We start from the raw sequence: 115,343 nt of genomic DNA on the forward strand, positions 1-115,343 counted from the left end.
CGATACCCCACGTTGGCTATATCTTTTACTTACTTCAGAACTCATATATATAAATTAGTGTGTTGTTTATAATGGTGGTGCAAATTTAGTTATTTGATTTTTATCTGCCTGCATAAAAAGCAATAAGGTTTAAAACTGTTAAAAATCAGTTCTGTTCATGTGTTAACACTGGCTTAGTGTTTAGGTATTGATAATTTCACACATGTTTTTTTACGAATTAGTGAAAAATAAATATTCTACGTAAAAATACGTAGAATTTCAATTGGCTGTTCAAATAATTATTTTATATTTGCTTTCGTTAAGATAAAAAGAAACTTTTATTAAATATAATATTTTATTATGGCTAAAATTAAATTAGAGTATATCTGGTTAGACGGATATTTTCCAACTCAAAACTTAAGAAGTAAAACCAAGGTTGAAGAACACGAAAACTTCCAAGGAACATTAGAAGAATTAGGAAACTGGTCTTTTGATGGTTCATCTACAAAACAAGCTTCTGGTGGAGCATCTGACTGTATTTTAAAACCTGTTGCAATTTATCCTGATCCAGCTCGTATTAACGGATGGTTAGTAATGACAGAAGTTTTAAACGCTGATGGAACTGCACACGAATCTAACGGACGTGCTACTATTGAAGATGATGATAACGATTTCTGGTTCGGATTTGAGCAAGAATATTTTATTATGGATTCTGATACTGATTTACCATTAGGATTCCCAAGAGGTGGTTACCCAGCTCCACAAGGAATGTACTACTGTTCAGTTGGTGGAAAAAATACTCATGGTCGTGATTTAGTAGAAGAGCATGCTGATTTATGTATCGAAGCAGGATTGAACTTTGAAGGAATCAACCAAGAAGTTGCGTCTGGACAATGGGAATTCCAATTGTTTGCAAAAGGTGCTAAAAAAGCAGGAGATGAAATTTGGATTGCACGTTACTTATTAGATCGTTTAACTGAAGGTAGAGGATTGTACATTGAGTACCACCCAAAACCATTAGGAGATACAGATTGGAATGGTTCTGGAATGCACGCTAACTTCTCTAACTCAATCTTAAGAGAATGTGGTTCTAAAGAAAAGTATGCTGAAATTTGTGAAGCTTTCCGTCCGGTAGTTAAAGAGCACATTGAAGTTTATGGTGAGCACAACGAACAACGTTTAACTGGTAAGCACGAAACTGCTGCTATTACTGATTTCTCTTGGGGAGTTTCTGATAGAGGAGCATCTATCCGTATTCCAATTATCGCTGTAGAAAAAGGATACCACGGTTGGTTAGAAGACCGTCGTCCATCTTCAAACGGAGATCCATACAAAATTGCTGCAAGAATTATTAAAACAGTTAAACCTGTTAAATAATTATAAGCATTATAATATTTTAAAAGCCCTGCTAATTGCAGGGCTTTTTTTATGAAAATAATTGATTAGTTTTAAAACATGATTGGATTTTTATTTTTTTTGATAATTGTGTTGTTAGGTGTTTATAGTTATAGAAAAACTATTACAAAAAAAAGAACACCCGTACCCAATAATTTACATGAGCTATTAATGTCTCATGTCTTGTTTTATCAAAAATTAAAAGATGAGGACAAGCTATTGTTTAGAGATAAAATAACAATATTTTTAAGCAAGACTTATATAGAAACCATAGAGTTTAAAAGACAAGATATAGATATTGTTTTGGTGGCTGCAAGTGCTATAATTCCTGTTTTTTATTTCAAGGATTGGCACTACTCAAATTTATCTTCAGTGATTATCTATCCTAATAATTTTAGTGAAGATTTAAATTTTATAGAAGGAAATAGAAACATTGGTGGTTTGGTAGGAACAGGTAGGTTTAAAAATCAAATGATTTTATCACGCAGAGCATTACACCATGGTTTTGCCAATAAAACGGATAAAGGAAATACTGGAATTCATGAATTTATTCATTTGATAGATAAAATGGACGGAGATACAGATGGGATTCCAAAATTATTATTATCAAATACATATCTAATCCCTTGGTTAAATTTAATTCACAAAGAAATAGAGCACATAAATAATAATGAGTCGGATATTAGAGCCTATGGAGGAACCAATCAGCAAGAATTTTTTGCCGTTGTATCCGAGTACTTTTTTGAACGTCCAGACCTACTCAAAGAAAAACATCCAGATTTGTATAAAATGATGGAAATGTGTTTTTGTAAACAGAATTAAAATACTATTTACTCCTTTATGTGACTTTTGTTACTGTTGTTTTTTTAATTGACGATTACATTTGTCATAAGAAAAACATACAACATGAACTTAGATATTATAGTAATAGGAGGTTTATCTGCAGGTCCCTCTGCAGCAGCCAAAGCAAGAAGACAAAATGAAAATGCAAACATTAAAATGTTTGAAAAATGCAAGAATATAAGTTATGCTACTTGTGGAATTCCATATGCTTTGTCTGGAGTTATAAAAACTAGAGAAAAATTATTGGTTGTAGAAGCCGATTTACTTAGAAATAGATTTAATATTGATGTGTGTTTAGAAGAAGAAGTAATTGAAATTTTACCAGAAGAACATAAAGTAATCACCACCAAATCAACCTATACCTATGATAAATTGGTATTTACTACAGGTGCAAAAACGATTGTTCCCAAAATTATCAACCTAGAAAAAGCAACCAATTGGTCTCCTTGTAGAACCTTAGAAGATTTTGATAAAATTATGCAGAAAGGAGCTATAGATAAGGCTGAGCATATTACCATTATGGGGGCTGGTTTAATTGGAGTTGAAGTTGTTGAAAACCTAATAGAACTAGGGAAAAAAGTAACTTTAATAGAGGGAGGAGATGGTGTTTTACCTATGTGGTCTTCAAAATTTAGAAAATTTGCTCAAAATACTCTTGAAGAGCATGGAGTAGAAGTGATTACAAACACATTTGTTAAAGAGGTTGATGTAAAAAAAGGAAAAATAACGTCTGTATTGACTCCTTTAAAAAAGGTAGTAACAGATTTTGTAATTATGAGTGTGGGTATAAAACCCAATACAGATTTATTAGTCTCTAAAGGGGCAGCTCATTTAAAAAATGGAGCGTTAACAGTAAATGAAAAAATGGAAACATCTGTACCAGATATTTATGCTGCTGGAGATTGTGCAAGTATAAAAAACACGTTAACCAACGAGCATGATTATTTACCATTAGGAACGCATTCTAATAAAGGAGGTAGAACAGCAGGTGCCAATGCAGCAGGAGGGAATGAGAATTTTAAAGGAGGGTATAAAACAGCCATCATACAAGTATTTCAAAATACATTGGGGAGAACAGGTTTATCTTTAGATTATTTAAAGAGCAATAATTATGATTTTAAAGTTAGCTTGATAGTTGCGGGAGCTACACCAGGTTATTTTCCAAATCAAAAAGACTTGATAATTGAAATTTATTATGATGCTAAAACAGGAAAAATATTGGGTTGTGAAGCTTTTGGTGAACATGGAGTAGATAAGAGAGTAGATGTAATGAGTACAGCAATTTATGGAGGGTTAACCATAGAAGATTTACCTAATTTAGACTTAGCATATGCTCCACCTTTTTCGCCAGCAAAAGATCCGGTAGTGGTTGCTGGTTTTGTGAGTAACAATTCTTTTCATAATGATTATAAAGAAATTTCTGTAGAGGAGCTACAATCTAAAATTAATAAGAATTCAAATATCCAAATTATAGACGTAAGAGCTAAAAACGAAGTAGAAAGTTTTGGAGCAATCCCCAACAGCATCAATATTTCATTAGATATTATAAGAAATTCTACAATAGAAATGCTTGATACAAGCAAAGAGACAGTTGTGTACTGTGCTAAAGGAATGCGTGGTTATTTGGCAAGTTTACAATTGAAACACAAAGGATTTACCAATATTAAAAATCTATCAGGAGGTTTTAAAATATGGAGTACATTATATCCAGTTAAAGAATAAGTTGATTTTGTGAATCCCTCTAAAATTATTTTAGAGGGATTTCTTTTATACAAAATAAGATTTACTGTAAGGACTAAATATTTTATCGAACTAATTAGAAAATATAACCGAACGTTTGTTCTGAAATATGTACATTTGTTATATGAGACCACAAAAAGTAAATGATGTTGAGTTACTAAGTAGATTAATGTCAGTAATTAGATCTAAAGGATATGATGGAGCGAGTTTAAATGACTTGGCAGCAGTATCGGGTTTAAAAAAAGCTAGTTTGTACCATAGATTTCCAGGAGGTAAAAAAGATATTGTTTTAGCAGTTCTAGGTTATGTAGACGATTGGTTTGTAAAACATATTCAAGAAATTGTATATGCTAAAGATATTTCTAAAGAAGACAAATTGTCTCGAGTTTTAAATAGCATTAATGAATTGTATGCTTGCGGACTAGAGTCTTGTATTGTTGGAGCCCTAACTTTAGGAGGAGGAATTTCTCTTTTCACAAATGAATTGAAAACAGGAATAGAAAGTTGGTTAGACTGTTTTTCTAAAATAGGTACTGATTTTGGTTACGATAAAGAAGAATCAAATCAAAAAGCAATACAAGTTTTGGTCAAAATACAAGGATCCCTTATTGTATCTAAAGCCTGCGGAAGTACACATCCGTTTAATGAATCTATAAAAGAAATTAAGGAATTATATATTTCTTAGTTTTTTTTAATATTTTATTTTACCGAATGTTCTGTAATTAAAATAATTAATAAATAAAAAAGTAAAATGAGTAAAGTAGCAATTGTATTATTATCAGATCCAAAAACAGGAGCAGAAGAATCATTAGGAAGATTGTTTAATGCTTTAGCAGCCGTGTATGATTTTAAAGAATCAGGAGTAGCAGTAAAATTAATTTTTCAAGGAACTGGAACAAGATGGCCAGAAGTATTACAAAATGAAGAACACCCTGCTTACAAAGTGTTTAAAGCTGTAGAAGATAAAGTGGAAGGAGTTTCTAGTGCTTGTGCAGACGTTTGGGGAGCAAATCCATCTGGTTATGATCTTATTACGAATAACCCGTTGCCCAACACATCTGGAATTTCTAGTTATGCCAAATTAATTGAAGAGGGGTATACAGTTATCAATTTTTAAAAATAAAACACACCTATTTTTTATTAGAATAGGTGTGTTGAGCTAAAACAAAAAATTATGTTTCATAAAGGAGAATTAGCATTTCAGAAAAAAATGGGAGTCGATCATATAGCTCATAAAGCAATTAAAATGATTTCTAATGAAATAATAAAAGGAGCAATTCCTTTTATAGAAAAGCAAACTATGGCTATTGTAAGTAGTCAGGATAAAGAGCAAAACGTATGGATTTCAATTTTATTAGGAGCAAATGGTTTTGTTGCTGTGCCAACTCCTAGTAGTTTGACTGTTAATTTGACAAAAATTGTGAGTGATAAAAAGGATGTTTTTTATAAAAACATACAACAACACACACAAATAGGAACCTTATTTATAGAATTAGCTACAAGAAGAAGGTTAAGAGTTAATGGAGTTTTAACTGTTAATGGAGAGAATATCAATATTAAAGTGGAGGAATCTTATCCCAATTGTCCAAAATATATTCAACAAAGAGATGTTCAATCACCCATAAATGCAAAACAAAATAGTTCAATACAAAAACATGGAAATGTGTTAACGGATGCCCAAAAAGATTGGATCTTAAAAGCAGATACTTTATTTGTGGGAAGTGCAGGTTTGGATGGGAAATTGGATGCATCGCATAGAGGTGGTACTCCAGGTTTTATAGATATTATAGATGATAATATATTAAAAATTCCAGATTATAAAGGAAATAATATTTATAACACTTTTGGCAATTTTACAGAAAATTCAAAGGGGGGAGTTTTGTTTATAGATTTTGAAAATAAAAGTACGTTACAGCTAACAGGAACTTCAAAAATTATACATAATTTAAGCAACAAAGATGATTTATCTAAATCGGGAGGAACAGGTAGGTTTTGGTTTTTTAAAATTGATAAATGGATAGAAACTCAAAATCATCACAATTCCGAATGGAGTTTTATAAGTTATTCTAAATACAACCCAGAAGAAAATAAAAACACATAAAATGGAACAAAAACACCCTTTACCGCCTTTTACAGCGGAAACAGCCCAACAAAAAATACAAATGGCAGAAAATGCCTGGAACTCTAAAAATCCACAAAAAGTAGCCATGGCTTACACAATAGATAGCGAATGGAGAAACAGAGATCAATTTGTAAACGGAAGAGAAGAAATAGAAGCTTTTTTGCAAGATAAATGGAAAAATGAATTGGATTATAAGTTAAAGAAAGAATTATGGGCTTTTAGAGAAAACCGAATTGCTGTTCGTTTTGAATACGAATACAGAAATGCATCAGGGCAATGGTTTCGTGCTTATGGAAACGAAAATTGGGAATTTGATGAAAACGGTTTCATGCAAAAGCGTTTTGCGAGTATTAATGATTTGGAAATACAAGAGAAAGATAGGAGACTAGTTTAACTTAATAAAAACAAAAAAACCACAACAATTAAGTTGTGGTTTTTGTTGTGGTGCCTCCAGGAATCGAACCAGGGACACAAGGATTTTCAGTCCTTTGCTCTACCAACTGAGCTAAGGCACCATGCTTAACTTAGCGGTTGCAAAAATAAACTTTTTTATAGATAAATAAAGGAATTTAAAGGAAAAATAATAGTTTTTTTTAAGGATTATAATATCTATTTCATAATGAGGTTTTTAGCTAATCATTTTTTTTGATAGTACTTTATTTTTGTCAAACCCGTAAGTTAACGGTACTTTTGCGTACATATATAGAAACTATTTTAATATGCGTATAGGAGTTGTTTGTTATCCTACTTTTGGAGGAAGTGGTGTGGTAGCTACAGAAATAGGAATGGCTTTGGCTAATAAAGGTTATGAAGTACACTTTATTACCTATAATTTACCTGTTAGGTTAGATTTAATTTCTAGTGGAATTCATTTTCATCAGGTGCAAATAGAAGAATATTCTTTGTTTCATTATCAACCGTATGAACTTGCGTTGTCTAGTAAAATGGTACAAGTAGCAGAAAAATACAATTTAGAATTATTGCATGTACATTATGCAATTCCGCACGCGTATGCTGCCTATATGGCCAAACAAATGTTGCGAGAAAAAGGGATAGATATTAGAGTGGTTACTACACTACATGGTACTGATATTACTTTGGTAGGAAGTCACCCCAATTATAAAACAGCAGTTGAGTTTAGCATCAATCATTCGGATGTGGTGACTACAGTTTCTAAAAGTTTAAGAGATGATACCTATCGTTTGTTTGACATAAATAGAGAGATTGAAGTTGTTTATAATTTTATTGAAATTGATAAATATGCAAAACACCCTATGGGAGGTGAAGATTGCGAAAGAGGAAGCATAGCTACTGAAGATGAATTTATTTTGACTCATATAAGTAATTATAGACCTGTTAAGAGAGCTAAAGATGTAATAAAAATATTTGCTAAAGTTTTAGAAAAAAAGCCTGCAAAATTGATGTTGGTAGGTCAGGGGCCAGATATGGTAGAGGTAAAACAATTAGCGAGAGAATTAGGAGTTTATGATAAAATTTTATTTTTAGGAAATAGTTTAGAAGTAAACAAAATATTATGTTATTCGGATGTGTTTATCTTACCCTCTAAGTCTGAAAGTTTTGGATTGGCTGCATTAGAAGCAATGGCTGCTAGAACTCCTGTTATATCTACAAACACAGGAGGATTACCCGAAGTTAATATACATGGAGTTACAGGTTTTTTAAGCGATGTAAAAGATGTAAATGATATGGCTAAAAATACTCTAAAGTTAATTGAAACAAGAGATATTTTAGAAGGCTATAAACAGAATGCGTTTGAAAGAGCTAAGACCTTTAGTATAGATCAAGTATTGCCACAATACGAAGCTATTTATAAAAGTTTGGTAGTACCAGCTTAGAATAAAGATATGAGTACTTGATATATAAAATAAAAAAGGTCTTCATAAAATATTATGAAGACCTTTTTTGTGAGTGATATAGATTGTATAATTAGATCTTTTTCATCTGATCTTTCATCAATTTAATTTGATCTGCTAACATACCGTGTTTGTCTAATTTTTTAGCCTCGTTTAAAAGCGTTGTTGCTTCTCTTTTTCTACGCTTACTCATAGCAATACCGGCTAAGTTTAATTTAGCCATGGCAACATCATGTCCCATACGTAAACCTAAACCTAAAGCTTTTTTTAATAACTTTTCTCCTTGAGTCATATTTCTTTGTACAACCATTAATCCTTGTAGGTAATAAAAATAGGCTTGTTGAGAAGTGATTAAAGCCATTTCTGGTTTTTTTATTTTATTTAACCATTTTTCTGTTCCTTCTAAATTTTGTTTTCTCATTTGTAAAAATGCCAATAATAAAATTTCATTTTTAAAATATAAAAAGACAAAGATTCCTGCTAATAATAGTAACAAAATACCGTTCCCGATATTTTCATCAATAAATTGTAAAACAGCTAATACTGTTACTAATGCTGCTATAACTAATTTTAAATACTTGTGAAACATGTTAGTTGTTTGTGATTATAAGATTTGCGAATTTACATTTTTAATAGCAGATTTAATAATCCTATTTATTTTTTGTAATATTTTTTAAATTTTAGATATGCTAATACTCCAATAACAGCTACAATTCCTACAGAATAATATACAAAGTTAGGTGTTACTACTTGGTCTCCACTAGCGTAAGAGTGCAATCCTGATAAGTAAAAATTCACTCCAAAATACGTCATCATAATGCTAGCAAAAGCATAAATAGAAACAATGTTAAATGTAAATTTACTTCTTAAACCAGGAACCAAACGCATATGTAGTACAAATGCATATACCATAATACTAATTAGAGCCCAAGTTTCTTTAGGATCCCATCCCCAGTAGCGACCCCAACTTTCGTTAGCCCACATACCACCTAAAAAGTTACCAATGGTTAACATAATAACACCAACAGTCATACTCATTTCGTTGATTATTGTTAACTCGTCTATTTTGTGTTTTAGAGATTTTTTGTTTTTATCAGTTGTTAAAATCATTAAAATTAAAGCAACCAATCCTAAAATCATACTTAAGGTAAACGGTCCATAACTAGCTACAATAATGGCTACGTGAATCATTAACCAATATGAGTTTAATACAGGTTGTAAATTAGCAATTTGTGGATCCATCCAGTTCCAGTGTGCAATCATTAATATCATAGAAGCAACAAAGGCTGTGGCTGCAATGGTTAACGATGATTTTCTACCAAAAATTAATCCAAATAACATAGTTGCCCAAGCAACATATATAATAGATTCATAGGCATCAGACCAAGGAGCATGTCCACTAATAAACCACCTAACTCCTAAACCAGCTGTTTGCAATGCAAATAAGAAAATAACAATTCCAATTGAACCTTTAATTACTAATTTAATTCCTTTTCCATCTTTAAATATTTGAACAATAATAAATAGAAATAACAAAGCACTGATGTACATATAGTAAGAAAAAAGCTTCTTAAAAATGTCGTATTTATTATACGTAATTTCAAAGTCAATTTTCTTTTCACTAGGATATACTTCTGCACCGTATTTTTTTTGAAAGTTTTTAATTCCTCCTAAAATTTCATTAGCTTCTGCATAATTACCAGAGTTTTTTGCTTGCCACAAAGTTTGTCTGTAAGCAGGAATAATTTGTTTTACAAAAACAGAATCAATTCCTGTAAATCCAGCGGTACTTAATTCTAATTGAGAAACCCACTTGTTGTTGTTGTCGTTCATTTTAGGGAAAATACGCATAATACTTCCGCTAATAGCAGTGTATAGTAAACCTACTCTTTTGTCTATATTAATTACATCTTTTTCAAAAGCACTTTTCTTTTGATTTTTTTCTGCATCAGCTACATAAGAAGTTAACTTATAGTTTCCTGAAGGATCTATAAAATTAGATAATGCAGCATATTTAGTATCTTGATTTACTCCTAAAATGGTTCTAATTTTAGTGTCTTTTTTTTCTAAATAAATAATAGGAGCTTCATACCACATTCTAGGGTTTTCTACCATAGATAAAAATACCTGATTGGCATCTAAATCATTATAGGTATCTTTTTTGCTTACTTTTCTTAACAATTCACTCGCAAAAGTATTGATAGGTTTCATTCTACCACCAGCATCTTGAATTACCAATTTACTAAACTCTAAAGCGTGTTCTGGTTTTACAGCATATTTAAGAATAGCTGCTTTTACCTCTTCAGGAGTCATTACTTTTTGTGCCGTTGAAGTTGTTTCTTCACTATGCTCTGCATGGTTGTGTGCCTCGTGGTTATGACCCTCATGATCGTGTTCATCGTGATTGTGCTCTTGTGCAAAACCAAAAGAAGTCATTAATCCAAATAGCAAAGCAATTACAGTGGTTTTGTTTTTAAGTTTGTTTAAACGCTTGCTTAATTGTCCAAAACGAGTTTCTTTCATAAATAAGGTTAATAACAATCCTGCATACAAAGAAAAATAACCAATGTAGGTAATAATGGTTCCGGCAGCATCGTGGTTTACAGATAATCTAGTTTCTTCTTTAGGTCCTGATAAATCGTAACTAGATTGAAAAAATTTATATCCTTTATAATTTAAAATATGATTCATAAAAATTCTAAAATCAAACGTATTATTGTCTTTTTCGTCAATTAAAGTAATTTCACTAGCATAAGAAGCAGCAGATTCTGAACCAGGGTATTTTTCTAATTGAAAATCGTTTAGTTTGATGTAAAAAGGAAGTTCTAACATTCTAGATCCGTAAGAAACATTAAAATTCAAATCGGCCAAGGTAAAAGGAACGGGCTTGTTAGAGGTGTATTGACCACCTTTTACTTGCACCAAGGTCATTTTATCTTTAGAGGTAACTTTTAAAGTTAGCATTGCTTCGGGAAAAGATTTTTTGTCTTTGGCAGAAATTACTTTCATTTCTCCGGTAATTGGTTTTTCGGGAACCACAAAACTCAATCCCGCAATTTGATGTAAACTTAAATAATTAAATTTTTGAGTTTCACCTTTTACAATTTCTCCATTAAATCTATCGGCCATTCTCATAAATGTACCGTTGTGTTTAGATTCTAAGTAAAGCTCTCCATCAACTTCTGTAAAATTAACAGAGGTTTCTTTTCCGTTTTCGTAACCTACTAATACTCCATGAATATTTTCTATTTCTCCTTTTTTAATATAATGATCGTGTCTACTACCAGAACTAGATTCTACAAAGTGAATGTATTGATCACCTATTTCTGATTTTGTAAATTCCGTTTTTGCATTTGGAATATAATCAGTTAATTCTATATCTATTTCTTGACCTCTAAAATCTGTAGAAAAGTGATAAGAAGCTTTTCCTTTGGCAGATAAAAGTATAGGTGCGTGTACGTTTTTTTCTTCTTTAAAGTTATGAAAGTTTAAATTTAAGTACGTTTTTTCAGAAAAGAATACATTTGATTTTTCTCCTTCCAAAATAGGCATCACTCCCTCATAACTAATGTATCTGGTAACAGCAGCACCAATAATAATTAATAAAAAAGAAAGATGAAATAATAATACAGCCCATTTGGCTCTTTTGTATAGCCTATATTTAAAAATATTTCCTAAAAAATTAACCACAAATAAAGCCATAATAGCCTCAAACCACCAAGTATTATAGACTAATGCCTTAGAGGTTTCTGTACCATAATCATTTTCTATAAATGTAGCTATGGCCATTGCTGTTCCAAAGGCAATAAATAGCACTGCCATTAAGCGAGTACTGTAAATAAGATTCCAGATTTTTTTCATCGGATGCGTAAATTTTTAAAGTTGCTAAATTACGTAATATTGAACGAAATACTCAGCAATAATAGAGCCAATAAACTTAATATTGAATACATTTTTTTATTTAGAACGGTATTCAGTTTTTAGTACTGTGTTTTTTGATAGAATGAATTATATTAGCGATAAAAAATAATACATGAGCACATTTGATGTAGCTGTTGTAGGGAGTGGACCTTCTGGTGCTTCTGCAGCATTTCACTTAGCCAAAGCAGGACTTAAAACGGTAATTTTAGAAAAAGAGACGTTACCCAGATATAAAGTTTGTGGTGGAGGTTTTGTGTATAGAGGTAGAAAAAATATGCCTTTTGATATTTCTGAAGTTGTAGATATAGAGTTCAATAAAGTAGATATCTATATGGGAGATAAATTTCATTTTGTAACAGAACGTGAAAACCCAATAATCTCTTTAGTAATGAGAGATGCTTTTGATAATTTAATGGTAAAGAAAAGTCAAGAGCTAGGTGTAGAATTGATAGAAGATTGTAAAGTAACTAAAGTTGTAAATAAGAAAGATGTTGTTGAATTAGAAACTACCAAAGGAGCTATTTCGGCCACTTATGTAATTGCTGCAGATGGTGTGTACAGCCAAATGGCTAAAATGGCAGGTTGGACCAATGATACTAGAACTTTAATTCCTGCATTGGAATATGAGGTTGAAGTAAATGATGCCGATTTTAAAAGACTGTCTAAAGAAATTCGTTTTGATATTGATGCAATTCCTGCAGGTTATGGATGGTGTTTTCCTAAAAAAAATCATCTATCAATAGGAGTAGGGGTTATTATTAAAGATGATAAAAAAATTAAAGAATACTGTGCAGAGTATATTAAGTTTTTAGGAATAGAAGAGATAATCAGTATAGAAAAACATGGGTATCAAATTCCCGTAACCCCAAGAACAGATGGTTATGTTAAAAATAACGTCTTTTTAATTGGTGATGCTGCAGGTTTTGCAGATCCGTTAACAGCCGAAGGAATTTCTAATGCAATATATAGTGGTAAATTAGTCGCTAAGGCAATTGCAGAGGCTGGTGATGATAAAGAGAAAGCTGCAAAAACTTACACAGATATTATTGAAAGCACAATAATGCCAGAGTTATTAACTTCTATGAAGTTGGCTAAATTGTTTTATGGTAGTAAGCTAGTCAGAAAAGCTATTATGAAAAAATACGGACAGCGATTTAGTGAAGTGATGACTGATATTTTTATGGGTGAAAAATTGTATCCCAAAGATATTATGGGAAAACTAAAAGAAAAATTGAAAGAGAAAATTATTTCAATTTAAAACATAAAAAACGCTTAGCATTTGCTAAGCGTTTTTTATGTTTTATACGGTTTGTTTTGTTTTTTTACCTTGAAACAAATAGATAACACATATTAGAATAACGACTAGTAGAATAGAAACACCATATTTATGTAACCAAGCTACAATGGTTTCAAAGTGTTTGCTCGTTAGCCAGAAATAAAGAATACCGGCTATAACTCCAATAACACCACTAATTCCATATTTTTTACCACTTGTAAGGCTTTTAATATTTTGTAGCAATGCCGAAAAAGAAAAGGCTACTATTACAACAACAACTAAGGTACTTACAAAACTAATACTGTTAGAGTTTATATTTAATGAGGTTAACATTAAAATTAACAATTCACTTACGATAATAGTGATTAAAGCTCCAATTTTCATATGATTGATTTTATTTTTGGATAAAGATATTATTTTAAAACCAAAAAGCCTCGCTACTTTTAGCGAGGCTTTGGTTTTTATGTGTTATTGCAATTAAGCAATTCCGTCAATAATTGTGTTTAAAGTAGCACTTGCTCTCATAACAGCAGACGTTAATTGTTTATTCATACTATAGTAACCACCAATGTTAGCAGGTTTACCTTGTACAGCAATTAATTCTTTAACAATTTTAGATTCGTTAGCAGTTAAAGCTTCTGCTACAGGAGTAAATATAGCTTTTAATTCAGCATCTTTATCTTGTGCAGCTAATTCTTGTGCCCAGTACATACCTAAGTAAAAGTGAGAACCCCTGTTGTCAATACCACCAATCTTACGAGTTGGAGATTTGTCTGTATCTAAAAATTTACCTGTTGCTGCATCTAAAGCATCCGCTAAAATTTGAGCTTGTGTGTTGTTATATCTTTCGCTTAAATGTTCTAAAGAAACAGCCAATGCTAAAAATTCACCTAAAGAATCCCAACGTAAGTAGTTTTCTTCTACTAATTGTTGAACGTGTTTTGGAGCAGAACCACCAGCACCAGTTTCAAACAATCCTCCACCATTCATTAAAGGAACAATAGATAACATTTTAGCAGAAGTACCTAATTCTAAAATAGGGAATAAATCTGTTAAGTAATCACGTAATACGTTTCCTGTTACAGAAATAGTTTCTAATCCAGCTTTTACTCTGTCTAAAGTATACAAAGTAGCTTCAATAGGAGATTTGATTAAAATTTCTAATCCGTCTGTATTATGATCTTTTAAGTAAGTATTTACTTTTTTAATAATTTCAGCATCATGAGCTCTGTTTTCATCTAACCAGAATACAGCAGGAGAACCTGTTGCGGTAGCTCTATTTACAGCTAATTTAACCCAGTCTTGAATAGGTGCATCTTTTACTTGACACATTCTAAAAATGTCTCCAGCTTGAACATCTTGAGATAATAATACGTTTCCATTTGTATCAACAACTTCTACAGTTCCTGCTTTGTCTAATTGGAAAGTTTTATCGTGAGATCCGTATTCTTCAGCCTTTTGAGCCATCAATCCTACATTAGGAGTAGTTCCCATAGTAGTTGGATCAAAAGCACCATTTTCTTTACAGAAATCTATAGTTGCTTGAAAAACTCCAGCATAACATCTATCTGGAATTAATGCTTTGGTATCTTGTTGGTTTCCTTCCTTGTTCCACATTTGACCAGAAGTACGAATCATTGCTGGCATAGAAGCATCTACAATTACATCAGAGGGTACGTGTAAGTTGGTAATTCCTTTGTCAGAATTTACCATAGCTACAGCAGGAGCATCAGTATAAACAGCATCAATAGCAGCTTTAACTTCTGCTTCTTTAGCATGTCCTGCAATTTTAGCATAAACATCACCTAAACCGTTTGTTGCAGTAACACCTAATTCCGCAAATAAAGTAGCATATTTTTCAAAAACGTCTTTGTAAAAAACTTCTACAATAGCACCAAAAATAATGGGGTCAGAAACCTTCATCATAGTTGCTTTCATGTGTAATGATAACAATACACCGTTTGCTTTTGCATCTGCAATTTCTTTAGAAGCGTATTCTTTTAAAGAACTGATGCTCATTACAGAACTATCAATAACTTCACCAGCCTTTAAAGGAGCAAATCCTTTTAAGTCAGTACCATTAAATGTAATTTTAAATTCAGTAGCGTTTTTTACAGTAATAGATTTTTCAGAACCATAAAAATCATTAGCATCCATAGATGCTACGTGAGTTTTTGAGTCTTTTTCCCATTTACCCATACGGTGTGGGTTTTTCTTAGCGTAGTTTTTAACAGCTTTTGGAGCTCTACGGTCAGAGTTTCCTTCACGTAACACAGGGTTTACTGCAGATCCTAATACTTTAGAATATTGAGCTTTAATCGCTTTTTCTTCTTCTGTTGCTGGATTTGAAGGGTAATTAGGAATGTTAAAACCTTTTTCTTGTAATTCTTTTATCGCTGCTTGTAACTGAGGAATAGAAGCAGAAACGTTAGGTAATTTGATAATATTAGCTTCTGGAGTTTTAGCTAATTCTCCTAATTCAGCCAAAGCATCAGAAATTTTTTGATCATCTGTTAAAAATTCAGGAAAGTTAGCTAATATTCTTCCTGCTAAAGAGATGTCTCTTGTTTCAACTTCAATACCTGCTTTGCTTGTAAAAGCTTTGATAATTGGTAATAATGAATACGTTGCTAAAGCGGGTGCTTCGTCCGTAAGTGTATAGATGATTTTTGAATTTTCTGTTGCCATTTTAATTCTTTAATATTTAATTTTTATTGTTGAATACTATAAACACAAGGCTTATAAGTTTTGCAAATGTACTAATATATTTAGCTTTTTTGACTACCTGTTAAAATCATAACGATTTTATAAAAAACTGTGCTATTTTAAATTTATAAAAAAAGCTCAATACAGTTGTATTGAGCTTTTAAAGTTGTGGAATAAAAGAGATTATTTACGTCTAACTTCTTTAATTCTTGCTTTTTTACCAGTAAGTTCTTTAAAGTAGTAAATTCTAGCTCTACGAACTTTACCTTGTTTGTTCAATTCGATTTTTTGAATAGCTGGTAAGTTGATTGGGAAGATACGCTCTACACCAATAGTTCCAGACATTTTACGAATTGTAAATGTTTCTGATGCTCCAGTTCCTCTTCTTTGGATTACTACCCCTTTAAAGAACTGAGTTCTTGTTTTAGCCCCTTCTTTAATTTCGTAGTATACAGTAATTGTATCTCCTGATTTAAAAGCTGGCATTTCTTTTTTTGCTACAAACTCGTCTTGTACAAATTTTACTAAAGATTCCATTTTATATAATTTAATGGTTGTTGTCTAAAATAACATTCACGGATATCGTCAGAGGTTAATTCAGGATTGCAAAAATAAGAATAATAATTTAAATATTAGTGTTTGGTGAATGTAAAATAAATCAATTTTGACTTATTTTACAGTAATAGAGGTTTGCTACTTTTTTTAAAGAGAGTACTTTATTGTTTTGTCTATTTATATTGTATAATATTGTTTGTTGTAGTTGTTAATAGTAAGTTTTAGTCTTAAATTATTTTGTTTAGTTGTATCCAATTTATATGCGATTATTGTATCATTTTCTGTTTTTCTTATTTTATTTCGGCTTTAATACTTATGCTTTTCAGCCTACATTCCATCATTTAACTACAGAAAATGGTTTGGGATCTAACATTGTTCGCTGGGTGTATCAAGACAACGATGGTTTTATTTGGATTTCTACCAAAGCAGGTTTGTCTCGTTATGATGGATATGAAATTAAAAATTATGAGGTAAGTAATTCTCAAAAAGGATTTTTAAGAGATATGGTTATTAGTGAGCCTATAGAATTAGATAATCGCTATTTGCTATTTACATCAACTAAAGGAATTTTTAGTTATGATAAACAAAAGGATACCTTTCAGTATTTATCAAATCATTTAAAGGAATTAAACGGAACAAAATTTTTAACTTATGATGATGATAAAAATGTATGGACAGCAAAAAACAATGTTGGTTTTTACAAATTAATTTATAACAAAGATAGCATTCAAAAAGTAGACTTTGTAAATGGAAAACAATTTGGTTTTTCTATGAGAAAAGCTAATATGATTCATACAGATAGTCAAGGAGATGTTTGGTTGTTTTCTTCTGGTTTTATTGCAGTGGTAAGAAATAAGACCCAAAGTATAGAAATGGTTAAAAATTGGTCTATAGGTTATGCAAGTTTTTATGAACTATCTGATAAAAACTATATAATTACAGATACTGCAGGTTTTTACTATTCTTTAAATCCAAAGACTTTAGAGATAACACCCTATCAAAATAATTTTACTAAAAACAGAGACATTCGTCATAACTTTAAAAGCGTTTTTTTAGATACAAAAACTATTTTAGGAATTTCAAGAAGAGACGGATTGTTTTATTTAACACATAATTCTGAAAAAAAACAAATTAGTCTCGTTCATAATTTTCAAAAACAACCTGGAGTTAAGCAGGCTTTAAGTAGTAATAATATTAGGCATGTTTTTGTAGATAAAGCCAACAATGCTTGGTTGTCTACAGATGGTGGAGGTGTGTGTTATTTTAATTTAAAACCCAATAAATTTAAACATATAAAATACAATGGTAAAAAAGGAGGCCTAAGTGATAGTTATATATCTTCTCTTTATGAAGATAAATATTGCAATCTATGGGTGTCTGTTTGGCAAAGCGATGTAAATGTGTTACCAGCAGGAAATTCTTATGACAATTTTAAATATTTAAAAAATGAAGACATTACCTCTAGCAAATCTTTAGGATATGGTACTGTTGCTTCTTTTGCAGAATTTAATCAACATCAAAAATCTGTAATGTTGTTGGGAACTAGTAATTATAAGTACTTAAAAAATTATAGAGAATTAAATTTTAAAAACCCCTTAATTAAAAATTTAGAAACAAAAAGTTTACATAGAAAATCTAGAATAGAAGATTTTTTGATAGAGGATGAAACACTTTGGATTTGTAGAGCCGAATTAGGGCTTGAAAAACACACTTTAGATGCTAAAGGAAACATAATTAAAAGTGAGTTTTTTAAGGAGATTCCTAAATATGTTGAGCTTTATAAGGAGGCAGGACAGTGTCATTATATTCATAAAGATGCAAACGGAATTATTTGGGTAGTACACGAGTCTTCCGTTTTTAGAATCATAAATACAAATAATATTTATGATGTAAAAGCCCTAAATATTGCTGATAGATTGCAAATGATGCATGAAGATTCAAGAGGTTATTTGTGGTTTGTTACCAAAGGAAAAGGATTGATTAAATTAAAGGTAGATGCTTTAGGTACTATTATTTATAAAAAACATTTTACAACTCAAAATGGTTTTGCAGATGATTTTTTATACGCAATTATAGAAGATAAAGAAAATTATTTATGGATTGCTTCCAATATAGGTTTGATAAAACTAGATCCTATCACAGAAAAATATAAAGTATACGGAAAAGGAGATGGAGTCTTTGGTAAAAATTTTGTAGAACGTTGTTGTGTTTATCGAAAAAATGGTGAAATGGTATTTGGGACTACCAATGGAATGTATGTGTTTACGCCAGAAGAAATAGTAAATAATACAACAAGCCCAGAAACCGTAATTACAGGTTTTTATGTTTTTGATAAAAAAATGCAGGTTGGAGAAGAGTTGTTTGGACAACAAATTTTATCTAGTAATATAATTAAGACAAAACAAATAGAAGTTCCGTACAAAGCAAATGTACTAGCGTTTGAATTTGCAGCTTTGCATTTTGCCAATCCCAACGGGAATAAATTTGCTTATAAATTAGAGGGGTTTGATAAAATATGGAGAACTAGTAGTGCTAAAGAACGTAAAATTACCTACACTAATTTAAGAGAAGGGAAGTATACTTTTTTAGTAAAATCGGCTAACAAAGATGGAGTATGGGATACTAGCCCAGCAAAAATAATAGTAACTGTAAAGCCTCCATTCAGGAGAACGTTAATAGCCTATGTTCTTTATTTAATAGGAGTTTTTTTATTTGTTTTGATAATATGGATCTATTATTCTAAACGTTTAAAAATGAAACAAGCATTAGAAATGGAGCGTTTTGAAAAAACAAAAATAGAAGAGCTTTCACAAATGAAAATGCGATTCTTTACCAATATATCACACGAGTTTAGAACTCCTTTATCTTTAATTAAAGCGAGTATTGAAAGTCTTTCTGAAAGGTCTAAAGAAGATAAAAAAGACAAAGAATATGTTAAAATTACCAATCGAAATATCTCTATATTATTAAGATTGGTCAATCAATTGATTGATGTTCGTCGTTTTGATCAGAAAAAAATGAAACTAGAAAAAGAAGAAACAGCTATTGTTTCTTTTGTAGAAGACACGGCACAATCTTTTTTAGCCGTGGCAAACAAGAAACAGGTCTTGTTTGAGTACAAAGCAACAAACGCTTCTTTGGTTACAGAAATAGATCAAGATAAAATTGAAAAAGTAATTTACAACTTACTTTCTAACGCATTTAAACACACCAATGCCAAAGGAAGTGTTAAAATAGAAGTGCTAATAAAAGAAAATATATTTGAAATTGTAGTTACAGACACAGGGAAAGGAATTCCTGAAAAACACAGAGCTTCTATTTTTGAACGTTTTTACCAAGGTGAAAAAGTAAAATCAGAAAACATGGGAAGCTCTGGTATAGGACTCTCTTTAACCAAAGATTTTGTAGAAATGCACGGAGGAACCATATCTTTTATAAGTAAAGAAAATGTGGGAACTACGTTTACAGTGAGCATTCCTACAACTACTCAGAACATAGAAAACAAGGAACTCTTAACGCTTGTTCAGAATGAGGTTGCTACAACAAAACCAGTCAGTCCAACAGTGTTTGATCCTGATAAAAAAACTCTTTTAGTAGTAGAAGACAACCTAGATTTACGAGAGGTATTGTGTAAAGGTTTGAGTGACTTGTACAATATTATTGAAGCAGAAAACGGAGAAATAGGTGTAGAAAAATGTACCCATCCAGATGATGAAATAGAAATAGATTTGGTGATTAGTGATGTAATGATGCCTGAAAAAAATGGATATCAATTGTGTCAGGAATTAAAAACAAATACAGAAACAAGTCACATTCCTATAATTTTATTGACCGCCAAAACAGCTGATGAACACAAGTTAGAAGGGTTTGATAAAGGAGCGGATGCTTATATAGAAAAACCGTTTAATTTTGAATTGTTAAAGGCTCAGGTAAAAGCTATTTTAGATTCTAAACAAAAGCTAAGAGATTTTTATAGACAATTTCAAACAGAAAAAGTGTCTACTAAAAAATCTCAAGCAACTATTAAATGTTCCAAAAAAACGGTTAAAAATACTTTAGAAGTCAGTGATTATGACAACGAGTTGATGCAGAAAATAAAAGAAACCATTCAGGAAAAAATGCAAGAACCTACTTTTTCGGTAGAAGTTTTAGCCAAGGTTTGTGCTGTGTCAGAATCTACTTTAAGACGAAAAGTAAAGGCCTTAACAGGAGAAAGCCCTAGCTCTTTAATCAGGAATTATAAAATTCAGTTTGCAGGTGAGCTATTGCAACAAGAAAGCTACACAGTGTACAGTGCCATGCATGATGCTGGTTTTTCTAACTATGCCAATTTTTCTAAACTGTTTGCCAAAGAATTTGGAAAAACACCGGGAGAATATAGAAAAGAACAACATCCAGATTTGAAAAATTAGATAGTCGTTGTTTATACCTGTTGAATTGTTAGGTAAAGTCTAGTTGTTTATAGACTACAAAATCGGTCAATGTTTGAATATTTCAAATGTTGACCGATTTTGTCATTAAAACTACAGCTGTTGTGTGGTAATTTAGGTGAGTCTAATTTTTAGGTGCTACTTAAAACACAATATATCATGGCTAAAAATTTATTTTCATTTCTATTCGTTTTGGGAGCCTTGGCAAGTTCTTGCTTTGCTCAAAAAACAAGTACTGCTAAAGAAATAAACATCAATGTAGAACTAAATACCAAACATATTGTAAATGGTATTGATGAATTTGATAGAGAAAAATATATTACCATTCATGCAGATTTAAGTGGTAGTGATTGGGAAGGAGATAATTTAATTAATGATGTAAGAACAGAGTTCTTAGAAAAATACGATGTCTATTTAGGACGTGAGTCTGGTGGATTAACGGGAGCATTAAAAAGAGCTGCAGAAGATCCAAACCGTCCAGGATATATAGATGTAGAAAAATTAAAAAAACAGGGAGAAAATGCTCGTAAAAGTTATGCTCAAAAAAAGAAGAATTTTGAGCACTTAGAGTATAGAACTAAAAATATGTTGGTGGTGAATCAGTTTCACCCCATTTGGCCTACCGATCATTATAAAAATAAATTAGGTTGGTCTATTTCTGATGAAGACACCAAAAAGAATCCTTTTGGTTCTGCCTCTGCCGAATTTGTTTCTACTTATATGAAAAACTACTTTGGTGGAGAAGGAGAACCTCGTCCAAAATACTTAGAGGTCATCAATGAACCTTTGTGGGATTTAATTCCGATTAAAGACAGAGGAGACGAGAAAAAAGAAAGAGCAGCCATAGAAAAATTGGCGAAATTCCATAAAACCATTGCAACCAAAGTAAAAGCAGAAAATCCAGATGTATTGGTTGGAGGTTTGACATGTGCTTTTCCCTATTTTGAAATGTATGATTTTAAGCGTTGGGAATACCGTTGGAAAAACTTTATTGATCTGGCTGGAGATGATATGGATTTTTGGTCTATTCACTTGTACGATTTTCCCTGTAAAACTTTAGGAGGTGGGAAAATTCACAAAAGATGGAGAAAAGGAAGTAACATGGAGGCAACTTTAGACATGTTAGAGCAATATAGTATGATGAAATATGGAAACTTAAAACCCATCATTATTACAGAATACGCTGCACAAACACACCAAGTAAAGTTTGACCCTTGGACTCCTTACAGAGATTGGTTGTATATTAAAAGTGCCAATTCTATGATGATGTCTTTTATGGATCATCCGCAAAGTGTTGCTATGGCCATTCCATATATTATGTTAAAATGTGAATGGGGACGTGGAAAAGATGGAAATCCGTATAGAAGTAGATTGTTCCGTCAGCAGTTTGAAGGAGAAGGTGAAAAAGGAGATAAATGGGTGTATAGTGATATGGCTAAGTTTTACATGCTTTGGGCAGATGTAAAAGGAAAACGTTTAGATATTACTGCAAACAATGTAGACCTACAAACAGATGCTTATGTAAACAAAAACAAAGTATATGTTATTGCCAACAACTTACTTCCAGAAAAAAACACGTTGAATATTGCTTTAAATGGGAATAAAAATAATCCATTAATCAGTATTAAAAAGAAACATTACCACGCACCTGTAGAGGGTAAAGGTGGAGTGATTGATGAAGAAAACTACACAGAGAACAAACAGATTGAATTAGGAAAAGAAGCAACTGTTATTTTAGAATATACCTATGAGAAGCCTTTGGAATTGACACATATTTCTGAAGAAGTAAAATACTATGCAGAAGAATATTATCAGCCAATAAAAGGAGAGAAAAAGAACAAGTTCAACTTAAAGGATGTAGTAGCAAATAGCAACAGTAGAGCTACCTTAAGAGTAAGTATTGCACGTGACCACGGTCAGAACTTAAGCCCCATAATATGGGTAAATGGAACCAAAATAACTGTTCCAGAAAATTACAAAGGATTGCCACAAACAGACCGTAATAGATTCTACGGAACATTAGACATTCCGGTTCCTGCCAACATATTAAAGAAAAATAACAAAGTAGCAGTGTTGTTTCAAGAAGATGGAGGTCAGGTAGCAAGTGTAACAATGAGAGTATTTAATAAAAAACAACAATAAAATGAACAAGTATTTTTTAATAGTAAGTTCAGTTTTGTGTTTTGTTTTGGGTGTGTCTAGTTTCCATGCCCAAACAAAGCCAAATATTTTATGGATTATTACAGACGACCACAGAGCAGATGCTTTGAGCTGTTTTAACCAAGCAACTATAGGAAAGTCAGACAGTCCGTTAGGGTATGTGTCTTCTCCAAATATTGACAAATTAGCATCCGAAGGAGTATTGTTTGTAAATGCATTTAGCAACTCACCTGCTTGTGGTCCTTCTAGAGGTTCTATGACCTCAGGTCGTTATCCTTTTAGAAACGGGCATTATGCGTTTGAAGTTACACATAAAGAGCCAGATTTTGTAAAACCAACAATACCTCAAGTTTTAAGAAAACAAGGTTATGGAACCGCAGTATTTGGAAAAGAAGATTCTTATATTTTTAAATGGAAAGGAAAGCAAGGGTATTATGATACAGGAATGTACGATTACAAAGTACATTTTAAACACGATTTGCAAGACAATGGTTTAGGGGATATTTATACCAAAAGTAACTTTGAGTACATTAAAGGATTTAGAAAGAAAACAGGAAGCAAAGAGAATATTGTTTTTAAAGATGGAACTAAGAAGTCTTATGTAATCTATAGAAAAGGAACAGATTTAAAACCAGAAGAAATTGCAACTAAAAAAGGAATTGACAAAGAGTTTGACATCTTAAGAGCGTATACCCAAGGAATGAAAGACTTGATTTATGGAGGAGTAAACCCACAACCTGCAGAAAAAACGGTAGATGCCAATATTCTTACCGAGTTTAAAAGCTATTTAAACAACCAAGATCAAGGGTTTAAAACATTATGGGGTAAAAAAGCAAAAGGAGCCAATTCTAAAAAACCGTTAATGGTAAATCTTGGTTTTCACTTGCCACATACACCTGTATTGCCTCCAAAAAAGTTTAGAGATCAATTTAAAAACAAGAAATACAAAATCCCTGCTTTTAGTAATGAGGAATTGGAAAAACTTCCTGTTCAGTTGAAAAAAATATACAAGGGGATGAAAATCAATACCATGAAAGCCAAGGATAAGCAACAAGCTATTCAAGATTATTATGCTTTCTGTGCTTTTGGAGATTATTTAATTGGAGATGCAGTAAAAACGTTTAAAGACTATTGTAAAAAGAATGAGCAAGAATACTTAATTGTTTTTACGGTAGGAGATCATGGATGGCATTTAGGAGAACAAGGAATAGAGTCTAAGTTTGGACCTTGGGACAAGTCTATTCACAATGCAGCCATTGTAGTTTCTTCGGACAAAACAAAATATCCTGCAGGAAAGATTAATAAAAATACTATTGAGTTTGTAGATTTTGCCCCCACTATCTTAGATGCTGGTGGTGTAGATGTAACAAGTAAAGAATATAATTATTTGGATGGTTTTGTTATTTCTGATGTAATGAATGGGACTAAAAAAAGAGATTATGTATTGGGAGAAATGAACTTGGTATGTGGACCTCGTGCTTATTTAAGAACCAAAGATTTTGCTTTTTCTATGCAAACAAGACCTACCAGAAAAGAACCTAGTGGTTTAGAAATGAATAAAAATATAGAATGGGCTTTGACTTGTGATATGAAAGAGATTAGTCCTGCTTTGTACGATTTACGCAAAGATCCACTAGAACGAAATAATGTTGCTGATAATCAAGAGTATAAAGAATTAGTGACTTGGTTCCGTAATAAATTAGGAAATATTGTTTTGGGAGATGGTCGTGTAGAGTGTGATTGGTCACAAGCCAATAGTTATGCCATCAGTAATTTTGCAGGAGGTGCAGATGATAAAAAGATTGAAATTCCAACAGCTATAGTACCAAAATAATATACGTCCCAATGAAAAGGGATTATCAAGAGAAATAATGATACAGAAAAAGATAAAAAAGAACTTGTTCCTATTAGGAATGTTGTTCGTTGCAGGAACTTCTTGTTTTGCACAATATGGTGATGCTCCAGAAACAAAAATCAACGTTACACTAAACACCAATCACGTAGTAAATGGGATAGATTCTTTTGATAGAACCAAATACATCACATTACATGCAGATTTAAAAGGATCCGATTGGCAAGGAGACAATGTAATACCAGATGTAAGAGCAGACTTTTTAGAAAAATACGATGTGTATTTAGGTCGTGAATCTGGTGGCTTAACAGGAGCTTTAAAAAGTGCAGCAGAAGATGCAAATCGTCCTGGCTATGTAGATTTGGCAAAGTTGCGTGAATCTGGAGAAAAAAATCGAAAGCATTACAGTTGGAAAAAGAAAAAGTACGGTTTTGAACATTTAGAATACAGAACCAAAAACATGATGGTGGTATCTCAATTCCATCCACTTTGGCCTAATGGCTATAAAAATAAATTAGGTTGGACCTTGTCTGATGAGGATACCAAAGAACATCCTTTTGGAACGGCATCTGCTGAGTTTGTAGCTGCATATATGAAAAACTTTTTTGGTGAAGAAGGAGAACCAAGACCCAAATATATGGAAGTGATTAACGAACCTTTGTGGGATTTGTTAAAAGAAAGAGGAACTCCAGATATGGAGTTTGAGAGAGCTACCACTACACAAATGGCGGAGTTTCATAATGTGGTTGCTAAAAAGGTAAAAGAAATAAATCCAGATGTAAAAGTAGGAGGATTTGCAACTGCTTTTCCACATTTTGAAAAGTTTGATTTTAAACGATGGGACTATAGATGGAAGAATTTTATAGATGTTACAGGTAACAATCTAGATTTTTGGTCTATTCATATTTATGACAACCCTAATCATTTAAGAAAAGATGGTACGGTGTACCAAAGATGGAGGAAAGGGAGTAGTGTAGAAGCCACGTTAGATTTATTGCAACAATACAGCATGATTAAATTGAACAAAGTAATGCCTTTGGCCATAACAGAATATACGGTACAGGTAGGACATCATTTAAAGTTTGCTCCTTGGTCTCGTTACAGAGATTGGTTGTATGTAAAAAGTGTAAACTCTTTGTTGATGAGTTTTATGGATCAACCACAAAACATAGAATTGGCCTTGCCATTTTTTATGCTAAAATGTGAATGGGGAAGAGATAAAAAAGGAAACCCTTATAGAAGTAGATTGTTACGTCAGCAATTTGAAGCTGAAGGAGAAACAGGAGACAAATGGGTGTATACAGATTTGGTTAAATTCTATCAACTATGGTCAGACGTAAAAGGAAAACGTTTGGATATTGCTACCGATAATATAGACATACAAACAGATGCCTATGTAGATAAAAACAAGGTGTATGTAATTGCAAACAACTTATTACAAGTAGAAAATATGTTGGATATCAATTTAGAAGGAACTAAAAAAAATAAATTGATAAGTATAAAAAAGAAACATTACCACGCACCAGATGGTAAAGTAGGAGTGATTGATGAAGAAGTATATACCGAAAACAAAAAAGTAACAATAGACAAAGAGGGAACCGTAATTTTAGAATACACATTTAAGAAAAAAGTCAAGTTGACTCATATCTCTAAAGAATCTAAACATTATTCAGAAGAATATTTACAACCTATTGTAAGTCATCAAAAAGCGACTTTTAACATTAATGAAGTTGTTGTTAGTAAAGAAAGTAAAGCCGTGTTAAGAGTCAGTCTTGCTCGTGATCATGGTCAGAACTTACACCCAAAAGTATTAGTGAACGGAACAGAAATTAACGTTCTAGAAAATTATAGAGGAGAACCACAAACCCACAGAGATAGATTCTTTGGTGTGATTGAAATTCCTGTAGCAACTCAATTGTTACAAAAAAACAACAAGGTAGAAGTGTTGTTTCAAGATAATGGAGGTCATGTTGTAAGTGTTACCCTAAGAGCATTTAATAGAAGTAAAAAGTAAAATTGTATGAAAGCAAACAATTCAAAAAGAGTTTTATATGTTGCTATTGTAGTCACTTTAGGAGGTTTTATATTTGGTTTAGATGTAGCATTAATTTCTGGAACCGTAGATTTTTTAAAAGTAGAATTTGGTTTATCTGAATTTGAAAAAGGATTGATTGCAAGTGCCTCTGCCTGGGGAGCTTTAGTCGCATTGCCATTGGCAAGTGTTATAAGTGAACGCTTGGGAAGGAAATCTGCTTTGATTATGGTAGCTGCTTTGTATGTAGTTTCTGCGGTATCATCAACCTTTGCAACAAGTTTTAATACCTTGTTTGCGGCTCGTTTCTTGGGAGGTTTGGCATTTTCGTCTCTCTCTTTAGCAAGTATGTACATTGGAGAGGTTTCTCCTCCAAAAATGAGAGGGAAGTTGGTGTCACTGAATCAGATCAATATTGGAGTAGGGTTGTTGGCTGCGTATTGCATCAACTATATTATATTACACGGTGCAAATTCTGGTGCCGATTGGGCAATCTCTTTAGGAGTAGATCAACATACTTGGAGATGGATGTTGGGAGTAGAAATTATTCCTGCTACTATTTGGTTGATTTTATTGTTTACTATTCCCAAAAGTTCACGATGGTTATTGTACAAATCAAGAGTAGAGGAAGCTAAAAAAGTATTGTTTCGATTGTTGCCAAGTGCTACAGGAGAACAAATTACCGAAATGGAAGTGAATGCAAAAGTTATTTCTATTCAAAAAAGTATAGAGAACGAAGGAGTAAAAGGTTCGGCTTGGTCACAGTTAAAAGAGTTATTTACACCTCGTTTAAGAAAAGTTTTATTGATTGGAGTTAGTATCGCATTGGCACAACAAATTACAGGGATCAATGCTATTAAATATTACGCTCCTAGTTTGTTTGAACAATTAGGAATTGGTCGTGATAGTGCTTTTATGAGTGCTATTTGGGTAGGATTGTCTAGTTTTTTAGCTACACTTTTATCTTTAGCTTTTATAGATAGATTAGGAAGAAAACCAATTGCTATTGGAGGTATTGCTATGATGGTTATTTGTTTGGGAGTTTGTTCTTACGGATTTAAATCTGCAACCTATACTATTAGTAATAATGCTTTGGTTCAACTAGAAGAAATTCCAAACGTATCGGCATTAAAACCACTTGAAAACAAAACATTTTACAGCGATGTGAACTTTAAAAAAGCATTAAAAGAAGCTCTTGGGGAACAAGAAGCTCATAAATATGCGAGTTTGATCTTACAAAAAACAGCAAACATCAATTCGATACTTATTTTAATTGGAGTGATTTTATTTGTAGCTGCGTATAATTTTTCATTAGGACCTATTATGTGGGTATTGCTATCAGAAATTGTACCTACATCTTTGCGAAGTGGAGTAATTCCATTTTTTGCATTGATAACGGCACTGGTCAGTGCCTTTGCTCAGAATTTATTTCCTTGGCAATTAGAAGTGTTAGGAGCAGGAAATACCTTTTTAATTTTTATGGCATTTGGAGTTGTAGGTTTTGTGTTGCTGAATAGAAATCTAGTAGAGACAAAAAACAAACCTATTGAAGAGATAGAAGCAGAATTGATAGGAATGTCTAAAAAGAAATAATTATTTTAAAGATGATTTTTAAAAAATACCTAGCTATTGTTTTAGCATTCTTTCCTTTGCTATTATCGGCACAATATAAAACTGCAGGAGCAGATCAATTGGGTTGGGAATTGGCTGTGCATTCAGTTTGTTTTAGCAAGAATACGTTAGAACAGGCAATGGATAGTATCAAAGCTACGGGAATAACTTCATTTATAGCATATAGAGGAGCTCAGCAAGTAGAGACTTTAAAAGAGCGAATGAATTATACAATAGCACAAAGCAAATTATCTAAACTTCAAAAAATAATTCAAAGAAAAGGATTGTCTCTAAAGCATTTTAGTGTGATTAACGTAGAAAGCAAAGAAGAATGGAAAAAACTATTTGAGTTTGCCAACGCTATGAATGTTAAAATGATTTTGAGCGAACCAGCGTATGAGCACTTACCTTATATTGATACACTTGCGCAAGCTTATAAAATTAAAGTAGGAATCCACAATCATTCGGTACCTTCTAGATATTGGCATCCACAAACTGCGATTTCTTACCTCAAGAAATACAATTTGAGCAAGTATATTGGTTTGTATCCAGATACAGAAAATTGGATAAGATCTGGGTTGGATCCTATAGAAATGTTAAAGTTAGCTGAAGGAAGAATTATAGCAATACAACTAAAAGATCGATATAAAAAACCTGCACCATTAGGTTTAGGAAAAATACCTGTTTCGGGAATATTACACGAGTTGAAACGTCAAAAATTTAAAGGGATTATTTCTCTAGAATTTTTTAGCAGTTCAGAATACAAGGTAGCTCATATAAAAAAATCTGCTGACTATTTTTATGAGGTTGCCAATTATTTGGTCTCTGTTCCTAGTAAGTAAAAGCTACTTTATAAATATATATTATTATGACACAAAAACTAAGTGCAGCAACCATTAGAGCACAAAAATATAGTAAAGATTCAACATGGTATTGTGAATTCAAAACCTCAGAAATCACGGGAGTTTTAGGAACCCAAGAAAAAGGTGTAGTACGTCGTGATCCTAGTGCGGTTATTAAGGTAGATGGAGCTTACCATGTTTGGTATAGCAAATCTACAGGAAGGAGTTTTGGTTTTGGAAGCGGAGATGCAAATAACAAAACCTTTCCTTGGGATTATTGCGAAATATGGCATGCCACTAGTAATGATGGTTGGCATTGGGAAGAACAAGGAGTTGCCGTTACTAGAGGAGTAACTGGTTCTTATGATGAACGTAGTGTCTTTACTCCAGAAGTATTGGCTCATAATGGAAAATATTATTTGGTGTATCAAACAGTAAAGTCACCTTATGTGAGACGTTCGTTTGAAAGTATTTCTTTAGCAGTTGCAGAAAGTCCAGAAGGACCATGGAAAAAAGTAGATGGCCCTATTTTAGAACCTGTAAAAGATGGAAAGTGGGAAGGAGAAGAAGACAATCGATTTAGAGTAGAACTAAAAGGAAGTTTTGACAGTCATAAAGTGCACGATCCTACGTTAATGGCTTATAAAGGAAAGTTCTATTTGTATTACAAAGGAGAACCAATGGGAGAGCAAATGCACGCAGGAGGTAGAGAAACCAAATGGGGAGTAGCTATTGCAGACCAACCTGAAGGACCTTATGTACGAAGCGAGTATAACCCTGTAACCAACTCAGGACATGAAGTTTGTATTTGGCATTACAACGGAGGAATAGCAGCAATGTTAACTACAGATGGGCATGAAAGGAATACCCTTCAATGGTCATCAGACGGAATTAATTTTGAAATCATGTCTCATATTAAAGGAGCTCCAGAAGCAAACGGATTGTACAGGTTTGAAGAAAGTTTTGAAAAGCCTTTGCAAGGATTGAGCTGGGGATTGTGTCATGAAGTAGACAGTCAAACAGGTTTTATGAAGCGGTTTGATTTGGATGAGTACATGAAACAGTGTTATACAAATAAAGAGAATTACATTTTTAGAAAATAAAATAAGATGAAAATTAAAGAATATTCAAATAAGTTAGTTTTACTGATCCTTTTGCTTTTAACAGGGGTGGTAAGTTCGGCACAAGAATCCTTTTTTAAAAAATTAGAAAAGGAGTCCGTGGCATCTACAAATACCGTTGTATGGGAATCTATGTCTGCAGGAAATTCGGGTTTTGCTAATTTATTGCGTTACCATCCAACCATTCCAAAATTAGTGGCTTTTTGTCCGGATATGTGGAATGCCTATCAAACAGAAAATAATGGAACGAGTTGGTATGGAACTACTGACCCTGATGGTGATGGCTCTTTTTATCATTTAAGAGACTTAGGTTACTCTGTAAGTGAACCTACTTTTGCGTTGGCTTTAGGACGATCAGAATTGTGGCAAAGTACAGATACAGGAAAAACCTGGAAAGTTGTGCCTAATTGTCCTTGGTATAAAGTAGATACGGATGGAAGCGATTTAGAAGGATGGAAACCTAAAATGGCTACTTTGGCTATTGATCCTACAGATAAAAATGTTTGGTATGCAGCAGGTGGTGCTAATGTAAAAAGACAAATGTGGGTTTCTTCTTTTCAGAAAAGTACAGCAGCAACACCACATGGAAATAGTGCTCTGTTAGAAGGGAAATTATGGAGAACTAAAAATGGAGGTAAAAGTTGGTATCTGTCTAATAAAGGAATTCATCCTAAAGCACAAGTAGGGAATATTATTGTAAATCCAACAAATTCTAAGCAGGTTTTTGCGGCTTCTAACTACGGATTGTATCGTTCTGATAACGGAGGAAAAAGTTGGAAGCATATTTCTAAAGGAAAGTTAGAGAATGATATTATTAGAGATATGGACTTTTATTACAATGCCAAAACAGGTCAGTTTATTTTGTATCTAATAGACCAGGTTCATTACCAGCCTATGGGTAAAACAACTACTTGTACCGGAGGAATTTTTTATTCAGAAGATGAAGGAGTAACTTGGAGAAAAATGAATGGAGATTTAGGGTTAGATATCAATCAATTGAGTGGTGGAGTACCACAAAACTATTACAAATACATTGCCAAATGGTTTGGGATTTCGTCTAGTAAAGCAAAAAAACTATATCCTGAATTGCCTAAAAATGCTGTACAAAGTTTTAATATGATTTGTGCAGACCCAAGTCGAGAAGGAGCTTTATATATTGGTTTTGCAGATCCTCAAAAATCGTATTCTATTTTACCAGGTCGTGTTTGGACAACAGATAATTATGGAAGAAAATGGACAAATACTGCAAGAATGTATACTGATGCTTGGGAAAAAGACAAACAGTATTGGAAATCTAGAAACAATCCTACACATCAAAATATGACCGTAGGACATTATTCTCCGCATATGCGTTTTGGAACCGATTATGCTTTACGTTCTTTAAGAGCAATGGATGTTGGTGTGGATGGAAGTGTGATGATGGTGTCTGACCATAGTACTATGTTAAGTACAGACCACGGAAAAAGCTGGCATCAAGTAGACGAAGATACAACACCTTCTGGAGCAATTGTAGGACGTGGAAATAGTAATTTACCAGCGTTACATATAGCACAAGACAAACGATTTAAATCGACTCTTTTAGGTTCTAGTGAAAATTATCTTTGGATTCCTACTGGAGAAAAATTGAATGGAACTCAAGCTTTACAATTTGTAAACAGCACACAATCGTCTGTAAACTGTATTGCTTTTGATCCTTATGATGCAAAAACGGTATATTCTACTTCTAGTCGACAAGAAGAAAAACAATACATGTATAAAAGTAAAGATGGCGGACAAAATTGGAAGGAGTATTCTGTAGCTACACCTGCAACTAAAAAATGGTTTGATGATTTTTATACCAATGGATTGACTATAGATCCTATCAATAATCAATATATGTATTATGGAATTACTCAAATAGTAAATGCTAAACGCGGATTAGAAGGAGGTTTTTTTGTATCTAAGGATTATGGAAAAACGTTTCAGCAAAGCAATGCTGGTTTGCCTTCTCCTAGCAGAATTAACGATATTGAATTTGACCCAAGAGATGAAACACGTGCTTCTTTATTTGCGGCAGCTCAACACAGTCAGTCGGGATATTTTAAAGAAGCTCCTAATACAAAAGAAGGAGGCTTATATCATTCAACAAACCGAGGAACAACATGGACTAAAATTAATACTCCTAAAAAGGTAAAAGGAGTTCATTTTATAACAATAGATCATACCAACCGTATGTATATTTCTACAGGATACAGAAAAGCTAAAACAGGAGGTGTTTGGTATACAGATGATTTTGGATACTCTTGGAATCAAATATTTACCTACCCAGAAGTAGAATGTGTAGAGGTTTCTCCTTTTGATCATAACCTAATTGCTGTAACGGTAAAGTTCACTGCTAAAAACCCAGGAGTATTTATCAGTCGTGATCGTGGAAAAACTTGGACTAAGAATAATAAAAATATTGGAATTCCGCATCAAATAGAAGATATAAAATTTGATATACACAATGCAGGTGAGCTGTGGTTGGCTTCTAGAGGTTGTGGTTTTTACAAAGGAAAAATAGAAAATGGAGACAAGGTACAAGTGGTTAAAGTGTCTCAGGATGTTGTGGAAAGTAAAGATCGTAAAAAGGTGCAATTAAGTGCTAAGATTATTAATTCAGATTATTACGGACAAAAGATTGTTTGGAAATCGGAAAACCCAGGTATTGCGAAAGTCAACAAAAAAGGAGAAGTTACTCCAGTAAGCAAGGGACAAACCAAAATATGGGCTACAACCAAAGACGGTCGTTTTTCAGATTTTAGTGTGATTACCGTTTTTCCTTAAGAGTTAGTAAACAAAGTCAAAGATTAAAATAGATAAAATGAATCAAAAAATAATTGTAATAACAGGAGCTAGCGGCGGTGTGGGAAGTATGCTAGCTTTGGGATTAGCTAAAAAAGGAAATTATATTGTTTGCTTGGGAAGAAACAAGGAGGCTTTGTTAAATCTTGCAAATAAAATTAATAACGAAACTCAATCCGTAGGTGGAGAAGCTACTATTGAATTGGTAGATATGATGGATGCTGAAGCCGTTGAGGTGGTAGCTAAGAAAATAAAAAAACAGTTTGGTAGAATAGATGTTTGGATTAATAATGTAGGAGTAAACAACCACAATGCTATTGGACCTACTTGGGAATTAGAGCCTAAGAATTGGTGGAATGAAGTAGCACTGAACTTAAACACAGCCTATATTGGATCTGCAATTGCCATTAATCTAATGAAAGCTAAAAATTACGGGTATGTAATAAATCTAGGAGGAGGTGGTGTACAAAAGCCAAAATCTTATGGTTCTGCATATGGAGCTGCCAAAACTGCCATTGTGAAATTTACGGAAACATTAGCATTGGAATTGGAAGCTGAAAATTTAGAAATTAAAACTTTTGCTTTTAATCCAGGGTTTATACGTAACAAAAGAACCGAGAAATTGGTGGATTCTGATGTTTGTAAAAAATACATGCCAAGGTTAGAGAATACGTTAAAACATGGTAAGATGTCTAATATAGAAGATTCTATAGAAATGATAGAGGTATTAATAAGTGGAAAAGCCAATGCTTTGACAGGTCGCTATTTTTTAGCAGATGATGATGAAATGAAAGCTGTTTTGTTGGATGTTGATAAGTATGTACAAAAAGGATTAGGGTTGTTGCATTTAAAAAAATAATCAATCCTCTAACAAGTCAGGTCTTACTCTTTCGGTAAGTTCTAAAGCTTTGTCAGCTCTCCATTCTTCAATTTTTGGAAAGTTACCACTTGTTAAAACCTCAGGGACTTTGGTTCCTTTATAATCAGCAGGTCTAGTGTATACAGGTGGTGATAACAAATCGTCTTGAAAAGAATCTGTTAAGGCAGAAGTTTCATCACCTAAAACACCAGGGATTAATCTAAGAATAGTATCACATAAAACAGCTGCACCTAATTCTCCACCACTTAGTACATAATCTCCAATAGATATTTCTTTGGTAATAAATAAATCACGTACGCGTTGGTCTACTCCTTTGTAATGTCCACACAAAATAATTATGTTTTCTTTCATAGAAAGATGGTTGGCGGTACGCTGGTTTAGAGTAGGGGCATCGGGAGTCATGTAAATAATTTCATCATATTCTCTTGCTGCTTTTAGTTTGCTAATACAAGCATCAATAGGTTCTATCATCAAAACCATACCTGCACCACCACCAAATTGCATATCATCAATTTTACCGTAATCATTAATGGCATAATCTCTTAAATTATGAAAGTGAACTTCTGCTAAACCTTTGTCTTGTGCTCTTTTCATGATAGAGTGTTCAAACGGGCTTTTTATTAATTCTGGAGATACGGTGATGATGTCTATTCTCATGTTGAAAATTTTTGTAAAAGTAGTGTTTTAGTAAAGAGTACAAAGTATTAAATGTAAAGTTACTTAGTGCTATGTGTTGAGTCCTATGTACTAAAAAGAGGCTTTGATCATTCTATCGTTTCCAAATACATCTTTTTTTAGTTCAATATTTTTAAATCCAAGATTTTGTAGCAATTCAACCGTTTCTTTTCCTAGGTATTGATTTATTTCGTAATACAATATTCCATTTGGTTTTAAGGCCGTTTTTGCTAGTTGAGCAATGTGTCTGTAAAAAACTAAAGGATCGTCATTGGAAACAAAAAGAGCAAGATGAGGTTCAAAATTTAACACATTTTTTTGAATTTCTATTTTTTCTAAATCTCTAACATAAGGAGGATTGCTAACAATTACATCGTATTGATTGGTTAGTTTTTTGGTCGCTAAAATATCTTGGTGAATAAATTGAATAGTTGCATTGTTGGTGGTTGCATTTCTTTTTGCGGTTGCAATTGCTTTTATGGAAACATCTATAGTAGAAACATTGGCATTTTTCATGTTTGTAGATAGGGCAATGGGAATACAACCAGACCCCGTACCAATATCTAACACATCAATTGGGGTGTTGTTTTTAAAATCATCCACAATCCAATGGACCAATTCTTCAGTTTCGGGTCTAGGAATTAAAACATGCTGATTTACTTCTAGTTTTAAATCCATAAATTCTGTAAAACCAATTAAATGTTGAATGGGTTGATGTTGTTCTAATCCTTTTATAATATCATCAATTTCATCACTTTTTTGATCCGAAATAGTTGAATTAGGTTCTAAGGCAAAGTCAATTTTAGACAATTTTAAAACATCTTCTAAAATAATTTTAAAAAAAGAATCTAGTTCCGTTTTAGGGTAATGACTCTCTAAAGTGGTATACAATTTTTGTTTAAATGTTAGTAAAGTCATTAATTGGTTTATTTATTGATATTTTTGTTGCGATTACAAATATACACATATGAATTTCGTAAAAATAAGTTTCCTTTTAATAGCTACACTTTTTGTAGTGTCTTGTTCTAATTTAAAAGCTCCAGAGTACAGAGGAGTTGGAGATGTTAAAGTATCTAAAATTATTAATGATTCTATTACGATAAAAGCAGGTTTAAAATTTAACAATCCTAATAGAGTGGGAGGAAAAATGTCTTTAATAGATTTGCATGCAGTGGTTAACGACATTGATTTAGGAAAATTAAAAAATCAGGAAGTTAAAGTTCCGTCTAGAAAAGACTTTTCGGTTCCTTTAGAAATTAAGTTGTCTTATGGTCAGTTATTCGATTCTAAAAAAGGGTTATTAGGATCTATTTTAAGCAGTATTATATCCAATCAAATTGATGTGAAGTTAGATGGAAAGGCAACTTTTAAAAAAATGTTAGTCAAAAAAGAGTATCCAATTCATTTTTCTGAAAAAGTTAAAATTTTAAAGTAATGGATGCAATGCATTTAAAATACATGCAACGAGCGATTGCTTTGGGGCATAAAGGAACAAGATTGTCTTACCCTAATCCGTCTGTAGGAGCTGTAATAGTTTGTAATGATGTAATTATTGGTGAAGGTTATACAGATGCTTATGGAGGACCCCATGCAGAGGTAAACGCAATCAATTCAGTAAAAGATGAGAGTTTACTAAGCAAATCTACCATGTATGTTACCTTAGAACCTTGCTCGCATTACGGAAAAACGCCCCCTTGTGCTAATTTGATAGAGGCAAAAAAAATCCCGAAAATTTACATTGGTTGCATGGATACTTTTTCAAAAGTATCGGGTAAAGGAATAGAAATTTTGTTGAAAGCGGGTAGAGAGGTACATGTAGGAATTTTAGAAGAGGAGTGTTTAGAATTGCACAAACGTTTTTTAACATTCCATAACAAACAAAGGCCTTATGTAATTTTAAAATGGGCAGAAACTAAAGATGGATTTATAGATAAAGAAAGAATTGTTGATGGAATAGAAGATGCTAAACCCACATGGATTTCTAACGAATTGTCACAACAAAAAGTACATCAAATTAGAGCAGAAGAGCATGCTATTTTGGTAGGAACCAAAACGGCTCTAAAAGACAACCCTAGTTTGACGACAAGAAGTGTTGCAGGAGCATCTCCTATTAGAATTCTGGTAGATAGAACGCTTAAAGTGCCACAACATTATAGCTTGTATAGCGGAGAAGTAAAAACTTTTGTGTTTACCGAGCAAAATGCAGTTCATGAAAATGTGGTGTTCAAACAAATAGATTTTTCTAAAAGTATTTTGCCTCAAATTTTGGCAGAATTGCATCAAGAAAACATACAGTCTGTATTGGTAGAAGGAGGAAAACAATTACTAACTTCTTTTATTGAGGAAGATTTATGGGATGAAGCTTTGGTTTTTGTGGGGAAATCTCAATTTACCAAAGGAGTAACTGCTCCAGAAATAAAATTAAAACCAATAAAAGAATCTTATTTGCAAGGAGATTTGTTAAAACATTATATTTCTAGCTAAAATGGTTTATCTCTTACTAAGCATTTTTTTTACAACGGCAGCTTTTTTAACACTAAAAGAGTTTAATAGGTTTAAAATAGACAACCTTGTAGGAATTGTAGTTAGCTATTTTACAGCATTGCTTATAGGTAGTTTTTTTAGTGGTTCTTTTACTTTTACTACTTTTTATGTAGACAAACCTTGGGTTTGGGGAGCTGTTGGAATTTCCACAATTTTTATTATTGTATTTAATTTAATGGCACTTACCGCTCAGAAAGGAGGTTTGTCTGTAATGTCTGTTGCCAATAAAATGAGTGTGGTAATTCCCATAAGTTTTGGTGTTTTGTTGTATAATGAGGCATTAGGACCTTTAAAAATACTAGGAATTGTAGCAGCTTTGTTAGGAGTTTGGTTTACGTCTAAAAAAGAAGGAGTAGATAAGTTTGACAAACGTTTTTGGTATTTGCCTTTCTTTATCTTTATTGGGAGTGGTTTGGCAGATTCATTAATCAATCACATGCAAACTTTTTTAGTTCCTCAGGATGAAATTGCCATTTTCTCAACTTCTTTGTTTTGGTTTTGTGGAGTCATAGGAGTAGCGTTATGTTTGATAAAATACGCTCTGGGCAAACTCCGTATTACATTTAAAAGTATTGTTGGTGGTCTGGTTTTGGGAGTTCCTAACTATTTTTCTATTTATTATATTTTAAAAGCTTTGTCTTACGGAACAATACAAACAGCATTGGTATTTTCATTAAATAACTTGCTAGTGGTGTTGCTTTCTGTTTTTTTAGGAGTGGTTTTGTATAAGGAAAAATTAAGCAAACAAAATTATATAGGAATAGCAATGTCTGCATTTGCAATTGTTTTATTATATTTTGCCATATGAGTAAAGAATTAACAACTTACAATACAATAGACACACCCGTAACTCAAGTATTGTATAAAGACAAAGGGAGTAAGTTTATTGGTTTTTTGTTTCCGGTAACTACCGAAGAAGAGGTTAAAGAACGTTTAGAAGAAATAAAAAAACAATACCACGATGCTAGACATTGGTGTTATGCATATCGATTAGATTTTGATGGATTAACGTATAGGGTAAATGATGACGGTGAACCTAGCAACACGGCAGGACAACCCATTTACGGACAATTATTGGCAAAAGATGTGACCAATGTGTTATTGATTGTGGTTCGTTATTTTGGGGGGATAAAATTGGGTGTAGGAGGTTTGATAAAAGCTTATAGAACTTGTGCTGAAGAAACTTTAGCAGAAGCAAACATACAAGAAAAAACAATAAAAAAATCTTTTCTAATAAATAGTTCTTATGAGCATGTAGATAAAGTAATGCGAATTATTAAGACCTACGATCTTGAAATTGAAAAGCAAGAAATGTATTTAGACTGCAATTTTACATTACTTTCTCCTGTGGCTATTTTTAACAACGTAATTCAAGCTTTTGAAGAATTACGTTGTGTTAAAATTACTGTTGCAGATGAAGAATAACTTATTGATTTAAAATTGTTTTTAAAATATTTTCAGGACATCTAATAGGTCTGTTTCTTTGCATGTCTACAAACACCAATGTAGATTCTCCAGTTGTTAACAATTCATCGTGCTGATTATACACTTTATAGGTAAATATAATTTTAACATCGGGAGTCTGTTTTATAGCAGTTTTTATCGTTAAAAAATCATCGTATTTTGCAGGTTTTTTAAAAGTAGTTTTTAAGTCTACCACAGGTAGCATTACACCCATGTCTTCCATACTTTTGTAAGAGATTCCAACTTCTCTAAGATACTCTATACGAGCGGTTTCAAAGTATCTAGCATAGTTGCTATGATGCACATATTGCATCTTGTCTGTTTCGTAATATTTTACTCTAAAACTATAGTTTTTAGTTATCATGTGTTAATTGTAAAATTAATATTAGTGTATGTAAAAAAAACATGAAATACAATAGGCAAAGGGTTTTTTTATAATGAATTTTATTCACACTTTTGTAGTCCCCAAGAAGTACCTTGTTTATTTGATTTAGGTTCGCTAAACTAGGTGCAAAAATAAAGAATAAAACTAAACGAATTAAGTGCTAACGAATACTATGATAAAAACAGCCGAAGATGTGTGGGCTTCCTGCTTAAGATTTATAAAGGACAATATTACTCCAGTTGGTTACAAAACTTGGTTTGAACCTATTGTACCCGTTAAATTAGAAGGTGGAGCTTTAACAATTCAGGTCCCTAGTAAATTCTTTTTTGAATTTCTAGAAGAGAACTACGTTAAAATCATGAGGAGTGCATTGGTTAGAGAATTGGGGAAAGATGCTAGGCTTTTGTACGATGTACGTTTAGAAAACTCCTACAGTAGTAAAGTACCACAAACTGTAAAAATACCAAGTTCTAACAGAGCTCCTATGAAAGCTCAGAATGTTACTTTTCCTGCTAAAAATATTAGTAGAGAAGTTAAAAATCCATTTATTATTCCAGGTTTGCAAAAAGTAAAGGTGGAGTCTAACTTAAACCCAAATTACTGTTTTGAAAATTTTATGGAAGGAGAATCTAATCGATTAGGAAGATCTGCAGGTATGGCAGTTGCCAACAAACCAGGAGGTACTTCTTTTAATCCCTTAATGATTTATGGTGGAGTAGGATTGGGTAAAACACACTTAGCACATGCTATTGGTGTTCAGGTAAAAGATAAATATCCAGACAAAACGGTATTGTATGTATCTACCGAAAAGTTTATTCAACAATACGGAGATGCTGTTTTAAAGAACAATAACAGAAATGATTTTTTACATTTTTATCAAATGATAGATGTATTAATTGTAGATGATATTCAGTTTTTATCAGGGAAAACAAAAACTCAAGATGCTTTTTTCCAAATTTTTAACGAATTGCATCAAAATGGTAAGCAAGTAATTTTAACATCAGACAAAGCTCCTGTAGATATGCAGGATATAGAGCAACGTTTGTTGTCTCGTTTTAAATGGGGATTGTCTGCAGAGTTACAAGCACCTGATTACGAAACAAGAATTCATATTTTAAAAAACCGTTTGTACAGAGATGGTGTAGAAGTTCCTGATGATGTTATTGAGTTTATTGCCAAACACATAAAAACAAATGTTAGAGAGTTAGAAGGAGTTGTTACTTCTTTAATTGCGCAATCTGCATTTAATAAAAAAGAATTTAGTCTTTCTTTGGCTAAAACTATTGTTGATAAATTTGTTAAGAATACTAAAAAAGAAGTTTCTGTAGATTATATTCAGAAAGTTGTTTCTAAATATTTTGAAATAGATTTAGCAACCTTACAATCTAAAACCAGAAAACGGCACATTGTACAAGCAAGACAATTGGCGATGTATTTCTCTAAGAAATTAACAAAGTCGTCTTTGGCAAGTATTGGAGCGCAAATAGGAAAAAGAGATCACGCTACTGTGTTACATGCTTGTAAAACGGTTGATAATTTAGCAGCTACAGACAAGAATTTTAAAACGTATGTAGAGGAAATTTCTAAAAAATTATCATTCTAAAAATGAAACCCACTAAGGTTTTAATGGTTTGTTTGGGGAATATTTGTAGATCTCCATTAGCAGAAGGAATTTTAAAATCTAAACTAGATTCTAAAAATATACAAGTTGATTCTGCAGGTACAGGTGCCTATCATGTTGGGAATTTACCTGACTCAAGATCTATACAAGTTGCAAAAAAATACGGAATAGATATTACAGATCAACGAGCAAGAAAAATTCAAGTATCCGACTTAAGTACATTTGATTATATCTATGCAATGGATGAATCTAATTATAGAAATATATTAACATTGGCCAGTACAGAAGCTGAAAAAGCCAAAGTTTTTATGATTATGAATGAATTGCATCCGGGAGAGGATATTTCTGTTCCCGATCCATATTATGGAGAAGGTAATGGATTTGAAAATGTGTATCAAATGTTAGACAAAGCCTGTGAGGTTATCATTCAAAAAATAAGTCAGTAATATGAAAGGAAATTTATATTTAATACCTACTACTTTAGGAGATAATGAACCATTGGAAGTAATGCCAATATCGGTAAAATCTGTGGTAGAAAGTTTGAATCATTTTATTGTAGAAAATGAGAAATCTGCTAGAAGGTTTATTAAAAAAATAACACCATCAAAGTCTCAACCTGGTTTAGAGTTAAAGCTAATTGATAAATATGTAGATGCTGTAGAGGTTAATACTTATTTAGATGTTTGTATGGAGGGGCAATCTATTGGTTTATTGTCAGAAGCTGGAGTTCCTGCTGTTGCAGATCCTGGTTCTGATGTGGTTGCTTTGGCTCATAAAAAAGGAATTAGAGTAATTCCTTTAGTGGGACCTTCGTCTATATTGATGGCTATGATGGCGAGTGGTATGAATGGACAAAGTTTTGCTTTTAATGGTTATTTACCTATTGATAAAGCGGAAAGAAAAAGAGAGATTAAAAGATTAGAGCGTTTGTCTAAAGAGCACAAACAATCTCAGATTTTTATAGAAACTCCTTATCGTAATCATAAAATGTTAGATGATTTAAAAGCAACGTTATCACCAAATACAAGTTTGTGTATTGCTGCGGATATAACTATGCCTAAGGAATATATTAAAACATATACGGTGGCAGAATGGAAACATCAAAATCCAGAATTACATAAAATTCCTGCAATTTTTATTATACACGCATAAAACTATTTTTATAGTGATATAAAAAGCCAAATCTTATTATTAAAGATTTGGCTTTTGTGTTTTAAGACTTTAAGTAAAAAATATTTTAGTCTAAACTTATTTTGTTAATTGTAAAGTTTAGAGCATCAATAGGTCCATTTACTTCGTTAATTCTAGAGTTGGTATAATACAGTTCGTTGTTATAAATACTAAATGTATCTGCCCATTTTATTTTTGTTCCTTCTGCAAACACTTCTATTTTATGGGTAGTTGTGTTTAATTTCATTATTTTGTTTTTTTCTAAATCAGCCAAATATAAATTTCCAGATTTGTCTACAATCATTCCATCTGGTGCAGGTGTTTTTTTGATAAATTGAACATTTTCTTGAATTTCTTTTTCAGAACCATTTATTAATATTTCTGTAGAAATAGCGTAAAGATTGTACCCTGTTAAGGAATGATAGTACAATATATTTTTGTTAGTGTCTAAAGCAATACCATCAGAATGTACGGTGTTGTTCCATATACCTCCATCAAAATTTAAATGATTTGTTTCTGCTAGGGTAGAGGTATGGTTGTCTAAAACTCTTTTAAAAACACCAGATGTTAAGTCTAAAATTAAAAGTCCTGCATGTCCCGAATCGGTAAAGTAGGCTTTGTTGTTTTTAGCATCTATGCGTAAATCATTGATGTATGAATCTTTATGAAAACTGTCTTTAGAAAGTGTGTAAATTCTGTCTACTTTATTTGTATTTAAGTCAAAAACAAACACTCTAGGATTGCTTTGTACTCCTTTAAAAAATGGATTTCGAGTGTCTAAAACATATAAAAAATTATCAAAAGCAACAACAGATTGTATAGCCACAAAAACAGAATCTGTAATAGGAGTATTCATTCTCCATGTATTCCATTCTTTATTTGGATAAGGAGTTGCTGCTCCGTTTTTATCAATTTGTACAACTGAGTTTTTAACACCTTGTCTCCATCTAGGAAAGTTGGCAAAAATTTTACCTTGGTTAGTTACCGTTACTCCGGTAACTTGTTGTCCTTTAAAAGAAGCAACTTCTGTAATTTTTTTTTGCTCAGTTTTACAACTAATTAAAAATAGCATGCAAATGGTAAAGAGAAATTTTTTCATAATTAAGATATATTATAGGTATTATCTATGTACTCTGTTGTTGTTTAACCAACGTTGATATGCGTAAGCGTTTCTATTGTGTTGACTTAGTGTTTTAGCAAAATTATGAGTTCCAAAATTTTTTGGACTTGCACAAAAATAGTAATAAGAGTGTCTTTCGGCATTTAAAACAGCATCAATAGCATCTACATCTGGCATGGCAATAGCAGATGGAGGAATTCCTCTGTTTAAATATGTGTTGTAAGGAGAGTTGTGTTTCAAATCCTTTTTAAGGACTCTTTTGATGACAGTGTCTCGTCCATATTTTTCTTTTAAAGCATAAATAATAGTTGGGTCTGCTTGTAAAGGCATTCCCACTCTTACTCTGTTTAAATACACACCGGCTACTCTTTTTCTTTCGGGCTTATGTTGTGTTTCTTTGTGTACAATAGCAGCAATGGCAATTACTTCGTTTTTAGATAAGTTTAAATTATTGGCTTTGTTTACTCTATCTTGATTCCAAAAACGATGATAAGCGTTAAGTAGTTTTGTTCTTAGCGCATTGGGAGAAATATTCCAATAACAGTCATAGGTGTATGGCATGCATATATTTAGCACTGTCTTATGAGTAAAACCTTCTTTTTTTAAAAAACTAGTATCTGTTAAACTGTTTAAAATAGATATAGAATCTGCTTCTACTTGGTGTGACAATCGTCCTGCTAAATCTTCTATATAATTCTGATTATTAAACGTTACTTTTATAGGAGTTTGTTTTCCGCTTCTTAATAAATTGATTAATTGATTAGCATTGGTTCCTTCTTTTAAAATATACATTCCAGGTTTAACGTGGTTGTATTTTTTTAAAGAAATCACTTTTTTTACATCGTCAATATCATTACATATAGTGTCAAGTGTCGCAATAACACTTTCGACAGTATCGGTAGATTTTAGGTATATTTTTGTTTGATGATCTATTTGACTACTATATATAATTGTATAAAAATAAAGTCCGATAGTGATAATGCATAAAGAGAAAATCCCTAGGCTGTAATATATTTTTTTCATGAATAATTTAAGCGTGAATCAATTGATAAAAGGCAACATCTTTAAATGTTTTATTGCTAAAAATCCAGTCTTTTTTAATTCCGGTTTTTTGGTATCCTAACTTTTCAAAAAGCAGTATACTTTTTTTATTGTCTGTAGATATATTTGCATATAGTTGCTTAAGGTTTAAGATAGAAAAAGCATAGTTGTTTAAAAGTTGAATAGCTTCTGTAGCGTATCCTTTTTCTTGGTGTTTTTTATCAATTAAAACTCCTACACCTGCTCTTAAATGTTGTGGGTTATAATCAAATAAGTCAATCATGCCCACAAGGTTCTTTTTTTTATCTTCTACAACAAATCTAAGTTGTTTAGCTTCGTAAATATCTAAATGACTGTTTTCTATATATTGTTTTAAAATATAGCGAGAATAGGGAGCTTGTGTGTTACTAACTTCCCAATAAGTCTGATTGTTTTCTATATTATATAAAACATCCAAATCTTCGGGTTCTATCGCACGCAAGCTTACTAATTGTCCTGTTAATTTACTCATTATAATTTATAGTTCCTTTAAATACAAAAGTGGCAGGTCCTTTTAAGAAAACATCTTTGTATCCGTTTTTTGTAGGAGTAAAAGAAACTTCTAGTTCTCCTCCTTCTACTTTTAATGGAATTTTGGTATTGGTTGTTTGTTTTTGTTCAAACATGGCAATGGCAACAGCAGTTACACCTGTTCCACAAGCTAAAGTTTCATCTTCAACACCTCTTTCGTAGGTTCTAACTCTAAAAGCTCCTTCTCCTATTGATTCTACAAAGTTTACATTGGTTCCTTCTTTAAAATACGGAGCACCGTAACGAATTTCTGATCCGTTATTTTTAACATTGTAATTTCCTATATTTTCTACTAACTGAACGTGATGTGGAGATCCTGTATTTAAAAAACAGTGAGTTTTGTAAACTTCTACAGTATCAACATCAATCATTTGTAGATTGGTAATACCATCTTGATACGATGCATAATGCAAACCATCAACGGCATCAAAAGTAGTTTCATTTTTAAAAATCTCCAATTTATGAGCAAAAGCAACCAAACATCTACCACCATTACCACACATGCTACTTTCGGTACCGTCAGAGTTGTAGTAGACCATGGTAAAGTCATAAGTGTCTGATGGATTTAACAACATTAATCCATCTGCTCCTATACCAAATCTTCTGTCACACAGAAAGTTAACTAGTTTTGTGTTTTCTCTAGGAAAGCTTAAATCACGATTGTCTATGACAACAAAATCGTTTCCTGTCCCTTGATATTTATAAAAAGTAATTTCCATTTATCTTTTAAATTGTAAGAACAAAAATACAAAGAAAAATGAGTAGAGTAGAATAGAGAACGATTTTGAACAAATTATTTTATATCGTTAAATAGAATTGTAACTTTAAAAGAAAAATATGAACTATATAATACAATTGTTAGTAAGTGCATTAGCAGTAATAATTATTGCTAATTTTTTACCCGGAGTACAAGTAGATAATATTTCTACCGCTATATGGGTAGCGTTGGTTTTAAGTGTTTTAAATTTATTGGTAAAACCAATTTTGGTGATTTTAACTTTGCCAATAACAATATTTACATTAGGAATTTTTTTATTAGTAATTAATGCTATTATTATAAATATGGCAGCTTATTTAACATCTGGTTTTTCTGTAAGTAGTTTGTGGGTAGCGTTGTTGTTTAGTTTGCTATTGTCTGTATTACAGTCTTTGCTTTCTTCTCTTTTTGGATTGGAAAAAAAATAGGATTAAAAGCAAATTTGCTTTTAATCCTATTTTAGGAATTTATAAAATCAAAAAGACTTATAATTTAGGTTCCCAACCTTTTTCGTATTCACGTTTGTAAAGTTTAAGAGCTTGTTTGTCTTTCTTAACTTTACCTGTTTTGGTATCTATATTTAATGTACGTCCTACTTCTTGAGAAATATTACCTAAGTGACAAGTCATGGTAGTAATACTAGCATCTGCAATAGGAGAATTCTGTTTTTCTCCTATACGAATCGCATTAAAGAAATTGGCAATATGTTTTACATCTAAACCACCACCACCAGCAGTTCCAAGAGTAACACTCTTTCCTTTTTCATCAACTCGTTTTACTAATTTTCCGCTCAAATCAAATAATTGATAAGCATTTCTACTTAGCATGATAGAACCTTCGCTACCATAAATAGTGGCTCCACGTCCTGGTTGATTTGGCATTATTTTTCCACGACTGTGTCCTGTCCAAGTAATAAATTTATCATCATCATAGGTAAAAGTTGCTTGTTGGTTGTCTGTGTATTCCCAATCATCTTTATAAGTGTATTTTCCACCAACAGAACTAACGGTCTTAGGAATGTCTACTCCTAAAGCCCATCTACAAATGTCAATTTCGTGAGTTCCATTATTGTGAATTTCTCCTGTACCCCAAGTTTTGAACCAATGCCAGTTGTATGGGTGAATATTGTCTCTATAAGATTCTCTTGGGGCTGGTCCTTGCCATAAATCCCAATCTAACGTTGTTGGAACTGCAATTTTTTTCCCAATACCAATATCACCTCTATTGTTAGAGTAGTAAGCTTCTCCTTTGTAAACAGTACCAATAATACCCTCTTTAATTTCTTCTACAGCTTGTTTACTTGTAACAGCAGATCTTTGCTGGTTTCCCATTTGAACTACTTTTCCATATTTTTTTTGAGCCTCTACTAACATTTCGTTTTCAAAAAGGTTGTGACTACAAGGTTTTTCTACATATACGTGTTTACCTGCTTGCAAAGCCATAATAGCCATAGGGGCATGCCAGTGTTCAGGAGTTGCAATAAAAACGGCATCTACACTTTTGTCTTCTAGTACTTTTCTAAAATCTTTTTCTGTTTGAGGAATGTAACCAAGAGTTTCTTGACAGAATTGATTGTTTTTTTGAAGAATAACATCATCTACATCACAAGTATATGCTACTCTAGCTTCTTTATATTTACTAATGGCTTTGGTTAAAGATTTAGCTCTACTACGTACTCCAATAACGGCTACGTTTAACCTTTCGTTCGCTCCTAGTATATTAGAATATCCTATATTTGGTAATAAAGATGCTCCTACAATTAAGCCAGCACTACCTGCAGCAGTTTTTTTAATAAATTCTCTTCTTGTATTCATTTCTCTTAGTGTTTTTTAATTTTTATATTTCTAAACGAGACTAAATCTCCATGATCTTGTAATAAAATTTGACCTTTGTCTAACAATCCAAAACCTTTCCATTTTTTGTATTTACTTTCGGATACTAATTTTTTAAAGTCATTACTTTTTCTTTCGTATTCTAAAACCTTTACTCCATTTAACCAATGTTCAACATGGTTGTTTACAGATTTAATATATGCTGTATTCCATTCCCCAATTTCTTTTATAGGTTTATTAGTATCTGCTTGAATTAAATCATATAAAGAAGAAACGGTTCTGCTTCCTTGGTGACTTCCTTTTTTAGCATCAGGATGTAAAGCATCATCTAAAATTTGATATTCTAGACCAATAGAAGAGCCAGCTCCTTTGTTAATGTTAGTATCTACATAATATTTAATTCCACTATTGGCACCTGGAGTTAATTTAAAATCAACCTTTAGTTCAAAATCTTTGTAAGACTCTGTTGTAACAATATCTCCACCTGCTGCAGATTCTGCTCCTCCAGAAGATAAAACAGATAGAATTCCATTTTTAATTTTCCATCCCTGCTTTGGAAATTTGTCTAATTTGGCTCCTTTCCAGCCCTTTTTAGTTTTTCCATCCCATAACAGTTCCCATCCTTGTTCTTTTTCTGCTTTAGATATAGTATTGCGTTTTACCATTACAGGAACAGGGGTTTTTGTACTGTATTGTTGTGCGTTTTTAGAAATAATTCTAATATTTTTCCATTTAATTTGTGTTCCTTCTTTACCTCTGTGAACTTGAAGTCCAATAAAACCAGAAGCAGTTTCGTTATCTACTAAATGAGCAGCAGGTACATCATTTATCCATGTTTTGATAGTGTCACCAATAGCTTCAATTCTGTATTTATTCCAATCGTTTTGTTTAAAAGCTTTTTTAGCAGCAGTATTGTCTTCTAAATCATTTAGCCATCCTCTTTTTCCTTCTTCAAAAATACCACCACTCCATGCTCTTTCCGATGGGTCTATTTCTACTTGATATCCGTGAACTCTACCTTTTTTATATTCAGGAAAACTATTTGTTCTAATTTGTATTCCCGAATTAGCTTTGGGATCTACCAAGTATTCTATTTCTAATATAAAGTCACCATAATGTTCGTTAGTTGTTAAAAAAGTATTGGGAGTGTTTTTACCTGTTGTACCTGTAATAACACCATCTTTTACATGGTATGTAGATTCTCCACCTTTAATATTCCATCCTTCTAGCGAATTGTTAATGATTAAATTTTTCCAAGGAGATTTGCTTTCTTGCTGTTTACAAGATGTTAAAAGGGTAAACAGAGTGACAGCTGAAATAAATAGTCTTTTCATTTTTTATTTTAATTAAATAAGGTTTTCGTGTTCGTGCACGATTGTAAATTTATTAAAAAAAATAATATAAAATTAACTATAATGATGAATTATGTTTTTTTCTTAATAAGATGTGTTAAATAATACACTTTTGTCTAATGTTTTGCCTTGGCATAGTTTTTGAAAAATTGCTATTTAGATATTTAAAATTTAAAAACATGAAACAGAATATTAAATTATTTGTAATAGCATTATTAGGTGGTTTTGTGTCGATTATTATATACAATCAACTCATAAAACCAGAAGTAAATGTAGAAGCGGAAAGTTCTAATTCTAGAGTAGAGCATTTTCCTGTTTATACAGCTAACACAAAATTGGTGGCGGCTGAAAATTTGACAGATTTTACGACAGCAGCAGAAGCAACAGTAAACTCGGTAGTACACGTAAAAAACACTTCTGTAGGAGTGCAACAAGATCCTTTTGCAGAATTGTTTTTTGGACAAGGATATGGAGGTAGAAAATATGAGAGAGTAGGAACGGGAAGTGGAGTTATTATTTCGCCGGATGGTTATATCATTACCAATAATCATGTAATAGAAAATGCATCGGATATAGAAATTGTTTTAAATAATAAAAAGAAGTATACCGCAAAATTAATAGGAGCTGATAAATCTACAGACATTGCATTGGTAAAGATTGATGCAAAAGATTTACCATTTGTTACTTTTGGAGACTCTGATATTTCGAAAATTGGTGAATGGGTGTTGGCAGTAGGAAACCCTTATAATTTAACTTCTACAGTAACCGCGGGTATTATTAGTGCAAAAGGAAGAGATTTGGAGGGGAATAATAATATAGAATCTTTTATTCAGACAGATGCAGCAGTTAATCCAGGAAATAGCGGAGGAGCATTGGTAAACACAAGAGGAGAATTGATAGGTATTAACACGGCTATTTCTTCTCAAACAGGATCTTTTGTTGGATATTCTTTTGCAGTGCCATCTAACATAGCAAAAAGAGTGGTTGAAGATTTAATGGAGAATGGATCTGTAAAAAGGGCTGTTTTAGGAGTAACTACACAAGCAAAATCGGATATTGATGGAGTTTATATTTCGGATATTTCTAAAGGAACAGGAGCTGATAAAGCAGGGATGAAATCTGGAGATGTAATTAAGAAAATTAACTCAGTTAAAATTCATAAGTTCTCCGATTTAGTGGGGCAATTGGTGGCAAAACGACCAGGTGATGAAATCTTAGTGACTATAGATAGAGACGGAGTAGATAAAGTCTTAAAAGTAAAATTATCTGAAATAAGTGAATTGATAACAGAAGCTTTCGGAATTCAATTTAACGAATTAAAATCTGAAGAAAAGAAAAAAATAGGAGTTTCTAACGGAGTTAGAGTAACTAAAATAAATAATAAAGACCTTCAGAAGTTAGGAATTAGACCAGGCTATGTAATTGTTTCAATCAATAATTATGAGTTAAATACACTAACAGATGTTGAGGGAGTTAAAGAAACAATTAAAGAATCTGACAATATTAATAAGTTAGTTATTATAAATTTAAAAGGGGAACGAGAAACTTTTTCCAGAGGTTGGTAATATTATACAAGTATGTTACTGAAAATTAGACACCTTGTTAATTTATGTTAAATAATTACACCTTATTTGTTATGGAGTATTTATTTAGTGGATATTCTCTAAATAAAATAGTAAATTTGCAGGCTAGCACAAATTATTAAAGAGCATAAGTAAAAGATGAGTAGTTTTTTGGGAACAGGAGTTGCATTGATAACCCCTTTTGATAATGATGGAAATATAGATGTTCAAACTTTAGAAAAGTTAGTTGAATTTCAGATAGATAATGCTGTTGAATATTTAGTAGTACTAGGTACTACTGCAGAGGCGGTTACCCTAACAAATGCAGAAAAAGAAATAGTAAAAGCAACTATTATTAATGCAAATGCAGGAAGATTACCTATTGTATTAGGTATTGGTGGAAATAGCACTAGTGCCGTTATAGAAGAAATAAAAGGAACTGATTTTACAGCAGTAGATGCTATATTATCAGTTTCTCCTTTTTACAATAAACCTTCTCAAGAAGGAATTTATCAACACTATAAAGCAATTGCAGAGGCTTGTCCAGTGGATATTATTTTATATAATGTACCAGGAAGAACAAGTTCTAATGTATTGCCTAAAACAGTGGCAAGATTAGCAGCTATTCCAAATATTATTGGAGTAAAAGAGGCGAAAGGGGATATGGATCAAGCTTTAAAATTAATTAAAGCAGTTCCAAAAGATTTTCTAGTAATTTCTGGTGATGATATGTTGGCATTGCCAATAACAATTGCAGGAGGAGCTGGAGTAATTTCTGTTGTAGGGCAAGCGTTTCCTGGAGAGTTTTCTCACATGATTCGTTTAGGTTTGTTAGATAAAGGAAGAAAAGCATTTCATACACAGTATAAAATTCAAAAAAGTATCGGTTTAATTTTTAATGAAGGAAACCCTGTTGGAGTAAAAGCTTTATTAGAAATATTAGGATTGTCTAACGCTAAAGTAAGATTGCCTTTAGTAGAAGCGACTCCAAAATTAAAAGCAGACTTAAGACAATTTGTAGAATCGTTTTACGTTGCTTCCTAAAAAAATAAATATGTATAAAATTTTTAAGTATAGTTTAATTGTTGTTTTAGCAACTGTTACCTTGTCATCTTGTGGGAAATATAACAAGGTGTTAAATAAAGGTACAGGGTTAGAGCGTTACAACATGGCAAACTCTTTGTATAAAGAGGGAGATTATGACAAAGCAATTCGTTTGTATGAATTGGTAATGCCACAATATGCTAGCAAACCCCAAGCAGAAGTAATTACTTTTCGTTTGGCAGACTCAAACTATAATATTAAAGATTATTTAACAGCCGTTTATTACTACGAAAAATTTATAAGAAGCTATCCTAAAAGTACTGAAATAGAAAGTGGACAGTATAGAATAGCAGAGAGTTATTTTCAGTTATCACCAAAGTACAGTGTAACACAAACAGATACTCAAAAAGCACTAGAAGCTTTTCAAAATTTTATAGACAATAATCCAGACTCTAAAAAAATTGCAGAAGCCAATAAAAGAGTAGACGAATTAAACTTAAAATTAGAAAAAAAAGCATTTGAAATAGCAAAGCAGTACTTTAAAATAGGAAACTATAAATCTGCCATTGTAGCTTTTGATAATGTGATTTTAGATTATTTAGGAACGTCATACAAAGAAGAAGCAATGTTTTACAAGTTTAAATCTGCCTATGAATTGGGGATTAACAGTGTAGTTCATAAAAAAGAAGATAGAATTAAAGATGCTTTAAAAGCTTATACTAGATATAAAAAAGCATTTCCAGCATCGGAATATTTAAAAGAAGCAGATGGGTTGTATGAAAAGCTTATTAAAGAAAAACAACCAAAACAACAACAAAATAGTTAAGATTATTATATAATATTATGGATTACAAAAAAACAGAAGCTCCGTTGTCTACAGTTACTTATGACAAGTCTAAAGTAGAAGCAGAAACGCAAAATATTTATGAAGCGATTTCTATTATTTCTCAAAGAGCTACTCAAATTGGTGGTGATTTAAAGAAAGAGTTGGTAGATAAATTAGAAGAGTTTGCTACTTATAACGATAGTTTAGAAGAAGTTTTTGAAAACAAAGAGCAAATTGAAGTTTCTAAGTTTTACGAAAAATTACCAAAACCACATGCAATAGCAGTAGAAGAGTGGTTAGAAGGAAAAGTTTACCATAGAAAACCAGAACAAGAGTAGTTTTTTATGAGCATATTAAGTGGGAAAAAAGTTTTATTGGGTGTTAGTGCAGGCATTGCAGCCTATAAAACTGCTCATTTAGTAAGGCAATTTATAAAAGCAGGTGCCAATGTACAAGTTGTGCAAACACCTGCTTCTAAAGAATTTGTGACACCGTTAACACTTTCAACGTTGTCTAAAAATCCTGTTCATTCTACTTTTTACAATCAAGAGGATGAAAATGCTGTATGGAACAATCACGTAGACTTAGGTCTATGGGCAGATCTTATGATTATTGCTCCTGCAACAGCAAACACGTTGGCCAAAATGACCAATGGAGTTTGTGATAACCTTTTATTAGCTACTTATTTATCTTCAAAATGTCCCGTGTATTTTGCACCGGCTATGGATTTAGATATGTACCAACATCCCTCTACCAAAGACAGTATAGAAAAACTAATTTCTTTTGGAAATATTCTTATTCCTCCAACTAGTGGTGAATTAGCAAGTGGTTTGGTTGGAGAAGGAAGGTTGGCAGAACCCGAAGATATTCTTGCTTTTATAGAAAAGGACATTCAGTCTAAATTACCTTTAAGAGGTAAAAAAGTTTTAATAACAGCAGGACCTACTTATGAGGCTATAGACCCTGTTCGTTTTATAGGAAATCATTCCTCTGGAAAAATGGGATTTGAGATTGCGAAGTGTGCAGCCAATTTAGGTGCAGAAGTAGTTTTGGTTTCAGGACCTTCTTTTCAGCAAGTTAATCATTCTTTTATAAAACGTATTGATGTTGTTTGTGCAGAAGAAATGTACAATGCATGTCATAACTACTACAATAATGTAGACATTGCTATTTGTTCTGCAGCAGTAGCAGATTATAAACCTGCAGTAGTTGTTCATCAAAAAATAAAAAAGAAAGATGCCAGTTTGCAAATTGAATTGGCACCTACAAAAGATATTTTGGCTTCTTTAGGACAGTCTAAAAAAAATCAATTGCTAGTTGGTTTTGCTTTAGAAACTAATAATGAAGAAGAAAATGCAAAAGGAAAAATACAACGAAAAAATTTAGACTTAATAGTGTTAAATTCTTTAAAAGATAAAGGTGCTGGCTTTGCAAAAGATACCAATAAAATCACTATTATTGATAAAGATTTTATGATTCAAAAATTTGAAACGAAATCTAAAACAGAGGTTGCAGCAGATATTTTAAACGTTATTATTAATAAACTAAATGTATAAATCGTTTTTTTTATGGATTTTTTTGCTTGTTTTTACAGGAATAAAAGCACAAGAATTAAACTGTAGCGTAACGGTTAATGCAGATCAGATATCTGTTTCTAACAATCAAGTTTTTAAAACGTTAGAAAATTCTATCACAGAATTAATCAATCAAACCAAATGGACTAAGATTGATTTTGAAGAACACGAACGTGTAAAGTGTGCTTTTACTATTTTGTTAACAGAACAAACAGGAACTAATTCTTACAAAGGAACGGTTCAGGTACAGGCATCTAGACCTGTTTTTAATTCGGTCTATTATAGTCCAATTATCAATCATCAAGACAATAGTTTTACCTTTAGATATACAGAATTTCAGCCTTTAAATTTTAATGTGAATGTATACGAGTCTAATCTAATCTCTGTAATATCTTATTATAGTTATTTGATATTAGGAATCTATGCAGATACTTTTAGTAATTTAGGAGGAGAAGCTTATTTAAAAACAGCACTATCTATTGCCAATCAAGCGCAACAATCTGGATCTATAGGTTGGGATAATAAAATAAATAGTGTAACTCGTTTTACGTTAATAGATCAACTGTTAACACAAAGTAATGAGTCTTTTAGAAAAATTTATTATAGCTATCACTTTGAAAGTTTAGATACTTTTGAGAGAAATCAGAAAACAGCTGTAAAAAAATTAATTGCAGATGTAATTTTGCTTAAAGAAATTTATGATGACAATCCTAACAACATTTTAATCAGAATGATGATGGATGCCAAAGCGGATGAAATTGTAAATGTCTTTAGAAAAAATAGAGGAGTAGATGTTGCTCCGTTAGTTTCAGTCTTAAAAAAAATAGCTCCCAACAATTCTAAAAAGTGGAAGCAAATTTATTCTAATTAAAACCTAAGTATATATGTTAGTTTCTTTATCTGTTCAAAATTATGCTTTGATCAAGAGATTACGAGTGGATTTTACCAAAGGGTATTCTGTAATTACAGGAGAAACCGGAGCAGGTAAATCTATTTTGTTAGGTGCTTTAGGTTTGGTTCTTGGTAATAGAGCCGATTTATCGAACTTAAAAGACAAGGATAAAAAATGTGTAATAGAAGCTGAATTTGAAATTGGAGCTTATGCATTAGAGCAAATTTTTGAAAACTTAGAATTAGATTACGAACAATCTACCATTGTACGTAGAGAGTTATTGCCTAATGGTAAAACCAGAGCTTTTGTAAACGATACCCCTGTAAATTTAAAGGCTTTACAAGGGTTAAAAGAATATTTGTTAGACATACACTCTCAACACAATACCATGGCTTTGTCAGACAAACACTATCAATATTATGTGGTAGATGCTTTGGCTGATAATAATACGTTGTTAGTTGATTATAAATTAGCCTTAAAAGAATACAAAAAAGCAGTAAAAGAATTAAAGGTGCTAAAAGCTAATCAGCAAGAAGCACAACAGCAATATGAATACAATTTGCACTTGTACAAAGAATTACAAACTGCAAAATTAAAAGAGATTGATGAAATTGAAACCTTAGAAGTTGAAATAGAAAAACTATCACATGCAGAAGATATAAAAATTGGATTGTTTGATAGTTTACAAGTTTCTACCGAAGAACAAATAGGTTTACAAACCTTGTTAAATCAATTGCAAACATCTTTATCTAAAATAGCTCCTTTTGATTCAGAATACAAATCGATACACGAAAGAGCACAAAGTTTAAAAATTGAATTGGATGATTTGGTTTTTGAATTAGAAAAACACGCAGAAGGAGTAGAAGCAAATCCTGAAGAATTAGAAGCTTTAAATGATAGGTTGTCTTTGTTGTTTTCTTTACAAAAAAAACATTTTGTAACATCTTTACAAGAGCTAATTGCTGTTAGAGATGGTTTGGCTATAAAAGTTGGACAGGTTGAAGATGCTGCTGATTTGTTGGCAGAAGCTGAAAAAAACATGAACACAAAAGAAAATAAAACTTTTAATATTGCATCAAAAATATCATCAAACAGAAAAAATATAGTTGCCAATTTTAAAAATGAGTTAGAGCTTATATTAAGTAAATTAGGAATGGAAAATGCTCAATTTAACATTGCTATAGAAACCACAAAAGAATTGACTGAGTATGGAATTGATGATATTGCATTTTTATTAGCATCTAACAAAGGATCTGATTTTGGTTTGTTAAAAAAAGTAGCTTCGGGAGGAGAACTTTCTAGAGTAATGCTAGGTATTAAAATGATCTTGTCTAAGTTTGTTAGTTTGCCTACTATTTTATTTGATGAAATTGACACAGGAGTATCTGGAGAAGTAGCTACTAAAATAGCAGATTTAATGAAAGCAATGGGAGACAATATGCAGGTAATAACCATTACACATTTACCACAAGTAGCTTCTAAAGGACAGCAACATTATAAAGTTTACAAGCAAGTAGAGGGAGAAGAAACGGTTACTTATTTAACTCAATTAGATGTGAAAGAAAGAGTTAACGAAATTGCAGAAATGTTAGGAGGTAAAGAAAAATCTCAGTCTGCAATAGAACATGCAGAACAATTACTAAGTATTTAATAGGAAAAACTTATATTTGCCAAAATCTATTTTAGATTATAGAACACACTATTTTAAACAATATATATGTACAATTTATTAAAAGGTAAAAGAGGAATCATTTTTGGAGCTTTAGACTCTAATTCAATTGCTTGGAAAGTAGCAGAATCTGCACATGCAGAAGGAGCAACTTTTGTATTAACAAATGCACCTATCGCTATGCGTATGGGAGAAATTAAAGAATTGGCTGATAAAACAGGTTCTGAAATTATACCTGCGGATGTTACTAAATTAGAAGATATTGAAAACTTAATTGAAAAATCAGTTGAGATTTTAGGAGGAAAAATTGATTTTGTTTTACACTCTATCGGGATGTCTGTTAACGTACGTAAAAAAATTCACTATACAGATAATAACTACGATTTTACACACAAAGGTTTTGATATTTCTGCATTGTCTTTTCATAAAGTAATGCAAGTTTTATATAAGAAAGATGCAATGGCAGAATGGGGATCTATTGTTGCTTTAACTTACATGGCTGCACAAAGAGTATTTCCAGATTATAATGATATGGCCGACAATAAAGCATATTTAGAGTCTATTGCTCGTTCATTTGGATATTTCTTTGGTAGAGATCATAAAGTACGTGTAAACACTATTTCTCAATCGCCAACGGCTACTACTGCTGGTAACGGAGTAAAAGGATTTTCTGGGTTTATTAACTATGCAGAAAAAATGTCTCCATTAGGAAATGCATCAGCTCAAGACTGTGCAGATTATACAATTACATTGTTTTCTGATTTGACTAAAAAAGTGACTTTACAAAACTTATTCCATGACGGTGGATTCTCTAATATGGGAGTTTCTAACGAAATTATGGCTGCTTTTGAAGAGCAAGAATAGTTTTTGTAACACAATATATATAAAAGGCTTCACATTTTGTGAAGCCTTTTTTGTGTGTTTAAAATGCTATTTAATATTGTATTTCTTCATTATTTTTTCTTTTAAATAATGATCTATTTTTTTGGGTGGATCAAATCGATAACCAAAATAAAGGTTTAGTTTCAGTTTTTCTTCAATTAAGGTTGATGTACTTCTTTTTTGAAAATACTTATCAAATTTTTGACTTAAATTAAAGCCACCATAAAAACGACTATTATCATAACCTAAAGTAAAATAAGTTTCTGTTTGTAAAAAATTATTATGGTTTGTACTAGTCTCTATATTGTTGTTGTTAATAGATAATTTGGTGTATTTGTAACCAGGTCCAACAGAAACTCCTGCTGATAAAAAAATAGATTTTGTAAGCACATAATTATACATGTAACCTAAATGAAGAATAAATTCTAAATTGTTAGAATTTTGTTTGCCATTATTAGCCGTAACAGTTTCTTGATTATTGATAGTGTAATATTTATAAGCAATAGAAGGAACAAAACTGCCCAAACTAAGCCTTTGTTTTTCACTTTGATTGGTTAATGATTTAAGAGAAAAATTAGGGTTTAATGCAAAAGTAGAAACCCCAGAATACTCTCTGTAAACCATATCTGAAAATTGAATATAATCATCTTTTTTAGGATTCCAATTCTCTATAAAGTCTTGAGTGTTTTTTAAATAATATCCCTCTGTTTTTTGATATAAAAAGTAGTGATGCCAATGAGGCATAAAAATATTTAATCCAATATCTGTAGTTTTGGTTTTGCCTTTTCTACTATCAAAATTATTGATGTAATTAATAATTGGGAGGGTTATTTGAACGGATATAAATTGATAATTCAATCCGATTTTAGGAATTTGTTTAGACTGTGGAGATAAAGTATATTCTGTATTAGGAGATGTAATGGTAAAACTTTTGGCATTATTACTACTACTTAATTTGATGGCAAAATATTCTTTAAATGTTTTAATGTATAGACTGTCTTTGTTTCTTTTTTGTGCGTGTACAAAAGAAATAAAGAATAAAAGAAGGTATAAAATGTATCTGTTTAGTTTCAATAAAACAATTTTTATTTGCAAAAATACAAATTGACTTTTAATAAGTCTGAGTAGTATAACCGTGTTTTTTTAAAATTTGTTGTGCTTTTTTAGAAAACATAAAATTATAAAAGGATAAGGAATTTTTTAATTGATTATCGTTTTGTTTGATAATTACAATTCCTTGTTGCATTGGAGTATAATCATTGTTAGAGATTTGGAACCAAGAGTTCTTAGAATTGGTGTTTTTTTGATAAATAACAGATTTACTAGTAAAACCAATTTGAGTTGCTTTGGTACTAATAAACTGATTTACTTGTGATATGCTTTCTCCAAAAACCAATTTATCTTTTAGAACCGAGTATAAATTGTGTTTTTTTAAGACTTCTATAGCAGCAGTTCCATAAGGAGCTGTTTTAGGGTTTGCAATAGCTATGTTTTTTATTTTATTACTAGTTAAACTATTTAGATTGGGTTGTAAACTGTCTCTAGTTGTCCAAATAATTAAAGTACCTAGAGCATATACTTTAGGTTTGTTTAACGTTAAACTATCTTTATGTAAAGAGCTAGGGAATTTCATGTCTGCAGATAAAAAAACATGATAAGGAGCACCTTGTTGTATTTGAGCTGTTAATTTACCAGAAGAGGCTATAATAAAGTTAGGCAAAATACCAGATTGTTTGGTAAATGCTACACCAATTTCTTTGATAGCATATTGCATATTTGCAGCAACTGCTATGTTTAGTTTTTGATGTTTGGGGCTTTGACAAGCAACACAAATAAAAAGTGAGAATATGATGTAGAAAAACCTCATTTTAGTTACGAATGTTTAATAGGTTTGGGGTCCAGCTAATAGCTAAGTAAGTAAATTGAGCAATTTTATTAGTGTCTCCATCTTTACCGGTATCAATAGCAGAAATACTATTAGTTGGAATTAAGAATAAATGAGAAAATTCAATTTTAGTATACTTATTGGGTTTGTAAAAAAATCTAAAATCGTTTTCCCAAGCGTAAAATCTATCTAGTTTTTGGGTTGTCGTATTCACTGTTTTTGTTAGTTGTGTTTGTGAACCTAACAAATGACTTTGCCAGTTTAAACTAAACTTAGGAAAAAAGGTAAAATCTTGCATAATATATGGATTTATAATTCCCTCATGTTCATTAGTTCTTACTGTTTTTTGAGTGTAATCCATTCCACCATTATGTCTGTGAAATGCTCCGTACTGTGCCAAGAAAGAAGTAGATTTTTGGTCTGTTTTATCCTTATCACCACTAAATATTTGAGCACCAAACTTAACACTATATTTATCGCTTTTTTTCCATGTAAGCTCTGGTTCTATATAGTATGCACTATGCTGTTTACCATTTTCAATTTTCCCCCATTGATAATAGCTAGCTAGTGTATATGTTAATTTATTTTTTTGATACGTAACTCTCCCTCCGTTGGTAGATTTCCAATAACCTTTGATATTATTTGTACTAGGGTCTGTGTATTCATCAGCAATATTAATAGCTGTTAAAGTAAGATTTTTATTGGCTTTGTATTTTATAAAGTTTGCAGCCATTGCTCTATAAATATCCCAATCAACATCATAAGAAATATCAGTTTCACTTGCTTGGTTTTGATTGTATGCTCCAATTAAGTCTACATTTAGTTTTTCTTTTTTGTAAATAAACCGAACGGCATCATGTTGACCACCAGCTTGTCTCCAGTTATTTTCTGCAAATAGTCTTTGATTATCATACATTATTCTTTGCCTACCTACACGAACAGATAAGTTATGGGTAATACTAGGTTCTACATAAAATTCATAAAACTGTGCTTTTCCGGTATCGTCTCTAGGGTCTGTATCTCCCCAAACTCTTATATCTTGTAAGGTTGTGTGAAATAAAAATTTTTCGTTTTTAAAATCAATATTAATTCTAGCTCTGTGAGATATAAAAAAAGCGGCATCAGAATCTTGTTCGGGTAAACTTCTGTATCCTTTACGATATTCTGCTCTAGGTCTATATTCTAAACTCATATTAAATTCTGAGTTTTGAGTATTAAAAAAAGTGTTGTTACTCTGAGAAAAAGAGCAATAGGTAATAACTAAAAATAGTTTAAAAATATTTTTTTTTGTAATAAACATTTAGGTTTGAAATCTAGTTAATAATTTACAAACCTAAGCAAAATCTAAATAATTAACACCTTTTAAAAGAACAGTCTATTTTGTATTGTTTATAGAAGGTTTTAGAAAATTTAGTATGGTTATTTGTTTTCTAACTTCCATGTTCTTACCCAGTCATATTTTGTGGTTAAATCATCAAAAGAACCTGTTTCAAAAATACTTCCGTCAGGATCTAGAGGATTCCAATCATAAGTTTCTATAGCCATTGTTATATATCCTTCTATGTCAAAATCTGTAGTAGGAGTAATGGAGTATACGTATGTTCCATCTAGATAAAATAAAATTTCTGTAGGAGATTTCCACCAGCAACCGTAAACAAAAAATCTACTATTGTTTTGTTCTGTTAAATTAATTTTACCGGATTTTCTAGTTTCTTGACCAATATCACAACTACGATTATGTCTAATAGCATTTGAGTGGTATATTTTATCCCAATGGCTAGCCCACGAATCTGTGTTTTTATGAGTACGTCCTACACATTCTTGTATGTCTAATTCTAGTTTTCTTATGTGGCCGTTGTTACAGTTTTGTTTAAAAGCAATCCAAAAAGTTGAAGACATTATTGTTTTGTTGGCTTTCATTCTACATTCGTAATACAGACCTTGTTTAGCAGTTGCTTTAGATCTAATAATTGCTCCACCGTGTGTCCAATTTGTGTTTTTTACATTTTTTGGAGTTTTATATTTTAAAGTGGTCACATTCAAATTTCCATCACTCACACTTACATTTTCAGATTCAAACAAAGCAGGTGGCCTACCGTACCATCCAAAACCATCTGTAGCGGGGTTCCTGTGCCATTTATCATCATCAAAAGTTGTGGTGTTAAATTCATCAGATAGATTTTCTACTTTTACCCACTTTTTTTGATTAGATATTGGGTTTTGATTTGTTAAGAAATAAGGCTCATCAGAGGGAGATGTTGTATCTTCTTCTTTATCCGTTTCCTGTTCTTTGGTATTGTTTGTTGGTGGAATAAAATTTGAGTTGCTATTTTCTTTATTACATGCTGTAATTAGTAAATAAGAAAGGAATAGTGGATATTTTAAGTATTGTAAGATGAATAAAAGCATATTTACTATTTAATTATAATTACAAATTAAATAGTAAATATGCTTTTTAAGGGTAACAAAGAATTTATTTAACAAGACATTGGTTGAATATTATGTTTTTTACAACCAAGTTCTTATTTTTTCTAATAATTCTGCTCTAATAATAGGTTTTGTTACATAATCTACAGCTCCTAGTTGTAAAGCTCTTTCTTTTTCTTCGGCTCTTACAAAGGCAGATTGAACAATAATTTTAGTATTAGGATAATTCTTTAAAATTTCTTGCATGGCATCAAAACCGTTAAGAATAGGCATTCTAATATCCATTAGAATTATGTCAATTTTATCATGTTGTTCGTTATAAATTTCGACAGCTTCTGCTCCGTTTTCTGCAAATATTAAATTGATATCGATGTTTTTAAATACTTGTTGAAAGAATATTCTAATTAATTTTTCGTCTTCAGCAATTAATATTGTTTTGCCTAATAATACATTGTTGTTGTCCACTTTAGGTTTTTCTATAATTTCTTTTTTAGGAATTAAAATTGTTTCTGATGGTTTTAAAGGGATTTGGATGGTAAACTCTGTTCCTACACCTAAAGCTGATGTAAAAGAAATATCTCCTCCTAATAAATCAATAATACCTTTACAAATGGTTAAACCAAGCCCTGTACCTCCATATTTAGCATTGTCTTGATAATTAACTTGTTTAAAGCGTTCAAAAATTTCATTGTATTTATGAACAGGGATCCCTATTCCTTCATCTTTTACAAAAAGATTAAGATTGTTTTCTATTAGATTAAAACCAAAAGTAATTATTCCTTTTTCTGAAAACTTTAAAGAGTTGTTTAGCAAGTTAATTATGACTTGTTTAATTCTTAATTTGTCTGTTGTAATTTGAATATGGTTGTATTCTTTGGGAACAATTAATTTAAACTCAATATTGTTCTTGTTCTTATTTAATTTAATTTGATTAACGGTTTGTAATATTTCATTTAATAGCTTAGGTAGGTTAAAAATTTCGTTAATTATTTTTAATTCACCAGATTCTATTTTAGCAATATCAATAATATCGTCTATAAGGTTTAGCAACTGTTTAGAGTTGTTATCTATAATTTTTAAGAAATTGGTTTTGTCTTTATCATTGATGTTTTTTTCTTTTAACAATTCAGAAAAACCAATTACAGCATTCATAGGAGTTCTAATTTCGTGACTCATATTTGCAACAAAATGATTTTTTTGTGAATTGGCATTTTCTGCTGTTTTTTTAGCTAAAATTAATTCCTCTTCAATTACTTTTCTTTCGCTAATGTCTTGAGCAGCTCCTCTAAGTTTTACAATTTTACCTGATTCATCTTTTACAGCTTCTCCAATAGCCCACATCCAACCTTCGGTGCCATCTTTTCTAATTGTTTTTAGTTCTAACTCATAAGGGATACCTGTTTCTATGGTTTTGTTTAAAGATTCTGTAAGTGTATCCCAACTTTCTTTTATAAATAATTTTTGATGTTCAGGATAAGGAGGTACTGGTTTATTAAAGTCAAATCCATACATTTTGTAGAGTTCTTTACTCCATAATACTTCGTTGGTTTTTATATCTAAAGACCAACTACCTACGTGTGTTATTTCTTGAATTTTTTGTAATTCTTCTTTGTTGTTCTGTAATTCTTGTTCTTTTTTCTTTATTTCTGTAATGTCTGCAAAAGTAGCTGCAAATTCACCTTTTTTAGGAGAAAATACGTGAACTATATAATATCTGTCAAAATCTACAGAATAATTTTCAATAAACTGTTCTTTACCCGTTATAGCTGTGTCTCCGTACATTTCAATCCAATTAGCAGGATCGTTTTTAATATTTGGTAAAATAGTACTTACGTTTTTACCTATTACATCTATCGCTTTTAGGCCTGTTTGTTTTTCAAAAGCAGGGTTTACATTTAAATATTCCCAATCTATTGGTTTTCCATTTTCATTGGTTACAATTCGGGCATGTATAAAACCTTCGTTTAGATTTTCAAATAGATTCTTGTAACGTTTTTCTGTTATGGCTAGTTGTTCTTCTGTTTTTCTTAATTGATTGATGTCTATGATAGTAATTACAACACCTTCTATTTTTTTATCAGTAGTAATAAAAGGAAGAATACGTTTTAGAAAAATGTTACCATCTAGGTCTACAATTTCTTTTTCTATGGTAATTAATTTGTCTAAGACTTCTTTAGAATCGTTAATGATAGCAAGTTTGGTGTCTTCTCCAAAATTAGAGGTAAAGCTAGTAATAGATCTACCAATATCTGTATCTTGTAGGTTAAAGTGCTTTTTTAGGGAAGGAGTAAACTTTCTAATGTCTAAACTTGTGTCTAAAAATAGAGTGGCTATATTGGTACTGTTTAAAAAGTTGGTAATATCGTTGTTAAGGTATTCTAACTCTTTATTTTTTTCTTGTAATTCTGAATTTACAGTATATAATTCTTCGTTTACAGATTGTAATTCTTCATTGGTACTTTGTAGTTCTTCGTTAGAAGCCATTAATTCTTCATTACTGGATTGTAATTCTTCATTGCTGGTTTCTAGTTCTTCAACTACATTTTGAAGCTCTGAACGTGTTGCTTTTAATTCAATTTCTAATTCTTCATAATGTTGTTTAGAAATTTCTTCAATAGGAAAATCACTAATAATAATAGTGTTTTCTTCGTCTTGAGATTCTTTACTAAATTCAAGAATATAGGTTTCTTTTAAATCGGTATTGTTTTTAGATTTATGTATTGTTAAGTCAAAGGTGTAAGTTTTATCATCTTTTTTATTAACAATGTTTTTTATGGTAATATCTTTTCCCTCTTTTTCTACTTTTTGAACGCTACTTCTTATAATAGCAGCCAAGTCTGGCTTAACAATTTTTAGTAAATTGTTTTGAAACAATCCTTCTGCATGACTTAATTTAGTACCCGCTTCACCTATTATAAATAAAATATTAAAATGACTATCTATAAAAATAGAATCAGGACTGTGTTTTTTACTTAGGTATTTGTGATATGCCGATTCTGTATTTTCTTTAGGCTTGTAATCTGTTAAGTAAGAAGTTTTTCTTAAAGGGCTACTATGGTAATTAAAGGTATTAACCTCGTTGGTTTGATTGGTTTCAATATATCTAAATTTTTCATCGGATATATTTTTATAGACTTTCCATTTGGTATCAATAACATCGTAACATTTAGATATTTCTCCCAAAGACTCACTATTTCCTAAAAATAAATACCCATTTTTATTTAATGCAAACTGAAAGTTATACATAATCTTTTTCTGAGCATTATTAGTTATGTATATTAACAGGTTTCTACAAGAAATAAGATCCATTTTAATAAATGGAGGATCACTTAATATATTATGGTTTGAGAAAACTATTTTTTCTCTTAAGTTTTTAATAACACTTATGTTATCACCAGATTTTATAAAGTATTTTTCTAAATATTTTTTTTCAATTTCTGTAATGGTATTTATATTAAAATAGCCAGTACTAGCTATAGATAAAGCATCGTTGTCTATATCTGTAGCAAATATTTTAAAATCTAATTGAAGTTTGTTTTGAGTAATATAATCATCAAAAAGCATAGCCAAAGAGTAAACCTCTTCTCCTGTAGAACAGCCTGCGGTCCAAACCCTAATGGTATCTAAAGGTTTTTTTGTGGCACATATGTTAGGTATTACTTTATGCTTTATAACATTAAAAGCTTCTTCATCTCTAAAAAAACGAGTAACACCAATTAAAAAATCTTGTTTTAAAGCTGATTTTTCGGTATTAGATTTACGCAAGAATTTTAAGTAATCAATAATTTTTTCAATATTATTAATGTTCATTCTTTTCTCAATTCTTCTTACAATAGTGTTCTTTTTGTAGTTTTTAAAATTGATATTGGTATGCTTGTAAATTTCATCTAAAATAGAAAATAGCAACTCTTCATTACTTTTAGCAATCAACTCCTCATCTAAGGATGTAAATTTATTATTAAAAGGTATTTTTTTTATAACGGTTGCAATTCCTTCGGGGTCTAAAACATAATCGACTAATTTTGTTTTAATTGCAGAGTTAGGCATCCCATCAAACTGAGAGGAAATAGGATCTTGAACTATAACAATACCGTTGTTTTCGCTAATGGTTTTAATTCCTCTAGACCCATCAGATCCTGTTCCTGAAAGGATGATCCCCACAGAGTTTTCTTGATATTCAGTTCCTAACGTATGAAAAAAGATATCTATAGGTAGATTTAGGTTAGGAGTTTTATCTATTAAATGAAGCTCGGTTCCTTTTATTTGTAGGTTTTTATTACGTTGGTTTAAATAAATACAGTTAGGATGAATGGTTTGATTTTCATCGGCAGTATAAACGGGCATTTTTGTGTGTTTTGACAGAAGCTCTGGCATTAAACTTACAAAGTTTGGAGAAAGGTGCTGTATAATTATAAAAGCCATACCAGTATCTTCGGGAATCTGATCAAATAGTTGTTGAATTGCATCTAGTCCTCCAGCAGATGCACCAATAGCAACAACTTTAAAATTTTGTTCATTCTTTTTCATAGTAGATAGGTATATTTTTTTATAAATGCATCATTCATATGCATTACTAATATAGCCTTTTTACTTTTTATTATAAAAGAAAAAGAGGTCTTTTGTAGGTTCTAAAAGACTAGTGCTAATTAAAATAAAGCAACCGCCATTCCTAATAAAATAGCAATAAACTTAGGATAGCTAAACTTATGATTCTCTGAGCTTTCAAAAAGAATAACTGTAGATATGTGTAAAAATATACCGATAATAATAGCGGTGATGTAGTTTTGATAATGCTGAAAGAAATGAATTTTAGATGCCAATAAACTTCCTAAAGGACTCATTAGAGCAAAAGTTGTCATAAAAAAAATAACTTTTTTTAACTCGTATTTATATTTAAGAAAAAAAGAGGTTAGTACAATTCCAACAGGTATTTTATGAATTACAATAGCCCATAAAAAAGATTGATTTTTGTCATACCCTAAAGGTATTCCTTCAGAAAAAGCGTGCAGGCACAAACTTATAAATAACATCCAAGGAAATTGTTTTTTACTATCGTGAATATGTACGTGTCCGTGTTCTGCTCCTTTAGAAAAAGATTCTAAAACTAATTGGATTAAAATTCCTAATAAAATAAAGGCTCCAATTAATTTTGTGTTTACTGTTTGAGTGTTGTCGTGTTGATGATTAGAACCTAATATTCCAAACGTTTCTGGCAATAAGTGGCTAATGGTCATAGATAACAAATAGGCTCCACTAAAAGAAAGTAATAGTTGAATAAACTTTTTTTTGGGGTGACTAATGCTAACAAAAAGAACACTAACTAAAACAGAAGCTATTAAATATATATAAATCATTTGCTTAAAATCAAGATCAATCTATCAGAAGTGTCTGAGTTAAATTCTGATAAATTATAATCGCCAAAGATATGGTTAATTTTTAAATTTGCGTGTTCACAATAGCTTGTGAATTTGTCTAAATCAATTGCTTTTACTCTTTCTTGAAAATGAAACTCTTCTCCTTTGTCCGTTAAGTCTATATCTTTGGTAATAAATCCGTTTGTAAGGTGTCTTTTTATGTTAAAATTTAAATGGTCCCTGGCAATCGTTTCACTCTTTACTAGATTTTTAATTACTTTATTTACATTCATATAATCAACAACAGCAACTCCGTCAGTTTCAATCATGGTTTCAATATTCTTTAAAACCTGAATATCATCATTGTCGTCATCAAAATAACCAAAACTTGTAAACATATTAAAAACAGCATTTACTTTTATATTAAAAGGTTTACGCATGTCTTGTACTATAAATTTTAGTTTGCTATTTCCAAATTTATTTGCGTAGTCTATACTGTTTTTAGACAAATCTGCACCAATTACATTGTAACCTAAAGAGTTTAAAAAAATAGAATGTCTTCCTTTTCCACAAGCCAAATCTAGAATGGTATTTTCTTTAGGCAGTTTTAAAAAGGAAACCAAATTTTTAATAAATCTTTGAGCTTCTTCGTTATTTCTGTTTTTGTATAAAATGTGATAATAAGTGGTGTTAAACCATTCGCTAAACCAAGTTTTTGTATTGTCCATTTACTTTTATTTGTAGGCTGTCAAATTTAGTTAATTTATTCTTTAGTAGTTTTATTCAAAAGACATTACAAACAATTACTTTTGTATAAAATTTATAAGTTTATGAGTAGTAATTTTAAAATGGTAGCCACTACCTTACAAGGACTAGAAGAAGTGTTATCTAACGAGTTAAAAGAGTTAGGTGCACAAGATGTAAAGGCAGGGGTTAGAATGGTGGAGTTTGTTGGTGATGAGGGTTTTATGTACAAAGCAAATTTATATTTAAGAACGGCCATTAGAATTTTAAAACCTATTATTAAGTTTAAAATTAGAAACGAAGACGAGCTTTATAAAAATTTATTAAAGATTCGTTGGGAAAAATATCTGTCTGTTTCGGGGACATTTGCTACCAAAGGAACCAATCAATTTAGTGGATTAACAGACAATACACATTATTTAGCGCTAAAAACCAAAGATGCTATTGCAGATTATTTTATGGCTAGATACGAATCTAGACCTAATGTTGATATTAAACACCCAGATTTAAAAGTAAATGTACATGTAGATAGAAATGGGGTTGCCACTGTTTCTTTAGATAGTTCTGGAGACTCTTTGCACAAAAGAGGGTATCGACTAAATACCAATTTAGCTCCAATAAATGAAGTTTTAGCGGCAGGATTAATTTTACTTTCAGGATATAAAGGAGATCAAAACTTTATAGATCCCATGTGTGGTTCTGCCACTCTTTTGATAGAAGCAGCTATGATTGCTTGTAACATCCCGGCAAATATTAACCGCAAGGAGTTTGCTTTTGAAAAATGGAAAGATTTTGATGAGAATTTGTTTTTTATAATTCAAGACTCATTAATTAAAAAAATTAGAGATCCTCAGTTTAAAATTATGGGATTTGATAAAGCTCCCTCTGCAGTTAGAAAAGCAAATGAAAATATAGAAAATGCTAATTTGGGTGAGTTTATAGGAGTACACCATGTAAACTTTTTTAATTCTACTAAAGAAGTACATGGACCTACTACAATTTTGTTTAACCCTCCTTATGGAGAAAGATTAAAGTTAGACGATGTAGAAGGTTTTTATAAAAGCATTGGAGATACTTTAAAGCATCATTATCATAATTCATCAGCCTGGTTTATCACTTCTGATATAGAAGCTTTAAAATACGTAGGTTTAAAAACAAGCAGAAGAATTGCAATTAAAAACAGTGATTTAGATTGTAAGTTTGTAAAGTACGAAATTTATGAAGGGAGTAAAAAAGCCAAAAAAAACGATTACTAATTGTTTTTGATTTAAGTATAACTAAAAAGAGCTTTCAATTTTATTGAAAGCTCTTTTTGTATTAATTTATAGTATCGTATTCTATAAGATAAAGGTATTCTTCTTTTTTCTTATAATGATATTTTTCTCTTGCGTAATTGTTTAAGTTTTTTTGAATAGAAAGGTCATCTATTGTTTTTCTGTTTTTTTCAATTTCTTTTTGATAAAACTCAATACTCTTTTCTAATTTTTTTATTTCGTTGTCATGTTCTCGTTGATATAGATATGAGTTTGCATCAAAAAAAAGGACCCAAATCACAAATATAAAAAGAACAAGAGGAAGAATGTTTTTCTTATTTCGTAGAAGCTTTAACTTCATTTTTATATAGGTTTTTTCTTAGTAAAAATATTTTTAACATGTTGCATTAAGCTTACTTTGTCATCAGAATGATATCCGTAAGAACCATATCCATATCCATACCCATACCCATATCCGTATCTATAACCGTATTTAGAAGATTGAGCAAAGTCATTTAATACAAAGGCAATATTAACTACTTCGTAATTGGTGTATTTTTGATCAATCATTTTCATCATTCCTTTCTTCGTATAGCCTTGTCTAGTTACATAAATATTGGCATCAGAAAATTGCATTAAATCAAGAGCATCAGACACCAAACCAATAGGAGGGGTGTCAATAATTACATAATCGTATAGCATTTTAAGGTCTGCAAACAATTCTTTGGTAGCATCACTTAAAATTAACTCAGATGGATTTGGCGGAATAGTTCCTGTTAAAATAATATCTAAACCAGGAACGTCTGTGGGCTGAATAACTTCTTCTAGACTTAGATTACCAATAATATAATCTACCAAACCAATTTCTGTATTTTTTAAATGGAAGTCCTTATGAATTTTAGGTTTTCTTAAGTCAAATCCTAATAAAACAGTTTTTTTACCACTTAAAGCATATGAACTAGCAATGTTCATAGAAGTTACTGTTTTACCTTCTCCACCAATAGAAGAGGTACATAAGATTGTTTTGTTGTTTTTGTTAACATTTTCCTTGTGAAATAAGTAAGGAATATTAGATCTAATAGCTCTGTAAGATTCTGCAACAGAAGAATTAGGACTGTGTAACAAAACTAAGTTAGATTCACTTTTGTTTTTACCAATAACTCCCAGTACAGGTACTCTGTATAGTTTTTCTAATTGTTCTACAGTATAAACACTATCATCTAAAGCTTCAATAATGGTAATAAAAATTAAAGGTAAAATAATAGCAAGTAATATAGATACCACATAGTTAAAAGACGATTTGTTAGCCAATGGACCTTGTCCAATATCTTTAGCATTGTCTATTACTTTTATACTTGAAGAGTTGGCTGCAATAGCTGCACCAGCATCGTAACTTTTTTGTTTTAAAATATTGTAATTTGTTTCTGATAAAACATAATCTTTTTCCAATTGTAGTAATTGATGCTCTTTAAGAGGTAGATCTTTAATAGAGTATTTAACTTCTGTAATATGAGTGTCTATTTTTTTTGATTTTTCTGTATTGTAAACAATTAAAGCATTAATTCTACCTTTAATGTTTTCTTTAGATAGTTTGATTTTATTGTTCAATTCGATAAAATCAGGATGAGAAGGATAGATGTGATTACTTAACAATCTCTCTTTTAACATTAATTGATTAATCAGTTCTGTTAGAGCTGTTTGTAAACCAATATCTTGTATTTCCGAAAGAGGAATATTCTTAATATCTAAATCATTACTAAGCGTACTGTTTTTAAAACGAAGTAATAATTCGGTATTGTCCTTTAATTCTTTTTGTTGATTTTCGTAATCTAAAATTTGATCGTAAGCTCTTTCACCTTCACTAGAAAGCTTTACAGAGTTGTCTGTTTTAAATTTGATTAACTCTTCTTCAATATTATTTAGCTTATTATTTTCTATAACAAATAAAGAGTCAATAAACTTTTTTGTATTTACAGCATAAGTAATTTTTTCTTGCTTTTCTCCTTCTCCTAAAACTTGAACTGTTTTGTTTATATAATCAATTAAACGTTTTTTGTTAGCTCCTTGCATACTCAGGTTTAACAAAGAAGTACCTGTTACTGCAGAGTTAATATTAAGAGATCTATAGCTACCAACAGTACCGTTAAAAGAACTAAAGCTAATATAATAGGGTTTGTTTAGAACAGGGTTGTTTACCAAATGTAAGTCAAATTCACAAAAAGGAGTTTGTATGCTTTTGGTAATATCAAATGTTTTTTGATAACGATTATTTTTAAGAGTAATCCCTTTAGAGTTATGTGTAAAATAATTATAAGTAGAAGCATTTGTTCGGTTTTCTCCCAAATCTAAAGTTACTTGTACTGTGTTGGGAGTCTTAAAAATAAGTTCAACTTTGTCGTTTTGTATTTGATAGGATTCTTTATTGTTAAGGTTGATAACAAAAGGAGTATAGCCATATATATCTTTATATCTTGTCTTAAAAAGAATTTCTTCCTTTTCTAAATAATTAATATAAAACTGAAGTTTCTCAACTACCTTTTCATTATGTGTTCTAGATTTGAATTCTGCTTTTACAGATTCTACCATATCACTAGCACCACCCCAGTTAAAAGAGATGTTTGTATTAGAAGAAAACATAGGGTTTGATTTCTCGTTAATGGTAATTTGAGTACTAATATTATAATTGTCAGTATTCATCATGTTTTTATATTTAGCAAAAGCTAAAGAGATAATAACAGACAAAACAAAGAGTTTCCAGTAACTAACAACTTTAAGTAAATATCCTTTTAAGTCTATAGAACCAAATTCTGAAGTAATGTTTTTTAGGTTTTTAGAATCCATATATGACTATAAAGAGTTAATAAATAAAATAGTGGTAATTGCTACCGTAAATGTAGAAAGAACAGTATTAAACACACTTAAACCCGTAGTTCCAATTCCAACAGGTTTTTGTCGTATTGGCTTTATGTTTATAATATCGTTGTTTTTTAATAAAAATACATTAGAATTTAAACTTTCAACATTGGTCAAATCAATTAAATATTTTTGTACCCCGTTTTTTTCTTGTCTAATAACTTCTACGTTGGTTCTGTTTCCGTATTGAGTAATATCTCCTGAATTTGCAATAGCATCAATAATAGTTGCTTCGTAAGCTTGCAAGGTATTGGTTCCTGGAGCTCCAATTTCTCCTACAATGGTGTATTTTATTCCTGCATTTTTTACTGTTACAAAAAAAGTATCAGTATTCTGAATGTATTTTCCTAGTTCTGTTTCTATGTTTTTACGAATTTGATCTAAAGAATATCCCAAAGCATTCATTTCTCCAATATAAGGCAATCTAATATTTCCGTGAGGGTCAATTCTATACCCATTAAAATAAGGGTTTATGTTGTTGATGTTACCTTGTGAGGAACCACCACTATTTCCTAACGAATTAAAAAAATTAGTCAATTCTTCGTCTTTAGACGTAACCGTAATTAAAAGAATATCATTTATTTGAGTCTTAAAACTCTGGTGTGGGAAATCATATTTTTTTTCAGACAAGTCTCCTTGTAAATATGTTGTTCTTTTATTACTAACGCAAGACGTCAATAAAATCAATGTAATAAAGGCCGTAACAATGTTTTTCATAGAATAAGAAATGTCTTAAATAACAAATATAAAATTATAAATTAGAGTTTCTAACTTTAATTTACTTTACTTTTACAGATGTTTTTAGCAAGTATTATGATAATAGATTACTTTAAATATATAATAAATTCAACGAACCAGCACGGTGTTCACTCTCCCTTTGTTTATAAGTTGGTTACAAAGTGTTTGTATCAAAAAACTCCCACTTCTATTCAAGCACAAATAGATAGTTACAGACAAAAATTAAAGAATAATACAAATTTTATAGAGATTACAGATTTAGGATCTGGATCTAGAGTTTTTAAAAATAATCACAGAAAAATTAGTGATATTGCTAAAAACGCAGGTGTATCTAAAAAATACGCTCAATTATTAAATAGGATTGTTGGCTATTTAGATTGTAAAAATATTTTAGAATTGGGTACCTCGTTGGGTATGGGAACATTCTCTATTTTGGCAAATCATCCTAAAATTAAAGTTACATCTATAGAAGGATGTTCAAAAACATTAGCAGTTGCCCAAGAACAATTGATGAATTACAATTTACAATTAAATTTAGTTCAAGGAGATTTTAATAAAATTTTGCCCAAAGTGATAGATGCCAACACGTATGATTTGGTTTTTTTTGACGGAAATCATCAAAAAGAGGCTACATTAATTTATTTTAAGCAGTGTTTAAAAGCGAAACACAATAATTCAGTTTTTATTTTTGATGATATTTATTGGTCAGAAGGAATGAAAGAAGCTTGGCAAGAAATAAAAAAACATCCAGAAGTAACCGCTACTGTAGATTTATTTCAATGGGGATTGGTCTTTTTTAGAACAGAACAAAACAAAGAACATTTTAAAATTAGATTCTAAAAATGAAGATATATACAAAAACAGGAGACAAGGGAGAAACCTCTCTGTTTGGAGGACAAAGAGTTTCTAAATCTAATATTAGAATAGATGCTTATGGAACTGTAGATGAATTAAATTCTTATATGGGTTTAATCAGAGATCAAGAAATAGAGCAAAAGCACAAAGATTTTTTGGTCAAAATTCAGAATCAATTATTTGTAGTAGGAGCTTTTTTAGCAACACCACAAGATAAAGAAATCTTAAAAAACGGAAAAAGTAGATTAGGTTTAGGAGATTTTGGAAGTAAAGAAATAGAAGAGTTAGAAATAGAAATTGATAGTCTAGATAAACAATTGCCACAAATGACACATTTTGTGCTGCCTGGTGGTCATACATCGGTGTCATATTGTCATATAGCAAGAACAGTGTGTAGAAGGGCAGAAAGAATAAGTGTGTTGTTAAGTAAGGATGAACCTGTCAATACAGGTGTAATCACTTATTTAAACCGTCTTTCAGATTACCTGTTTGTGTTGGCACGAATGTTGTCAAAACAATTACAAGCGGATGAAATTAAGTGGATTCCGAACAAACAAAAATAAGTTCTTTAAAAGACTAAAAAAAAACTTGACTTTTTTAATTAAAAAATTATTTTTGCAATAATTATAATTTGAAAAAAAATGTATTGGACTTTAGAATTAGCTAACTATTTAGCAGATGCACCTTGGCCAGCTTCAAAAGACGAACTAATTGATTTTGCTATTAGAACAGGAGCACCACTAGAAGTTGTGGAGAATTTACAAAGTTTAGAGGATGAAGGAGAAATCTATGATGATATTGTAGAAATTTGGCCAGACTATCCGACTGAAGAAGATTATCTTTGGAACGAAGAAGAATATTAAATTACAGCAGAATTAAATAAAAAGAAAGTCTCATTAGAGGCTTTTTTTTTATTTAAATTTGAGACATAAACAAAAAAATAAAATGGGGATATTAGACTCAGTAATCAAAGTTTTTGTTGGAGACAAACAACAAAAAGATTTAAAATTACTACAACCTATAGTAGCCGAAGTAAGAAGTTACGAAGCGGCTTTACAAAAATTAACAATTGATGAATTAAGAGCTAAAACAGTAGAGTTTAAGAGCTTAATAGCAACAGCAACTAAGTCTATAGATGATGAAATTGCCGAATTAGAACAACAAGCTAAAACTGCTGAACTTGATGCTAAAGAAGGAATCTATAATCAAATAGATGCTTTAAAAGATCAAGCTTACGATGCTTCTGAAAAAGTGTTAAAAGACATACAAGCAGAGGCTTTTGCTGTTGTAAAAGAAACAGCAAAAAGATTTACAGAAAACACTCAACTAGAAGTTACAGCAACGTCTTATGATAGAGAATTGTCCGCAACTAAAGAATATGTTCAATTGGTTGATCAAGACAAAGCTGTTTGGCAAAACTCTTGGAATGCTTCTGGAACTGATGTCGTTTGGAATATGATTCATTATGATGTTCAGTTAATTGGTGGTTCTGTGTTGCATCAAGGTAAAATTGCAGAGATGATGACTGGGGAAGGTAAAACCTTAGTAGCAACTTTGCCAATATACTTAAATGCTTTGGCAGGAAAAGGTGTGCATGTAGTAACCGTGAACGATTATTTAGCAAAACGTGATAGTGCGTGGATGGCACCTTTATTTCAGTTCCACGGATTAACTATTGATTGTATAGATAACTACCAATCTAATTCACCAGAAAGAAGAGCTGCATACAATGCAGATATTACGTACGGAACAAATAATGAATTTGGTTTTGATTACTTGCGTGATAACATGGCTAGTAATGTAGAAGATTTAGTACAACGTAAACCTAATTATGCTATTGTAGATGAGGTGGATTCTGTTTTAATTGACGATGCACGTACCCCTTTAATTATTTCGGGACAGGTGCAAGATGGAGATAGACATGAATTTAACGAACTAAAACCAAAGGTTGCAGATATTGTTAGTCTACAAAGTAAATATTTGGTGGGGGTATTGGCAAATGCTAAAAAATTAATCAAAGAAGGAGATAGTAAAGAAGGAGCTTTCCAATTGCTAAGAGTATATAGAGGTTTGCCTAAAAATAAAGCATTAATTAAGTTTTTATCACAAGAAGGGATTAAGCAGTTGTTACAAAAAACTGAAAATCACTACATGCAAGATAATAACAAAGAAATGCCTAAAATAGATCAGGAATTGTACTTTGTGATAGAAGAAAAAAATAATTCTATCGAATTGACAGAAAAGGGGATTGCTGCTCTGTCTGGTCAAGAAGGAGGGGACTTTTTTGTGTTGCCAGATATTGGTGTAAAAATAGGTCAAATAGAAGCTTCTGAAATTTCTGACGAAGAAAAAATAGAACAAAAAGAAGATTTATATAGAGATTTTAGCATTAAAAGTGAAAGAATTCACACATTAAATCAATTGCTAAAAGCCTACACTTTGTTTGAAAAAGATGTAGAGTATGTAGTCATGGAAAATAAAGTTAAAATTGTTGATGAACAAACGGGTCGTATTATGGATGGTCGTCGTTATTCTGATGGTTTACACCAGGCAATTGAAGCTAAAGAAGATGTGAAAATTGAAGCAGCTTCACAAACATATGCAACGGTAACATTACAAAATTACTTTAGAATGTATCGCAAACTGTCTGGTATGACAGGTACAGCAATTACAGAAGCTGGGGAATTTTGGCAAATTTATAAACTGGATGTGGTAGTGGTTCCAACTAACAAACCAATCGCAAGAGAAGATAAAGAAGACTTAATTTATAAAACAGCTAGAGAAAAGTACAACGCTGTTATAGATGATGTTGTTAAACTAGTAGAGGCAGGAAGACCTGTTTTAGTTGGAACAACATCGGTAGAAATTTCTGAATTATTAGGTAGAATGTTATCTATCAGAAAAATTAAACACAACGTATTAAACGCAAAACTGCATAAGAAAGAAGCAGATGTAGTTGCAGAGGCTGGTAAACCAGGAATTGTAACCATTGCAACCAATATGGCAGGTCGTGGTACAGATATTAAACTGTCTGATGAAGTAAAAGCTGCTGGAGGTTTAGCTATTATTGGTACAGAACGTCATGATTCTAGACGTGTAGACCGTCAGTTACGTGGTCGTGCAGGTCGTCAAGGAGATGTTGGTTCTTCTCAATTCTACGTATCTTTAGAAGACAACCTAATGCGTTTGTTTGGTTCTGATAGAATAGCCAAAATGATGGATAGAATGGGCTTAGAAGAGGGTGAAGTAATTCAGCACTCTATGATTACAAAATCTATTGAAAGAGCACAGAAAAAAGTCGAAGAAAATAACTTTGGTATTCGTAAGCGTTTGTTAGAGTATGATGATATTATGAACTCTCAGCGTGAGGTAGTTTATAAACGTAGACGACATGCACTAGATGGAAAACGTTTACAAGTAGATATAGCCAATATGGTTTATGATGCATGTGCAGCTATTGTAGATAATAACAAAGCAGTAAACGATTATAAAAACTTTGAGTTTGAGCTGATTGTTTCTACATCTATGAGTTCCCCTTTTACCGAAGAAGAATTTGAAAACACATTGCCTCAAGATTTATCAGACAAATTATATGAGGTAGTGATGAAACATTACCAAGATAAAATGGCTAGAAATGCACATACAGCATTTCCTATTATTAAAAATGTTTTTGAAACCGAAGGAGATAAATATGAGCGTATTGTGGTTCCTTTTAGTGATGGAGTAAAATCATTAAGAGTTGTTACAGATTTAAAAAAATCATACGAAACTGAAGGAGCAGAGCTAATTTCTGATTTTGAAAAAAACATCACACTAGCAATTATAGATGATGAGTGGAAAGATCATTTACGTAAAATGGATGATTTAAAACAATCGGTTCAAAATGCATCTTACGAACAAAAAGATCCATTATTGATTTATAAGTTTGAAGCTTATGAATTATTTAAAAAGATGTTAGAAAAAGTAAACAAAGAAGTATTGTCTTTCTTGTTTAAAGGAGAATTGCCAGATAGTAATCAGCAAATTTCTGAAGCTAAAGAACAAAAGAAAGCTCAAAATGTACAAACGTCTAAACAAGAGGTTTTAAACTCGTCAGAAGCAGCTAATAGACAAGCAATTCAAAACTCACAAACAGCACAGCAACCTGTACAAGAAACTATTGTTAGAGAGCAACCAAAAATTGGTAGAAACGATAAGGTGGTGATTCAGAATGTGCAAACTGGAGAGAAAAAAGAAACTAAATTTAAACAAGCAATTCCGTTGTTAGAAACAGGAAAATGGGTGTTAACAGGTTTGGCTTAAATAGTACGGTAATTAATAAAAAAGCTCTTTTAACAACGTTAAAAGAGCTTTTTTATTTAAAAGAATATATTGTGGAAGAAAAAACGTATTTAAATATTGTGCTGGTACATCCTCAGATACCAAACAACACCGGTAATATTGGTAGGCTTTGCGTAGGTTGCCATGCAAAATTACACTTGGTAAAACCTTTAGGATTTGAAATATCAGATTCACGTGTAAAAAGAGCGGGGTTGGATTATTGGAAAGATTTAGACATTACTATTCATGAATCTTTTGATGATTTGACAAAATTGATTTCTAATAAAGAAAGAATGTTTTTATTATCAGCAAGAGCTTCAACATCCATTTATGAAACAAAGTTTAAAAATGGAGACTGGTTGTTTTTTGGAAAAGAGGCCAAAGGATTATCAGCTGAAATTCAAGAAGAATACAAAAACCAATTAAGAACTATTCCTTTTCCTGGACCCATTCGTAGTTTTAATTTAGGAAACGCAGTGGCTATGGTTTTAGGGGAGTGTTTAAGGCAATTAACTTAAGGTTTGCGTTCTGATATAATCAAATCAATAATGTCTTCAGTTTCGTTAGGATAATTTACAGGGATGTATTGATCTTCGGCAATCCATTCGTGAACAATTTGTATATGTTTATTTTTTAATTTTTTAACAACAGGTACACCTAGGTTTTCTAAAGCAGCGGCATTACATTGTTGCTCATATTGATTTTTCATAGGAATAACCAATAATTTTTTTTGTAAAAACAAAGCTTCTGCAGGAGTTTCAAAACCTGCTCCGCATATAATTCCTTCACAAGTTTCAAAACTTTTGATAAAGGCTTCATTGTTAACAGGTTCTATCAATATATTTTTTTGATAGTATGATTTTTTTGTGTGTTTAGAAAAAATATGCCAATTAGTGTTTTTAAATTGACTAAAAAATTGAATCAATTTATCATCTCCATAAGCAGGTAAATAAACCGTAAAATGATTTCCGTTTATAGGTTTTAAGTCTCTAATTTCTTTACGGATTATAGGTGTAAATATTTTAAGATTGTATTTTTCAAAATGAAAACCATAATATGTATTTGTAGGAGCGTAACGCTTTAAAATACGCTCACCTATTACATCTCTTTTTTTTGGTTTTGGACTTTCTTTGGCTTTAACAGCAGCTTGATGACTCATAGATACACATGGAATATTCTTTAGTTTTGCAGCCCATGCAGATAAAGGTTCAAAATCATTTATTACCAAATCGTATTGTTGAATATTTATTTTATTCATTTCTTTTCGAAAGGTTCTAAAATCAGAGTTTTTAATGGTTTTCCATAAATCAACTCCTCCTTTTTTGCCAAAAATAAAACTTAGACCTTGGAGTTGATATTTGATGGTAAAAGGGAGTTTTACATCCGCTTGTACACCACTTACCAAAATATCTAAATCGACTTTTTGCTGTAAAATAGGAATAATATCTCTGGCACGACTTAGGTGTCCATTACCTGTTCCTTGAATAGCGTATAATACTTTCATTAATGATTGATGGTTTTATTATCAATTACATTAATTTCTTTCATCAATTCTTTAAATAAGTCTTTGTTTTTTAAATCTGCTTTTCCTAAATCATTTTCATGATCGTGATCTGTAGGTTGCAGTTTTTGAGCAATAAGATCTTCTTGATAATGATAAATTGTCCAAGCTTTTTTATTGTATTCTAAAGCCGTTAAATTTTCTATCCAATCTCCAGAATTTAAATATTCTACCGATTCATTTTTATCGTTGGTAATAATTCTTTGTTGTGGCTGATGAATATGTCCACAAACCACATAATCATATTCGTTTAAAAAAGCAATTTCGGCAGCTGTATCCTCAAAACTATTGATGTGTTTTACGGCAGACTTTACGCTGTTTTTTATTTTTTTAGAAAAAGAAATACGACCTTTTCCTAGAATATTTTCACTAATCCAATTCACTAGTGTGTTAATCATAATTAAAGAATCATAACCTACTCCACCCAATTTGGCTAACCATTTAGAATGTTGCATGGTGACATCAAACACATCTCCATGAAAAAACCAGGCTTTTTTACCATCTAATTCTAACACTAATTTGTTTACTAACTGAAAGTTTCCTATTTCAAAACCTACAAATTTACGTAGCATTTCATCATGATTACCAGTTATATAATAAACTTCTGTACCTTTGGTTACCAAAGAGGTGATGTATTTTATAACCTTCATGTGAGGTTTTGGAAAGTATCTTTTTTTAAACTGCCAGATATCTATAATATCTCCATTTAAAATTAACTTCTTGGGTTCAATGGTTTTTAAGTAATTTAGTAATTCTTTAGCTCTAGAACCGTATGTACCTAAGTGTATGTCAGAAACAACTACGACATCTACTTTTCTTTTCTTTTGTTTCTTTTTTGATGTAGGCATATAAATATAAAAACTTTAATCCTACAAACGTATCGTTATATTGTTAAAAGTAATTTAATTAAAGGTTATTAAAAAACACTTTTTAGTATTGTTCTGTGTTAAGTCTATGTAAAATATCGATGTTAGTACATTTATTCATGAATTATTAGAATTCAATAGATGTATCAAAATTAATCTATGTTAAATTTTATATATTTGGACTAATAACAAGCTAAGAAATTTGAAAGAATATAGACTTATAAAATCAGAAGAAATCCTTTTGTTAAAATCACAAGGATGTAGTTCCCTAAACTGGAATGAATTGTATATAAAAAACACTACTGACTTGTCTAGAATTGTTTCTGTAGAGTTTTCGGGAACGAATTATGTAAGTGAAATTAAAGGAAGTAAAACTTTTTACGGTGGTATTTCAAAAAATAATTGCATAAAAAACGTACACTTACACAATTGTAAAATAGGAGAAAATCCGTTTATAAATAATGTGAAAAACTACATTGCAAATTATGAAATTGGAGATAATGTATTGATAGATAATGTTGATATTATTGCTGTAGATGGTGCTTGTAGTTTTGGAAATGGAGTTAGTGTTGATGTAATTAATGAAGGAGGAGGTAGAGATATTTTAATTTTTAATCAATTATCTGCTCAAATAGCTTATTTATTAGCTCTATATAGACATAGAACAGTATTGGTTGATGAGCTAAAGAGAATGATTGTAGAATATACAGATTCTATCACATCAACTATTGGTAAAATTGGAGATAATGTAACAATATTAAATACCAATACAATAAAAGGTGTTTGTATAGGAAATGGTACCTCTATTATATCAGCATCTAAATTAGTTAATGGTAGTATTAATTCTACCAATACATCCAAAGTATTTATTGGTACAGGAGTAATGGCTACAAACTTTATAGTTTCTAGCGATTCTAGTGTAGATAATTCTTCAATTTTAGTCAACAGTTTTATAGGTCAAGGATGTAAAATAGATAAACATTATTCTATAGAGCACTCTATCTTTTTTGCGAATTGTCAAGGTTTTAATGGAGAAGCTTGTTCTGTTTTTGCAGGACCTTATACGGTTACACATCATAAATCTACATTATTAATTGCAGGATTGTTTTCTTTTATGAATGCAGGTAGTGGATCTAACCAAAGTAATCATATGTATAAATTAGGACCTATTCATCAAGGAATTATGGAGCGTGGTGCTAAAACAACTAGTGATTCTTATGTTTTATGGCCGTCTAAAATAGGACCTTTTACATTGGTAATGGGTAGACATTATCAACATGTAGATTCTTCAGACTTTCCATTTTCATATTTAATAGAAGATAAAAATAAATCTTACTTAGTACCGGGAGCTAATTTAAAAAGTGTGGGTACGGTAAGAGATGCTCAAAAGTGGCCAAAACGTGATAATAGGGCAGAAGACAATAGAATGGATATTATCAACTTTAACTTATTAAGTCCTTATACCATTCATAAAGCGACTCAAGGTTTAAAGCATTTATATGACATTGCTGCAATTTCTGGAGATAAATTAGAGGAATATAATTATCAAGATATGGTCATTAAAAAATCTAGTTTGCACAATGGAATTAAAATGTATAATACGGTAATTAATAAATTTTTAGGAAATTCTATTATTTCTAGAGTAGAAAAAGAAAAAATTGAAACTTTAGAAGATTTAAGAGAGGTGTTAAAACCAAAATCGACCATTGGACAAGGGAAATGGATTGATGTAAGTGGTTTATTATGTCCCATTACAGCGTTAAATCTTTTTGTTGATAAGGTAGAAAGGTTAGAATTAAGTACTATTGATAATGTGATTGAAGAATTAAATACAATCAATAATAAGTATTATAAGTACGAATGGAATTGGGCAGTTGAGTTGATCGAAACTTTTTATGGAATTAAGATAGCAACAATTACTCAAAATGAATTTATTTCTATTGTTGAAAAATGGAAAAAATCAGTAGTGGAGTTAGATAAAATGTTGTACAAAGATGCAAGTAAAGAATTTGCTCTTCATACTCATGTTGGTTTTGGTGCAGATGGTAATGAAGAAGAAAGACTTGCCGATTTTAAAAGTGTAAGAGGGGAGTTTGAAAATAATTCTACGGTGGTAGAAATATTAAACCATATTGAAAGAAAAGAAAAATTAGGAGACAAAATAATTGCTCAAATAAAAGAAATTAAAGAATAAATTATGTGCGGAATTGTTGGATATATTGGAACTAAAAAAGCATCTGATATTTTAGTTGATGGATTAAAAAAATTAGAATATAGAGGATATGATAGTGCAGGAATTGCTGTTTTAGACAAAGATATATTAGTCTACAAACAACCAGGTAAAGTAATTAATTTAGAACAAAGTATTGATGATAAAGTAGACGGAATTACTACTGGAATTGCTCATACTCGTTGGGCAACACACGGAGAACCTACTCAAGAAAACGCACATCCTCACAAATCTAACAATGGAGAAATTGTTATTGTTCATAACGGAATTATAGAAAACTACAAATTTCTAAAAGATGAATTAATAGATCATGGTTTCTCTTTTTTAGGACAAACAGATACAGAGGTGTTGGTAAATTACATCCAGTTTGTTCAAGATAAAGAAAAATTAAATATAGAAGATGCTGTTAAAAAAGCATTACAAAACGTTAATGGAGCTTATGCCATTGCTGTTTTAGATAAAAAGGAACCTAATAAAATGGTGGTTACCAGAAAAGGTAGTCCGTTAGCTATTGGTTTAACAGAAACAAATGATGAGTTTTATGTGGCTTCTGATGCAATTCCAATTATAGAGTATACACAATCTTTGGTGTATTTAAATGATGATGAAATTGTAGTCTTAGAAAGAGGTAAGAAAATGAAAGTTACTGATATCTATGGGGTAGAAAAATCATATAAAGTAAAAAACTTAGATTTAAACTTAGATAAAGTAAGTAAAGGTGACTATGAACATTATATGTTAAAGGAAATTTTTGAACAACCTTCAACTATTAAAAACACTTTATTTAGTCATTTAAACACAGAAAACTCAGACATTCATTTTGAAAATTTAGATGAATTAAAAGAAAAGTTAGTAAAAGCAAAAAGAATCATAATTGTGTCTTGTGGAACTTCTTGGCATGCAGGAATTGTAGGAGAGTATATTATAGAAGAATTGGCTAGAATTCCGGTAGAAGTTGAGTACGCTTCGGAGTTTAGATATAGAAATCCGATTATTACAAAAGATGATATTGTAATGGCTATTTCTCAATCTGGAGAAACAGCAGATACTTTAGCAGCTTTGCGTTACTCTAAAGCACAAGGAGCAACTACATTTTGTATTTGTAATGTATTTAATTCTTCTATGGCTAGAGAATGTGATTTTACTGCTTATACCTATGCAGGTGCAGAAATAGGAGTAGCTTCTACCAAAGCGTTTACAGCACAGGTAGCCGTGGTTTCTTTATTGGCCATTCAGTTAGGTTTAGAAAGAAATGAAATTTCTCAAGAAAAAGCGAATGCTTTGGTAAAAGAAATTAAAACAATACCGTCTGTAGTGAATCAAATTTTTGCTACGGATGATCACATAAAAACAGTCGCTAAAAACTATACAGAAACAACAAGTTTTTTGTTTTTAGGTAGAGGGATTAACTTTCCTATTGCTTTAGAAGGAGCTTTAAAGTTAAAAGAGATTTCATACATTCATGCAGAAGGATATCCTGCGGCAGAAATGAAACATGGACCTATTGCGATGATTGAAGAATCTTTACCAACAGTAATTATAGCAACTAATAATGAGTATTACGACAAGTTAGTTTCTAATGCACAGGAAGTAAAAGCTAGAAAAGGACCTATTGTAGCTGTTGTAAATGATGATGACAATGAAATGATAGACACAGCAGATTATGTTTTTAAAGTGCCAAGAGTTTCAGATATGTTACAACCAATTGTATCGGTAATTCCATTACAATTATTCTCTTACCACGTAGCAGTTTTAAAAGGATGTAATGTAGATCAACCTAGAAATTTAGCAAAATCTGTTACTGTAGAATAACAAAAAATAGGAATAAACAAATAGGGCTATCTAAAATTTTAGATAGCCCTATTTGTTTATTTATCAACTCGTTTTAACCGCTGATCAACTTCTGTTTTTAAATATTGACCAGGTGTAATTTCAGGATAAATTTGACTGTAGTTTAGAACTTCATTCATTTCTACCCTTCTGCTAATGTGTTCACGTTTTAATTCATTAGGCTCTGTAACTCCAGAGGCCGCTAATAGTTCTAAAAAGCTTTTAATAGTTTCTTGATGATAGTTGGCAACTCTTTGTGATTTGTCTTTTACCACCAATCCTTTCATCAAACGTTCATCTTGTGTAGCAACACCTACAGGACAGGTATTTCTATTACATTGTAAAGCTTGTATACAACCAGTAGCCATCATCATAGCACGAGCGCTATTGATCATATCTGCTCCTACAGCAATTAATCTGGCCATGTGAAAACTTGTAAATACTTTTCCAGAAGCAATCACTTTAATATCTTTCTTTAAATTGTAACCTATTAAAGTATCTATTGCAAAAGTTAATCCGTCTCTTAAAGGCATTCCTACAGAATTTGAAAATTCAACAGGAGCAGCACCTGTACCACCTTCACCGCCATCAATGGTTATAAAATCAGGTTTAATACCAGAATTGACCATGGCTTTACAAATGGCAATAAATTCAGATTTTTTACCAATACAAATTTTAAATCCAATAGGTTTTCCACCAGATAAATCTCTAAGTTTTTGAATAAAGGTCATTAATTCATCAGGAGTAGTAAACGCTGTATGCCCCGGAGGAGAAAGTACATCTGTATGAGGTTTTACATGTCTAATGGCTGCAATTTCTTTTGTGTTTTTAGCAGCAGGTAAAATTCCTCCATGACCTGGTTTTGCACCTTGAGAAATTTTAATTTCAATCATTTTAACATTGTCAAGAGTGGCATTTTCTTTAAATTTTTCAGAATTAAAATCACCATTTTCTGTTCTGCAGCCAAAATATCCTGTTCCTATTTGCCAAATTAAATCTCCACCAGGTTGTTTGTGGTAAGGACTAATTCCTCCTTCACCTGTGTTGTGAGCAAACCCTCCAATTTTAGCTCCAGTATTCATGGCTAAAACAGCATTTTTACTTAAAGAACCAAAGCTCATTGCAGAAATATTTAAAATACTTGCCGAGTAAGGTTGTAAACAGTCTTTACCACCTACTAAAACTCTAGGTTCACAATCTTCACAAGTATGATTTTTTGCATAAATAGAATGTTCCATCCATTCGTAACCCGCACCGTAAACATCTAATTGAGTTCCAAAAGGAGTGGTGTCATTTGTTTTTTTGGAACGTTCATATATTAAATTACGGTGTAATCGATCTATAGGTCTTCCTTGCGTATCTGTTTCTACAAAATACTGCATAATTTCAGGACGAATTTTTTCTAATAAATACCTAATGTTTCCTATTACAGGAAAATTTCTTCTAATGGTGTGTTTGGTTTGTAAAACATCAAAAAATCCCAATAAAATAAGAGGAATAAATACAATAAAAGCCCATAAAAAATTAGAATTTTGTATGGATAGCAATCCTATGGATGAAGTGATAACTAAAGATAATATATAAAAAATTTGTCTAGCTTTCATGGTTGTTGTTTTATAAAATAAGGTGTTGATTTAATTGTAAATTAACCCAGCTATTTCTGTACCAATTATTCGTTTAGAGATAGTTATTATTCTAATTTAGAATGAATTTCTTTTAGAATAGAATCAGTAGGAGATAAGTAATCAAACCATAAGGTTTCTGCATCTTTTTTAAACCAAGTCATTTGTCTTTTTGCAAAACGTCTGGAGTTTTTCTTTATTTCTTGTATCGCAAAATCAAAAGTGATGGTATTGTTAAAAAAACTAAATAGTTCTCTATAGCCAACAGTTTGTAGTGCGTTTAAATCTTTTAAAGGGTAAAGTTCTTTTGCTTCTTTTAACAAACCTTTGTCTAGCATCAGATCAACCCTACGATTGATTCTGTCATACATAACCTCTCTATCTGCAGTTAGCCCTATTTTAATAGTGGTAAAATTTCTGGGGGTTTTGGGTTTGTTTTTAAAAGAACTGTAGGTTTGTCCGCTTCCAATACAAACTTCTAAAGCACGAATAACCCTGTGTGGGTTTTCTATCGCAATTTGATGATAAGTTTCTACATCTAATTCTTTAAGTTGATTTTGTAAACTTTCTAATCCTTCTGTGTCTAACTTTTTGTTTAATCCCTCCCTAACACTAGCATCAATTGTTGGAAAATAATCCAATCCATTAATAACAGCATCGGCATATAAACCACTACCACCCACCATAATTACGGTGTTGTGGTGGGTAAATAATTCATCCAATTTGGTTAGGGCTTCACGTTCAAAATGTCCAACACTATATTCTTGATGAATGCTTTTATGTTGTATAAAATGATGTGTGGCTGCGGTTAATTCTTCGGGTTCTGGCACGGCGGTACCAATGCTCATTTCTTTAAAAAATTGTCTAGAATCACAAGAAATTATTTCGGCATTAAAATGTTGAGCCAGTTTAATACTTAGTGCTGTTTTCCCTATGGCTGTAGGGCCTACTATGGTGATTAAATAATTCATTTATTTTATAATTTATCACCACAATGGTAGCAAAAGTTCGCATTGTCTTTGTGATTAGATTTGCTACAATTGGTACAGGTTTGAGTATTGGTAGTTGTTCTTTTTGCGTGGGTAAATTCTGAAGTAACAATTCCTGTGGGAACTGCTATAATTCCGTATCCCATAATCATAACTAAAGAAGCAAAAAACTGACCTAAGGCAGTAGCAGGAGCAATATCTCCATAACCAACAGTAGTCATGGTTACAATTGCCCAATAAATACTTCTAGGAATACTTGTAAAACCACTATCTGTATTTCCTTCTATTAAATACATAGCTGTTCCTAATAGCATAGATAAAATAAGAACGGCAAAAATAAACACTCCAATTTTGGCTTTACTTGCTTTTATAGCTTTAATTAAATCGTTAGAAGCACCAACATATCTGGCAAGTTTTAAAATGGTAAATACTCTTAATAATCTAAGGGATCTTAAGACTAATAAGGCTTCTGTTCTAGTAACAAACAAACCAATGTATTTGGGTAATGTGGCTATTAAATCTATAATTCCGTACCAACTTAAAATATATTTTAGAGGAGATTTTACAGTAATCACTCTTAAAATATATTCTATGGTAAATAAAATAGTAATAATCCATTCTATAAAATTAAAGTAAAAACCGTAGGCATTTTGCAAAGGTTCTACACTTTCTAGCATAACAACCAAAACACTTATTAAAATTAAAATAAGTAAAGCCACATCAAACAACTTACCTGCAGGAGTGTCTGCCTCGTAAATTATTTCATGTAATTTTAGTTTCCAGTTTTGGTTATTCTGTTTCAATTCTAATTATTTTTTTGAATTTACCTCCTTCTAAAAACTTCTTGATTTCGTGACGATTGTAAAGGGAATTATCAATAGGAAATAGAATGTTTTCTACAATACCTATATGATTAATTTGATGTGCCAATTCTATATATGCAAATCCTTTAATTTGTCCGTTTTGTAATAGAAACACCGATTTTTCTGCCGTATTTCTACCCATATCTATCAACAATGCGTTTTCTATATTAAAAACGGTAGTGGGAATATGGTTTCTTTTTGGGGCGTTAAAGTAGGGTTTGTTGATACTTACTTCTTCGTTACTTTTAATATTAGCAATTAAAATGCTTCCTGTTTCTTCAAAGCTAATGTCATCAATTTGTTTGTGTAACGTTTTTGCTCTTTTAGAGGTTCTTAGCAATAATTGATTGACACCATTTCTAATATTTCTGTTTTTACCAATGTAAATAATGTCTCCTTTAGGATTGTGTAAATAAAATACTCCTGTTTTTCTTGGGGATTTATTTAAAATTTTAACAAACTTATCTGTAAGACTTGTAGAGGCCTTTTTTAGTTGTGTTTTTCCTTCGGATTTTACGTTTGCCTTTATAATAATTTTCTCAACATCTTTGTTTAAGAGCATTTTAAAAAGTTTAACTGTAGCAACAGCATCACCATTAGCTCTATGACGATCGCTCATAGGAATTCCTAAACTTCTACAAAGTTTACCTAAACTGTAAGATTCTTGATCTGGAATTAATTTTCTACTTAGTTCTACGGTACACAAAGTATCTTTTACATAGTTATAGCCCAAACGTCTAAACTCGTTTCTTAAAATTCTATAATCAAAATTAGCGTTGTGTGCTACTAGAATACATCCTTCCGTAATTTCTATAATTTGTTTGGCTATTTCATGAAACTTAGGAGCTTTTACTAACATTTTATCATTAATACCTGTTAATTGCACAACAAAGGGTTGAATAGGAATTTCAGGGTTTACTAGGGTGATAAACTTATCAACTACTTTTTTACCATCAAATTTATGAATGGCAATTTCTGTCATACCTTCCTCGTTAAATTTTCCTCCTGTGGTTTCAATATCTACAATAGCGTACATCTAAATAATTAATGTTAGCAATTTTTTAAGCTAAGTGTTACATACAAATATAACATATCCAAATTGATTGGTGTATATGTAAGGCTGGTAAGTTTATGTAGTTAACAAATTGTATTTTTATAGAAACTTAATAAATTCAAAAAGTGAAAATTTTTAATACAATAGAGGAGTTTTTAGCAGAATTAGGAGTGACTAAAAAAGGAATTTCTCCAGACTTTTATTTGTTAAAAATTCAGGATATGGATTATGCAAAAAGAATAGAGAGTTTTCCGCATTACAAGCGTTTTTTTGAAATTGCTTTTCATGAAGAAAATAAAAATAGCATTAAGATAGGGCATACGGTATTAGAAAAATTAAACAACTCTATTACATTTACATCTCCCATGCAACCAATGTCTATAAACAGAGTAGAAAAACCTACAGGGTATGTCTTGTTTTTTACCTCTCAAATTTTTAAACCCAAAAGACATCAGTATGATATTTTATTAGAATATCCGTTTTTTAAACTAAACACCAATCCTATTTATAACATTAGCAAAGCAGAAAAAGTATACATTAAAAATATATTAGAAACAATGTATATAGAAATGACGAACAATGAAACGTATAGTTTAGAGATTATTGAATCTTATGTAAATATTTTACTTTTTTACATAAAAAGAATTTTAAAAGGAGAATCTGGCAATGTTTTGCTAAAAAGATATGAGGAGATTACATCTAGGTTTGAAGAAATGATTTTACAAGATAGTCAGGCTTATAAAAAAATTGCAGATTATGCGAGTGGACTACATATAACTCCTATTTATTTATCGGAATGTGTAAAAAAAGCAACTGGGTTATCTGCTAAAAAAGTATTGATGAATTATCAAATACTAAGAGCTAAATCTTTACTAATACAAACCACACATTCTATTGATGAAATTGCGCATATAATGGGGTTTGATGAAACTACTAATTTTATCAAATTTTTTAAAAACCATCAAATGAGAACTCCATTAGCCTTTAGAAAACTACCTTAAAAAGTATCATTTTATATGTCTTTTATATTGTCTTTTTGTTTGAGGTAACTAATACATTTGCCTCTTATAAATTTTGAATATTCACAATGAAAAGTCTTAAAATTCATAAAAATAATTATAGAACTGTTGCTTTTTTAATGGCACTGTTAATAGCATTGTCTCCGTTTGCCATAGATTCTTTTTTATCTGCAATGCCTTTAATGGCTACGTTTTATGGGGTTACTATTAATGTAATAGAATTAACAATTACTGTTTATTTTTTAGGTTTTGCTATAGGTAATTTTTTTGGAGGTCCTTTGTCTGATACTTATGGTAGAAAACCAATCACACTAATTGGGGTGGGACTTTATGGTCTTTCTGCTTTGGTCATTCCTTTTTGTACTCAAATAGAATGGGTGCTTTTTTTTAGGTTTTTACAAGCTTTTGGTGGTGGTTTTGCAACGGTAACTTCTAACTTGTTTATTCGCGATTTATACAGTGGAAAACAAGTAGCAAAGTTAATAACGATGACAGCAATGATTATGATGTTGGCACCCTTGTGCGCTCCCATTTTAGGTACTTATATTACGTTTTACCAAGGTTGGCAAGGTGTTTTTTATTTCTTGTTTTTATTCGCATTGCTACTGTTTGTAATATTTATGATTTTTGTGCCAGAGTCTAGAGAGTCTATTCATATAACCAAAAAAATCACTATCAATCAGTTTTTTAAAAAGTACCGAGTCTTTTTATCTCATAAAAAATCGGTATTATTTTTAATGGCCATTTGTTTGCCTGTTTCTGGATTGTATATTTTTATTACAAGCTCTTCTTTTATTTATTTAGAATATTTTGGGATTTCTACAGAAAAATTTCCGTTTTTTTTTGGAGCTAATATTTTGTTAAACATAATACTATCTTTATTAAATACATATTTACTAAAGTTCTACAGTCCTGTTAAAATTTTAAAAACAGGGTTGATTCTGCAATTAACATCTGGTTTGTTGTTAATGCTAACCATTCTTTTTAATCAAGATACATTTTGGAACGTATTTGTATTGATTGTATTTTTTATAGGAAGTTTAGGGTTGATTTTTGGTAATGGATCTGCCATTATATTAAACATAAACCCAGAAGCAAGTGGATCTGCAAATGCAACGTTGGGAATTACCAGGTTTTTATTAGGTTTTTTGTTAGGAACGTCAATAGCTGTTTTTCATTCAGACAATTTAATTCCCATAGGAGTGGCAATGTTTGCTTGTTCTTTAGCAGGAAATATATTTTTCTATTTTTATCAAAAGGCAAGTAATTAAACTGCGTAATTTCTATTTCCAAAAATAGCACTTCCTACACGTACCATAGTACTTCCTTCTGCAATGGCCAATTCATAATCTCCGCTCATTCCCATAGAAATGATGTTAAACTGTGGTTGATGAATTTTAGTTTCTTCATAAAAAGATGTTAATATTTTAAACTCTTTTTTAATTTGATTTTCATCATCTACAAAACTAGCCATTCCCATCAACCCAACTACTTTTATGTTTTCCATATTTTTGTAATCGTATGAGTTTAAAATATTTTTTACTTCTTCTTTGGACAAACCAAATTTAGAGTCTTCTTGAGCAATTTTTAACTGTAACAAACAATGAATAACTCTGTTGTGTTTTTTGGCTTGTTTGTTAATTTCTATCAATGTAGTAAAACTATCTACTCCATGAATTAAATTTACAAAATGAGCCATATATTTTACCTTATTGCTTTGTAAATGACCAATCATATGCCAAGAAATATCTTTGGGTAAATCGTCATACTTAGCTGCCATTTCCTGAATTTTATTTTCACCAAAAACACGTTGTCCTGCATTATATGCTTCTAGTATATCTGTAACAGGTTTTGTTTTAGATACAGCAACTAAGGTTACATGCTCTGGAATGTTTTTTTGGATGGTGATTAAATTGTTAGAAATACTCATATTATTTGTTCTATTGTTTAAACAAAAATAAACAATACACAAGTAATTATAGAATAACGAATGGTGTAATCTATCAACTTTTTAAAAAATAATAATGTTAAATAAGTTTAATTTTTTAGCTAATCAGTATAATTTTTAATGGTTTAATTTGTTGAAATTTACAAAAGTATAAGCTTGTTATAAGCAAGTAAGTTTTAACTATTGAATAAATATTAAAAAATGAACAAATTAAAAATAGGAGCAATTCTGTTATTGGCAGTAATTAATACAGGTTTTTCACAAACCAAACCAAAAGAAAGATTTTCTAATGAAATAGATTTTTCTAATGCTCCCAAACGAGTAAATAATGTGAGTCCATTGTCTGATCAAGCCAATAAAAAGAATTGGGTGTTGTCTGACAAGATGAGTGATGAGTTTGATAGTAAAAGATTAGATACTAGAAAATGGCATCCTAATAACCCGGGATGGAAAGGAAGAAAACCAACGTTTTTTCATGGATCTAACGTAAGTTTAAAGGATGATGAATTGGTGTTTAAAATAAATCAGCATTCTAAACATGAAGAATTGCCAGAAGGATACACGCACACTGCAGGGTTTATTAAAAGCAAACAAAAAGTTTTGTACGGTTATTTTGAAGCTGAAATGAAATTAATGGATGATACTTGGGTATCTGGTTTTTGGGCATGTTTAGGAACAAGAGATTGGTGGACAGAAATTGATTTTTGTGAAAATTCTCCAGCCACTAAAAATCAACAAAACGATTTAAACTCTAACATACACGTATTTAGATCTCCAGATGAATATGGAGGAGTTAAAAAACATTTTAGTAGAAATAATAAGTACAAAGTACCTTTTAATTTGTTAGAAGATTATCATGTGTGGGGAATAGAGTGGGATGAAGATTACATTCGTTTTTATATAGATGGTGTGTTGTTTAGAGAAGCAGAAAACACACATTGGTATCAACCTTTAGAAATTAACTTTAACAACGAGTCTAACAAATGGTTTGGTGCTTTACCATCTGACAAAAGTAAGTTAGATCAAGAGTTTAGAGTGAAGTATTTTCGTTATTGGAGTAAAGGAAAACGTTTAAAAAGACAAAGTAAAAAATATGCAGAAGATTATTTAGGAATCAAATAATTTTGGAAGAACAACAAATAAAAATCCCCTTATTTCTTTAGAAATAAGGGGATTTTTTATGTTTAAAATTAACTATATAATATTACTTCAAAATAGAAATAATCTGAGAAGCTAATTCAGTTCCAATACGATCTTGTGCTTCTAAAGTAGCAGCACCAATGTGTGGAGTTAATGAAATGTTTGGGTTCATTAAAACTTTCATAGAAGGTTTAGGTTCTGTTTCAAAAACGTCTAATGCTGCTTTTGAAATTTCTCCAGCCTCTAAAGCTTCAACCAAAGCAACTTCATCAATTACACCACCACGAGCAGCATTGATAATAATAGAAGTATTTTTCATGATTTTAAACTCAGGAGCACCAATAACGTAACCATCTTGTGCAGGTACGTGTAAAGTTACAAAGTCAGCATTTTTTAATACTTCTTCTTTAGAAGTAGTGTTAATGGTAAAGCTTACTTTTTGTCCATCAAAAAACTCTAAGTCTAAATCTACTTTTTCAAAGAAAGGGTCAAAAGCAATTACTTTCATACCTAATCCTAAAGCAATTTTAGCAGTAGCTTGACCAATACGACCAAAACCAATAACTCCTAAAGTTTGTCCTTTTAATTCAACTCCTTTAGCGTAAGATTTTTTTAAAGCTCCAAACTTAGTTTCACCTTCTAAAGGCATGTTACGGTTAGAGTCTTGTAAGAAACGTACCAATCCAAATAAGTGAGCAAAAACCAATTCTCCTACAGAATGAGAAGATGCAGCTGGAGTGTTGATTACGTGTAATCCTTTGTCCTTAGCATATTGTACATCAATGTTGTCCATTCCTACACCACCACGTCCGATGATTTTTAAAGATGGACAAGCATCTATTAATTCTTGTCTTACAGTAGTTGCAGATCTTACTAAGATTACATCAACGTTGTTTTCGTTAATGTAGTTTTCTAATTGATCTTGAGCAACTGTGTTTAAAATTACTTCAAATCCTGCTTTTTCTAAGGCATCAACACCAGATTGTGCTAAACCGTCGTTTGCTAAAACTTTCATTTAATTATTGTTTTTTGCTTAAAACTAAGCGTTAAAATTTCTTCATTACATCTACTAAAGCTTGTACGCTTTCAATTGGCATTGCATTGTAAATAGAAGCTCTAAAACCTCCTACAGAACGGTGTCCTTTTACGTTGCTAATTCCTGCTGCTGTACATGCTGCTAAAAAGTCAGCATCTTTAGAATCGTCATTTAATAAGAAAACTACATTCATTAAAGAACGGTCTTCTTTTGCTACGTTATTTACAAAAGAAGGATTGTTATCAATCTCATTGTAAAGTAATGCTGCTTTCTCTTCATTTTTTTGAGAAATCGCTTCTAATCCACCTTGAGCCTTCATGTATTCTAAGTTTAACATAGATACATAAATAGCAAATACAGGAGGAGTATTAAACATACTTTCTCCTTTAATATGGATTTGGTAATCTAACATAGAAGGAATAGTTCTACCTGTGTTACCTAAAATATCTTTTTTAATAATTACTAAAGTTGCTCCAGCAGGACCTAAGTTCTTTTGAGCACCAGCGTAAATAATTCCAAATTTAGAAACATCAACAGGTTTAGAAAAAATATCAGAAGACATGTCTGCCACTAAAACGGCATCTGTTTCTGGATAGTTTTTAAACTGAGTTCCGAAAATTGTGTTGTTACTTGTAAAGTGAACATAATCTACATCTGTAGGAATTTGGTATCCTTTAGGAATGTAGTTGTGGTTTGTGTCTGCAGAAGAGGCTACTTCTACAACTTCTCCAAAGTTTTTAGCTTCTTTTAATGCTTTGTTACTCCATGCACCCGTATTGATGTATGCAGATTTTCCTCCATCAACTTTCATCAAGTTAATAGCAGTCATTAAAAATTGTGTAGAGGCTCCACCTTGTAAAAATAATACTTCGTGAGTAGCAGGTACATTTAAAATTTCTTTTACCAATGCAACAGCTTTGTCATATACAGCTACAAATTCCTTACTACGGTGCGATATTTCAATTAATGATAAACCAGTATTGTCAAAATCTAAAATAGCTTGACTCGCTTTTTGAAACACTTCTTGAGGTAATATTGAAGGACCTGCGCTAAAATTATGTTTTTTCATTATATATTTAATTTTTGGAAAGCACAAATTTATAAAATCTACTCGCTTTACCTTTACGATTAACTATTTATTTTTAACGTTTTTTTACAATTCTAACAAAAATTTAACAGTATCTACGTTATCTGCGTAATTCCATAATTTTGGTGCTTGAGTTTGCCCTAATTTTACAGAATCTGCAATATTTAACTCGGTAGAGATACATTGAATTTTATCAGAATCATTATTTAGTTTTTCTTTTAAAATTTCTAAATCGGTATAAGATTCATAAAACAGAGTGGCTATGGGAGATGCATAGCTTGTATCTTCTTTAATCATTAAAAAACCATTTTCTTTCATATCAAACAAACTCATCAAGTATACCGCTTTGTTATAATCGTAATTATTAACGTATTTGGTGTATTTAAGAATGTCTTTGTGTTTGTATACTGCTTTAAATAATTTATCAAAATCATAATCCTCAGGCACAAAAATTTTAGAAATACTTCTACATCCTAAACCATAGTATCTAAAAATATCATCACTTAAAGCTTCTAATTGCTCGTGAGTTTCAGTACCATCTAACACAGCTACTGCATTTCTACTTTGTCTTATTATATGTGGATGTTTTCCAAAGTAGTAATCAAAATAACGAGCGGTATTGTTACTCCCTGTAGCAATTACTCCGTCAAAATCCTGTAATTTTTCTTCGGTAAACATAAATTTACCTTTAAAGCTAGGTTCTATATATTCTAAATATTTGGCAATAAGTGGAATAAAATATTTGTCGTTAGATGATAATTTAGCCAAAACTTTATTTCCTGTAATGGCTACACATAAAAAATCGTGAAAACCTACTAAAGGAATGTTTCCTGCCATAATAATGGCAATGGTTTTAGAGCTATCTTTAGCAATGGTATAGTCTTTTAACCATTCATAAATATTTTGATGGTGTAAAGCATTTGTCCAGCTTTCTAAAGCAAATAACACATTGTTTTGGGTAAACCAACTATTGTATTCTTCGGCTCTTTTTATTTGCATTTTAAAAGCATCAAAAAATAAATCGTTGTGCAAAACGTTTTCTTTTTTAACAATTCCGTTACTATTAAACTGATTTAAAAAGTGCCCTAAATTAATGAAAGCCTGTTTTCTCTTATCTAAACTCATTATAAGTTAGTTTGTGGGTTTTGAATGAATACAAAATGTACTATTTTTGTGGCACAAATTTAAAGAAAAAAGAACGATGGCAATTATAATAACAGACGAATGTATTAATTGTGGGGCTTGTGAACCAGAATGCCCTAACAATGCTATATATGAAGGTGCGGAAGAGTGGAAATATTCTGAAGGAACCTCTTTAGATGGAGATTTTGTGTTACCTAACGGAAATGCAGGGAATGCAGACGAAGATCAAGAGCCTATTTCTGATGAAGTATACTATATAGTACCTGATAAATGTACAGAGTGTAAAGGTTTTCATGATGAACCACAGTGTGCTGCGGTTTGTCCTGTTGATTGTTGTGTACCTGATGAGGATATAGAAGAAACAGAAGATGAATTGTTAGCAAAACAAGCTTTTTTACATAAAGAATAGTTTTAATAACTTTTTTTAAAAGATAAAAACCACCAGACATTAAGTTGTTTGGTGGTTTTTTAGTTTAATTGATTTTTTGTGACTTATGGATGGTTATTTTTAAGAAATATTTTTTTTATAATAGTTATTGTTAAAATATAGTATATTTTTGTTCTTATTTAAACTTAATAAAAATAAATAAAATGAAAATTATTTTAAATTGGTGTTTGTTGCTACTTTCTTCATTCATTTTTTCACAAAGTATAGTACTAAAAGGAAAAGTTACAGACACAAAAGATATTCCTATAATGGGAGCTACTATTGTAATTAAAGGATTACAAAAAGGAACAAGTACAGATATTGATGGTAATTATGAGTTAAAAATAAATAGTAAAAACACAACATTAGAATTCAGCTATATTGGTTATGAAACAAAATTAATTAAACTAGTTAGATCAAATCAACAAACAATTATTAAAAATATTCGTTTAAAAGACAGTTTTAAAAATTTGGATGAAATTGTAATTTCTGCTAGTAGAAGCTCTGAGTTTTTATCAGAAATACCTGCTTCTATAACAGTTGTTAATACCAAAAAATTAGAAGCTTTGGTTCAAAACACGACCAATATAAGTGAGATTTTAGAGGCTACAGTACCTGGTTTGGCTGTAAGTACAGGAACTTTTTCTAATTGGGGACAAACATTAAGAGGACGTTCCTTACTAACCATGATTGATGGAATACCACAATCTACTCCGTTAAGAAATGGGCAGTTGGGAATAAAATCTGTAAATGCTAACGATCTTAAAAGAGTAGAAGTTATTAAAGGAGCAACCTCTATTTTTGGTAATGGTGGTAATGGTGGTTTTATCAACTACATTACAAAAACTCCCACAAGTAATAAAAACCTAGAAGGGACTACAAATGTTTGGGGAACCTCTAGTTTGTCTAATACAAAAGATGCTTTAGGATATGGAATTTACCAATCCTTAAAAGGAAGAACTAATAAACTTGGGTATTACGTAAGTGGTAGTTTTGAACAAACAGGTAATAAATACGATGCAAAAGGAAAGGCTATTATGCCTACATATGGATTAGATAACACTAAGATTTACAGTGCTTTTGCAAAGTTAGTATATGAAATAAGTGATAACGAAAGTATAACACTTAACGGAAATATTTTTAAATCGGAACAAGACACTCCATTTATTCCTGTAGCAGCTAATATAACAGTGGAAAATGAGAATGGAGACAACACTTTAACACCAGGTTATGGAGTTATAGGATCTATTCCTGGGGAAAAAGCAACAGGAACAAGGTTGATTAATATGCGTTTAAAATACAATTTATTAGACGTTTTTAACAATACAACAAATTTTGCGACAGATGTATATTATCAAAACACAGAAAATATTTTCTTTTATTCTGATAAATTTGAAGAAGGAGGACAGTCAGTTATAAATTCTGAAAAATATGGATTAAGACCTAACTTTGTGTCTACAATAAATACAGGTAATGATGATTTAGATGTATCTGTTACTTATGGAGTAGATTTATTAAGAGACAAAACCAATCAGGGATTGTTAGATGGTAGGTTGTGGGTTCCTAATATAGAGTTGTTAAGTTGGGCTTATTATGTACAAACAAGCTTAAAAATAAAAGAATCTTGGGTGGTTAAAGCGGGATTTAGATATGACAATTTAAATATGAATATTGTAGACTATAGTACATTACCTTATTCTCCCAAAAGTGATGGTAACTTTAGTGCAGCTGTAGCTGTAGAAGGAGGTAAATTAAAATTTAACAACCCATCTTATAATATTGGAGTTAGATATATAAAACATAAAGAGTTTATACCTTATGTAAGTTTCTCTCAAGGTTTTTCTATTGCAGATTTAGGATCTGTTTTAAGATCTGCAACTGTGGATAATATTAATAAAGTTAAGTTGGAGCCAGCAGTAACAAATAATTATGAGTTTGGTTTTATATCTAACTTAAATAAGATAAGAATAGAAGCTGTAGGGTATTTTAGTAGTTCTAATTTAGGAACGGGTGTTGTTTTGGATGAAACTACCAATACATTTAATCCTTCTACAAATCCACAAAAGATTTTTGGAGGTGAGGTTTCTATAGACTATAGAGCCATTAAAAATAAGTTAGTAATAGGTACTAGCTATTCCTATGTAGAAGGTGTAAAGTATGATGATGATACAGAAACTTCTTTAAGCTTTTTGGGGGGAGATGTTATTTCTGCACCCAAATTAACAGCTTATGCTACTTGGAATGCTACTCCAAAATTGAGTACAACTATAAGAATGGTAAATTTAGGAGATAGAAAAAGGTTTTCTCCTATAGAAAATACGACTACAGGTATTTGGGAATTTAAACATACAGAATTTCCTGTAGAAGGATATACAGTGGTAAATTTATCGGTTGCATATCAAGTTAAACCAAACATAAGTACCTCTTTAGGTATAAATAATTTATTTAACGAATATTACATTCCAGCAAGAGGGCAATGGGCAGCTCCTTTAAAAACATTTACAAATGTAGGAGAAGGAACCAACGCTAAATTAAGTGTTGTTTATAACTTTTAATCACGTTAATTATAGTAGAATTGCAAACCCAATACATAGTCTGTTATTGGGTTTTTTAAATTCTAAAGAGTATTAAAAAAATGAAACTAATAAAATCTATTCATTTGTGGCTAGGTCTTACCTGTGGTTTAGTAGCTTCTGTATCTGGAATTACAGGAGCTTTGTATGTTTGGCAACCCGAAATAGTTCAGTTTTTAAATCCTGAATTGTTAACAATACAAGCTTCAACAAAAGTACTAGAAACAGACATCTTAAAAACTACTCAGAAAGTAATTGCTAAGCAAGTAAATCTTAAAAAAGTAATTTTACCTTATAGAGAACAACAAACATTATCTATTGTTTATCAGAATGGTCATGTAGCGTATTATCATCCTAAAACAGGGGAATATTTAGGACGTAAATCTAAAAGTATTCAGTTTTTTGATGATTTGTTACATATTCATAGAACTTTAGGGATTCCCAAAATAGGGAACTATATTGTAGGGACTAGTACGCTTCTGTTTCTAATACTACTATTAAGTTCTGGTTTTATTTTATGGTGGAAAAGATATGCTAAAAATCTCCAAAAAGGATTGTTGGTAAAATGGACTGCTAAAAAGAAAAGACTAAACTATGATATACATAAATCAATAGGAGTCTTATTTTTAGTTCCGTTAACAATTATTGCGTTTACTGGAAGTTATTTTACCTATCATACGTATTATAAAAAAGGAATAAGTGTTTTTGATACACTTAAAAAAGAGAAGGTAAGTACAGTTTTTTTAAATGTGGAAAAAGCTTTGTTAAAAAAAGATTCTATGTATTTTTTACGAGCTATTTATTTTCCTAATAACATAAATAGTACTTATAAATATAGGTACGTAAACAATAGAGAGCTTTCTAGTGGATTAAGAAAAACAAAAGAGATTACAACAAATTATGATCATAAAATTATATCAGTTTCAGATTATAGTACAGAGGTCTTTAGTACTAAAATAACAGCTCAAATGTATCCTATACATATAGGTGAAATAGTAGGTGTCTTAGGTCGGTTTATTACTTTTGTAAGTGGATGTATTCCTGTTGTTTTATACGTTACAGGAATACGATTTTATCTTTTTAGAAAAAAATGTATTTAATATTCAGGAATAAAAATAATAACGAATTTTATTTCAAAAAACCACCAAACATTAAGTTGTTTGGTGGTTTTTTTATCTCAAGATTGTAAATACTATAAAAACTAAATGTTATGCCAAAGTTATTGTAACCAAAGTGGTGTTTTCTGAATAGAATACACTCTAAAATGAAACAATTAAACCTAATAGATATACAATATTACTCTTTTCAAAAAGTATCATCATGTAGTTTTAATAAAAAAAAACGAAACATAATGAAAACAAATTTTTTAATTATTAAACTATTAATAGCAGTGCTTTTTTGTACAAACGCTATAGAAGCTCAAAAAGCAAATGTAGACTTTCCTAGAAATAGGAGGTATGATGAAGTAAGTTGGTTAATATCTCATAATGCCAATAACAATAGAAAAGACGGACCAGGTGGATTTTGTTTGGGAGGAGCAAACCAGGAGTTAAGCATGCAAGAACAGTTTAATTATGGGGTACGTAAATTTATGGTAGATATTCACTTAGTAAATGGGAATATTAAACTAAAACACGGAAGCCCTAATATGTGTATGATGGATGGAAAGAATTTTAATAATTTATTAGAAAGTCTTTTAAGAAACAATCCTACTGAAATTATCACGTTACACATACAAAATGGCCCTAACTTAGGTTTGCAAAATTTTAATCAGTTGTTTTTAAGTAATAACAATGGATACAAAAATCTATCTTCTTACATCTATGATGAAAACAATACCATAAATAATTTATATTCTTATGGAGTTATGGGGGTTACAGATCCTAAAAAGCAATACCCATTTATAGGAGAAATGCAAGAAACCAATAAAAGGTTAATGATTTTTGTAGAAGCAAATATTCCTAGTTCTAACGGAAATCATTCAAAATTTAGAAAAGAGTTTAATTATACGGTACAAAATAATTATAGCGCTACACAGGTATCTCATTTGTGGGAAAGTAACAAGTTTACAAAACATAGAGGAGTAGAAGAAATGGGAATATTAACGATCAATCATTTTGCAATAGACAATCCTTTTGGTGTTGGTGATAAAAATAAATCTAAAGAAGCCAATACTAGAATTTATGAAAAGGCAATGCAGTCATGGTTAAAGTTTGGAAAACGTCCTTCTGTAGCTGTAGATTTTTCTAATTTGGTAGATTCAGGATCATCAAACGGAATGGTTCAAATGCGAAACGTAAATAAACACAACGAAATTAGAGGTGTTTTTAAATACAACGGTCAACCTGTTACAGGTGTTAAAGGGTCTTTATGTGACCAAGTATCTCAAGGATGTTCTCATAAAATAGGAGCCAGAGGGTCTGGTGCCTATAGTAGTTTGTTTGTAGATAGCAATTGGAATGGAATGTGGTCTTTTCCAGTACCTCAAAATAATAACATTTATGCTTCTGGAAAAAGATATTTAAGAATCTCACATAATAAGTATCATATAGCTCCAAAATATATTGATTTACATAGCTATAGAGGAGAAAATAAAAGAACATATCCTATTAAATTTACGGCACAATTACACGGAGCTATTATCAACAATTTAAAAACGTTAGAAGATGAATTTAAAGAAACAGAGTCTAAACAAGCCATAAAAATAATAGCTAACCCTGTAGTTAATCAAAAATTAGAAGTAGCTATTTCTTCAGATTTTGACAACGTAACTATTACTGTAAGAAATATTAGTGGAATAGAAGTTCTAGTTTCTAAAGGATTAAAAGGAGGAACTAACCACTCAATAGATGTATCTATGTTAAACAAAGGAATCTATATAGTGTCTATACAAGGTTTTGATTGGTTTGATACAAGTAAAAAAATAAGTATTCAATAATTGTAATAAAAATTACCATATAAAACTTCAAACCATTAGTTGTTTGGAGTTTTTTTTTATGCCTGTTTTATTGTTTTAGTTCATTCTAAATAGGGGTTAATAGTTGTGTTAACACGGTAAAGTAATAGTTTATAGGTAATTGATCTATGCAGTTACAAGAGTAGATAAGGTTTAATTAACAAAGTTTACATAAAACTAACAAAAAAAGGAGGTTTTGTTAAACCTTAGCTTACATAGTTTTTTTTGATGAGGGACTAAGTTTGGGGCAACAAAAACAAAACAAACTTTTTAAAATGAAAAAATTATTAAAATTATCATCATTAGCTATGATTGCTGCTTTGGCAATTTCTTGTGGAGAAGATGGTTTAGATGGAGTTAATGGAACAAACGGTACTGATGGGACAAATGGTACTGATGGTAATAGCGGTACAGATGCATCTGTATACTTAACAGCATCAAAAACACCAACGTTATTAAAGGTAACAAGTGATTTTGTAGATTTAAAAATTACTCCAATTTTATCTTCTGAAGACGTTATTCCAAACAGCCCAGATTTTGTGTATGGTTCAATGGCAGATGGTGCTGGATTAATTAACAATGGAGATCAAACTTTTACGTTAATTAACAATATAGAAGCGGATTACTCTATTGCTCGTATTAAATTAAACAAAGATTTAAGACCTATTACAGGAGAGTATATTTTGAATGCTACAGCTACGGCAAATACAGCACAATGTTCAGGTTCTTTAATTACCGATGCTGAGCATGGTTTTGGACCTTTATACCTTTCAGGAGGTGAATGGGGAGGAGCTTCTAAAGGAGTTTTTGTAACAGATCCTGCAAAAAGTATAACGGAAGCTGGTACAGGAGAAATGTTAACTGCTTTTGGACAATGGTCTACAGAAAATGCAGTTGTTATTGGTAAAGATGCATATGTTGATAAAACAGTTGCATTTATTGGTGATGATCACTCTGATAACAGTGTTCCTTCAGGACAATTAGGAATGTATGTTGGTAATAGAGGAGATTTATACGGTGGTAAATTATACGGTTTAAAAGTTACTTCTACAGGTATAACTAATGAAATAGATATGGTAGAAGGAACTGAGTACAGTGCTGAGTTTGTTGAGTTAACTGAAACTGAAATTACTGCTTTAGATGAAGAGTGTAAAACTAAAGGGGTAATGGGATTCTCTAGATTAGAAGATATTGACTGGAGAAGAGGTTCTGCAGCTAACCAAAGAGAAATTTATTTTTGTGTTACAGGTCGTAATAAAACAGATTTAGTTGGTAAAGGTTCTTTACTAGGTAGAGTTTATAAAGTAAACTTAAATGAAACTGATCCAACTGGAGCTTGTAAAATTACTTGTGTTTTAGATGGTGATAAAGAAGGTGGAAAAGCAGATGGTTTCCATTCTCCAGATAATATTTTAGTAACAGAAAACTATGCTTATATTCAAGAAGATCCAAACGGATATGCTTCTTTAAATGCTGATATTACTGGGTATGCTAAATTATATCAATACAATTTAGCTACAGGAGATTTAAAAACTGTATTAGAATGTGATCAAGATAGAGCTGCTGGTTTAGGATACGGTACTACTTCTAATAACTGGGAAATTACGGGTATGATTGATGTAACTGAAACTGTTGATAACGGAACAAACACTTTCTTATTAATCACTCAAAACCACGGATGGAATCCTGCAGATGGAACTTCTTTTACAGATCCTAAAGCAAATAGTGACTTATCAAATAACAAAGAGGGATCTACTTTATATGTTGTAAAAGGTTTAGATAGATAAGTTTATGAAAACATATTTGAATTTTACATTCAAAGCTAAGGCATACACTTTAAGTGTATGTCTTTTGCTTTTAAGTGTTGCTTGTAAAAAAGAACAAACAGATGAGCAAATAAAACAAGCTCTAAATAGTAATACAGAAAAATTATACAAAGGTTATTTAAAAACCGCTTATCAATATTTAGATAGTATTGACCTTGATAAAGACAAAGAAATAAACCAAAACTTTTTTATAAAATCTAGAAAATATTTTAAAAAAAGTGAACCTATTTTATCTTATGCAGAAAAGGAAAATTACAAATCTTTAAATGCTCCCAACTTAATAAGAATTCAAGAAGAAGACCCTACAGATATTAAAATTAATCAACCTATAGGATATCAAGTTATTGAAGAAAATTTGTTTAATGACTCATTAGATACAATCGTTGTAAAAAGAGCAATTAACATTACTAGTGGTAGATTAAAATTAATAAATAACAATACACATATAAAACTTAAAGACTATCACATGCTGTGGCTTTTAAAAGATGCCATTGTAAGGTTAGCTACCGTAGGTTTGTCTAATTTTGATTCTCCTGTATTAGGTCAATCTTTAAAAGAGTCTAGTTACACATTACAAACCTTAAAGGAGTTACTTACTATTTATAAAACTGAATTTCAAAATCCAGAATTGTACAACAATTGGGTAGAAGAGATAGATCGTTCTATAAAGTTTTTAGATACTGATTTTGATACGTTTGATAGATTTGAATTCATTAAAACACATACAAAAAATCAAATATCATTATGGAATAAAACGGTAAATGACTGGGGTACAGAATTCCCTTTTGAGATGGCCTTGTCTAATGATTTTGAATTATTGTTTAGTGAAAAACTATTTAATGTATCTTACTTTGCTGATTATAAAAGTGATACAGTTTATTTAAAACAAAAAGTAGCATTAGGAAAACAATTGTTTAATGATAAAAATTTATCAATCAACAATCATATGTCTTGTGCTACATGTCATGATAAAAATCTTGCTTTTACAGATGGTAAAAAGACATTTAATCAGCATCAAAAAAGGAATACACCTACACTAACATATGCTGGTTTACAGCAAGCATTTTTTTTGGATAATAGAGCAGGGAGTTTAGAAGGTCAAATAGTAGGAGTAGTTACAAACCATAACGAATTTGATTCTAATTTAGACGTTTTAGTTAAAAAAGTAAAGACCAATAAAAAGTATATAAAAGTCTTTGATAGTTTGTATACTAAAAAAGTAACGGATGCAAATATTAGACATGCAATTGCTGCCTATGTTAGGTCTCTAAATAAATTTAATTCTAAGTTTGACAACAATATAAACGGAAGAGAGAACACCTTATCAGTTACAGAAAAAAGAGGTTTTAACTTGTTTATGGGAAAAGCAGCTTGTGCCACTTGTCATTTTCCTCCTTTGTTTAACGGTACCGTGCCACCAAACTTTACAGAATCCGAAATGGAAATTATTGGGGTTCCCAAAACCAATAAAAATCTAAATTTAGATGATGATTTAGGTAGGTATGAATTATTTAAAACAGAACAGAGAAAAGGAATGTTTAAAACTCCAACGCTTAGAAACATTGTGTTAACAGCTCCTTATATGCACAACGGTGTGTACAATACTTTAGAAGAGGTGATGGATTTTTACAACCAAGGAGGTGGTGCAGGTTTAGGGTTTGATGTGCCTCACCAAACCTTGCCTTTTGATAATTTAAACTTATCAGAAGAAGAAATAAAAGACATTATTGCTTTTATGAAAACCTTAACAGACACTCCAGAAGAGGTTTATTAAACAATAATTTTACTCCTTAAAAAAGAGCAACAAACTAAGTTTGTTGCTCTTTTTTGTTTTGATATCATTTTGAATATATATACAAATATTAGATTGTAGTAATATAAGTTTTAAAGTGTATGTAAAGTTAAAAACAGTCTAATGTTAATTTAATGATAATGTATAAATAGTGCTATTTTTTGTCTAAAATGTACTTTGTTCTGAAAGAATACTCCACTTTTTAATACGTTTTTACTCCTTTTTAGGTTTGTTTGAAAACTAGTTTTGCCTCCATCAAACTTTTAAAAATCAAACAAAAATGAAAATTTTAAGATTACCCCTACTATTGGTAGGACTGTCATTCGCTATGTTATCAACAAGTTGTAGTGAAGATGGATTGGATGGAATTAACGGAAAAGATGGAATTGATGGTCAAAATGGTCAAGACGGAAAAGCAGGAGAGGATGCAGCATTGCTTTTAGACACTGACATGTTTTTTGACAAGTCGATTATTGAGCCTTTAGTAACTGTTAATCCAAGTTTTAATGGTGTAAAAGCATATTCTTTACTTACATCTGTAGATGTTGTTGGAGATAACTTTCAGATAGCGAGTACAGTAGATGGTGCAGGGTTAATTAAAGACGGAGAAGATGGTTTTATTTATGTTGTAAACTGTGAAGATGCAAAAGCTATCGCTCGTTTAAGATTAGACAAAAACTTAAATCCTATTTCTGGAGATTATTTGTTAAACTCTGGAGTTGCAGATTATTCTAGACAATGTTCTGGAACCATGTGGGAAAAAGAAATTCATGGTGGAGACAAAGATGTTTTCTTATCTGCTTCAGAAGAATCTGTAAGTAATGTAGTAAAAGAAATTGACCCTAGAATAGAAACTCCAAATCCTACAGGAGATTATGGAAACAAAGCATTAGGTCAATTTTTATGGGAAAATGCAGTGCCATTACCTAAAAATACGTATCCTGGTAAAACGGTTATTTTAGGAGGAAATGATCTTGATGGAGGTCAACCAATATTATATATGTCAGAAAACGGTGATGTAGACAGAACCAATGGAAAAGTATATGTGTTACGTACCAAACAAATTTCTGATGGAGCAGGTGGAATTATTGATGCTCCTGCTGGAGAAAGACATGATGAAAGTGATTTTGATTTAAAAAACACTTATGATGTAGAGTTTTTAGAAATTCCAAATGCTAAAAACTTAAGCACAAACGAGACTTCTAATTATTATAAAAACACATTGTTTGCTACTTCTTTTGTAAGAATGGAAGATTTAGATTATCAAAAAGGAAATGATGAAAATGCACGTAATATTTACTTTGCTGTAACTGGAAAAGGTGCAGGAAAAGGAACGGTTAACGATCAAGGAAATGTATATAAATTAGTTTTAGATGCAGACTCTCCATTAACAGGTAAGTTGACTAAAATTATTAGTGGAAACGATAGTGATAAAGGGAAAGATGGTTATTTAAGACCTTTACAAAGCCCAGATAATGTTTGTGTAACAGAAAACTATGTGTATTTTCAAGAAGATCCTAACGGAGGTACTTGGAATAGAGGACATGCAGCTTCTATTTATCAATCAGATCTACAAGGAAACAATGTAAGAAATGTATTAGATCTTAAAGTAAAATCTTTAGGAAATAATAGTTTAAGTATTGTAGAAAGTGGTGAATTTGGTGCTTTAACAGATGTATCTGATAAAGTAGGTGTTCCTGGTACTTTTTTATTAAATATACAAGTTAAATATTGGCAAGACAACGCTTTTAAGGCTTTAGACGGTCATGATGGTCCTGGAGAATCAGACAGAGCTTCTCAAATTGTAATTTTAAGAGGATTGCCTCAATAATTAAATTAGTTTAAAAATTTAAGTCTGTTCCCAAAAAGCATTGTTGTTTTTTGGGAACTACTTTTAAACGTATATAAGAACTGTTACCATGAATTTAAGAAACCTTTTCATTTTAGCTTTATTTTTTTTGACACTCTTCTCTTGTAATTCCAAAAAAAAGGAAATAACAACTGTAGATTGGTCTGTTGTACATCGCTTTTATGTAGACAATCTAAACACTACCATTGCTTTGTTAGATGATTTAGATACATTACAGGTTCAATCTCCTAATAACCAAATAGTCTTAAAAAAAATAAGAACAGCATTTAAAAAATGTGAGCCTTTTGTTTCTTACTTAAATCCAAAATCGGGTCATAAAGTAAATGGACCTGCATTGCCTGTATTTAGAGAAAACAGTGGAAAATTGTTAGAGCCTATAGGGTTACAAAAACTAGAAGAATCTATATTTCTTGGAGATACGGAAACAAAAGATTTTGCGACCAACATACACGTTACAAAAGGAATTTTAAGTACGGTAAAAAAAGAAGTGGTGTATTATAAAGTAGATGCCAAACGTTTTTTTATAGCCACACATCAACAGTTATTAAGAATTATTAGTTTTTCTATGGCTGGGTTTGATACACCTGTAAGTCAATGGGGAATTAACGAGGCAAAAACATCATTAGAGAGCTTATTATTTGTTTATCAAAATAGTATTCAAAAAATTATTGTTGATAAAAACCCAACCTTGGACAAAGAATTAATACAGAATTTAAAAAGTGCTATTGATTTTATAAAACCAAATGTAAACTTTAACCAGTTTGACCGGTTTTCTTACATAAGGGATTATATAAATCCTATTACAAGAGCTTGGGTTAACGTTAGAAAAGAAAGCAATTTGTGGGAAACTAGCGGAGTGTATCCTTTTAATTTAGATGCTCCTACTTTTTTTGAGAATGATAGTTGGGATGTGAATCATTTTGCTTCTTCCAAAAATCAAAACTCAACAAAGGCACAAATTCAATTAGGACAAAAATTATTTAACGATGTCAACATCTCAAAAGGAGGAAAACTGTCTTGTATTAGTTGTCATGATCCCCAAAAAGGCTATGCAGATGGTTTGCAATTTTCAAAAGACAATACAGGAAAACCGTTATCTAGAAACTCTCCAACATTGATCAATTCTATTTTTCAAAAAGCTTTTTTTTGGGATGGAAAATCTGGGAATTTAAACGAGCAAATAAGCAATGTATTCGCTAACGATAAAGAGTTTAACGTAACTGTACATCAATTTTCTGATGAAATTTTGGTAGACACCACTTATATCAACCTTTTTAAAAACGCTTATGGAAAAGTACCCAAAAGCAATCATGATATTGTTAGAGCTATTGCTTCTTATGTAGGAACTTTAAATGGGTTTAATTCTAAATTTGATAGAAATATTAGAGGAGAAGCAAATACCTATACAGCATCAGAAAAAAATGGATTTAATTTATTTATGGGAAAAGCCTTGTGTGCAACTTGCCATTTTATGCCTTTAACCAGTGGTACTGTGCCTCCATTTTTTACAGATACAGAAAAAGAAGCTATTGGAGTAGCAAAGACTTTTAAAAATAGACAAATAGACAATGATTTAGGATATTACAATTCCTACAATCAAGAGTATCATAAGAGAATGTTTAAAACACCAACCATTCGTAATATTGCTTTAACAGCACCCTATATGCACAACGGAGTTTACACTACTTTAGAGGAGGTAATGGAATTTTATAACCAAGGAGGTGGAGCAGGTTTAGGTTTTGATGTACCAAACCAAACTTTACCTTTTGATAATTTAAATTTATCAGAACAAGAAATAAAAGATATGATTGCGTTTCTAAACACTTTAACAGACATTCCAGAAGAGGTTTATTAAGCAATAATTTTATTCATAATAAAGAGCAACAAACTTGGTTTGTTGCTCTTTTTGTTTTGGTGATTTTTTTAGATATCTAGAAAATTATGAAAATATTTTTTTATTACTAACCGATTGTTTAGTTTTGAGCCGTAATTAAGAATAGCATGCCAAGAATTAAAAAATATTGTGAACAAGACGTGATAGAAAAAGCCACTGTGTTGTTTTGGAAACATGGTTACCAAGCTACCTCTATGCAAATGCTAGAGAAAGCTATGGGAATTAACAAATTTTCTATTTATGCTAGTTTTAAAAACAAAGAAGGAGTTTTTTTAGCGTGTATTAAAGCGTACAAAGAAAAGTCTAAAGAAATGTTTCAACGTTTTCATAATGGAAATCAAGGGGTGGCAGACATCAAACAATTGTTTTACGACTCTATGTGTACTTGGTACCAAAATGATGAAAAAAAAGGATGTTTTGTAACCCAAAGTTATCAGGAGTTTGCAGAAACAGAAGCTATTTTTAAAAATGAAATTTGGGATCGTGAAGGAATCAAAGAATTGTTTAGAATTAAGCTGGCCAAAGATCCTCAAAAAGACGAAGAAACACTAAATAAGCAAGTCAATTTTTTAATATTGTCTTTACAATCTTTAGGAACTATTACCAAAGTAAGTTGCCCTAATGAGGTAAAAGATTATATAGAAATGGTCTTTAATCGAATCTAATATTTTTTTAACCTAAAACTAACCGATTGGTTAGAAAAAAATGAAATTAAAAAATAATAATATCATGGAAAAAACACAAGAAGCATTACAGCCACAGTTAGATGCTGTAAAAGAAAATTTTGAAGCCAAAGCAGATGAATCTGTCATAAAAAGTTACAACAATGGTGTGGAAACCGTTGCCAATAGCGGGATTTTAGAAAATGCTAAAAATGTGGGAGACAAAGCTCCTAATTTTAGTTTAACCAACGCATTGGGAACATCAGTCACTTTAGATGAATATCTTAAAAAAGGAAAAGTAGTGCTAACTTGGTATAGAGGCGGTTGGTGTCCTTATTGTAATTTAACGTTACGTGAGTTACAACAAGAGTTGCCCAATTTTAAAGTCAATGGAGCTACCTTAATTGCCTTAACTCCAGAGTTGCCAGACAAGTCTTTAAGCACCTCAGAAAAACACAATTTAGAGTTTGAGGTGTTGAGCGATGTAGGAAACAAAATAGCTAAGGAATACGGTATTGTGTTTAAGTTGAATGATGATGTGGCAGAAAATCACAACAAAGCTTTTGGTTTAAAAAAATACAATGGAGACGATTCTAATGAACTTCCGTTAGCGGCTACTTATATCATCAATCAAGAGGGAGAAATTACGTATGCTTTTTTAGATGCAGAATACAGAAACAGAGCAGAACCTACAGAAATTACTAAAAATTTAAAATCATAAATAAGATGAAAAACTCAAAATTATTGTCTTCGTTTCAATCGGAGTCTTTACAATTACAGAACCACGTTGTTATGGCACCCATGACAAGATCTCGTGCTATTGGGAACATTCCTAACAATATAATGGCGGAGTATTATGGTTTGCGTGCCAATGCAGGTTTAATTATAACAGAAGCTACTTCTCCATCAAAAAACGGATTAGGATACCCTAACATTCCGGCTGTTTATTCTGACGAACAAATAGAAGGATGGAAAAAAACAACGGAAGCTGTACATAAAAAAGGAGGAAAAATTTTCTTACAAATTATGCACACGGGTCGTATTTCTCATGAATTAAATTTACCAGAAGGAGGAGAGGTATTGGCACCTTCTGCCATTCAAGCAGCTGGAGAAATGTTTACCATGGAAGGAGTAAAAGCACACACAACTCCGCGTGAAATGACGTTGCAAGACATTAAACAAGCTCAAGAAGAATATGTACAAGCGGCAAAAAATGCTATTGTTGCAGGTTTTGATGGAGTTGAGATTCATGCTGCCAACGGATATTTAGCCAATCAGTTTTTAAACAAAGGATCTAATCAAAGAAAAGATGAATACGGTGGGTCTGTAGAAAACAGAAGTCGTTTTGTGTTGGAATTGGCAACACAAATTTCTAATGTAATTGGGAACGATAAAACTGGAATTCGTATTTCTCCATTTGGTGAGTTTAACGACATGGCTTTGTATGATGAAATTCCAGCAACTTTTGATTATTTAATTCAGGAATTAAACACTTTGGATTTGGCTTACTTGCATTTGGCTGCATTGTCTCAAAACATTCCTGATGGATATTTAGAAGGATTGGCGGCTAAATTTAACGGAAATATAATTTTTAACGGAGGCTTTGGATACGATTTGCCAAGAGCAGAAAAAACGGTTTCAGAAAACGATCGTTATTTGGTTTCTATTGGGGTTCCTTTTATTGCCAATCCAGATTTAATTGCACGTATAGAGCAAGGAGCAAAATTTAATCAACCAGATCAAAATACATTTTACACTCCTGGAGAAGAAGGATATTTAACTTATCCTACTTTGGCAAAAGCAAATTAAGACAAACCAGATGTTGTTGTATACAAAGTGCAAATCTAAAAAAGGTTTGCACTTTTTTTATCAAAATAAACTAAAAGAACAAAGGCGTTACAACCTACATTTTTTACTAATTTAGAGGTATGAATAAAATTGAAATTCGCACCGTAAACGTTATTCAGTACGTGCAACCTTTGAGAGAAGGAGGTTCTATGCCAGCCATTGTAGCAGCTGATGATGGTTTTTTGTATGTGCTAAAGTTTAGAGGAGCCGGACAAGGTAAAAAAGCTTTAATAGCTGAGTTTATTGGGGGAGAAATTGCCAGAGCTTTGGGCTTAAAAGTTCCAGAATTGGTGTTTATGAATTTAGACGATTCGTTTAGCAAAACAGAACCCGATGAAGAAATTCAGGATTTGCTAAAATTTAGTGTAGGTTTAAACTTAGGATTGCATTTTTTATCAGAAGCCATTACTTATGATCCTTTGGTGGGAGACGTAGACAGTTTGCTTGCTTCTAAAATAGTATTGTTAGACAGTTTAATTAGCAATATAGACAGAACGGTAAAAAACACCAATTTGTTAAACTGGAAAAATGAACTTTGGATTATAGACAACGGAGCTAGTTTTTATTTTCATCACAATTGGAAAACTTGGGAAAACCATTTAACTAGAACGTTTCCACTAATAAAAGACCATGTACTTTTAGAAAAAGCCAAAGATTTGCAAACGGCTGCTACAGAAATTACAGCTGTTTTAAATACAGAAATAATAACTGAAATTGTAGCAAATATTCCAGAAGATTGGTTAGAAAGTGAAGTGGATGAAATGCCAACCACAGAAATGAGACAAGCCTATGTAGCGTTTGTAAATAGCAGATTGTCTAAAATTGAGGAATTAGTAAAAGAGGCTGAAAATGCAAGATAGATGTACGTATGAATATGCAATTGTAAGAATTGTGCCCAAGGTAGAACGAGAGGAATTTGTAAACGTGGGAGTGCTTGTTTTTTCTAAACGTAAAAAGTTTATTGGGATTAAACACCATGTAGATACAACCAAATTAAAAGCTTTGGCTCCAGAATTGGATCTAGAATTGTATCAACAATATTTAAAGGCTTGGGAGTCTATTTGTAGTGGAACTACAGCAGGAGGAAAAATAGCACAAATGGAAACTTCAGACAGGTTTAGATGGTTAACAGCAGCTAAAAGTAGCACTTTGCAATGTTCTAAAACACATACAGGTTTGTGTCATCAGCCAGAAAAAACATTAGAAGTTTTGTTTGATAAATACGTTTTATAAAACAATAAAACACATAAAATTAAAAGGAATAGAGCTGTGGCTTTATTCCTTTTTTTGTTGATTTAATAGTTAAGTGTTGTAAAATTTACCTTATTGGGCTATTGATTTGTCTTCTTGGGCTACTATAAAAGTTTTTGGTTCTCTAGTTTTACAAAGTCAAAACAAAACCCAAAAAAATGAAATTAAAATTACTTTTAACACTTTTGTTGACCTTTGCTTTTGCGAAGGCAGAATCTTTTGATTCAAACGGAATACGTTACAATACTACTGATACTAACACTATAGAAGTAGTTGCACTATCTTCTGGTAAATATACAGGAGCTATTACAATTCCTAATACAGTAACTTATAATACAGTAAATTATACGGTTACAGGTATTGGAGATAATGCTTTTATGAATAATGAAGAACTAACAAGTATTGTGTTACCCTCAGGACTTTTGTATATAGGTCAAAGCAGTTTTCAAAGTTGTAAAAAATTAGCAAATTTTACGTTTCCTAATAGCCTTACAGAAATTGGTTCTACTGCTTTTTATGGTTGTGAAGCTTTAACAAGTATTACAATTCCAAGTGGAGTTACAGTAATGAGCGATCAAGTATTTGAATACTGCCCTAACTTAGTATCGGTAAGTTTGCCTAGTGGTATTACAAGTGTAGAGCGTGAAGCTTTTAATGCTTGTAACGATTTAACAACCATTAATTTACCAGAAGGGCTTACAGAAATTGGAGAATCTGCCTTTTCTAGTTGTAGTTCTTTAACCCGCATAGAGTTACCAAGTACGCTTACAAGTTTAGGAAATAAAGCATTTAAATCTTGTGAAGCTTTGGAAATGGTAATTGTTAAAAATACAACTCCTTTAGAAATAGAGGCTACTGTTTTTGCAGAGAATTCAGAACCTTCACCATTTGATGAACCCGAAGAAATTTTATATTTGGTAGTTCCAAATGGAAGTGTAAACACTTATGAAGCTGCTGATGCGTGGAATATTTTTTCTGAAATCCTTACTACAGAACCTGTGTTCTTTGTAGAAGGTGGAATTCGTTATGCTAGTTTAGGTGGAACTGTTGTTGGTGTTATGCCTTTAACAAGTGGAAAGTATGAAGGAGCTGTAACCATTCCAGATACGGTAACTCATAATAGCATTCAATATTCTGTAACCAAAATTATGTCTAAAGCTTTTTATGAATGTTATGAATTAACAAGTGTTGTTTTACCTACAAACCTTAAAACTATTGGTACTTCTGCTTTTTATGAATGTGAAGGGTTAACAAGCGTCACCCTTCCTAATGGAATTACCACCATTGGTACTTCTGCATTTAGTTCTTGTTCTGAGTTGACAAGTATTACCATTCCTGATGGAGTTACCACTATTGGGAACTCTGCTTTTAGTTCTTGTTCAGAACTAACAAGTGTGACTCTTCCTAGTGGGATTACAACTATTGGTTCTTTTACTTTTTCAGAATGTTTTAAATTGACAAGCATTACGCTACCTGCTGGACTAACAAGTATAAGTGCTTATTCTTTTTATGATTGTACTAGTTTATCTAACGTAGTCGTAGAAAATTCAACACCTATAAGTATTACGAATGTTTTTGTGGTTGCTGGAATGGGAGGACCTCCTGTAGATAATGTTAGCAATATAAACTTAACGGTACCCAGTGGAAGCAAGACAGATTACGAAGCTGCAGCGGTTTGGCAAGATTTTAAAACCATTACAGAAACCGTGACGTTAAGTGCAGAGAAAGAAACTTTTAATAATAATTTTAACATTGTATTTGGTCAAAATAGTTTGTCTATACAAGCAAATAACGGAATAGAGGTTACAAAAATAAACCTATTAGACATTACAGGAGCTGTGGTAACAAGCACCACACAGGCTACGGTTAATGTAGCAACACTTTCTAAAGGAGTTTATATTTTAACCATAAACACCAACAAAGGAGTTTTTGCTAAAAAAGTAGTAAAACAGTAATTTATATTAAATAGTTTTTTTTAGTTTAAAACGCTCCGTTGCAAAACGGAGCGTTTTTTTGTTGAATAATAAAACTAATTCTTTTAGGGGGAGTAAGGGTATTACTAATGTTGTTTAAAACTGTTGGGTTTTATATTATACCCCACAAATAAAAAGATACAAATAAAAAAAGGCTAAAAAACAACCAAAAGCCAATGAAAACGCTCTATACGGGCGTTTTTTTATGTTTAAGAAGTAATCTTCATAATGTGAAAATGCTTCCATATACTT

Annotated in this window: 94 protein-coding genes and 1 tRNA gene (1 of these 95 cut by a window edge); 59 read left to right on the forward strand and 36 right to left on the reverse strand. The window is 31.3% G+C overall.

Annotated features, from left to right (window positions below):
• Positions 1-45, reverse strand: the 5' portion of a protein-coding gene (locus FHR24_RS06910; protein WP_167185837.1) for an AIR synthase related protein. It extends 1,143 nt beyond the left edge of the window; only the first 45 of its 1,188 coding nucleotides appear in the window; the start codon lies at positions 43-45; its stop codon lies off the left edge, out of view.
• A gap of 294 nt (positions 46-339) precedes the next feature.
• On the opposite strand from FHR24_RS06910, the gene FHR24_RS06915 reads away from it, so the two are divergent.
• The 7 genes from FHR24_RS06915 (at position 340) to FHR24_RS06945 (ending at position 6,473) form a co-directional block, all read left to right on the forward strand.
• Positions 340-1,356, forward strand: coding sequence for a glutamine synthetase beta-grasp domain-containing protein (locus tag FHR24_RS06915; protein ID WP_167185840.1), 1,017 nt, complete (start codon positions 340-342; stop codon positions 1,354-1,356).
• Positions 1,357-1,434: 78 nt separating this feature from the next.
• On the forward strand, positions 1,435-2,196 hold the full coding sequence (locus tag FHR24_RS06920) for a M90 family metallopeptidase (RefSeq protein WP_208412298.1): 762 nt from the start codon (positions 1,435-1,437) through the stop codon (positions 2,194-2,196).
• 84 nt (positions 2,197-2,280) lie between these two features.
• Entirely contained in the window at positions 2,281-3,939 is a 1,659-nt protein-coding gene (locus FHR24_RS06925; RefSeq protein WP_167185843.1) for an FAD-dependent oxidoreductase, read from the forward strand.
• Positions 3,940-4,081: 142 nt separating this feature from the next.
• Positions 4,082-4,642: a TetR/AcrR family transcriptional regulator gene (locus FHR24_RS06930; RefSeq protein WP_167185847.1), complete on the forward strand. Its 561-nt coding sequence runs from the start codon at positions 4,082-4,084 to the stop codon at positions 4,640-4,642.
• Positions 4,643-4,708: 66 nt separating this feature from the next.
• Positions 4,709-5,074, forward strand: a complete 366-nt coding sequence (locus tag FHR24_RS06935; protein ID WP_167185850.1) for a DsrE family protein — start codon at positions 4,709-4,711, stop codon at positions 5,072-5,074.
• A 57-nt stretch (positions 5,075-5,131) separates the two neighbouring features.
• A complete protein-coding gene (locus FHR24_RS06940; RefSeq protein WP_167185853.1) occupies positions 5,132-6,058 on the forward strand; it encodes a PNPOx family protein in 927 nt (308 codons plus the stop codon).
• Between the two features lies 1 nt (position 6,059).
• A complete protein-coding gene (locus FHR24_RS06945; RefSeq protein ID WP_167185856.1) occupies positions 6,060-6,473 on the forward strand; it encodes a nuclear transport factor 2 family protein in 414 nt (137 codons plus the stop codon).
• Positions 6,474-6,521: 48 nt separating this feature from the next.
• Here FHR24_RS06945 and FHR24_RS06950 read toward each other — a convergent pair.
• Positions 6,522-6,594: transfer RNA gene (locus FHR24_RS06950), tRNA-Phe, on the reverse strand.
• Positions 6,595-6,798: 204 nt separating this feature from the next.
• On the opposite strand from FHR24_RS06950, the gene bshA reads away from it, so the two are divergent.
• Entirely contained in the window at positions 6,799-7,935 is a 1,137-nt protein-coding gene (gene bshA, locus FHR24_RS06955; RefSeq protein ID WP_167185859.1) for an N-acetyl-alpha-D-glucosaminyl L-malate synthase BshA, read from the forward strand.
• Positions 7,936-8,026: 91 nt separating this feature from the next.
• On the opposite strand, the gene FHR24_RS06960 is transcribed toward bshA, so the two are convergent.
• Both FHR24_RS06960 and ccsA read right to left on the reverse strand, forming a co-directional pair.
• Positions 8,027-8,542, reverse strand: coding sequence for a DUF2892 domain-containing protein (locus tag FHR24_RS06960; protein ID WP_167185861.1), 516 nt, complete (start codon positions 8,540-8,542; stop codon positions 8,027-8,029).
• A gap of 65 nt (positions 8,543-8,607) precedes the next feature.
• On the reverse strand, positions 8,608-11,814 hold the full coding sequence (ccsA, locus tag FHR24_RS06965) for a cytochrome c biogenesis protein CcsA (protein ID WP_167185864.1): 3,207 nt from the start codon (positions 11,812-11,814) through the stop codon (positions 8,608-8,610).
• A gap of 172 nt (positions 11,815-11,986) precedes the next feature.
• Here ccsA and FHR24_RS06970 point away from each other — a divergent pair, with 172 nt between their 5' ends.
• Complete coding sequence (locus FHR24_RS06970; protein WP_167185868.1) at positions 11,987-13,132, forward strand: NAD(P)/FAD-dependent oxidoreductase; 1,146 nt, start codon at positions 11,987-11,989, stop codon at positions 13,130-13,132.
• Between the two features lie 42 nt (positions 13,133-13,174).
• On the opposite strand, the gene FHR24_RS06975 is transcribed toward FHR24_RS06970, so the two are convergent.
• From FHR24_RS06975 to rplS, 3 genes are all read right to left on the reverse strand, one after another.
• Complete coding sequence (locus FHR24_RS06975; RefSeq protein ID WP_167185871.1) at positions 13,175-13,534, reverse strand: hypothetical protein; 360 nt, start codon at positions 13,532-13,534, stop codon at positions 13,175-13,177.
• Positions 13,535-13,627: 93 nt separating this feature from the next.
• Positions 13,628-15,838, reverse strand: a complete 2,211-nt coding sequence (locus FHR24_RS06980; protein ID WP_167185874.1) for an NADP-dependent isocitrate dehydrogenase — start codon at positions 15,836-15,838, stop codon at positions 13,628-13,630.
• Between the two features lie 201 nt (positions 15,839-16,039).
• On the reverse strand, positions 16,040-16,393 hold the full coding sequence (rplS, locus tag FHR24_RS06985; protein WP_167185877.1) for a 50S ribosomal protein L19: 354 nt from the start codon (positions 16,391-16,393) through the stop codon (positions 16,040-16,042).
• A 278-nt stretch (positions 16,394-16,671) separates the two neighbouring features.
• Here rplS and FHR24_RS06990 point away from each other — a divergent pair, with 278 nt between their 5' ends.
• From FHR24_RS06990 to FHR24_RS07030, 9 genes are all read left to right on the forward strand, one after another.
• Positions 16,672-20,823, forward strand: coding sequence for a hybrid sensor histidine kinase/response regulator transcription factor (locus FHR24_RS06990; RefSeq protein ID WP_167185880.1), 4,152 nt, complete (start codon positions 16,672-16,674; stop codon positions 20,821-20,823).
• Positions 20,824-21,000: 177 nt separating this feature from the next.
• Positions 21,001-22,983 carry a hypothetical protein gene (locus tag FHR24_RS06995; protein WP_167185884.1) on the forward strand — a complete coding sequence of 661 codons (1,983 nt, stop codon included), beginning with the start codon at positions 21,001-21,003 and terminating at the stop codon, positions 22,981-22,983.
• A 1-nt stretch (position 22,984) separates the two neighbouring features.
• On the forward strand, positions 22,985-24,835 hold the full coding sequence (locus tag FHR24_RS07000) for a sulfatase-like hydrolase/transferase (RefSeq protein ID WP_167185887.1): 1,851 nt from the start codon (positions 22,985-22,987) through the stop codon (positions 24,833-24,835).
• Between the two features lie 37 nt (positions 24,836-24,872).
• Positions 24,873-26,867 (forward strand): agarase, encoded by a 1,995-nt coding sequence (locus FHR24_RS07005; RefSeq protein ID WP_167185890.1) that lies wholly within the window; start codon positions 24,873-24,875, stop codon positions 26,865-26,867.
• Positions 26,868-26,873: 6 nt separating this feature from the next.
• A complete protein-coding gene (locus tag FHR24_RS07010) occupies positions 26,874-28,478 on the forward strand; it encodes an MFS transporter (protein ID WP_167185893.1) in 1,605 nt (534 codons plus the stop codon).
• 11 nt (positions 28,479-28,489) lie between these two features.
• Entirely contained in the window at positions 28,490-29,338 is an 849-nt protein-coding gene (locus FHR24_RS07015) for a sugar phosphate isomerase/epimerase family protein (protein WP_167185896.1), read from the forward strand.
• Positions 29,339-29,364: 26 nt separating this feature from the next.
• Entirely contained in the window at positions 29,365-30,441 is a 1,077-nt protein-coding gene (locus tag FHR24_RS07020) for a glycoside hydrolase family 117 protein (RefSeq protein WP_167185899.1), read from the forward strand.
• A gap of 6 nt (positions 30,442-30,447) precedes the next feature.
• Entirely contained in the window at positions 30,448-33,264 is a 2,817-nt protein-coding gene (locus FHR24_RS07025; protein ID WP_167185902.1) for an Ig-like domain-containing protein, read from the forward strand.
• A 37-nt stretch (positions 33,265-33,301) separates the two neighbouring features.
• Positions 33,302-34,141, forward strand: a complete 840-nt coding sequence (locus FHR24_RS07030; RefSeq protein WP_167185906.1) for an SDR family NAD(P)-dependent oxidoreductase — start codon at positions 33,302-33,304, stop codon at positions 34,139-34,141.
• On the opposite strand, the gene trmD is transcribed toward FHR24_RS07030, so the two are convergent.
• Both trmD and prmC read right to left on the reverse strand, forming a co-directional pair.
• Positions 34,142-34,819, reverse strand: coding sequence for a tRNA (guanosine(37)-N1)-methyltransferase TrmD (gene trmD, locus FHR24_RS07035; RefSeq protein ID WP_167185909.1), 678 nt, complete (start codon positions 34,817-34,819; stop codon positions 34,142-34,144). It abuts the gene before it with no gap.
• A gap of 90 nt (positions 34,820-34,909) precedes the next feature.
• Positions 34,910-35,755: a peptide chain release factor N(5)-glutamine methyltransferase gene (gene prmC / locus FHR24_RS07040; RefSeq protein WP_167185912.1), complete on the reverse strand. Its 846-nt coding sequence runs from the start codon at positions 35,753-35,755 to the stop codon at positions 34,910-34,912.
• A gap of 49 nt (positions 35,756-35,804) precedes the next feature.
• Here prmC and FHR24_RS07045 point away from each other — a divergent pair, with 49 nt between their 5' ends.
• The 4 genes from FHR24_RS07045 to FHR24_RS07060 are packed head-to-tail and all read left to right on the forward strand — an operon-like array spanning position 35,805 to position 38,806.
• Complete coding sequence (locus tag FHR24_RS07045; RefSeq protein WP_167185915.1) at positions 35,805-36,272, forward strand: LEA type 2 family protein; 468 nt, start codon at positions 35,805-35,807, stop codon at positions 36,270-36,272.
• A complete protein-coding gene (ribD, locus tag FHR24_RS07050; RefSeq protein ID WP_167185918.1) occupies positions 36,272-37,321 on the forward strand; it encodes a bifunctional diaminohydroxyphosphoribosylaminopyrimidine deaminase/5-amino-6-(5-phosphoribosylamino)uracil reductase RibD in 1,050 nt (349 codons plus the stop codon). The genes FHR24_RS07045 and ribD overlap by 1 nt, the downstream gene beginning before the upstream one ends.
• Position 37,322: 1 nt before the next feature.
• A complete protein-coding gene (locus FHR24_RS07055; protein WP_167185921.1) occupies positions 37,323-38,189 on the forward strand; it encodes an EamA/RhaT family transporter in 867 nt (288 codons plus the stop codon).
• Positions 38,186-38,806 (forward strand): IMPACT family protein, encoded by a 621-nt coding sequence (locus tag FHR24_RS07060; protein WP_167185924.1) that lies wholly within the window; start codon positions 38,186-38,188, stop codon positions 38,804-38,806. Before FHR24_RS07055 ends, FHR24_RS07060 begins: the two co-directional genes overlap by 4 nt.
• A gap of 1 nt (position 38,807) precedes the next feature.
• Here FHR24_RS07060 and FHR24_RS07065 read toward each other — a convergent pair whose 3' ends face one another.
• Positions 38,808-39,209, reverse strand: a complete 402-nt coding sequence (locus tag FHR24_RS07065; protein WP_167185927.1) for an acyl-CoA thioesterase — start codon at positions 39,207-39,209, stop codon at positions 38,808-38,810.
• A gap of 193 nt (positions 39,210-39,402) precedes the next feature.
• Between FHR24_RS07065 and dnaA the strand changes: the two genes are divergently transcribed.
• From dnaA to FHR24_RS07080, 3 genes are read left to right on the forward strand one after another with little or no spacing between them, the layout of a single operon-like run.
• Positions 39,403-40,833, forward strand: coding sequence for a chromosomal replication initiator protein DnaA (dnaA, locus tag FHR24_RS07070; RefSeq protein ID WP_167185930.1), 1,431 nt, complete (start codon positions 39,403-39,405; stop codon positions 40,831-40,833).
• Between the two features lie 2 nt (positions 40,834-40,835).
• Positions 40,836-41,297: a low molecular weight protein-tyrosine-phosphatase gene (locus FHR24_RS07075; RefSeq protein ID WP_167185934.1), complete on the forward strand. Its 462-nt coding sequence runs from the start codon at positions 40,836-40,838 to the stop codon at positions 41,295-41,297.
• Position 41,298: 1 nt separating this feature from the next.
• Positions 41,299-42,003: an SAM-dependent methyltransferase gene (locus FHR24_RS07080; RefSeq protein ID WP_167185937.1), complete on the forward strand. Its 705-nt coding sequence runs from the start codon at positions 41,299-41,301 to the stop codon at positions 42,001-42,003.
• Between the two features lie 85 nt (positions 42,004-42,088).
• On the opposite strand, the gene FHR24_RS07085 is transcribed toward FHR24_RS07080, so the two are convergent.
• Genes FHR24_RS07085 through dapF form a run of 4 tightly spaced genes read right to left on the reverse strand, consistent with a single transcriptional unit; the run spans position 42,089 to position 45,471 of the window.
• The gene (locus FHR24_RS07085; protein ID WP_167185940.1) at positions 42,089-43,120 is read right to left on the reverse strand and encodes an L-dopachrome tautomerase-related protein; all 1,032 of its coding nucleotides are present in this window, start codon (positions 43,118-43,120) and stop codon (positions 42,089-42,091) included.
• Positions 43,121-43,141: 21 nt separating this feature from the next.
• A complete protein-coding gene (gene mltG / locus FHR24_RS07090) occupies positions 43,142-44,164 on the reverse strand; it encodes an endolytic transglycosylase MltG (RefSeq protein ID WP_167185943.1) in 1,023 nt (340 codons plus the stop codon).
• Positions 44,165-44,171: 7 nt separating this feature from the next.
• On the reverse strand, positions 44,172-44,693 hold the full coding sequence (locus FHR24_RS07095) for a GNAT family N-acetyltransferase (RefSeq protein ID WP_167185946.1): 522 nt from the start codon (positions 44,691-44,693) through the stop codon (positions 44,172-44,174).
• Positions 44,686-45,471: a diaminopimelate epimerase gene (gene dapF / locus FHR24_RS07100; RefSeq protein WP_167185949.1), complete on the reverse strand. Its 786-nt coding sequence runs from the start codon at positions 45,469-45,471 to the stop codon at positions 44,686-44,688. Before dapF ends, FHR24_RS07095 begins: the two co-directional genes overlap by 8 nt.
• A 118-nt stretch (positions 45,472-45,589) precedes the next feature.
• Between dapF and FHR24_RS07105 the strand changes: the two genes are divergently transcribed.
• Positions 45,590-45,937 (forward strand): phage holin family protein, encoded by a 348-nt coding sequence (locus FHR24_RS07105; protein ID WP_167185952.1) that lies wholly within the window; start codon positions 45,590-45,592, stop codon positions 45,935-45,937.
• Between the two features lie 57 nt (positions 45,938-45,994).
• Here FHR24_RS07105 and FHR24_RS07110 read toward each other — a convergent pair whose 3' ends face one another.
• Both FHR24_RS07110 and FHR24_RS07115 read right to left on the reverse strand, forming a co-directional pair.
• Positions 45,995-47,323: a Gfo/Idh/MocA family protein gene (locus tag FHR24_RS07110; protein ID WP_167185955.1), complete on the reverse strand. Its 1,329-nt coding sequence runs from the start codon at positions 47,321-47,323 to the stop codon at positions 45,995-45,997.
• Positions 47,324-47,328: 5 nt separating this feature from the next.
• Positions 47,329-48,675 (reverse strand): 3-keto-disaccharide hydrolase, encoded by a 1,347-nt coding sequence (locus FHR24_RS07115; protein ID WP_167185958.1) that lies wholly within the window; start codon positions 48,673-48,675, stop codon positions 47,329-47,331.
• A gap of 197 nt (positions 48,676-48,872) precedes the next feature.
• On the opposite strand from FHR24_RS07115, the gene FHR24_RS07120 reads away from it, so the two are divergent.
• The 8 genes from FHR24_RS07120 (at position 48,873) to FHR24_RS07155 (ending at position 57,124) form a co-directional block, all read left to right on the forward strand.
• Positions 48,873-50,258 (forward strand): trypsin-like peptidase domain-containing protein, encoded by a 1,386-nt coding sequence (locus tag FHR24_RS07120; RefSeq protein ID WP_167185961.1) that lies wholly within the window; start codon positions 48,873-48,875, stop codon positions 50,256-50,258.
• A 156-nt stretch (positions 50,259-50,414) separates the two neighbouring features.
• Positions 50,415-51,299 (forward strand): 4-hydroxy-tetrahydrodipicolinate synthase, encoded by an 885-nt coding sequence (gene dapA, locus FHR24_RS07125; protein WP_167185965.1) that lies wholly within the window; start codon positions 50,415-50,417, stop codon positions 51,297-51,299.
• 10 nt (positions 51,300-51,309) lie between these two features.
• The gene (locus FHR24_RS07130; protein WP_167185968.1) at positions 51,310-52,125 is read left to right on the forward strand and encodes an outer membrane protein assembly factor BamD; all 816 of its coding nucleotides are present in this window, start codon (positions 51,310-51,312) and stop codon (positions 52,123-52,125) included.
• 17 nt (positions 52,126-52,142) lie between these two features.
• A complete protein-coding gene (locus tag FHR24_RS07135) occupies positions 52,143-52,463 on the forward strand; it encodes a DNA-directed RNA polymerase subunit omega (RefSeq protein ID WP_167185971.1) in 321 nt (106 codons plus the stop codon).
• A 6-nt stretch (positions 52,464-52,469) separates the two neighbouring features.
• Positions 52,470-53,681: a bifunctional phosphopantothenoylcysteine decarboxylase/phosphopantothenate--cysteine ligase CoaBC gene (coaBC, locus tag FHR24_RS07140; protein WP_167185975.1), complete on the forward strand. Its 1,212-nt coding sequence runs from the start codon at positions 52,470-52,472 to the stop codon at positions 53,679-53,681.
• Entirely contained in the window at positions 53,674-54,570 is an 897-nt protein-coding gene (gene porD / locus FHR24_RS07145) for a type IX secretion system protein PorD (protein WP_167185978.1), read from the forward strand. Before coaBC ends, porD begins: the two co-directional genes overlap by 8 nt.
• A 13-nt stretch (positions 54,571-54,583) precedes the next feature.
• Entirely contained in the window at positions 54,584-56,242 is a 1,659-nt protein-coding gene (gene recN, locus FHR24_RS07150; protein ID WP_167185981.1) for a DNA repair protein RecN, read from the forward strand.
• Positions 56,243-56,308: 66 nt separating this feature from the next.
• A complete protein-coding gene (locus tag FHR24_RS07155; RefSeq protein WP_167185984.1) occupies positions 56,309-57,124 on the forward strand; it encodes an enoyl-ACP reductase FabI in 816 nt (271 codons plus the stop codon).
• Between the two features lie 66 nt (positions 57,125-57,190).
• Here FHR24_RS07155 and FHR24_RS07160 read toward each other — a convergent pair whose 3' ends face one another.
• The 7 genes from FHR24_RS07160 to FHR24_RS07190 form a co-directional block, all read right to left on the reverse strand.
• A complete protein-coding gene (locus FHR24_RS07160) occupies positions 57,191-58,216 on the reverse strand; it encodes a DUF4421 family protein (protein ID WP_167185987.1) in 1,026 nt (341 codons plus the stop codon).
• A gap of 37 nt (positions 58,217-58,253) precedes the next feature.
• Positions 58,254-59,009, reverse strand: coding sequence for a molybdate ABC transporter substrate-binding protein (gene modA, locus FHR24_RS07165; protein WP_167185990.1), 756 nt, complete (start codon positions 59,007-59,009; stop codon positions 58,254-58,256).
• 1 nt (position 59,010) lies between these two features.
• Entirely contained in the window at positions 59,011-60,219 is a 1,209-nt protein-coding gene (locus FHR24_RS07170) for an alginate export family protein (RefSeq protein ID WP_167185993.1), read from the reverse strand.
• A gap of 227 nt (positions 60,220-60,446) precedes the next feature.
• Positions 60,447-61,436, reverse strand: a complete 990-nt coding sequence (locus FHR24_RS07175) for a LamG domain-containing protein (RefSeq protein ID WP_208412299.1) — start codon at positions 61,434-61,436, stop codon at positions 60,447-60,449.
• A gap of 99 nt (positions 61,437-61,535) precedes the next feature.
• Positions 61,536-65,981, reverse strand: coding sequence for a CheR family methyltransferase (locus FHR24_RS07180; protein WP_167185997.1), 4,446 nt, complete (start codon positions 65,979-65,981; stop codon positions 61,536-61,538).
• Positions 65,982-66,100: 119 nt separating this feature from the next.
• Positions 66,101-66,808 (reverse strand): ZIP family metal transporter, encoded by a 708-nt coding sequence (locus FHR24_RS07185; protein WP_167186000.1) that lies wholly within the window; start codon positions 66,806-66,808, stop codon positions 66,101-66,103.
• A complete protein-coding gene (locus FHR24_RS07190) occupies positions 66,805-67,536 on the reverse strand; it encodes a class I SAM-dependent methyltransferase (protein ID WP_167186003.1) in 732 nt (243 codons plus the stop codon). The genes FHR24_RS07185 and FHR24_RS07190 overlap by 4 nt, the downstream gene beginning before the upstream one ends.
• Before the next feature lie 102 nt (positions 67,537-67,638).
• Here FHR24_RS07190 and FHR24_RS07195 point away from each other — a divergent pair, with 102 nt between their 5' ends.
• Positions 67,639-68,808: a THUMP domain-containing class I SAM-dependent RNA methyltransferase gene (locus tag FHR24_RS07195; protein ID WP_167186006.1), complete on the forward strand. Its 1,170-nt coding sequence runs from the start codon at positions 67,639-67,641 to the stop codon at positions 68,806-68,808.
• Positions 68,809-68,869: 61 nt separating this feature from the next.
• Here FHR24_RS07195 and FHR24_RS07200 read toward each other — a convergent pair whose 3' ends face one another.
• Genes FHR24_RS07200 through FHR24_RS07210 form a run of 3 tightly spaced genes read right to left on the reverse strand, consistent with a single transcriptional unit; the run spans position 68,870 to position 72,435 of the window.
• Complete coding sequence (locus tag FHR24_RS07200; RefSeq protein WP_167186009.1) at positions 68,870-69,166, reverse strand: FtsB family cell division protein; 297 nt, start codon at positions 69,164-69,166, stop codon at positions 68,870-68,872.
• Between the two features lie 2 nt (positions 69,167-69,168).
• Positions 69,169-71,646 carry an exopolysaccharide transport family protein gene (locus FHR24_RS07205; RefSeq protein WP_167186012.1) on the reverse strand — a complete coding sequence of 826 codons (2,478 nt, stop codon included), beginning with the start codon at positions 71,644-71,646 and terminating at the stop codon, positions 69,169-69,171.
• Positions 71,647-71,652: 6 nt separating this feature from the next.
• Positions 71,653-72,435, reverse strand: a complete 783-nt coding sequence (locus FHR24_RS07210) for a polysaccharide biosynthesis/export family protein (protein WP_167186015.1) — start codon at positions 72,433-72,435, stop codon at positions 71,653-71,655.
• 171 nt (positions 72,436-72,606) lie between these two features.
• Here FHR24_RS07210 and FHR24_RS07215 point away from each other — a divergent pair, with 171 nt between their 5' ends.
• The 5 genes from FHR24_RS07215 to FHR24_RS07235 all read left to right on the forward strand — a co-directional run bounded on the left by FHR24_RS07215 (position 72,607) and on the right by FHR24_RS07235 (position 78,149).
• Complete coding sequence (locus FHR24_RS07215; RefSeq protein ID WP_243846510.1) at positions 72,607-73,296, forward strand: O-methyltransferase; 690 nt, start codon at positions 72,607-72,609, stop codon at positions 73,294-73,296.
• Between the two features lie 2 nt (positions 73,297-73,298).
• On the forward strand, positions 73,299-73,874 hold the full coding sequence (locus FHR24_RS07220; protein ID WP_167186021.1) for a cob(I)yrinic acid a,c-diamide adenosyltransferase: 576 nt from the start codon (positions 73,299-73,301) through the stop codon (positions 73,872-73,874).
• A gap of 78 nt (positions 73,875-73,952) precedes the next feature.
• On the forward strand, positions 73,953-74,174 hold the full coding sequence (locus FHR24_RS07225; protein WP_068825177.1) for a DUF2795 domain-containing protein: 222 nt from the start codon (positions 73,953-73,955) through the stop codon (positions 74,172-74,174).
• An 82-nt stretch (positions 74,175-74,256) separates the two neighbouring features.
• Entirely contained in the window at positions 74,257-77,613 is a 3,357-nt protein-coding gene (gene secA / locus FHR24_RS07230; protein WP_167186024.1) for a preprotein translocase subunit SecA, read from the forward strand.
• On the forward strand, positions 77,589-78,149 hold the full coding sequence (locus FHR24_RS07235; protein WP_167186027.1) for a tRNA (cytidine(34)-2'-O)-methyltransferase: 561 nt from the start codon (positions 77,589-77,591) through the stop codon (positions 78,147-78,149). The genes secA and FHR24_RS07235 overlap by 25 nt, the downstream gene beginning before the upstream one ends.
• On the opposite strand, the gene FHR24_RS07240 is transcribed toward FHR24_RS07235, so the two are convergent.
• Both FHR24_RS07240 and FHR24_RS07245 read right to left on the reverse strand, forming a co-directional pair.
• On the reverse strand, positions 78,146-79,135 hold the full coding sequence (locus FHR24_RS07240; RefSeq protein WP_167186030.1) for a glycosyltransferase family protein: 990 nt from the start codon (positions 79,133-79,135) through the stop codon (positions 78,146-78,148). The two genes, FHR24_RS07235 and FHR24_RS07240, sit on opposite strands and share 4 nt — an antisense overlap.
• On the reverse strand, positions 79,135-80,040 hold the full coding sequence (locus FHR24_RS07245) for a UDP-2,3-diacylglucosamine diphosphatase (RefSeq protein ID WP_167186033.1): 906 nt from the start codon (positions 80,038-80,040) through the stop codon (positions 79,135-79,137). The genes FHR24_RS07240 and FHR24_RS07245 overlap by 1 nt, the downstream gene beginning before the upstream one ends.
• A gap of 220 nt (positions 80,041-80,260) precedes the next feature.
• On the opposite strand from FHR24_RS07245, the gene FHR24_RS07250 reads away from it, so the two are divergent.
• Positions 80,261-82,252 (forward strand): DUF4954 family protein, encoded by a 1,992-nt coding sequence (locus FHR24_RS07250; protein WP_167186036.1) that lies wholly within the window; start codon positions 80,261-80,263, stop codon positions 82,250-82,252.
• Between the two features lie 3 nt (positions 82,253-82,255).
• Positions 82,256-84,100: a glutamine--fructose-6-phosphate transaminase (isomerizing) gene (glmS, locus tag FHR24_RS07255; RefSeq protein ID WP_167186039.1), complete on the forward strand. Its 1,845-nt coding sequence runs from the start codon at positions 82,256-82,258 to the stop codon at positions 84,098-84,100.
• A 56-nt stretch (positions 84,101-84,156) separates the two neighbouring features.
• Here the strand turns inward: glmS and FHR24_RS07260 are convergent, their stop codons facing one another.
• The 4 genes from FHR24_RS07260 to FHR24_RS07275 form a co-directional block, all read right to left on the reverse strand.
• Positions 84,157-85,722, reverse strand: a complete 1,566-nt coding sequence (locus tag FHR24_RS07260; protein ID WP_167186042.1) for an FMN-binding glutamate synthase family protein — start codon at positions 85,720-85,722, stop codon at positions 84,157-84,159.
• A gap of 86 nt (positions 85,723-85,808) precedes the next feature.
• A complete protein-coding gene (miaA, locus tag FHR24_RS07265; protein WP_167186045.1) occupies positions 85,809-86,711 on the reverse strand; it encodes a tRNA (adenosine(37)-N6)-dimethylallyltransferase MiaA in 903 nt (300 codons plus the stop codon).
• A 5-nt stretch (positions 86,712-86,716) separates the two neighbouring features.
• The gene (locus FHR24_RS07270) at positions 86,717-87,532 is read right to left on the reverse strand and encodes an ion transporter (RefSeq protein WP_167186048.1); all 816 of its coding nucleotides are present in this window, start codon (positions 87,530-87,532) and stop codon (positions 86,717-86,719) included.
• Positions 87,519-88,628, reverse strand: a complete 1,110-nt coding sequence (locus FHR24_RS07275) for an exonuclease domain-containing protein (RefSeq protein WP_167186051.1) — start codon at positions 88,626-88,628, stop codon at positions 87,519-87,521. The genes FHR24_RS07270 and FHR24_RS07275 overlap by 14 nt, the downstream gene beginning before the upstream one ends.
• 143 nt (positions 88,629-88,771) lie before the next feature.
• On the opposite strand from FHR24_RS07275, the gene FHR24_RS15750 reads away from it, so the two are divergent.
• Together FHR24_RS15750 and FHR24_RS07285 are read left to right on the forward strand one after the other, a co-directional pair.
• Complete coding sequence (locus FHR24_RS15750) at positions 88,772-89,647, forward strand: helix-turn-helix domain-containing protein (RefSeq protein WP_167186054.1); 876 nt, start codon at positions 88,772-88,774, stop codon at positions 89,645-89,647.
• An 86-nt stretch (positions 89,648-89,733) separates the two neighbouring features.
• Positions 89,734-90,936, forward strand: a complete 1,203-nt coding sequence (locus tag FHR24_RS07285; RefSeq protein ID WP_167186057.1) for a multidrug effflux MFS transporter — start codon at positions 89,734-89,736, stop codon at positions 90,934-90,936.
• On the opposite strand, the gene FHR24_RS07290 is transcribed toward FHR24_RS07285, so the two are convergent.
• The gene (locus tag FHR24_RS07290) at positions 90,933-91,595 is read right to left on the reverse strand and encodes a YggS family pyridoxal phosphate-dependent enzyme (protein WP_167186060.1); all 663 of its coding nucleotides are present in this window, start codon (positions 91,593-91,595) and stop codon (positions 90,933-90,935) included. The two genes, FHR24_RS07285 and FHR24_RS07290, sit on opposite strands and share 4 nt — an antisense overlap.
• Before the next feature lie 219 nt (positions 91,596-91,814).
• Between FHR24_RS07290 and FHR24_RS07295 the strand changes: the two genes are divergently transcribed.
• Complete coding sequence (locus FHR24_RS07295) at positions 91,815-92,735, forward strand: family 16 glycosylhydrolase (protein ID WP_167186063.1); 921 nt, start codon at positions 91,815-91,817, stop codon at positions 92,733-92,735.
• Between the two features lie 82 nt (positions 92,736-92,817).
• Here FHR24_RS07295 and FHR24_RS07300 read toward each other — a convergent pair whose 3' ends face one another.
• The 3 genes from FHR24_RS07300 to FHR24_RS07310 all read right to left on the reverse strand — a co-directional run bounded on the left by FHR24_RS07300 (position 92,818) and on the right by FHR24_RS07310 (position 96,001).
• Positions 92,818-93,768, reverse strand: coding sequence for a D-2-hydroxyacid dehydrogenase (locus FHR24_RS07300; RefSeq protein ID WP_167186066.1), 951 nt, complete (start codon positions 93,766-93,768; stop codon positions 92,818-92,820).
• A 31-nt stretch (positions 93,769-93,799) separates the two neighbouring features.
• Positions 93,800-94,858: a 3-phosphoserine/phosphohydroxythreonine transaminase gene (serC, locus tag FHR24_RS07305; RefSeq protein ID WP_167186069.1), complete on the reverse strand. Its 1,059-nt coding sequence runs from the start codon at positions 94,856-94,858 to the stop codon at positions 93,800-93,802.
• 84 nt (positions 94,859-94,942) lie between these two features.
• A complete protein-coding gene (locus tag FHR24_RS07310) occupies positions 94,943-96,001 on the reverse strand; it encodes an acyl-CoA reductase (RefSeq protein ID WP_167186072.1) in 1,059 nt (352 codons plus the stop codon).
• A 76-nt stretch (positions 96,002-96,077) separates the two neighbouring features.
• Between FHR24_RS07310 and FHR24_RS07315 the strand changes: the two genes are divergently transcribed.
• The 14 genes from FHR24_RS07315 to FHR24_RS07380 all read left to right on the forward strand — a co-directional run bounded on the left by FHR24_RS07315 (position 96,078) and on the right by FHR24_RS07380 (position 115,073).
• Positions 96,078-96,428: a 4Fe-4S dicluster domain-containing protein gene (locus FHR24_RS07315; RefSeq protein ID WP_167186075.1), complete on the forward strand. Its 351-nt coding sequence runs from the start codon at positions 96,078-96,080 to the stop codon at positions 96,426-96,428.
• Positions 96,429-96,610: 182 nt separating this feature from the next.
• Positions 96,611-99,001 carry a TonB-dependent receptor gene (locus tag FHR24_RS07320; RefSeq protein ID WP_167186078.1) on the forward strand — a complete coding sequence of 797 codons (2,391 nt, stop codon included), beginning with the start codon at positions 96,611-96,613 and terminating at the stop codon, positions 98,999-99,001.
• A gap of 80 nt (positions 99,002-99,081) precedes the next feature.
• Positions 99,082-100,119, forward strand: coding sequence for a PepSY-associated TM helix domain-containing protein (locus tag FHR24_RS07325; protein ID WP_167186082.1), 1,038 nt, complete (start codon positions 99,082-99,084; stop codon positions 100,117-100,119).
• Positions 100,120-100,370: 251 nt separating this feature from the next.
• The gene (locus tag FHR24_RS07330; RefSeq protein WP_167186085.1) at positions 100,371-101,957 is read left to right on the forward strand and encodes a T9SS type A sorting domain-containing protein; all 1,587 of its coding nucleotides are present in this window, start codon (positions 100,371-100,373) and stop codon (positions 101,955-101,957) included.
• A gap of 293 nt (positions 101,958-102,250) precedes the next feature.
• Positions 102,251-103,762, forward strand: a complete 1,512-nt coding sequence (locus FHR24_RS07335; protein WP_167186088.1) for a PhoX family protein — start codon at positions 102,251-102,253, stop codon at positions 103,760-103,762.
• A gap of 4 nt (positions 103,763-103,766) precedes the next feature.
• Complete coding sequence (locus tag FHR24_RS07340; RefSeq protein WP_167186091.1) at positions 103,767-105,575, forward strand: cytochrome-c peroxidase; 1,809 nt, start codon at positions 103,767-103,769, stop codon at positions 105,573-105,575.
• 298 nt (positions 105,576-105,873) lie between these two features.
• The gene (locus FHR24_RS07345; protein WP_167186094.1) at positions 105,874-107,424 is read left to right on the forward strand and encodes a hypothetical protein; all 1,551 of its coding nucleotides are present in this window, start codon (positions 105,874-105,876) and stop codon (positions 107,422-107,424) included.
• Positions 107,425-107,512: 88 nt separating this feature from the next.
• Positions 107,513-109,318, forward strand: coding sequence for a cytochrome-c peroxidase (locus FHR24_RS07350; RefSeq protein WP_167186097.1), 1,806 nt, complete (start codon positions 107,513-107,515; stop codon positions 109,316-109,318).
• A 146-nt stretch (positions 109,319-109,464) separates the two neighbouring features.
• Entirely contained in the window at positions 109,465-110,022 is a 558-nt protein-coding gene (locus FHR24_RS07355; RefSeq protein ID WP_167186099.1) for a TetR/AcrR family transcriptional regulator, read from the forward strand.
• Positions 110,023-110,086: 64 nt separating this feature from the next.
• Entirely contained in the window at positions 110,087-110,740 is a 654-nt protein-coding gene (locus FHR24_RS07360; protein WP_167186102.1) for a peroxiredoxin-like family protein, read from the forward strand.
• Between the two features lie 5 nt (positions 110,741-110,745).
• Entirely contained in the window at positions 110,746-111,828 is a 1,083-nt protein-coding gene (locus FHR24_RS07365; protein WP_167186105.1) for an alkene reductase, read from the forward strand.
• 119 nt (positions 111,829-111,947) lie between these two features.
• Positions 111,948-112,727, forward strand: a complete 780-nt coding sequence (locus FHR24_RS07370; RefSeq protein WP_167186108.1) for a HipA family kinase — start codon at positions 111,948-111,950, stop codon at positions 112,725-112,727.
• Positions 112,717-113,100, forward strand: coding sequence for a DUF3037 domain-containing protein (locus tag FHR24_RS07375; protein ID WP_167186111.1), 384 nt, complete (start codon positions 112,717-112,719; stop codon positions 113,098-113,100). The genes FHR24_RS07370 and FHR24_RS07375 overlap by 11 nt, the downstream gene beginning before the upstream one ends.
• 176 nt (positions 113,101-113,276) lie before the next feature.
• Complete coding sequence (locus FHR24_RS07380) at positions 113,277-115,073, forward strand: leucine-rich repeat domain-containing protein (protein ID WP_167186114.1); 1,797 nt, start codon at positions 113,277-113,279, stop codon at positions 115,071-115,073.
• Positions 115,074-115,343: the final 270 nt, after the last annotated feature.

It is taken from the genome of Wenyingzhuangia heitensis (genome assembly GCF_011762155.1).
Classification (GTDB): domain Bacteria; phylum Bacteroidota; class Bacteroidia; order Flavobacteriales; family Flavobacteriaceae; genus Wenyingzhuangia; species Wenyingzhuangia heitensis.

Bases quoted from the DNA above. Each gene is read 5' to 3' on its own strand.
- FHR24_RS06915 (WP_167185840.1), top strand. From the start codon at position 340: ATGGCTAAAATTAAATTAGAGTATATCTGGTTAGACGGATATTTTCCA.
- FHR24_RS06920 (WP_208412298.1), top strand. From the start codon at position 1,435: ATGATTGGATTTTTATTTTTTTTGATAATTGTGTTGTTAGGTGTTTAT.
- FHR24_RS06925 (WP_167185843.1), top strand. From the start codon at position 2,281: ATGAACTTAGATATTATAGTAATAGGAGGTTTATCTGCAGGTCCCTCT.
- FHR24_RS06930 (WP_167185847.1), top strand. From the start codon at position 4,082: ATGAGACCACAAAAAGTAAATGATGTTGAGTTACTAAGTAGATTAATG.
- FHR24_RS06935 (WP_167185850.1), top strand. From the start codon at position 4,709: ATGAGTAAAGTAGCAATTGTATTATTATCAGATCCAAAAACAGGAGCA.
- FHR24_RS06940 (WP_167185853.1), top strand. From the start codon at position 5,132: ATGTTTCATAAAGGAGAATTAGCATTTCAGAAAAAAATGGGAGTCGAT.
- FHR24_RS06945 (WP_167185856.1), top strand. From the start codon at position 6,060: ATGGAACAAAAACACCCTTTACCGCCTTTTACAGCGGAAACAGCCCAA.
- bshA (WP_167185859.1), top strand. From the start codon at position 6,799: ATGCGTATAGGAGTTGTTTGTTATCCTACTTTTGGAGGAAGTGGTGTG.
- FHR24_RS06960 (WP_167185861.1), bottom strand. From the start codon at position 8,542: ATGTTTCACAAGTATTTAAAATTAGTTATAGCAGCATTAGTAACAGTA.
- ccsA (WP_167185864.1), bottom strand. From the start codon at position 11,814: ATGAAAAAAATCTGGAATCTTATTTACAGTACTCGCTTAATGGCAGTG.
- FHR24_RS06970 (WP_167185868.1), top strand. From the start codon at position 11,987: ATGAGCACATTTGATGTAGCTGTTGTAGGGAGTGGACCTTCTGGTGCT.
- FHR24_RS06975 (WP_167185871.1), bottom strand. From the start codon at position 13,534: ATGAAAATTGGAGCTTTAATCACTATTATCGTAAGTGAATTGTTAATT.
- FHR24_RS06980 (WP_167185874.1), bottom strand. From the start codon at position 15,838: ATGGCAACAGAAAATTCAAAAATCATCTATACACTTACGGACGAAGCA.
- rplS (WP_167185877.1), bottom strand. From the start codon at position 16,393: ATGGAATCTTTAGTAAAATTTGTACAAGACGAGTTTGTAGCAAAAAAA.
- FHR24_RS06990 (WP_167185880.1), top strand. From the start codon at position 16,672: ATGCGATTATTGTATCATTTTCTGTTTTTCTTATTTTATTTCGGCTTT.
- FHR24_RS06995 (WP_167185884.1), top strand. From the start codon at position 21,001: ATGGCTAAAAATTTATTTTCATTTCTATTCGTTTTGGGAGCCTTGGCA.
- FHR24_RS07000 (WP_167185887.1), top strand. From the start codon at position 22,985: ATGAACAAGTATTTTTTAATAGTAAGTTCAGTTTTGTGTTTTGTTTTG.
- FHR24_RS07005 (WP_167185890.1), top strand. From the start codon at position 24,873: ATGATACAGAAAAAGATAAAAAAGAACTTGTTCCTATTAGGAATGTTG.
- FHR24_RS07010 (WP_167185893.1), top strand. From the start codon at position 26,874: ATGAAAGCAAACAATTCAAAAAGAGTTTTATATGTTGCTATTGTAGTC.
- FHR24_RS07015 (WP_167185896.1), top strand. From the start codon at position 28,490: ATGATTTTTAAAAAATACCTAGCTATTGTTTTAGCATTCTTTCCTTTG.
- FHR24_RS07020 (WP_167185899.1), top strand. From the start codon at position 29,365: ATGACACAAAAACTAAGTGCAGCAACCATTAGAGCACAAAAATATAGT.
- FHR24_RS07025 (WP_167185902.1), top strand. From the start codon at position 30,448: ATGAAAATTAAAGAATATTCAAATAAGTTAGTTTTACTGATCCTTTTG.
- FHR24_RS07030 (WP_167185906.1), top strand. From the start codon at position 33,302: ATGAATCAAAAAATAATTGTAATAACAGGAGCTAGCGGCGGTGTGGGA.
- trmD (WP_167185909.1), bottom strand. From the start codon at position 34,819: ATGAGAATAGACATCATCACCGTATCTCCAGAATTAATAAAAAGCCCG.
- prmC (WP_167185912.1), bottom strand. From the start codon at position 35,755: ATGACTTTACTAACATTTAAACAAAAATTGTATACCACTTTAGAGAGT.
- FHR24_RS07045 (WP_167185915.1), top strand. From the start codon at position 35,805: ATGAATTTCGTAAAAATAAGTTTCCTTTTAATAGCTACACTTTTTGTA.
- ribD (WP_167185918.1), top strand. From the start codon at position 36,272: ATGGATGCAATGCATTTAAAATACATGCAACGAGCGATTGCTTTGGGG.
- FHR24_RS07055 (WP_167185921.1), top strand. From the start codon at position 37,323: ATGGTTTATCTCTTACTAAGCATTTTTTTTACAACGGCAGCTTTTTTA.
- FHR24_RS07060 (WP_167185924.1), top strand. From the start codon at position 38,186: ATGAGTAAAGAATTAACAACTTACAATACAATAGACACACCCGTAACT.
- FHR24_RS07065 (WP_167185927.1), bottom strand. From the start codon at position 39,209: ATGATAACTAAAAACTATAGTTTTAGAGTAAAATATTACGAAACAGAC.
- dnaA (WP_167185930.1), top strand. From the start codon at position 39,403: ATGATAAAAACAGCCGAAGATGTGTGGGCTTCCTGCTTAAGATTTATA.
- FHR24_RS07075 (WP_167185934.1), top strand. From the start codon at position 40,836: ATGAAACCCACTAAGGTTTTAATGGTTTGTTTGGGGAATATTTGTAGA.
- FHR24_RS07080 (WP_167185937.1), top strand. From the start codon at position 41,299: ATGAAAGGAAATTTATATTTAATACCTACTACTTTAGGAGATAATGAA.
- FHR24_RS07085 (WP_167185940.1), bottom strand. From the start codon at position 43,120: ATGAAAAAATTTCTCTTTACCATTTGCATGCTATTTTTAATTAGTTGT.
- mltG (WP_167185943.1), bottom strand. From the start codon at position 44,164: ATGAAAAAAATATATTACAGCCTAGGGATTTTCTCTTTATGCATTATC.
- FHR24_RS07095 (WP_167185946.1), bottom strand. From the start codon at position 44,693: ATGAGTAAATTAACAGGACAATTAGTAAGCTTGCGTGCGATAGAACCC.
- dapF (WP_167185949.1), bottom strand. From the start codon at position 45,471: ATGGAAATTACTTTTTATAAATATCAAGGGACAGGAAACGATTTTGTT.
- FHR24_RS07105 (WP_167185952.1), top strand. From the start codon at position 45,590: ATGAACTATATAATACAATTGTTAGTAAGTGCATTAGCAGTAATAATT.
- FHR24_RS07110 (WP_167185955.1), bottom strand. From the start codon at position 47,323: ATGAATACAAGAAGAGAATTTATTAAAAAAACTGCTGCAGGTAGTGCT.
- FHR24_RS07115 (WP_167185958.1), bottom strand. From the start codon at position 48,675: ATGAAAAGACTATTTATTTCAGCTGTCACTCTGTTTACCCTTTTAACA.
- FHR24_RS07120 (WP_167185961.1), top strand. From the start codon at position 48,873: ATGAAACAGAATATTAAATTATTTGTAATAGCATTATTAGGTGGTTTT.
- dapA (WP_167185965.1), top strand. From the start codon at position 50,415: ATGAGTAGTTTTTTGGGAACAGGAGTTGCATTGATAACCCCTTTTGAT.
- FHR24_RS07130 (WP_167185968.1), top strand. From the start codon at position 51,310: ATGTATAAAATTTTTAAGTATAGTTTAATTGTTGTTTTAGCAACTGTT.
- FHR24_RS07135 (WP_167185971.1), top strand. From the start codon at position 52,143: ATGGATTACAAAAAAACAGAAGCTCCGTTGTCTACAGTTACTTATGAC.
- coaBC (WP_167185975.1), top strand. From the start codon at position 52,470: ATGAGCATATTAAGTGGGAAAAAAGTTTTATTGGGTGTTAGTGCAGGC.
- porD (WP_167185978.1), top strand. From the start codon at position 53,674: ATGTATAAATCGTTTTTTTTATGGATTTTTTTGCTTGTTTTTACAGGA.
- recN (WP_167185981.1), top strand. From the start codon at position 54,584: ATGTTAGTTTCTTTATCTGTTCAAAATTATGCTTTGATCAAGAGATTA.
- FHR24_RS07155 (WP_167185984.1), top strand. From the start codon at position 56,309: ATGTACAATTTATTAAAAGGTAAAAGAGGAATCATTTTTGGAGCTTTA.
- modA (WP_167185990.1), bottom strand. From the start codon at position 59,009: ATGAGGTTTTTCTACATCATATTCTCACTTTTTATTTGTGTTGCTTGT.
- FHR24_RS07170 (WP_167185993.1), bottom strand. From the start codon at position 60,219: ATGAGTTTAGAATATAGACCTAGAGCAGAATATCGTAAAGGATACAGA.
- FHR24_RS07175 (WP_208412299.1), bottom strand. From the start codon at position 61,436: ATGCTTTTATTCATCTTACAATACTTAAAATATCCACTATTCCTTTCT.
- FHR24_RS07180 (WP_167185997.1), bottom strand. From the start codon at position 65,981: ATGAAAAAGAATGAACAAAATTTTAAAGTTGTTGCTATTGGTGCATCT.
- FHR24_RS07185 (WP_167186000.1), bottom strand. From the start codon at position 66,808: ATGATTTATATATATTTAATAGCTTCTGTTTTAGTTAGTGTTCTTTTT.
- FHR24_RS07190 (WP_167186003.1), bottom strand. From the start codon at position 67,536: ATGGACAATACAAAAACTTGGTTTAGCGAATGGTTTAACACCACTTAT.
- FHR24_RS07195 (WP_167186006.1), top strand. From the start codon at position 67,639: ATGAGTAGTAATTTTAAAATGGTAGCCACTACCTTACAAGGACTAGAA.
- FHR24_RS07200 (WP_167186009.1), bottom strand. From the start codon at position 69,166: ATGAAGTTAAAGCTTCTACGAAATAAGAAAAACATTCTTCCTCTTGTT.
- FHR24_RS07205 (WP_167186012.1), bottom strand. From the start codon at position 71,646: ATGGATTCTAAAAACCTAAAAAACATTACTTCAGAATTTGGTTCTATA.
- FHR24_RS07210 (WP_167186015.1), bottom strand. From the start codon at position 72,435: ATGAAAAACATTGTTACGGCCTTTATTACATTGATTTTATTGACGTCT.
- FHR24_RS07220 (WP_167186021.1), top strand. From the start codon at position 73,299: ATGAAGATATATACAAAAACAGGAGACAAGGGAGAAACCTCTCTGTTT.
- FHR24_RS07225 (WP_068825177.1), top strand. From the start codon at position 73,953: ATGTATTGGACTTTAGAATTAGCTAACTATTTAGCAGATGCACCTTGG.
- secA (WP_167186024.1), top strand. From the start codon at position 74,257: ATGGGGATATTAGACTCAGTAATCAAAGTTTTTGTTGGAGACAAACAA.
- FHR24_RS07235 (WP_167186027.1), top strand. From the start codon at position 77,589: ATGGGTGTTAACAGGTTTGGCTTAAATAGTACGGTAATTAATAAAAAA.
- FHR24_RS07240 (WP_167186030.1), bottom strand. From the start codon at position 79,135: ATGAAAGTATTATACGCTATTCAAGGAACAGGTAATGGACACCTAAGT.
- FHR24_RS07245 (WP_167186033.1), bottom strand. From the start codon at position 80,040: ATGCCTACATCAAAAAAGAAACAAAAGAAAAGAAAAGTAGATGTCGTA.
- glmS (WP_167186039.1), top strand. From the start codon at position 82,256: ATGTGCGGAATTGTTGGATATATTGGAACTAAAAAAGCATCTGATATT.
- FHR24_RS07260 (WP_167186042.1), bottom strand. From the start codon at position 85,722: ATGAAAGCTAGACAAATTTTTTATATATTATCTTTAGTTATCACTTCA.
- miaA (WP_167186045.1), bottom strand. From the start codon at position 86,711: ATGAATTATTTAATCACCATAGTAGGCCCTACAGCCATAGGGAAAACA.
- FHR24_RS07275 (WP_167186051.1), bottom strand. From the start codon at position 88,628: ATGTACGCTATTGTAGATATTGAAACCACAGGAGGAAAATTTAACGAG.
- FHR24_RS07285 (WP_167186057.1), top strand. From the start codon at position 89,734: ATGAAAAGTCTTAAAATTCATAAAAATAATTATAGAACTGTTGCTTTT.
- FHR24_RS07290 (WP_167186060.1), bottom strand. From the start codon at position 91,595: ATGAGTATTTCTAACAATTTAATCACCATCCAAAAAAACATTCCAGAG.
- FHR24_RS07295 (WP_167186063.1), top strand. From the start codon at position 91,815: ATGAACAAATTAAAAATAGGAGCAATTCTGTTATTGGCAGTAATTAAT.
- FHR24_RS07300 (WP_167186066.1), bottom strand. From the start codon at position 93,768: ATGAAAGTTTTAGCAAACGACGGTTTAGCACAATCTGGTGTTGATGCC.
- serC (WP_167186069.1), bottom strand. From the start codon at position 94,858: ATGAAAAAACATAATTTTAGCGCAGGTCCTTCAATATTACCTCAAGAA.
- FHR24_RS07310 (WP_167186072.1), bottom strand. From the start codon at position 96,001: ATGAGTTTAGATAAGAGAAAACAGGCTTTCATTAATTTAGGGCACTTT.
- FHR24_RS07315 (WP_167186075.1), top strand. From the start codon at position 96,078: ATGGCAATTATAATAACAGACGAATGTATTAATTGTGGGGCTTGTGAA.
- FHR24_RS07320 (WP_167186078.1), top strand. From the start codon at position 96,611: ATGAAAATTATTTTAAATTGGTGTTTGTTGCTACTTTCTTCATTCATT.
- FHR24_RS07325 (WP_167186082.1), top strand. From the start codon at position 99,082: ATGAAACTAATAAAATCTATTCATTTGTGGCTAGGTCTTACCTGTGGT.
- FHR24_RS07330 (WP_167186085.1), top strand. From the start codon at position 100,371: ATGAAAACAAATTTTTTAATTATTAAACTATTAATAGCAGTGCTTTTT.
- FHR24_RS07335 (WP_167186088.1), top strand. From the start codon at position 102,251: ATGAAAAAATTATTAAAATTATCATCATTAGCTATGATTGCTGCTTTG.
- FHR24_RS07340 (WP_167186091.1), top strand. From the start codon at position 103,767: ATGAAAACATATTTGAATTTTACATTCAAAGCTAAGGCATACACTTTA.
- FHR24_RS07345 (WP_167186094.1), top strand. From the start codon at position 105,874: ATGAAAATTTTAAGATTACCCCTACTATTGGTAGGACTGTCATTCGCT.
- FHR24_RS07350 (WP_167186097.1), top strand. From the start codon at position 107,513: ATGAATTTAAGAAACCTTTTCATTTTAGCTTTATTTTTTTTGACACTC.
- FHR24_RS07355 (WP_167186099.1), top strand. From the start codon at position 109,465: ATGCCAAGAATTAAAAAATATTGTGAACAAGACGTGATAGAAAAAGCC.
- FHR24_RS07360 (WP_167186102.1), top strand. From the start codon at position 110,087: ATGGAAAAAACACAAGAAGCATTACAGCCACAGTTAGATGCTGTAAAA.
- FHR24_RS07365 (WP_167186105.1), top strand. From the start codon at position 110,746: ATGAAAAACTCAAAATTATTGTCTTCGTTTCAATCGGAGTCTTTACAA.
- FHR24_RS07370 (WP_167186108.1), top strand. From the start codon at position 111,948: ATGAATAAAATTGAAATTCGCACCGTAAACGTTATTCAGTACGTGCAA.
- FHR24_RS07375 (WP_167186111.1), top strand. From the start codon at position 112,717: ATGCAAGATAGATGTACGTATGAATATGCAATTGTAAGAATTGTGCCC.
- FHR24_RS07380 (WP_167186114.1), top strand. From the start codon at position 113,277: ATGAAATTAAAATTACTTTTAACACTTTTGTTGACCTTTGCTTTTGCG.